This is a genomic window from Croceicoccus esteveae (genome assembly GCF_031846435.1).
In the GTDB taxonomy this organism is placed as follows: domain Bacteria; phylum Pseudomonadota; class Alphaproteobacteria; order Sphingomonadales; family Sphingomonadaceae; genus Croceicoccus; species Croceicoccus esteveae.
The window spans coordinates 57672-170573 of record NZ_JAVRHS010000005.1; the positions used below are offsets into that span (position 1 = coordinate 57672).

The 112902-nt window shown below is 62.3% G+C and carries 113 protein-coding genes, 2 tRNA genes and 2 pseudogenes (2 of these 117 running past the window's edge); 68 read left to right on the forward strand and 49 right to left on the reverse strand.

The window, feature by feature from the left end:
* The 7 genes from leuC to RM533_RS07790 all read left to right on the forward strand — a co-directional run.
* Nucleotides 1–327 carry the final stretch of a 3-isopropylmalate dehydratase large subunit gene (leuC, locus tag RM533_RS07760; protein ID WP_311340660.1) on the forward strand. The gene continues 1143 nt to the left of window position 1, outside the view, so the window shows 327 of its 1470 coding nt (coding positions 1144–1470); its start codon lies off the left edge, out of view; the stop codon is at nt 325–327.
* A 73-nt stretch (nt 328–400) separates the two neighbouring features.
* A complete protein-coding gene (locus tag RM533_RS07765; protein ID WP_311340661.1) occupies nt 401–667 on the forward strand; it encodes a hypothetical protein in 267 nt (88 codons plus the stop codon).
* Between the two features lie 52 nt (nt 668–719).
* Nucleotides 720–1316, forward strand: coding sequence for a 3-isopropylmalate dehydratase small subunit (leuD, locus tag RM533_RS07770; protein ID WP_311340662.1), 597 nt, complete (start codon nt 720–722; stop codon nt 1314–1316).
* Nucleotides 1317–1340: 24 nt separating this feature from the next.
* Nucleotides 1341–1664 carry a DUF1476 domain-containing protein gene (locus RM533_RS07775; protein WP_311340663.1) on the forward strand — a complete coding sequence of 108 codons (324 nt, stop codon included), beginning with the start codon at nt 1341–1343 and terminating at the stop codon, nt 1662–1664.
* Nucleotides 1665–1699: 35 nt separating this feature from the next.
* Nucleotides 1700–1933, forward strand: a complete 234-nt coding sequence (locus RM533_RS07780; RefSeq protein WP_311340664.1) for a BolA family protein — start codon at nt 1700–1702, stop codon at nt 1931–1933.
* Nucleotides 1934–1968: 35 nt separating this feature from the next.
* On the forward strand, nt 1969–2298 hold the full coding sequence (gene grxD / locus RM533_RS07785; RefSeq protein ID WP_311340802.1) for a Grx4 family monothiol glutaredoxin: 330 nt from the start codon (nt 1969–1971) through the stop codon (nt 2296–2298).
* Nucleotides 2299–2461: 163 nt separating this feature from the next.
* Nucleotides 2462–3247: an NUDIX hydrolase gene (locus RM533_RS07790; protein ID WP_311340665.1), complete on the forward strand. Its 786-nt coding sequence runs from the start codon at nt 2462–2464 to the stop codon at nt 3245–3247.
* 556 nt (nt 3248–3803) lie between these two features.
* On the opposite strand, the gene RM533_RS07795 is transcribed toward RM533_RS07790, so the two are convergent.
* Nucleotides 3804–4601, reverse strand: a complete 798-nt coding sequence (locus tag RM533_RS07795; protein ID WP_311340803.1) for an SDR family NAD(P)-dependent oxidoreductase — start codon at nt 4599–4601, stop codon at nt 3804–3806.
* A 144-nt stretch (nt 4602–4745) separates the two neighbouring features.
* Between RM533_RS07795 and RM533_RS07800 the strand changes: the two genes are divergently transcribed.
* The 6 genes from RM533_RS07800 to coaE are packed head-to-tail and all read left to right on the forward strand — an operon-like array spanning nt 4746 to nt 9599.
* Complete coding sequence (locus tag RM533_RS07800) at nt 4746–5705, forward strand: flavin reductase (RefSeq protein ID WP_311340666.1); 960 nt, start codon at nt 4746–4748, stop codon at nt 5703–5705.
* Entirely contained in the window at nt 5702–6667 is a 966-nt protein-coding gene (locus RM533_RS07805) for an alpha/beta fold hydrolase (protein WP_311340667.1), read from the forward strand. Before RM533_RS07800 ends, RM533_RS07805 begins: the two co-directional genes overlap by 4 nt.
* Before the next feature lie 7 nt (nt 6668–6674).
* Nucleotides 6675–7529, forward strand: a complete 855-nt coding sequence (locus RM533_RS07810; RefSeq protein WP_311340668.1) for a pyruvate, water dikinase regulatory protein — start codon at nt 6675–6677, stop codon at nt 7527–7529.
* Nucleotides 7526–8128 (forward strand): Maf family protein, encoded by a 603-nt coding sequence (locus tag RM533_RS07815; protein WP_311340669.1) that lies wholly within the window; start codon nt 7526–7528, stop codon nt 8126–8128. Before RM533_RS07810 ends, RM533_RS07815 begins: the two co-directional genes overlap by 4 nt.
* The gene (gene aroE / locus RM533_RS07820) at nt 8125–8979 is read left to right on the forward strand and encodes a shikimate dehydrogenase (protein ID WP_311340670.1); all 855 of its coding nucleotides are present in this window, start codon (nt 8125–8127) and stop codon (nt 8977–8979) included. The genes RM533_RS07815 and aroE overlap by 4 nt, the downstream gene beginning before the upstream one ends.
* Nucleotides 8976–9599: a dephospho-CoA kinase gene (coaE, locus tag RM533_RS07825; RefSeq protein ID WP_311340671.1), complete on the forward strand. Its 624-nt coding sequence runs from the start codon at nt 8976–8978 to the stop codon at nt 9597–9599. The genes aroE and coaE overlap by 4 nt, the downstream gene beginning before the upstream one ends.
* A gap of 42 nt (nt 9600–9641) precedes the next feature.
* On the opposite strand, the gene clpA is transcribed toward coaE, so the two are convergent.
* Complete coding sequence (gene clpA, locus RM533_RS07830; RefSeq protein ID WP_311340672.1) at nt 9642–12035, reverse strand: ATP-dependent Clp protease ATP-binding subunit ClpA; 2394 nt, start codon at nt 12033–12035, stop codon at nt 9642–9644.
* A gap of 166 nt (nt 12036–12201) precedes the next feature.
* The gene (locus tag RM533_RS07835; protein WP_311340673.1) at nt 12202–12405 is read right to left on the reverse strand and encodes a DUF1192 family protein; all 204 of its coding nucleotides are present in this window, start codon (nt 12403–12405) and stop codon (nt 12202–12204) included.
* A 109-nt stretch (nt 12406–12514) separates the two neighbouring features.
* Between RM533_RS07835 and RM533_RS07840 the strand changes: the two genes are divergently transcribed.
* From RM533_RS07840 to RM533_RS07865, 6 genes are all read left to right on the forward strand, one after another.
* Nucleotides 12515–13522, forward strand: coding sequence for an NAD(P)H-quinone oxidoreductase (locus RM533_RS07840; protein WP_311340674.1), 1008 nt, complete (start codon nt 12515–12517; stop codon nt 13520–13522).
* A 233-nt stretch (nt 13523–13755) separates the two neighbouring features.
* Nucleotides 13756–14484, forward strand: coding sequence for a DUF1013 domain-containing protein (locus RM533_RS07845; RefSeq protein WP_311340675.1), 729 nt, complete (start codon nt 13756–13758; stop codon nt 14482–14484).
* 267 nt (nt 14485–14751) lie between these two features.
* The gene (locus tag RM533_RS07850; RefSeq protein ID WP_432265050.1) at nt 14752–16032 is read left to right on the forward strand and encodes a glutamate-5-semialdehyde dehydrogenase; all 1281 of its coding nucleotides are present in this window, start codon (nt 14752–14754) and stop codon (nt 16030–16032) included.
* Between the two features lie 55 nt (nt 16033–16087).
* Nucleotides 16088–16789: a nicotinate-nucleotide adenylyltransferase gene (locus tag RM533_RS07855; protein WP_311340805.1), complete on the forward strand. Its 702-nt coding sequence runs from the start codon at nt 16088–16090 to the stop codon at nt 16787–16789.
* 102 nt (nt 16790–16891) lie between these two features.
* A complete protein-coding gene (gene rsfS / locus RM533_RS07860) occupies nt 16892–17299 on the forward strand; it encodes a ribosome silencing factor (RefSeq protein WP_311340676.1) in 408 nt (135 codons plus the stop codon).
* 77 nt (nt 17300–17376) lie between these two features.
* Nucleotides 17377–17799, forward strand: a complete 423-nt coding sequence (locus RM533_RS07865) for a 23S rRNA (pseudouridine(1915)-N(3))-methyltransferase RlmH (protein ID WP_311340677.1) — start codon at nt 17377–17379, stop codon at nt 17797–17799.
* Nucleotides 17800–17811: 12 nt separating this feature from the next.
* On the opposite strand, the gene RM533_RS07870 is transcribed toward RM533_RS07865, so the two are convergent.
* Both RM533_RS07870 and RM533_RS07875 read right to left on the reverse strand, forming a co-directional pair.
* Nucleotides 17812–19002, reverse strand: coding sequence for an endo-1,4-beta-xylanase (locus RM533_RS07870; protein WP_311340678.1), 1191 nt, complete (start codon nt 19000–19002; stop codon nt 17812–17814).
* 128 nt (nt 19003–19130) lie between these two features.
* Entirely contained in the window at nt 19131–20237 is a 1107-nt protein-coding gene (locus tag RM533_RS07875) for an endo-1,4-beta-xylanase (protein WP_311340679.1), read from the reverse strand.
* A gap of 312 nt (nt 20238–20549) precedes the next feature.
* Between RM533_RS07875 and RM533_RS07880 the strand changes: the two genes are divergently transcribed.
* The 4 genes from RM533_RS07880 to RM533_RS07895 all read left to right on the forward strand — a co-directional run bounded on the left by RM533_RS07880 (nt 20550) and on the right by RM533_RS07895 (nt 24851).
* Nucleotides 20550–21326: a hypothetical protein gene (locus tag RM533_RS07880; protein WP_311340680.1), complete on the forward strand. Its 777-nt coding sequence runs from the start codon at nt 20550–20552 to the stop codon at nt 21324–21326.
* 85 nt (nt 21327–21411) lie between these two features.
* Nucleotides 21412–22980, forward strand: a complete 1569-nt coding sequence (locus tag RM533_RS07885; RefSeq protein ID WP_311340681.1) for an NAD-dependent epimerase/dehydratase family protein — start codon at nt 21412–21414, stop codon at nt 22978–22980.
* A 65-nt stretch (nt 22981–23045) separates the two neighbouring features.
* Nucleotides 23046–24464: a glycosyltransferase family 2 protein gene (locus RM533_RS07890; RefSeq protein WP_311340682.1), complete on the forward strand. Its 1419-nt coding sequence runs from the start codon at nt 23046–23048 to the stop codon at nt 24462–24464.
* 117 nt (nt 24465–24581) lie between these two features.
* Entirely contained in the window at nt 24582–24851 is a 270-nt protein-coding gene (locus RM533_RS07895; RefSeq protein WP_311340683.1) for an HU family DNA-binding protein, read from the forward strand.
* A gap of 230 nt (nt 24852–25081) precedes the next feature.
* Here RM533_RS07895 and RM533_RS07900 read toward each other — a convergent pair whose 3' ends face one another.
* The gene (locus RM533_RS07900; protein ID WP_311340684.1) at nt 25082–25543 is read right to left on the reverse strand and encodes an Lrp/AsnC family transcriptional regulator; all 462 of its coding nucleotides are present in this window, start codon (nt 25541–25543) and stop codon (nt 25082–25084) included.
* 194 nt (nt 25544–25737) lie between these two features.
* Here RM533_RS07900 and RM533_RS07905 point away from each other — a divergent pair.
* Nucleotides 25738–25813: transfer RNA gene (locus RM533_RS07905), tRNA-Ile, on the forward strand.
* A 586-nt stretch (nt 25814–26399) separates the two neighbouring features.
* Nucleotides 26400–27242: an SDR family NAD(P)-dependent oxidoreductase gene (locus RM533_RS07910; RefSeq protein WP_311340685.1), complete on the forward strand. Its 843-nt coding sequence runs from the start codon at nt 26400–26402 to the stop codon at nt 27240–27242.
* Between the two features lie 35 nt (nt 27243–27277).
* On the opposite strand, the gene thiS is transcribed toward RM533_RS07910, so the two are convergent.
* Together thiS and RM533_RS07920 are read right to left on the reverse strand one after the other, a co-directional pair.
* On the reverse strand, nt 27278–28297 hold the full coding sequence (gene thiS / locus RM533_RS07915; protein ID WP_311340686.1) for a sulfur carrier protein ThiS: 1020 nt from the start codon (nt 28295–28297) through the stop codon (nt 27278–27280).
* A gap of 39 nt (nt 28298–28336) precedes the next feature.
* Nucleotides 28337–28744, reverse strand: coding sequence for a MerC domain-containing protein (locus RM533_RS07920; RefSeq protein WP_311340687.1), 408 nt, complete (start codon nt 28742–28744; stop codon nt 28337–28339).
* Nucleotides 28745–28820: 76 nt separating this feature from the next.
* Here RM533_RS07920 and RM533_RS07925 point away from each other — a divergent pair, with 76 nt between their 5' ends.
* The 3 genes from RM533_RS07925 to rpsI all read left to right on the forward strand — a co-directional run bounded on the left by RM533_RS07925 (nt 28821) and on the right by rpsI (nt 31132).
* Nucleotides 28821–29957 (forward strand): COX15/CtaA family protein, encoded by a 1137-nt coding sequence (locus RM533_RS07925; protein ID WP_432265048.1) that lies wholly within the window; start codon nt 28821–28823, stop codon nt 29955–29957.
* Between the two features lie 168 nt (nt 29958–30125).
* Entirely contained in the window at nt 30126–30605 is a 480-nt protein-coding gene (gene rplM / locus RM533_RS07930; protein WP_311340688.1) for a 50S ribosomal protein L13, read from the forward strand.
* Nucleotides 30605–31132: a 30S ribosomal protein S9 gene (rpsI, locus tag RM533_RS07935; RefSeq protein ID WP_311340689.1), complete on the forward strand. Its 528-nt coding sequence runs from the start codon at nt 30605–30607 to the stop codon at nt 31130–31132. Before rplM ends, rpsI begins: the two co-directional genes overlap by 1 nt.
* A gap of 229 nt (nt 31133–31361) precedes the next feature.
* Here rpsI and RM533_RS07940 read toward each other — a convergent pair whose 3' ends face one another.
* The 4 genes from RM533_RS07940 to rpe all read right to left on the reverse strand — a co-directional run bounded on the left by RM533_RS07940 (nt 31362) and on the right by rpe (nt 35066).
* Nucleotides 31362–31838, reverse strand: a complete 477-nt coding sequence (locus RM533_RS07940; protein WP_311340690.1) for a Fur family transcriptional regulator — start codon at nt 31836–31838, stop codon at nt 31362–31364.
* A 47-nt stretch (nt 31839–31885) separates the two neighbouring features.
* On the reverse strand, nt 31886–32479 hold the full coding sequence (gene msrA / locus RM533_RS07945; RefSeq protein ID WP_311340691.1) for a peptide-methionine (S)-S-oxide reductase MsrA: 594 nt from the start codon (nt 32477–32479) through the stop codon (nt 31886–31888).
* Between the two features lie 249 nt (nt 32480–32728).
* Nucleotides 32729–34318: a bifunctional phosphoribosylaminoimidazolecarboxamide formyltransferase/IMP cyclohydrolase gene (gene purH / locus RM533_RS07950; RefSeq protein ID WP_311340692.1), complete on the reverse strand. Its 1590-nt coding sequence runs from the start codon at nt 34316–34318 to the stop codon at nt 32729–32731.
* A 91-nt stretch (nt 34319–34409) separates the two neighbouring features.
* A complete protein-coding gene (gene rpe, locus RM533_RS07955) occupies nt 34410–35066 on the reverse strand; it encodes a ribulose-phosphate 3-epimerase (protein ID WP_311340693.1) in 657 nt (218 codons plus the stop codon).
* Between the two features lie 413 nt (nt 35067–35479).
* On the opposite strand from rpe, the gene RM533_RS07960 reads away from it, so the two are divergent.
* The gene (locus tag RM533_RS07960; protein ID WP_311340694.1) at nt 35480–36001 is read left to right on the forward strand and encodes a DUF2141 domain-containing protein; all 522 of its coding nucleotides are present in this window, start codon (nt 35480–35482) and stop codon (nt 35999–36001) included.
* Nucleotides 36002–36046: 45 nt separating this feature from the next.
* Here RM533_RS07960 and RM533_RS07965 read toward each other — a convergent pair whose 3' ends face one another.
* From RM533_RS07965 to RM533_RS07975, 3 genes are all read right to left on the reverse strand, one after another.
* Nucleotides 36047–36829 (reverse strand): SDR family oxidoreductase, encoded by a 783-nt coding sequence (locus RM533_RS07965; protein WP_311340695.1) that lies wholly within the window; start codon nt 36827–36829, stop codon nt 36047–36049.
* 142 nt (nt 36830–36971) lie between these two features.
* Entirely contained in the window at nt 36972–38828 is a 1857-nt protein-coding gene (locus tag RM533_RS07970; RefSeq protein ID WP_311340696.1) for a DEAD/DEAH box helicase, read from the reverse strand.
* A 231-nt stretch (nt 38829–39059) separates the two neighbouring features.
* The gene (locus tag RM533_RS07975; RefSeq protein ID WP_311340697.1) at nt 39060–40871 is read right to left on the reverse strand and encodes a coiled-coil domain-containing protein; all 1812 of its coding nucleotides are present in this window, start codon (nt 40869–40871) and stop codon (nt 39060–39062) included.
* An 84-nt stretch (nt 40872–40955) separates the two neighbouring features.
* On the opposite strand from RM533_RS07975, the gene RM533_RS07980 reads away from it, so the two are divergent.
* From RM533_RS07980 to RM533_RS07995, 4 genes are all read left to right on the forward strand, one after another.
* Complete coding sequence (locus RM533_RS07980) at nt 40956–41123, forward strand: hypothetical protein (protein ID WP_311340698.1); 168 nt, start codon at nt 40956–40958, stop codon at nt 41121–41123.
* The gene (locus tag RM533_RS07985) at nt 41113–44358 is read left to right on the forward strand and encodes a DEAD/DEAH box helicase (protein WP_311340699.1); all 3246 of its coding nucleotides are present in this window, start codon (nt 41113–41115) and stop codon (nt 44356–44358) included. Before RM533_RS07980 ends, RM533_RS07985 begins: the two co-directional genes overlap by 11 nt.
* A 28-nt stretch (nt 44359–44386) precedes the next feature.
* Complete coding sequence (trmB, locus tag RM533_RS07990) at nt 44387–45085, forward strand: tRNA (guanine(46)-N(7))-methyltransferase TrmB (RefSeq protein ID WP_311340700.1); 699 nt, start codon at nt 44387–44389, stop codon at nt 45083–45085.
* 187 nt (nt 45086–45272) lie between these two features.
* Entirely contained in the window at nt 45273–46040 is a 768-nt protein-coding gene (locus RM533_RS07995; RefSeq protein ID WP_311340701.1) for a sulfite exporter TauE/SafE family protein, read from the forward strand.
* Between the two features lie 6 nt (nt 46041–46046).
* Here the strand turns inward: RM533_RS07995 and RM533_RS08000 are convergent, their stop codons facing one another.
* The gene (locus tag RM533_RS08000) at nt 46047–46241 is read right to left on the reverse strand and encodes a YdcH family protein (RefSeq protein ID WP_311340807.1); all 195 of its coding nucleotides are present in this window, start codon (nt 46239–46241) and stop codon (nt 46047–46049) included.
* Nucleotides 46242–46530: 289 nt separating this feature from the next.
* Here RM533_RS08000 and RM533_RS08005 point away from each other — a divergent pair, with 289 nt between their 5' ends.
* The 6 genes from RM533_RS08005 to ftsH all read left to right on the forward strand — a co-directional run bounded on the left by RM533_RS08005 (nt 46531) and on the right by ftsH (nt 54587).
* Complete coding sequence (locus tag RM533_RS08005) at nt 46531–46686, forward strand: YdcH family protein (protein WP_311340702.1); 156 nt, start codon at nt 46531–46533, stop codon at nt 46684–46686.
* Between the two features lie 216 nt (nt 46687–46902).
* A complete protein-coding gene (ptsP, locus tag RM533_RS08010) occupies nt 46903–49176 on the forward strand; it encodes a phosphoenolpyruvate--protein phosphotransferase (protein ID WP_311340703.1) in 2274 nt (757 codons plus the stop codon).
* A 121-nt stretch (nt 49177–49297) separates the two neighbouring features.
* Nucleotides 49298–50386 (forward strand): helix-turn-helix domain-containing protein, encoded by a 1089-nt coding sequence (locus RM533_RS08015; protein WP_311340704.1) that lies wholly within the window; start codon nt 49298–49300, stop codon nt 50384–50386.
* A 152-nt stretch (nt 50387–50538) separates the two neighbouring features.
* Nucleotides 50539–51528, forward strand: coding sequence for a tetratricopeptide repeat protein (locus RM533_RS08020; protein WP_311340705.1), 990 nt, complete (start codon nt 50539–50541; stop codon nt 51526–51528).
* 79 nt (nt 51529–51607) lie between these two features.
* The gene (gene tilS / locus RM533_RS08025; protein ID WP_311340706.1) at nt 51608–52549 is read left to right on the forward strand and encodes a tRNA lysidine(34) synthetase TilS; all 942 of its coding nucleotides are present in this window, start codon (nt 51608–51610) and stop codon (nt 52547–52549) included.
* A 91-nt stretch (nt 52550–52640) separates the two neighbouring features.
* Nucleotides 52641–54587, forward strand: a complete 1947-nt coding sequence (ftsH, locus tag RM533_RS08030) for an ATP-dependent zinc metalloprotease FtsH (RefSeq protein WP_311340707.1) — start codon at nt 52641–52643, stop codon at nt 54585–54587.
* Between the two features lie 19 nt (nt 54588–54606).
* Here the strand turns inward: ftsH and RM533_RS08035 are convergent, their stop codons facing one another.
* Nucleotides 54607–55566, reverse strand: a complete 960-nt coding sequence (locus RM533_RS08035) for a DUF3667 domain-containing protein (protein ID WP_311340708.1) — start codon at nt 55564–55566, stop codon at nt 54607–54609.
* Nucleotides 55567–55678: 112 nt separating this feature from the next.
* Between RM533_RS08035 and RM533_RS08040 the strand changes: the two genes are divergently transcribed.
* On the forward strand, nt 55679–55921 hold the full coding sequence (locus tag RM533_RS08040; protein WP_311340709.1) for a DUF3072 domain-containing protein: 243 nt from the start codon (nt 55679–55681) through the stop codon (nt 55919–55921).
* A 122-nt stretch (nt 55922–56043) separates the two neighbouring features.
* Here the strand turns inward: RM533_RS08040 and rpoZ are convergent, their stop codons facing one another.
* The 4 genes from rpoZ to metX all read right to left on the reverse strand — a co-directional run bounded on the left by rpoZ (nt 56044) and on the right by metX (nt 59839).
* Entirely contained in the window at nt 56044–56388 is a 345-nt protein-coding gene (rpoZ, locus tag RM533_RS08045; RefSeq protein WP_311340710.1) for a DNA-directed RNA polymerase subunit omega, read from the reverse strand.
* Between the two features lie 143 nt (nt 56389–56531).
* Nucleotides 56532–58046: a replicative DNA helicase gene (locus tag RM533_RS08050; protein WP_311340711.1), complete on the reverse strand. Its 1515-nt coding sequence runs from the start codon at nt 58044–58046 to the stop codon at nt 56532–56534.
* 54 nt (nt 58047–58100) lie between these two features.
* Entirely contained in the window at nt 58101–58709 is a 609-nt protein-coding gene (gene metW, locus RM533_RS08055) for a methionine biosynthesis protein MetW (protein ID WP_311340712.1), read from the reverse strand.
* A complete protein-coding gene (gene metX / locus RM533_RS08060) occupies nt 58706–59839 on the reverse strand; it encodes a homoserine O-acetyltransferase MetX (RefSeq protein WP_311340713.1) in 1134 nt (377 codons plus the stop codon). Before metX ends, metW begins: the two co-directional genes overlap by 4 nt.
* A 159-nt stretch (nt 59840–59998) precedes the next feature.
* Here metX and hisC point away from each other — a divergent pair, with 159 nt between their 5' ends.
* Together hisC and RM533_RS08070 are read left to right on the forward strand one after the other, a co-directional pair.
* Nucleotides 59999–61183 carry a histidinol-phosphate transaminase gene (gene hisC / locus RM533_RS08065; RefSeq protein ID WP_311340808.1) on the forward strand — a complete coding sequence of 395 codons (1185 nt, stop codon included), beginning with the start codon at nt 59999–60001 and terminating at the stop codon, nt 61181–61183.
* Nucleotides 61180–62103 (forward strand): prephenate/arogenate dehydrogenase family protein, encoded by a 924-nt coding sequence (locus tag RM533_RS08070; RefSeq protein WP_311340714.1) that lies wholly within the window; start codon nt 61180–61182, stop codon nt 62101–62103. Before hisC ends, RM533_RS08070 begins: the two co-directional genes overlap by 4 nt.
* Here RM533_RS08070 and RM533_RS08075 read toward each other — a convergent pair.
* Entirely contained in the window at nt 62091–62789 is a 699-nt protein-coding gene (locus RM533_RS08075; RefSeq protein ID WP_311340715.1) for a lysophospholipid acyltransferase family protein, read from the reverse strand. The genes RM533_RS08070 and RM533_RS08075 overlap by 13 nt on opposite strands.
* Before the next feature lie 60 nt (nt 62790–62849).
* On the reverse strand, nt 62850–63380 hold the full coding sequence (locus RM533_RS08080; RefSeq protein ID WP_311340716.1) for a YdcF family protein: 531 nt from the start codon (nt 63378–63380) through the stop codon (nt 62850–62852).
* A gap of 183 nt (nt 63381–63563) precedes the next feature.
* Between RM533_RS08080 and RM533_RS08085 the strand changes: the two genes are divergently transcribed.
* The 3 genes from RM533_RS08085 (at nt 63564) to RM533_RS08095 (ending at nt 66738) form a co-directional block, all read left to right on the forward strand.
* Nucleotides 63564–64430, forward strand: a complete 867-nt coding sequence (locus RM533_RS08085; RefSeq protein ID WP_311340717.1) for a hypothetical protein — start codon at nt 63564–63566, stop codon at nt 64428–64430.
* The gene (locus RM533_RS08090; protein WP_311340718.1) at nt 64427–65413 is read left to right on the forward strand and encodes an LLM class flavin-dependent oxidoreductase; all 987 of its coding nucleotides are present in this window, start codon (nt 64427–64429) and stop codon (nt 65411–65413) included. The genes RM533_RS08085 and RM533_RS08090 overlap by 4 nt, the downstream gene beginning before the upstream one ends.
* A gap of 101 nt (nt 65414–65514) precedes the next feature.
* Nucleotides 65515–66738 (forward strand): NAD(P)/FAD-dependent oxidoreductase, encoded by a 1224-nt coding sequence (locus tag RM533_RS08095; RefSeq protein WP_311340809.1) that lies wholly within the window; start codon nt 65515–65517, stop codon nt 66736–66738.
* Between the two features lie 30 nt (nt 66739–66768).
* Here the strand turns inward: RM533_RS08095 and RM533_RS08100 are convergent, their stop codons facing one another.
* Nucleotides 66769–67527 carry an alpha/beta hydrolase gene (locus RM533_RS08100; protein ID WP_311340719.1) on the reverse strand — a complete coding sequence of 253 codons (759 nt, stop codon included), beginning with the start codon at nt 67525–67527 and terminating at the stop codon, nt 66769–66771.
* A 215-nt stretch (nt 67528–67742) separates the two neighbouring features.
* Between RM533_RS08100 and RM533_RS08105 the strand changes: the two genes are divergently transcribed.
* The 3 genes from RM533_RS08105 to RM533_RS08115 all read left to right on the forward strand — a co-directional run bounded on the left by RM533_RS08105 (nt 67743) and on the right by RM533_RS08115 (nt 70320).
* A complete protein-coding gene (locus tag RM533_RS08105) occupies nt 67743–68585 on the forward strand; it encodes a sterol desaturase family protein (RefSeq protein ID WP_311340720.1) in 843 nt (280 codons plus the stop codon).
* Between the two features lie 30 nt (nt 68586–68615).
* The gene (locus RM533_RS08110; RefSeq protein WP_311340721.1) at nt 68616–69776 is read left to right on the forward strand and encodes an N-acetyltransferase; all 1161 of its coding nucleotides are present in this window, start codon (nt 68616–68618) and stop codon (nt 69774–69776) included.
* Nucleotides 69777–69882: 106 nt separating this feature from the next.
* A complete protein-coding gene (locus tag RM533_RS08115; RefSeq protein ID WP_311340722.1) occupies nt 69883–70320 on the forward strand; it encodes a response regulator in 438 nt (145 codons plus the stop codon).
* A gap of 78 nt (nt 70321–70398) precedes the next feature.
* Here the strand turns inward: RM533_RS08115 and RM533_RS08120 are convergent, their stop codons facing one another.
* From RM533_RS08120 to RM533_RS08135, 4 genes are read right to left on the reverse strand one after another with little or no spacing between them, the layout of a single operon-like run.
* Nucleotides 70399–70860 carry a (2Fe-2S) ferredoxin domain-containing protein gene (locus tag RM533_RS08120; protein WP_432265049.1) on the reverse strand — a complete coding sequence of 154 codons (462 nt, stop codon included), beginning with the start codon at nt 70858–70860 and terminating at the stop codon, nt 70399–70401.
* Nucleotides 70857–71285, reverse strand: a complete 429-nt coding sequence (locus RM533_RS08125; RefSeq protein WP_311340723.1) for a DUF2497 domain-containing protein — start codon at nt 71283–71285, stop codon at nt 70857–70859. Before RM533_RS08125 ends, RM533_RS08120 begins: the two co-directional genes overlap by 4 nt.
* A gap of 52 nt (nt 71286–71337) precedes the next feature.
* Nucleotides 71338–72795 carry a TolC family outer membrane protein gene (locus RM533_RS08130; protein WP_311340811.1) on the reverse strand — a complete coding sequence of 486 codons (1458 nt, stop codon included), beginning with the start codon at nt 72793–72795 and terminating at the stop codon, nt 71338–71340.
* A gap of 17 nt (nt 72796–72812) precedes the next feature.
* On the reverse strand, nt 72813–73487 hold the full coding sequence (locus RM533_RS08135; protein ID WP_311340724.1) for a protein-L-isoaspartate O-methyltransferase family protein: 675 nt from the start codon (nt 73485–73487) through the stop codon (nt 72813–72815).
* Nucleotides 73488–73808: 321 nt separating this feature from the next.
* On the opposite strand from RM533_RS08135, the gene RM533_RS08140 reads away from it, so the two are divergent.
* The 4 genes from RM533_RS08140 (at nt 73809) to RM533_RS08155 (ending at nt 77594) form a co-directional block, all read left to right on the forward strand.
* On the forward strand, nt 73809–75338 hold the full coding sequence (locus RM533_RS08140; RefSeq protein ID WP_311340725.1) for a fumarate hydratase: 1530 nt from the start codon (nt 73809–73811) through the stop codon (nt 75336–75338).
* 31 nt (nt 75339–75369) lie between these two features.
* On the forward strand, nt 75370–75789 hold the full coding sequence (locus RM533_RS08145; protein ID WP_311340726.1) for a hypothetical protein: 420 nt from the start codon (nt 75370–75372) through the stop codon (nt 75787–75789).
* 76 nt (nt 75790–75865) lie between these two features.
* On the forward strand, nt 75866–76714 hold the full coding sequence (locus RM533_RS08150; protein ID WP_311340727.1) for a diacylglycerol kinase family protein: 849 nt from the start codon (nt 75866–75868) through the stop codon (nt 76712–76714).
* Nucleotides 76715–76763: 49 nt separating this feature from the next.
* Nucleotides 76764–77594 carry a metallophosphoesterase family protein gene (locus RM533_RS08155; protein ID WP_311340728.1) on the forward strand — a complete coding sequence of 277 codons (831 nt, stop codon included), beginning with the start codon at nt 76764–76766 and terminating at the stop codon, nt 77592–77594.
* 29 nt (nt 77595–77623) lie between these two features.
* On the opposite strand, the gene RM533_RS08160 is transcribed toward RM533_RS08155, so the two are convergent.
* Nucleotides 77624–78130: a helix-turn-helix domain-containing protein gene (locus tag RM533_RS08160; RefSeq protein ID WP_311340729.1), complete on the reverse strand. Its 507-nt coding sequence runs from the start codon at nt 78128–78130 to the stop codon at nt 77624–77626.
* A gap of 80 nt (nt 78131–78210) precedes the next feature.
* A complete protein-coding gene (locus RM533_RS08165; RefSeq protein ID WP_311340730.1) occupies nt 78211–78342 on the reverse strand; it encodes a hypothetical protein in 132 nt (43 codons plus the stop codon).
* A gap of 352 nt (nt 78343–78694) precedes the next feature.
* Between RM533_RS08165 and RM533_RS13670 the strand changes: the two genes are divergently transcribed.
* Nucleotides 78695–78829 carry a transposase gene (locus tag RM533_RS13670; RefSeq protein WP_432265051.1) on the forward strand — a complete coding sequence of 45 codons (135 nt, stop codon included), beginning with the start codon at nt 78695–78697 and terminating at the stop codon, nt 78827–78829.
* Nucleotides 78830–78837: 8 nt separating this feature from the next.
* Here the strand turns inward: RM533_RS13670 and RM533_RS08170 are convergent, their stop codons facing one another.
* Entirely contained in the window at nt 78838–79044 is a 207-nt protein-coding gene (locus RM533_RS08170; RefSeq protein ID WP_311340731.1) for a hypothetical protein, read from the reverse strand.
* On the opposite strand from RM533_RS08170, the gene RM533_RS08175 reads away from it, so the two are divergent.
* Nucleotides 79034–79309 (forward strand): hypothetical protein, encoded by a 276-nt coding sequence (locus RM533_RS08175; protein ID WP_311340732.1) that lies wholly within the window; start codon nt 79034–79036, stop codon nt 79307–79309. The genes RM533_RS08170 and RM533_RS08175 overlap by 11 nt on opposite strands.
* Nucleotides 79310–79732: 423 nt before the next feature.
* Here the strand turns inward: RM533_RS08175 and RM533_RS08180 are convergent, their stop codons facing one another.
* The 3 genes and pseudogenes from RM533_RS08180 to RM533_RS08190 form a co-directional block, all read right to left on the reverse strand.
* Entirely contained in the window at nt 79733–80599 is an 867-nt protein-coding gene (locus RM533_RS08180) for a HEPN domain-containing protein (protein ID WP_311340733.1), read from the reverse strand.
* Nucleotides 80596–81123: a hypothetical protein gene (locus RM533_RS08185; protein WP_311340734.1), complete on the reverse strand. Its 528-nt coding sequence runs from the start codon at nt 81121–81123 to the stop codon at nt 80596–80598. The genes RM533_RS08180 and RM533_RS08185 overlap by 4 nt, the downstream gene beginning before the upstream one ends.
* A 130-nt stretch (nt 81124–81253) precedes the next feature.
* Nucleotides 81254–83319 (reverse strand): annotated as a pseudogene (locus tag RM533_RS08190) (ParB/RepB/Spo0J family partition protein).
* Between the two features lie 558 nt (nt 83320–83877).
* Here RM533_RS08190 and RM533_RS08195 point away from each other — a divergent pair.
* The 4 genes and pseudogenes from RM533_RS08195 to RM533_RS08210 all read left to right on the forward strand — a co-directional run.
* On the forward strand, nt 83878–84126 hold the full coding sequence (locus tag RM533_RS08195; protein ID WP_311340735.1) for a FitA-like ribbon-helix-helix domain-containing protein: 249 nt from the start codon (nt 83878–83880) through the stop codon (nt 84124–84126).
* On the forward strand, nt 84123–84545 hold the full coding sequence (locus tag RM533_RS08200) for a type II toxin-antitoxin system VapC family toxin (RefSeq protein ID WP_311340736.1): 423 nt from the start codon (nt 84123–84125) through the stop codon (nt 84543–84545). Before RM533_RS08195 ends, RM533_RS08200 begins: the two co-directional genes overlap by 4 nt.
* 82 nt (nt 84546–84627) lie before the next feature.
* Entirely contained in the window at nt 84628–84882 is a 255-nt protein-coding gene (locus RM533_RS08205; protein WP_311340737.1) for a hypothetical protein, read from the forward strand.
* Between the two features lie 15 nt (nt 84883–84897).
* A pseudogene (locus tag RM533_RS08210) lies at nt 84898–85923 on the forward strand (recombinase family protein); the annotation flags it as partial.
* Between the two features lie 573 nt (nt 85924–86496).
* On the opposite strand, the gene RM533_RS08215 reads toward RM533_RS08210, so the two are convergent.
* From RM533_RS08215 to RM533_RS08225, 3 genes are all read right to left on the reverse strand, one after another.
* Nucleotides 86497–86587, reverse strand: a tRNA-Ser gene (locus RM533_RS08215).
* A gap of 78 nt (nt 86588–86665) precedes the next feature.
* Complete coding sequence (locus RM533_RS08220; RefSeq protein ID WP_311340738.1) at nt 86666–87649, reverse strand: winged helix DNA-binding protein; 984 nt, start codon at nt 87647–87649, stop codon at nt 86666–86668.
* Between the two features lie 110 nt (nt 87650–87759).
* The gene (locus RM533_RS08225) at nt 87760–89049 is read right to left on the reverse strand and encodes an adenylosuccinate synthase (RefSeq protein WP_311340739.1); all 1290 of its coding nucleotides are present in this window, start codon (nt 89047–89049) and stop codon (nt 87760–87762) included.
* 303 nt (nt 89050–89352) lie between these two features.
* Between RM533_RS08225 and RM533_RS08230 the strand changes: the two genes are divergently transcribed.
* Both RM533_RS08230 and RM533_RS08235 read left to right on the forward strand, forming a co-directional pair.
* Nucleotides 89353–90297, forward strand: a complete 945-nt coding sequence (locus tag RM533_RS08230; protein ID WP_311340740.1) for an alpha/beta hydrolase — start codon at nt 89353–89355, stop codon at nt 90295–90297.
* 197 nt (nt 90298–90494) lie between these two features.
* A complete protein-coding gene (locus tag RM533_RS08235) occupies nt 90495–91319 on the forward strand; it encodes an aldo/keto reductase (RefSeq protein ID WP_311340741.1) in 825 nt (274 codons plus the stop codon).
* 13 nt (nt 91320–91332) lie between these two features.
* Here the strand turns inward: RM533_RS08235 and RM533_RS08240 are convergent, their stop codons facing one another.
* The 3 genes from RM533_RS08240 to RM533_RS08250 all read right to left on the reverse strand — a co-directional run bounded on the left by RM533_RS08240 (nt 91333) and on the right by RM533_RS08250 (nt 95296).
* Nucleotides 91333–92466 (reverse strand): ATP phosphoribosyltransferase regulatory subunit, encoded by a 1134-nt coding sequence (locus tag RM533_RS08240; RefSeq protein WP_311340742.1) that lies wholly within the window; start codon nt 92464–92466, stop codon nt 91333–91335.
* Between the two features lie 17 nt (nt 92467–92483).
* A complete protein-coding gene (gene serA / locus RM533_RS08245) occupies nt 92484–94067 on the reverse strand; it encodes a phosphoglycerate dehydrogenase (protein ID WP_311340743.1) in 1584 nt (527 codons plus the stop codon).
* Nucleotides 94068–94159: 92 nt separating this feature from the next.
* A complete protein-coding gene (locus RM533_RS08250; protein WP_311340744.1) occupies nt 94160–95296 on the reverse strand; it encodes a phosphoserine transaminase in 1137 nt (378 codons plus the stop codon).
* Nucleotides 95297–95665: 369 nt separating this feature from the next.
* On the opposite strand from RM533_RS08250, the gene RM533_RS08255 reads away from it, so the two are divergent.
* The gene (locus RM533_RS08255; RefSeq protein ID WP_311340745.1) at nt 95666–96439 is read left to right on the forward strand and encodes an extensin family protein; all 774 of its coding nucleotides are present in this window, start codon (nt 95666–95668) and stop codon (nt 96437–96439) included.
* Between the two features lie 219 nt (nt 96440–96658).
* Here the strand turns inward: RM533_RS08255 and RM533_RS08260 are convergent, their stop codons facing one another.
* Nucleotides 96659–97276, reverse strand: a complete 618-nt coding sequence (locus RM533_RS08260) for a response regulator transcription factor (RefSeq protein ID WP_311340746.1) — start codon at nt 97274–97276, stop codon at nt 96659–96661.
* Nucleotides 97277–97348: 72 nt separating this feature from the next.
* On the reverse strand, nt 97349–98452 hold the full coding sequence (locus RM533_RS08265; protein ID WP_311340747.1) for an esterase/lipase family protein: 1104 nt from the start codon (nt 98450–98452) through the stop codon (nt 97349–97351).
* On the opposite strand from RM533_RS08265, the gene uvrB reads away from it, so the two are divergent.
* Nucleotides 98436–100631, forward strand: a complete 2196-nt coding sequence (uvrB, locus tag RM533_RS08270) for an excinuclease ABC subunit UvrB (protein WP_311340748.1) — start codon at nt 98436–98438, stop codon at nt 100629–100631. The genes RM533_RS08265 and uvrB overlap by 17 nt on opposite strands.
* Complete coding sequence (locus RM533_RS08275) at nt 100628–101263, forward strand: hypothetical protein (protein ID WP_311340749.1); 636 nt, start codon at nt 100628–100630, stop codon at nt 101261–101263. Before uvrB ends, RM533_RS08275 begins: the two co-directional genes overlap by 4 nt.
* Nucleotides 101264–101284: 21 nt before the next feature.
* Here the strand turns inward: RM533_RS08275 and RM533_RS08280 are convergent, their stop codons facing one another.
* Genes RM533_RS08280 through tsaD form a run of 6 tightly spaced genes read right to left on the reverse strand, consistent with a single transcriptional unit; the run spans nt 101285 to nt 106575 of the window.
* Nucleotides 101285–102028 (reverse strand): helix-hairpin-helix domain-containing protein, encoded by a 744-nt coding sequence (locus tag RM533_RS08280; protein ID WP_311340750.1) that lies wholly within the window; start codon nt 102026–102028, stop codon nt 101285–101287.
* 4 nt (nt 102029–102032) lie between these two features.
* On the reverse strand, nt 102033–102182 hold the full coding sequence (locus RM533_RS08285) for a hypothetical protein (RefSeq protein WP_311340751.1): 150 nt from the start codon (nt 102180–102182) through the stop codon (nt 102033–102035).
* A 4-nt stretch (nt 102183–102186) separates the two neighbouring features.
* Complete coding sequence (locus RM533_RS08290) at nt 102187–102945, reverse strand: OmpA family protein (protein ID WP_311340752.1); 759 nt, start codon at nt 102943–102945, stop codon at nt 102187–102189.
* Nucleotides 102942–104495 carry a lipopolysaccharide biosynthesis protein gene (locus RM533_RS08295; protein ID WP_311340753.1) on the reverse strand — a complete coding sequence of 518 codons (1554 nt, stop codon included), beginning with the start codon at nt 104493–104495 and terminating at the stop codon, nt 102942–102944. The genes RM533_RS08290 and RM533_RS08295 overlap by 4 nt, the downstream gene beginning before the upstream one ends.
* A complete protein-coding gene (locus RM533_RS08300; RefSeq protein ID WP_311340812.1) occupies nt 104492–105502 on the reverse strand; it encodes an NAD(P)H-dependent glycerol-3-phosphate dehydrogenase in 1011 nt (336 codons plus the stop codon). Before RM533_RS08300 ends, RM533_RS08295 begins: the two co-directional genes overlap by 4 nt.
* Before the next feature lie 8 nt (nt 105503–105510).
* Nucleotides 105511–106575, reverse strand: a complete 1065-nt coding sequence (tsaD, locus tag RM533_RS08305) for a tRNA (adenosine(37)-N6)-threonylcarbamoyltransferase complex transferase subunit TsaD (RefSeq protein ID WP_311340754.1) — start codon at nt 106573–106575, stop codon at nt 105511–105513.
* 44 nt (nt 106576–106619) lie between these two features.
* On the opposite strand from tsaD, the gene hemC reads away from it, so the two are divergent.
* From hemC to RM533_RS08320, 3 genes are read left to right on the forward strand one after another with little or no spacing between them, the layout of a single operon-like run.
* Nucleotides 106620–107576, forward strand: coding sequence for a hydroxymethylbilane synthase (gene hemC, locus RM533_RS08310; protein WP_311340755.1), 957 nt, complete (start codon nt 106620–106622; stop codon nt 107574–107576).
* Nucleotides 107573–108292 (forward strand): uroporphyrinogen-III synthase, encoded by a 720-nt coding sequence (locus RM533_RS08315; protein ID WP_311340756.1) that lies wholly within the window; start codon nt 107573–107575, stop codon nt 108290–108292. Before hemC ends, RM533_RS08315 begins: the two co-directional genes overlap by 4 nt.
* Nucleotides 108293–108297: 5 nt before the next feature.
* On the forward strand, nt 108298–109221 hold the full coding sequence (locus tag RM533_RS08320; protein WP_311340757.1) for a hypothetical protein: 924 nt from the start codon (nt 108298–108300) through the stop codon (nt 109219–109221).
* Between the two features lie 6 nt (nt 109222–109227).
* Here RM533_RS08320 and RM533_RS08325 read toward each other — a convergent pair whose 3' ends face one another.
* Complete coding sequence (locus RM533_RS08325; protein WP_311340758.1) at nt 109228–110466, reverse strand: UbiH/UbiF/VisC/COQ6 family ubiquinone biosynthesis hydroxylase; 1239 nt, start codon at nt 110464–110466, stop codon at nt 109228–109230.
* 173 nt (nt 110467–110639) lie between these two features.
* On the opposite strand from RM533_RS08325, the gene RM533_RS08330 reads away from it, so the two are divergent.
* Together RM533_RS08330 and aroQ are read left to right on the forward strand one after the other, a co-directional pair.
* A complete protein-coding gene (locus RM533_RS08330) occupies nt 110640–112712 on the forward strand; it encodes a protein-disulfide reductase DsbD family protein (RefSeq protein ID WP_311340759.1) in 2073 nt (690 codons plus the stop codon).
* An 80-nt stretch (nt 112713–112792) separates the two neighbouring features.
* A protein-coding gene (aroQ, locus tag RM533_RS08335; protein WP_311340760.1) for a type II 3-dehydroquinate dehydratase crosses the window boundary here: on the forward strand, nt 112793–112902 show its 5' portion. It continues 325 nt past the right edge of the window; only the first 110 of its 435 coding nucleotides appear in the window; it begins with the start codon at nt 112793–112795; its stop codon lies off the right edge, out of view.

The window sequence follows — 112902 nt, forward strand, 5'->3', positions numbered from 1 at the left end:
GAAAATGTGCGCTGGGCGATCGTCGTGCCGGGGTCGGGGCTGGTAAAGCGTCAGGCCGAGGCCGAAGGGCTTGACCGCATTTTCGTCGAGGCGGGGCTGGAATGGCGCGAGCCGGGCTGTTCGGCGTGCTTGGGCATGAACCCTGACAAGGTCCCGCCAGGCGAACGCTGCGCTTCTACTTCCAACCGCAATTTCGTTGGCCGGCAGGGACCCGGCGCGCGTACCCATCTGCTGTCGCCGGCCATGGCAGCAGCAGCGGCCGTTACCGGGCGGCTTACCGATGCGCGCACGCTGGCACCCCTGCCCGGTGCGCCGGTGCCGGCGTGATGCCAACAGCGGACTTGCAATCGGTTCGCAATTGCGCAGAACAGTCGACACAGCGGGTAAGGAGATCACAGGCATGAGCGATGACAATGACTGGACCGGCAAGGCCGCCATGGCCGGTGCGACCATAGGGTCGGCAGCACTGGTTGCTGCACTTCTCTACACATCGCGACGCAAGGAACGGGTCGCCAAGGAGAAGGTCCGTGCCAGCACCAGCAGAACCACGGCAGGCGCTGACCAGCCGGCCAGCAGCGCAAACGCTGTTGCAGGCACGGCGCAAGCCGGAACCGGCACGAGCGATACGGGCACCACAGGGGCAGACATGACGGGCAGCGGCTCATGACTGGATCGTCAAACCGCTCCTTCTTGTCGGGCAATGCTGATGGTGCTGCAAGATGACACCGATCCATGTCGTGTCGGGCCGCGCCATTCCCTTTGGTGCCAAGAACGTCGACACCGACGTCATCATTCCCGCCCGTTGGCTGAAAACTATATCGAGGGACGGTCTGGGCGAAGGCGCCTTTGAAACGGTCCGTTCAGTGCCTGGCAATGTCTTCGACGACCCTCGGTACGCGCATGCGCCGATCCTGATTGCGGGTGACAATTTCGGCTGCGGGTCCAGCCGCGAACATGCGGCCTGGGCCTTGCTCGACCTGGGCATCACCGTCGTAATTGCGCCGAGCTTTTCCGACATCTTTTCAGGCAATGCATTCAAGAACGGTATTCTGACGGTCGCCTTGCCCCAGCCCCAGATCGACCGGCTGCTGGATGTGGCGCAGGACCTTGAAATCACGGTAGATCTGGAGAATGGGACTGTGACCACGCCGTTGCAGGACCGGTTTTCCTTTGCCACGGACGCATTTCGCAAGCATTGCCTGCTGAACGGTCTGGACGAGATCGGACTTACCCTGGCGCGCATCGACGCGATTGGCGCCTACGAGGATGATGCTGCGCGCAGGTCCGCCTTTCTGATCGCGCCGCTTGCGGCCTGACAATTGCCAAGGAGCGATAATGCCATGACCGATTTTTCCGATCGTCGCCGCGGAGAAGAAGCAAAGGCCGAGCGTGACGAGATGACCATGTTCCGTATCACGGCCCGCCGCAATCGCCTGCTTGGCGAATGGGCGGCAGGCAAGCTGGACCTTTCTGCGGCGGAAACCGAAGCCTATGCAAAGGCCGTCGTTCAGGCCGACTTCGAAGAGGCAGGCGACGAGGATGTCATTCGCAAGGTTTATGGCGACCTCATCGCCGCAGGGGTGGAGGTGGATGAAGCCGCGGTCCGCACTGCGCTTGACCAGTCAGCCGTAGAAGCGCGCCGCCAGCTCATCGGCAAGATGTAGGATCACACGACAATTCGCAGAGGAGACCAAGCACGATGCCAATGCAGGCCGATGACATCCAAAACATGATCCGCAACGCCATTCCCGACGCCACCATCACCATCCGCGATCTGGCGGGTGATGGCGACCATTATGCCGCCCATGTGGTGAGCGCCAGCTTTGCTGGCAAAAGCCGCGTTGCCCAGCACAAGGCAGTTTACGACGCGCTTGGCGGGCACATGGGTGGCACGCTTCACGCCTTGCAACTGACAACCGCCGTTCCCAACTGACAGGAACTGCCAAATTTCTGATGGAACACGAAGTCATGTCCGACCCCAACGCCCGCATCGCCGACATTGTGGCGGCCGATGATGTCGTCCTCTTCATGAAGGGCACACCGCTTTTTCCACAATGCGGATTCTCGAGCCGGGCGATTGCCATTCTTGATCATCTCGGCGTCGACTATGCCAGCGTTGACGTGTTGCAGGACATGGAAGTGCGTCAGGGTATCAAAAGCTATTCTGACTGGCCGACGATCCCGCAGCTTTACGTCAAGGGTGAGTTCGTTGGCGGCAGCGACATAATGATGGAAATGTTCGAGGCAGGTGAACTTGGCACTCTGATGCAGGAAAAGCAGGTCAAGCCAGCTCAGTAATCGGATTGCGTAATCCGATCCGAACTTTACCTGATGCCAGAGCCGATGCGCCCGGTGTGTCGGCTTTCACGCAGTCACCAGAGCGACTCTCCTCCGGTGTCTTGGGTGTCAACGCACATGACCTGCCGCTCGTTACATGTCATCGTTGTGCAGGAGGAATTGCGTGAGCAGCGATGAAGCAGCAGCAGACGCAATCCTTGCTGCCACGCTGATTGTCTGCCGCCGCGGACGGCCCCTGGCAGATGGGTCAGAAACCTCCCCGCCCGAAATCCTTATGGTGAAACGCGCTGCAAAGCTGCGCTTTGCAGGCGGTGCCGTCGTATTTCCCGGCGGCAGGGTAGATCCTGGCGACCATGCCGTTGCGGCACGTTTCCTGCCGGGCATGGACCCGGCCTGGGGTGCTGCGCTCGTCGCTTCAATCCGGGAAACTCTGGAAGAGGCCGGGCTGCTTGTCGGGCTGGAGAAACAGGTTGGCAAAGACGAGGCACGTGCCGCGCGCATGGCCCTGCTTTCCGGCAAAAGTTTTGCAGATATTCTGGATGCCAGTGGATGGAGCCTTACGGACAAGGCCATTACGCCGTATGCCCGGTGGTGTCCGCCCGAAGTGGTGACCAGGGTCTTCGACACGCATTTCTTCGTCACCGATATCGGCACGGGGAATGTGGCGGTGGTGGCGGACGGCTCCGAAAGCGAAAGCGTTTTTTGGGCAACGGCCGAAGAAATCCTGCGCCGGTCTGCGAAAGGAGAACTCGCCCTGGTTCATCCGACCAGACGCAATCTTCAAAGAATAGCGCAATTCACGAGTTTTGCGGACATACATGCCGATGCCCTGGCACATCCCCCGCGGCTCATCCGTCCATATCTGAGCGAGTCAAACGGGAAGACCTTTATCGGGATGCCCCGCGGTCATGGTTATCCCGAAGAGATGGAGCCATTCGAACCGATCTGACCCGCTGCGTAAGCGTCGCGGCATTGCAGGCATTGCTTCGGCGATGCGCGGAACTCAGAACCCCCGAAAAAGCCTCTGCCAGAAATTTGGCGTATCCATCGGCTGCAGGGCGCCAAATTTGGCGAAGCGCAGTGATGCATCGGTAAATGGCCGTGGCCGCGTCCATTTGTCCGGAGGGCTGCTTCTGAACATCGGTGCGTACATGATTGTCGTCCTCATTGCAGGTCGTTTTCTCTCCTTAAAGGATTGGAAAAGGTAACGGTTCCCGAGCGAATATGTTAATCGTCAAATGATTTCGTCGCTCCCACTACACTATCCGCCGCAAAAACGGGGATTATCGAGGTGATAATCACCTTCCTTGAGCGCCATGCGAAATTTTTAGTGATGCTGCGTGAGCTTTGCGCGGCGCGTCAGATATCACGCGCGGCCTGTCACCCGCCAAGGGCACAAGCCGCAGTGGTAGGTCCGGCATCACCTTTGCTGTGGTTACAGCCGCGCGCCCACGAACGCACCGGCAGGCGTAGCCACCGGCTCCGCCTTTCGCCTCACTGACTAATCAACGGGCGAGCACTCCGCCATCCACCGCCAGCGGATGACCGGTGATGAAGCTTGCCTTGTCAGACGCGAGGAACAGCACCGCGTTTGCGACCTCCTCAGGCGTGCCACTGCGGCCCATGGGATGCATCTGATCGATCATGGCGGCCGCCTGCGGGTTCTTGCGCGTTTCTGTCACCATCGGGGTCAGAATTGCACCCGGACATATGCAGTTTACGCGCACGTTGCGGGCCGCGAACGCGATTGCCGCGGATCGCGTCAGGCCGACGACGGCATGCTTGCTGCCGCAATATCCTGCCCCGCCCATTCCGCTCATGCCTGCGATGGAAGCTGTGTTCACGATTGCGCCACGCCCGGCTTCTGCCATGTGCTCCAACTGGTGACGCATGCAGTTCACCACACCATCTGCATTAACCTGCATCGTGCGGGCGTAAGCCTCCAGACTGCCCCATGGCGTGCCCACATTCTCCAGCGTAACGCCAGCGTTGTTGAAGGCGACGTCGATGCCGCCCATCCTTTTCAGCATGTCCTGCAGACAATCGGCTACCGCAGCGGCGTCCGTCACGTCCAGCATCGCTGCATGCGCGCTGCCACCGGCAGAGGAGATCATCGCGGCGGTTTCATCAACCGCGGCCTGATCGCGATCAGTGAGGAACAGCTTTGCACCCTCGGCTGCGAAGGCCTGTGCAGTGACACGGCCGATGCCGCTTCCTGCGCCGGTGACGAACACGTTGCGTCCTGCAAACTCCTGCGCCATGGCGATCCTCTCCTCTGTTTGCGGCAATTGCCTGCCTGTCATGCTCACCTATAGCCACAAAGGCGCTGGCAAAAACACCAGTTTTTGCGCAAGGTGCGGCAGAACCAGGCCGACGGCTAACCAACGGGCAGAGTGGCGACGCTGCCTGGTTGCAAGCCGACCCACACAAGATCAGGATTATTTTTCATGGGTGAAGCAATCATGGACAGTCGCGGTTTTCGCGATGCACTGGGAAGTTTTGCAACCGGCGTAACCGTCATCACCACAGTGGATCAGGCCGGCGGCGATGTCGGGCTGACCGCGAGCAGCTTCAATTCTGTATCGCTCGATCCGCCCATGGTCCTGTGGAGCCTTGCGCGCACCTCGCGCAACATGGACGCCTTCAGCAACGCAGAACATTTTGCCGTTCATATCCTGGCCGCTGCACAGCAGGATCTGTCCAACCGTTTCGCCAAGCGGGGCGAGGACAAGTTTGCCGGACTAGATCTGGAGCGGGGCTCATCCGGCATTCCCCTTATCAAGGATTGCGCTGCGCGGTTCGAGTGTCGCACCCGCCACCAGTATGACGGCGGCGACCATGTGATCTTTGTCGGCGAAGTCATCGGTTTTGCGCGTCAGGCCAGCGCTCCGCTCATCTTCCATGGCGGCAATTACGCACTGGCGGCGCGGATCGCTGCTGAACTGTCGCAGTCAGGCGATGCTACCAGCAACACAGATTACAGCTTGAGCGAGAACTTTCTTGGTTATCTGCTCGGCCGTGCGCATTTCCAGCTATATGGCAAGATCGGCGAGGTGCTGGCTCGCCATGCCCTTGGTGAAACGGATCACTTCATCTTGAGCGTGATGGGCATGAAGGACGCGCGCACCACAGCCGAGCTTGGCGAACTGATCGCCTTTACAGGCATGCAGGCGGGCGAGGAAACCATGGAATCGCTCGCCCGACGCGGGTTCGTCCTGGCGCAGGACAACCGCTGGCTGCTGTCAGACACCGGCCGCAACGCGCTTGCCGATATTTCCGCCGCGGCAGTGGCAGCAGAAGCTGCGGCCACTGCGCAGATGTCTCATCAGGACATCACCGCTTTCAAGAATCAGTTGAAGCATCTTATTCACGCCACCGATCCCGGTGTTCCGGACGGCTGGGCATGAGCGGGGCGGAACGCGCCACCGGCACTGCTCCAGGCGCGCAGGAGCTTTCGTTTGACGTAGCGCGCGACGACGGTGGAACCGCAACGATCACCATGGCGCTTTACCTGCCCGAGGGGACGCCAAGCGGCGTATGCTTCGTGTGCATGCCCGGTGGAGGTGCATCGCGCCATTACTTCGACCTTGGTGAGGCAGACGGCGTCGAACTCAGCTTTGCCGCACTGATGACTGGGCAGGGCCATGCAGTCGTTACGCTGGACACACCCGGCACGGGCACGAATGCTCTTGGTGACAACCACCCGTTCCTGATGCCGCGCACTGCCATGCGCTATGTCGCGCAAGCGGCAACACAATTGCGGAAATATCTGGGGGACCGCGCCCGCGTGCTGGTCGGCACCGGTCATTCCATGGGCGGCGCATTGCTGATGCTGTGCCAGGGACAACATCGTGCGTTTGACGCGATGTGCATCATGGGGGCCAGCGCCGGAGGCATCGAACGCGCGCTCGACAATCATGAGAAACAGTTCATCGACCGTCCTGATGCGCTCGAAGCGGCCCTGCCCGACCTGGTCGAACGCAAGTTCAAGACACAGTTCCCCAGCAACGATCGCGGCCCGAGCGAGACGTCTGCCATTTTCGGTGGGCAGACCCCTGCCGCAAACGACTTGCTGCGGGCTGCAATGGGCTCCTTCTTTGCAGCCGGCGGTTATGTCTCCATGGTCAGGGGGTCGATCCACAAGGAAGCGCAACGCATCGATATTCCCGCCTTCTTCATGTTTGGCGACAGGGACATCGGCATTGCGCCAAATCAGGTGCTGAGCGATTTTCCGGCTCTGACGGATGCAACGCTGCTGGTCCTGGCTGACACGGGACACAATCATTTTGCGTTCCGATCAATCGGTCCTTTTACAAGGCGGCTTGACCATTGGGTGCGCGGCATTGCCCACGGCGCCCTGTCGGGCTGAGACAGGCATGGCTCATCTGCATCTGCATCTGCTGTCCGATTCCACCGGCGAGACGCTTGAAATGATCGCCAAGGCCGCGCTTGCACAATTTGCCAGCGTGGAGGTGGAACGGCATTTCTGGCCCATGGTCCGCTCGCAGCAGCACCTCGACCGCATCATGGGAACGATCACCCGTTACCCGGGACTGGTGCTTTACACATTGGTAAACGACACGATCCGCGACAATCTTGAAGCGGCATGTGCCGAAGCGGGCCTGCCTACGGTGAGCGCCCTTGATGCAGTCACCGATCCGCTGGCCCGGCTGCTGAATCAGGACAAGATGCACCGGCCGGGCCGCCAGCATGTGCTTGACGACGCCTATTTCGACCGGGTCGAAGCGATCCAGTTTACCATCGCTCATGATGATGGTCTGCTGTGGGAAGAGTGGGAGGACGCCGAGATTGTGCTTGCCGGCGTCTCCCGGTCGTCAAAGACGCCGACGTCGATCTACCTTGCCAACCGCGGCTATCGTGTCGCCAACATGCCGATCGTGGTCGAATCGCCACCGCCGCCAGCCCTGTTCAACCTGCGTCATCCCCTCATCGTGGGGCTGACCACGTCACCTGACCGGCTGATCCAGGTGCGGCGCAACCGATTGCTCTCGCTGAACCAGAGCCCGCAGACCGACTATGTTGACAAGGAGCGGGTCGAGCGCGAAGTGCGCTATGCCCGCCGTCTGTTCGCCGATAACGGCTGGGCAGTCATCGACGTGACCCGCCGCTCGATCGAGGAGACAGCCGCCGCGGTCATCAATCTTTACAACGAGCGGCAGGCGCGGCTCGTCAATGATCCGGATGCGGTGGGCGGCATCAAGCCGATATGACCGGCAAACCGATTCCTGCTCCGCCACTTGTGCTTGCATCGCGATCGGCATCCCGCCGCGCAATGCTTGATGCTGCGGGTGTCGCTTACGCGGTCAGCCCTGCCGACATCGATGAAAGCGCCTTGAAAACCGTTATGTCAGGAGAGCATCCAGCTTTCATTGCCGAAGCTCTTGCCAAGGCAAAGGCGCTTGCCCTGCGGACCGAAGGTCTTGTTCTGGGCAGCGATTCACTGGTCGAGTGTAATGGCCGCATGTTCGACAAACCGACGGACCGGATTGATGCCGCCAACCATCTGCGCTGGTTTTCCGGCAGGCTGCTGAACCTTCACAGCGCCGCCGCACTCGCGCGGGATGGGCAAACAATCTGGAGCCATGCCGCATCCGCACAATTGCAGCTTCGGCCATTGTCGGAGGAATTCATCGCTCATTACCTTGATGCTGAATGGCCCGCAATTGCCGGCTGTGTCGGCGTGTTTCGTATCGAAGGCATGGGCGTTCAACTGTTCGACCGGATTGATGGCGATTATTTCACCATTCTTGGCATGCCGCTGCTTGCGTTGCTGGCCGCGCTCCGCCGCTTCGGGCAGCTGCCCGCATGACGACACCCTTTGCAGAAGTCATCGGCGATCCGATTGCCCAGTCCCGGTCGCCGGTCATTCACCGCTTCTGGCTCGAACAGCTTGGCATAAAGGCGGATTATCGCGCCTGTCATGTCCCTCAAGACAGTCTCGCCCACTACCTGAGCGCCCGCCGGAACGATGCGGCGTGGCGCGGCTGCAATGTCACCATGCCGCACAAGCAGGCGATCGTGCCGTTGCTTGACCACGTCGATCCGCTTGCCGCACGTATCGGTGCTGTGAACACCGTCGTCATGGAAGATGGCAAACTTGTCGGCACCAATACCGATGCAGCAGGATTTCTCGAACCCTTGCGGCCTTTGCTGCAGCGTCCGCACCTGTTTTGCATGGCGCGCATCATTGGCACAGGCGGCGCAGCGCGCGCGATTGTGGCCGCTCTTGCGCCCTTCAACATGGTGCTGGTGCTGGCCGGCCGTGACGAGCTGAAGGCGCAGGCGCTGCTGGCATCGGTAGATCCGGCAGGAGAGCACCATGCCGTGCCGCTTGCTCACTTTGCCCAAGCAACGGATTTTGCCTTCGACGACCGCGAAGGCTGCCTCGATCTGGTCATCAACGCAAGTGCGCTGGGCATGGCTGGGCAGGCGCCGCTTGCCTTCGATTTCAGTCACGCGCCGCCCGGCAGTATCTGTTACGATATCGTGACCTCGCCTGTGGACACCTTGTTCCTGCAACGCGCAAGGGCACATGGATTTGCAACCATCGACGGGCTTTCCATGCTGATCGGCCAGGCCGACCATGCCTTCCGCCGGTTTTTTGACGCCCTTCCCCCACGCGATGCAGACGATCGCTTGCGCCAGTTGCTTGCCTCATGAATGACAGGTCTGCGGATCATGTGCCGGCAGCAGCACGACCCTTCATCCTGGGGCTGACCGGCTCCATCGGCATGGGCAAAAGCACTGTTGCGGCCATGTTCCGCAAGGCAGGCGTTCCGGTGTTCGACGCCGATGCGATCGTGCACGAACTCCAGGGTCCGGACGGCGCGTTGCTTCTGTCCATCGAGCGCGCATTTCCCGGCAGCACCGGACCGCAAGGCGTGTTGAGGGAGCGGCTTGGAAGTCAGGTGTTCGGCGACCCGGACGCACTGTCCCGGCTGGAGGCAATCGTGCATCCGGCGGTGCGGGAGGAACGCCACCGCTTCATGGCACGTCATGCAGGCGCGCCCCTTGTGGTGTTCGACATACCGCTTCTCTTCGAGAAGAACGCCCAGGCCGATCTTGATGCCATTGCGGTCGTTTCAGCACCTGCCGACGTGCAGCGCCGGCGGGTGCTGGCCAGACCCGGCATGACCGAGCGCAAATTTGCCGAGATACTGGCGTTGCAGATGCCAGATGCCGACAAACGGGAGCGCGCCGATCACATCATCGATACTGGCACCGACATTGCACAGACCCGCGCGGCGGTCTCTCGACTGATCGGCAGGATCACACAGTGAAAGGGCGCGCCTTGCAGCGCGCCCCCGTTCATGTGCAAAAGCTCAGCCTTGCGAACCATTCTGGTCGACATCATTGCCGACCTCATCATCCTGCTCCGCAGGGGAAGTTTTCTTGGACTGCGGGCGTTTCTTCTTGCGCTTGGGCGTCTTGGGCGGGGCCGGGGTCAATTCGAAAGAAAGCTCGGTCTTGCCGTCCTCGCCTTCCTTGGTGCCAACCTGCACTTCGCCGCCTTGCGACAGCTTGCCGAACAGCAGTTCCTCTGCCAGCGGCTGCTTCACCTTGTCCTGGATCAGCCGGCCCATCGGGCGCGCACCGAACAATTTGTCATAACCATTGTCGGCCAGCCATTCGCGAGACCTGGCGTCGAACTGGATATGGACGTTCTGTTCAGCAAGTTGCAGTTCCAGTTGCAGGATGAACTTGTCCACCACCCGGCTGACAATTGGCTTGCCAAGATAGGCGAACGGCACGACGGCATCGAGCCGGTTGCGAAATTCAGGCGTGAACATCTTCTTCACCGCCTCTTCGCCCGCCGATTCCTTGCTGACATCACCAAAGCCGATGCCGCTGCGCTGCATGTCGGCGGCGCCAGCATTGGTCGTCATGATCAGCACGACATTGCGGAAATCCACCGTCTTGCCGTGATGATCGGTCAACCGGCCATTGTCCATTACCTGCAACAGGATATTGAACAGGTCAGGATGCGCCTTTTCGATCTCATCGAGGAGCAGCACGCAATGCGGCTGCTGATCAATCGCATCGGTCAGCAATCCGCCCTGATCGAAGCCGACATAGCCCGGCGGCGCACCGATCAGCCGCGAGATGCTGTGCCGTTCCATATATTCCGACATGTCGAAGCGTTGCAGCGGAATGCCCATGATGCTGGCAAGCTGGCGTGCAACCTCGGTCTTGCCGACACCGGTAGGGCCGGAAAACAGGAAGCTGCCGATGGGCTTGTCGGGATCGCGCAGACCCGCCCGCGACAGCTTCATCGCCGTCGAGAGAAGCTGAATCGCCTTGTCCTGCCCGAACACCACATGCTTCAGATCGCGTTCCAGGGTTTCCAATGCCTTCTTGTCGTCCTTGGACACGGATTTTTCCGGAATGCGCGCCATGGTCGAGATCACCTTTTCGATCTCGCGCGCGGTGATCGTCTTCTTGCGGCGGCTGGGCGGGACCAGCATCTGCATCGCGCCGACCTCGTCGATGACGTCGATCGCCTTGTCCGGCAATTTGCGGTCGTTGATGTACCGCGCGGACAATTCCACCGCCGTCTTGATCGCATCGGGCGTGTAGCGGACATTGTGATGATCCTCGAACGCGGAACGAAGCCCTTTCAGGATCTTGACCGTATCCTCGACCGATGGTTCATTGACGTCGATCTTCTGGAACCGGCGCAGCAGCGCGCGGTCCTTTTCGAAATGATTGCGAAATTCCTTGTAGGTGGTCGATCCGATGCACCGGATCGCGCCCGATGACAGCGCCGGCTTCAGCAGGTTGGACGCATCCATCGCCCCGCCGCTGGTCGCGCCCGCGCCGATGACCGTGTGGATCTCGTCGATGAACAGCACGGCTTCCGGCATTTTTTCAAGCTCGGAGACGACCTGCTTCAGCCGCTCCTCGAAATCGCCGCGATAACGCGTGCCTGCCAGCAACGCGCCCATGTCGAGCGAATAGATGACGGCATCGAGCAACACCTCGGGCACCTGACCTTCGATGATCTTGCGCGCCAGCCCTTCGGCGATCGCGGTCTTGCCGACGCCGGGATCGCCCACATAGAGCGGGTTGTTCTTGGACCGGCGGCACAGGATCTGGATCGTGCGATCGACTTCGGGACCGCGCCCGATCAACGGATCTACCTTGCCCGCACGCGCCTTGTCGTTGAGGTTGACCGTGAACTGGTCGAGCGCGGTTTCCTTCTTGCCCTTGGCATCAGGTTTGCCGCCAGGCTTGGCCGCCTCCTCGTTCTTTGCCGCACCCGTTTCCACAGGCCTTCCGGTCTTGCCGATGCCGTGGCTGATGTAGCTTACTGCATCGAGCCTGCTCATGTCCTGCTGCTGCAGGAAATAAACCGCGTAGGAATCGCGTTCGGAAAACAGGGCCACCAGCACATTGGCGCCGGTGACAGTGTCGTTGCCAGACGATTGCACATGCAGGATTGCACGCTGGATCACGCGCTGAAACCCGGCAGTGGGCGAAGGGTCTGCGCGGTCCGGAGTCTTGAGCGACTGGTATTCCTGATCAAGATACTGCTTCACCACGGCGCCGAGTTCGGAAACATCAACGCCGCACGCCTCCATCACCTGCACGGCATCATCATCTTCGATGAGTGCGAGGAGAAGGTGCTCGAGCGTTGCATATTCGTGCCGGCGATCGGCTGCATTGGCGAGCGCGTTATGCAGCGTCTTTTCCAGGCTTTGGGCAAATGAGGGCATGCGCTGTTTCATCCTTGCCAGTAATAAGGAGCCGGGGTGTTGAAACCGGCCCCGGCTGTAAGGGCCAATGATGAACCGATCGAAAATTCGGCGGAACATGCCGCGTTAGCAAAAGGAACATCTGCAACAAAAACTGCCGCCTGCGTTGACAGGCCGGCAGACAGCTTCACACAGGCGACCTGAATAAAAGTTCAGCGGCCCGCCGGTGATCCGCAACCTTTGCCATATGGGTTCGCGTACGTGCGATTTCCAGTTCAAGAAGGTCGATGCGTGCTGCAAGTTCAGCTTGTGACAGATGACCAAGATCCTCTGCCGCCAGCCTCTCGACAAGATCGCCCCCGGGGCGCACCGCTTCGCCTTCCTGCGTCATTGTGCCAATCTCGGTGGTGACCGGCTTGCTGTCAACGGGGCATCGCGTTACCGCGTTGTCTGGCCATCAGCGGTGGCAGGCAAAACGGACCGGAAAGGGCTCTGCCCAGATGAATGCAGATGCAGCATTGCCACCTTCGATGCAGGCGATCGTCTATGAAGGCACCGGCGGGGCCGACGTGCTGGAAATGCGCACCTGCGATGTTCCGGCGCCCAAACCCGGAGAGGTGCTGATCAAGGTCACGCATGCAGGCGTCAACCGTCCCGATATTGCCCAGCGCGAAGGCCGCTACCCGCCACCTCCCGGTGCATGCCTGCGTCCCGGTCTTGAAGTAGCAGGGCATATCGCAGCGCTTGGACAAGGGGCCGAAGGACGCATCGGAGACAGAGTCTGTGCGCTGGTCAACGGCGGCGGTTATGCCGAATATTGCATCGCGCAGGCGGGACATTGCCTGCAGGTACCCGAAGGGCTTTCACTCGCAGAGGCTGCCGCACTTCCCGAAACGCTGTTCACGGTGTGGTACAACGTCTTCGAACGCGGGCTTGCCGCAGACGGGGAAACGCTGCTGGTGCATGGCGGAACCAGCGGGATCGGCACCATGGCGATCCTGCTGGGCAGATTGTTCGGGCTGCGCGTGATCGTCACCTGCGGCACGGATGCCAAATGCGCCCGCGCTGTGGAACTCGGCGCTGCCCATGCGATCAATTACCGCACGCAGGATTTCGTAACCGAGGCAAAGCGCATCACACAAGGAGATGGCGTCGATGTCCTGCTCGATATGGTTTCAGGCGATTACGTCGCGCGCAATCTTGCCTGTCTGGCCGACAACGCCCGTCACATTACCATTGCGGTGCAGCAGGGCACCGAAGCCACGGTGAACATGGCGCGGATCATGACGCGGCGGATCACGATGACAGGATCGACGCTGCGACCGCGCACCGACCTGTTCAAGACAGCGCTGGCCAGCAGCATCAGGAAAGCCGTGTGGCCGCTTGTCGAAAGCGGGCAGTTACGCCCGGTGATGGACGCACGCTTTGCCCTTGAGGATGCCGCTGCCGCGCATCGGCACATGGAAAGCGGCAGCCATGTCGGAAAGATTGTGCTGGAACTCGGTTAGGGTTTCCCGGAACAACGGATGACCGCACCGGCAACAGATGCGGAGCTGAAGGCTGCAAACTGTTGCCGACAGGCTTCTTGCCCTTGCAAGCCATTTCTTCTAGAATGACACGGCAGACGGCCGTTCCGGACATGGGGCGGCCCTTATCATATGTGTAGTAAACAGCCCGCAGCCCCGATGGCGCCACATGGCGGCGATGGCACAGCGTGGGAACAGGATGAAAAGGTTTTTCGATGAGCCAGAACAAGGCCCAGGGCCAACCCCAGGAGCAGGCAACGCCGCTGATGCCGCATGCAACGGCAAGCTGGCTGGTGGACAGCACCAGCCTGACCTTTGAACAGATTGCCGATTTCTGCGGTCTCCACATGCTGGAGGTTCAGGCCATGGCAGACGATCTTGCCGGGCAGAAATACACAGGGCGCGATCCGGTGCGTGCAGGCGAGTTGACGCATGAGGAAATCGAAAAAGGGCAGGAAGATGCCGCTTACCGCCTCAAGATCCACAAGGCGCCGGTGCAGATGCAGCGCACCAAGGGCGCGCGTTACACCCCGGTATCCAAACGCCAGGACAAGCCTGACGGCATCGCATGGATCCTGCGCAATCACGCCGAGATTACCGATGCGCAGATCTCGAAGATGATCGGCACGACGCGCAATACCATCGGCGCGATCCGCGACCGGTCACACTGGAACATCCAGAACATCAATCCAAAGGATCCGGTGACCTTGGGCCTGTGCACCCAGCGGGAGCTTGACGCCGCCGTTGCCAAGGCAACGAAGGATGCGCCGACGCAGCAGGATACGATCGAGGCGCAGGAACGCCTGGGCGATGACCGGCAGGCATTGATCGAGGAACTGAAGGCAGAGCGCATCAAGGCAGCACAGGATGCCGTCGAAGCTGCACAGGAAGCAGAAGCGCAGGCATGGCTCGACGCCCGTCGCGCCGAGGGTAACGCACAATAGCCGGCGTTGCCGCTCACCTCTGGGTGAGCCCTGCCGCCTGGACATGCCGGGAGCGCTGGACAGGCCGACTGACCACGCATGCCTGCCCGGCACGCTGCCTGCTCATGGACAGCCCGCGTTCATCAGGCGCTCCCGACGTGCAGGCACTGGCGCATGATCGATGCCACATGCGGTCGCCTGCCAGTCGCCGGATGCGCAATTGCCGGTGAAGGCCTGACTTTCGTTGGCCTCTATGCTAGTGCCAGTCTCATGAACATGATCGAGCCAATGCAACACGCCATGCCTGACGACGAGGCGCTCCCCCCTGAACAGCTGGTGACGGCACTTGCCCGCAAGGCGCGCACGGCACAAATTGTGCTTGCCGCGATGCCCGACGAGGACAAGGCGAATGCGCTGCGCAGCGCCGCTGCTGCCCTGCGTGAAGATGGCGCGGCAATTCTTGCTGCCAATGCAAAGGATATTGCCGCCGGGCAGGAGCGGGGATTGGCTGCAGCAATGCTGGACCGGCTCGCACTGGACCCGGATCGGCTCGAAGCGATTGCTCTGGCCGTGGAGAAGGTTGCTTCCCTGCCTGATCCTGTGGGGAACGTGATCGAACGCACGGAACAGCCCAATGGCTTGCAGATGACACGCGTGCGGGTGCCGATCGGCGTTATCGGCATTATCTATGAAAGCCGCCCGAACGTGACTGCGGATGCAGCGGCGCTGTGCGTGCGGGCCGGGAATGCCGCCCTGCTGCGCGGTGGAAGCGAGGCTGTTCACTCCAACCGCGCTATCGATGCAGCCATGTCGCGCGGGCTTGTGAACAGCGGCGTTCCCGATGGCGCGGTGCAGCTCATCCCGACGCAGGATCGTGCGGCGGTGGGCGCGTTGCTCAAGGCCGCAGGCGAGGTGGACATGATTGTTCCGCGTGGCGGCAAGTCGCTGGTCGCCCGGGTGCAGGAAGAAGCACGGGTGCCGGTGCTTGCTCATCTTGACGGGATCAACCACACCTATGTGCACGCCGATGCCGACAAGGAGATGGCAGAAGCTATCGCGGTCAACGCCAAGATGCGCCGGACAGGCATTTGCGGCGCGCTGGAAACGCTGCTGATCGATGCAAGCTACCCCCATGCCGCAGCGCTGGTAAACCGCCTTCTGGAAACCGGCTGCCAATTGCGCGGCGACAAGCGGGCGCAATCGCTCGATCAGCGCATCGGCGCGGCCAGTGACGAGGACTGGGATACAGAATACCTCGACGCCGTTCTGTCGGTCGGCATTGTTGACGGCATTGATGATGCACTTGCCCATATTCGTCGTCATTCGTCGGGTCACACCGATGCGATCGTCACCGCCAACGCCGATGCAGCCGAAGCTTTCCTGCAGCAGGTGGACAGCGCGATCGTCATGGCAAATGCATCCAGCCAGTTTGCCGATGGCGGGGAGTTCGGCCTGGGCGCGGAGATCGGCATTGCTACCGGAAGGCTGCACGCGCGCGGCCCGGTCGCCCTCGAAGGATTGACAACATACAAATGGCAGGTGCGCGGCACCGGACAAGTCCGCTCCTGAACAGTCGGACCAGACGTTGCTGCCATCCAGCGCGCGCGTGGGACGGAACTTTTCAATTGCACGGGCACCGGTCAGCACCCGCCTGGTAACGGGGCATGCCGTCTATACAGGCCTCCTCGGCGGGAGCTTCAACCCGGCACATCCGGGGCATCGGCGCATCAGCAAATTTGCGCTGGATGCCCTGGCGCTGGATGAGGTCTGGTGGCTGGTATCGCCCGGCAATCCCTTGAAACCGGCTGCGGGAATGGCGCCACTGGCGGCGCGGCTTGCCTCTGCATCGCGCATGGCACGAGGAACGCGGATCCGTGCCACCGCCGTGGAACGCGACCTGCACACGCGCTACACCGTCGATACCTTGCGAGCGCTCATTCGCCGCTATCCCAACCGCCGGTTCCTCTGGTTGATGGGGGCAGACAATCTGGCCCAGTTTCACCGCTGGCGTGCCTGGCGCATGATCGCACGCATGGTGCCGATTGCGGTAATTGCCCGGCCCGGCCATGACAGCCGTGCCGTATTCAGCCCGGCAATGCGGTGGCTTGGCCCTTACCGAACTTCTGTCACCCGATTGCGCAACCGCATTGGCTGGCAGGCACCTGCGCTGGTGATGCTGCGTTTCGATCCCGATACCCGGTCGGCAACGGCGGTGCGGCTGAAACACCCGAACTGGGCCGACGCTTACGTTGACGTGCAGGCTCTGGATGGCGTGACGCGCCGCGTGATCGGCGGATCGGGCGTTTTGCGCAAAACAAAAGGTTGAGGTTTGGCGCAGACGTTCCACATTGCCAAAACGGGGGCTTGCGTTAGAACCTTTGGATCAAGCCTACGAACTGTTGAGTAGAACGGAGCAATTTGCCTCATAATGAACCAGGCGCACAACTCGCCGGACCTGTCCGGCTCCTCTGTGATCAACGAGGCCAGCGTCGCAGACGCAGAGCCCGGATCGCTTCATGCCCTTGTCCTGCAATCGCTTGATGACGATCAGGCGCAGGAAATGGTTTCCATTCCGCTCGAAGGCAAGAGCTCCATTGCCGATCACATGGTGATCGCATCGGGCCGGTCGAGCAGGCAAGTCGCCGCCATTGCGCAAAAGCTGGCAGAGCGGATCAAGCGTGCCGGGCTGGGTCCTGTCCGGATTGAAGGGCTGCCCGCAGCAGACTGGGTCCTGGTGGACGCAGGCGACATCATCGTGCACCTGTTCCGCCCGGAAGTGCGCAGCTTTTATAATCTGGAGCGGATGTGGGGGTTTGGCGAAGTCACCAGCGCATAGGTGGCTTTCCGGTCGTTCCCGGGCTTCATGTCCCATGGATCCCGCAAGCGGCAAATCGGTAGACTGGGCATCGGGAATTGCAGCTTCACATCATTGCCCGCGGCAAAATCGGCCGCTCTGCCGAACATGAACTGTTCACGCGTTACGTCAAACGGATTGCCTGGCCGGTCCGACTGACCGAACTGCCGGAGACGGGCGGACAGGTCCCGGCGCCGCTCACACCGGTACGCAATGTGCTGCTCGACGAACGCGGCAGGCAGATGACCTCGCCGGCCCTTGCCGAACTGCTGACACAATGGCGCGACACTGGCGTTCGTGAAGCGCGCTTTGTCATCGGGGCTGCCGACGGTCACGGCGACGCTGCCCGACAAGGCGCGGATCTCCTGCTCGCCTTTGGATCGATGACCTGGCCCCACCTTCTGGCACGGGCAATGCTGGCCGAACAATTGTGGCGGGCATACAGCATCAGCACCGGTCATCCCTATCATCGGTCCGGCTGACGAAGAGATCTTCTAGCCCAGCGCCTGATTGCCGCCCGGTGGCTGGCTCGATCCCAGCGCCCGCGTTCTGGCGAGTGCCAGCTTCCCGTTCATCGATTTTGGCTGCATGTCATGATCAAACGGCAGGCCGCGGTTCAGATGCTCGTGCCCCTGTGGCAGGAGGGCGAGCGCGGCCATGCTGCCTTCATCACGCTCCTGCAACCAGCTGTGACGATCGCTCAGGCCCCAGGTCGTCACGCTTTTCATGGCTGGCTCGGCGCAGGCGACTTCCAGCAACTGCGTGACAGCAGCTTCGACCCGGCGGTCCCGCTCGGCAAGACTGCGGAATCGGTCATCTTCCAGCACATCAACTTCGGTGAGCGCCAGTTGCACGCCGGTTTCGGCAAGTTCACGCATGAACCGCGCAATCCGGCGTTGCGGCACCGCACCTTTCGCCAGTTCAAGATGGCCCTGTATTCCCACGATGTGCAGGGGAACCCCATCTGCCTTCAGCCGCTCGACCAGCCGGAGCAAGGCCCGGCGCCTGCGTTCATCGACAGGATTGTCATGGGTCAGACCATATTCGTTGATCATCAGCCTTGCCGCAGGGTCGAGCCGATGTGCAGTGTGCAAGGCCTGCGCGACATAGTCGCTGCCGAACGCCTCATGAAAACTGGTTCTTCGCATTCCGCGGCTGCCTTGTTCGGTATCGATCATCTCGTTGACGACAACCCATTCATCGATGCGCCCGCGATACCGTTTCAGCAGATTTGCAAAGTGGAGGGAAACCGTGCGCCAGTCACGCCGATCGAGCATTTCATCGCGCGCCCATTGCGGCGTCATCTGCTCCCAGATGAGGGAATGACCCCGGACCTTCTGGCCATGACGGTGTGCAAATTCGGTGATCGCATCGTAATTGCCGAACCATGGATTACCCCGGCGCCACTCTACCGCGCTCCATTGTCCATGATATTCGGGAACGAGAATGTCGCTCGTGCGGATTGCCGACAGCAGTGGGCTTTCGACCGTAAGCTGGTCCGGACGGATGGCCGCACCGAATTGAACCGCGTTTTCACCGGGCAAGCTACGCTCCATCGGTCCATTCCATCCGTTTTGCCCCGCGCCGCTGAACGGCGGTCCGGAAGCTGATAACGGCCGTGTCATGGCAGAGGACAACGGCATGATCATCATGGCACCCAGTACTGCACGGCGTGAAGTAGGCATCGGAAGATATCCTTGCGCTTGCAAGCACAGGATATCGCCGCGACAATAAGGATGATTTGATAAAGCTAGTTAAGACAGATGGTTAACCAATTGTCTCGTCATCTATCGTGCTGGATGGTTCTTGACGCTCAGGATCTGGCCGCAAGCGCATCGGCTCGCAGCAAAGCATTCTGCACGACATCGAACATGGATTTCTGCCGCAGGTCGCTATCGAGCGGCAGGCCACGGTTGAGCCCTGCGCTCGCGCTTTGTGGCGCAAGCCAGGAGTAGCGGTCCGACAACCCCCAGCAGGTGACCCCTGTCAACGAGCGGCTTTCGACTGCAACGTCCAGCAAGGCGCCGGCCGCTTCAGCCACCAGCCGGTCACGTTCCTCGACCGCGAGATCGGTTCGGTCTTCTTTGACGTCGAGTTCGCTGATGCGAAACCTGAGCCCCATTGCCTCGACCTCCTGCAGAAACCTTGCGACGATGCTCTGGTCAAAAAAGGGCATCTTCGCGATTTCCAGATGCCCCTGAATGCCCAACCCGCCAATCGGTGCGCCTCCTTTCACCAATTGTTCGAGCAGGCGCAGGGCAGCTGTGCGTTTCGCCTCTGATTCGGCGAAGGACCACAACAGGCCATATTCATTGAGATACAGCACGGCGCCGCCTGCATGAGCGGCTGCATCGTCGAAAGCCCGCTCGATGTAATCGGGTCCGAACGCCTGCAGGAGAGGAGAAGGACGCAGACCGTCTGCGCGCGCACCGGGCAAAAGCGGTTCGTTCACCACATCCCAGCCCGCGACCGTTGGCCCGCATTGCTCCACCAGTGTGGCAATGTACCGGCGCACGATCCGCCAGTCCTTGTGCTTCAGCATGTCTTCCACCGCCCAGGGTGGCATACTTTTGTGCCAGACCAAGGCGTGACCATGCATCTGCATTGCATGTTGCTGCACGAAGCGGACTATCTGCTTCGCGCCAAGGAGATTCCAGTCTCCACGCTCCGGCTCGACCATGTCCCATTTGAATTCCAGCTCCGGCGTGATCGATCCGCAGTTGGCGACGACTGCCGTGCTGTACCCTTCGTCGATCAGCAGATGCCTTGCCTGTGCCGCGACCCCAAGCACCACGTCTCCGGCAGGAGCCGCACCGGTCACCACCGCCGGACCCTTGTCTTTCGCCGATGCCGAATGGATGCCCTTGGAATGGATGCCTTTGTCTGCTGCGATCAGCGGCACCGCACACGCAGCGAGCACGAGCTTTCGGCGAGTTAGTGAGATTTGCGGCATGATGACGCCCAGTCATGTTCCAGATTGAAACACATACCGCTTCTTTTGCTGATCTTCTACCCGCATTGGTGCATCCGCTTTGGCAAAATCTGTCGTTCAGTTCCCATGGTCGGGATGAACGTCAGATGAGAGGGTTGCAGCATGCGCCATGATGATCCACATGAATTTTCCTGCAAGCAGCAGGTAAATACATCCCTTGCAGCATCAGGATGGTGAGCAAGGCGGTCATCCTGCCGGGTTTGATGAACAGGTGAGGCAAATGGGGCAGCGGAGCACTTGATGACGGGAAAGCTTGCCATTGCTGTGGTTCTGGCTCTTGCAGGGACAGCATCAGCACATGCCGACCCATTCCTGCGCGCCAAGGGGGAGGGGCGGATCATTGCCAGTGGCGTGTTTACCGACAGCGCGCGCGGCTTCGATGATGATGGCAACGTCAGCGACAATGCCGATTACGATCAGGATCAGGTCTATGTTCTGGCGGAATATGGCGTGTCGGATGATCTCACCGTGATCCTGTCGCCAAGCTACCGCAGCGTGTCCATCGAGAATGACGATGATATCGACGGGCTTGGCTACACCGAAGTGGGTGCACGTTACCGGCTGGCGCATGGTCAGGATTGGCTGGTCTCCACGCAGGCCTTGCTGCGGATTCCCGGCGCCGGCCGGCAGGAATCCTTTGCCCAGATCGGCAGCACGAGCACCGATATCGATCTGCGGCTCGGCGCGGCCTATGCAGCAAAGGCGTGGTTCGGCTCGGCAGAGGGAGGCTATCGGCTGCGGTCCGGCGACCTGCCCAATGAATTCCATGCCGATTTCAGTGCCGGAACCAACCTGACGAACCGGTTCATGCTGCTTGCCACCCTGGCGAACACGTTTTCCGATGGCCCTGGCGAAAACATTGTCAATCAGTCCTATCGGTATGGCGATGCCTATGTGAGCGGAGTGTTTGCCGTTACCGACCGGATCTCGGTCCAGGCCGGATATACAGCGACCATTTATGGAAAAAATGCGCTTCGGCAGCGCGGCCCGCTGGTCGGCGTGTGGATCCACTTTTGACCGGCAAAGCGCATTATCGGGGGCAGACCCGACCGCAGGATGACAGCCGGCGCGCAAACGGTCCATTCAAACACGAGGCTTGTACATGAAGATTGCTGTTTTGGGATGCGGTGATGCTGGCCCAGCTTACGGCCGAGATCACGGCGCACGTCTGGCGCAGGCTGGCCATGATGTCACCTGTATCGCCGGCAGATCTCCTGCGGACGACATGACGGCAGAGGACATCAGGTTAGATGGCAGAATGCTGGAAGATCCCGCACATGCTGCGCTGGTTGCGGCAGGCCTGGCAGCGGGGCGGCTGCGTTTTAGCGAAGACCTGGATGATGCGATCGCGTCTGCAGACCTCGTTCTGATTGCCTCTGACCTGCCTGGGGGCGACACACATGAAGATCATCCCCTCCGGGTGGCAACCAGAAAGATCGCAGCTGCCCTTGCCGGTTTCACGGTGATCTCGACAATTGCAGAAGTGTCCGACGAAACGCGTGATCAGGTTGCCGAGATGCTGGCTGACATGCGGCCGGACGCTGACTTTCTGGTGGTTCCGCTTTCGGGCACGCTCAGAAACATCGTCAGCAAGGCAGCGGCGCGAGGAACGGCAGCTGGCGGGCGTGATGGTGTGCAGACAGCGACCCGCAAGATCAGTGCGCCGCATCTGCAGATCGTGGATCCCCAGGCAAAGACGATCCTCATCACAGGCGGTGCCGGGTTTCTGGGCTCTCATCTGGCAGAGCGGCTGATTGGCGAGGGGCATCAGGTATATTGCCTGGACAATCTGCACACTGGCCGGTGGGACAATCTCGATGCGCTGGTGGCGTCAAACCGGATCAAGCGGGTGGAACATGACATCGTGCAGCCGCTCCCACGGATGGAGCGCTTCGATGAAATCTACAATCTGGCCTGCCCTGCATCCCCGGTGCACTACCAGGCCGATCCGGTCGCAACGCTGCGCATCTGTTCCGCAGGCGTTTACAACGTTCTTCAGCGCGCCGCGCAGGATGGCGCGGCGGTTTTTCACACCTCCACTTCGGAGGTATATGGCGACCCGGAGGTTCATCCGCAGCACGAGGGCTATCACGGCAACGTCAACCCGGTCGGTGCGCGCTCATGCTATGATGAAGGCAAACGGTTTGCCGAAACGCTGATGACCGACTTTTGTCAGACGAACGGCTTGCGGCTGCGCATGGTCCGGATCTTCAACACCTATGGTCCGCGCATGCTGCCCGACGATGGGCGCGTTGTATCGAATTTCATTACTCAGGCATTGCAGGGCGAGCCGATCACCATCTACGGCAGCGGCAGTCAGACACGCTCCTTCTGCTATGTTGACGACATGGTCGAGGGGTTCATCCGGCTGATGGCTGCCGCAGAAGATGCAGAAGGACCGATGAACATCGGCAATCCGGCCGAAATCACGGTGGCTGAACTGGCCAGCATCATCATCGCAATGACGGGTTCACAATCCAGGGTCGTGGAGCGGCCGTTGCCATCGGACGATCCCAAGCGGCGCAAACCTGACATCGCGCGGGCGCAGGCGATCTTGGGCTGGGTTCCAGCTGTCGAGCTTGTGCAGGGGTTGCAAGCAACGATCGCTTATTTCAAAGACGAACTTGGTGCGAGCAGGCTCGCGCTGGCCGGTCAGACCGCGGGCGCCTGAAAGCAGCGCTGTGAAACAGAAAAGTCATGAGCTGACCGTGGCATGAAAGAACAAGGGGCATTGCCATGGACATCCTGACCTGGTTCCTCGTCTGCCTGTTTATCGGCGTTCAGGTTCTTTATCTTCTTGCCATGCTTGTGGATGTGTACTTCTATTCCCGGCCGGTCAATCGGGTCGACATAAGCCTTGCTGATGGAATAGCGCCGGGTGAATTGCCGCATATCGTCCTGCTTTACCCGGTTCTGAACGAGCCGGAGGAGACGATGCGCACCACGTTTCACTCGCTCGCGCGGATTGATTATCCGGAGGAGCGGCGCTCAATCGTCGCCATTCCCAACCATGACGATCATGCAACCATCGCCAGCCTGCGCCAGCTTGCCAAGGAATTCGCGTTTCTGTCCATCATGGAAGTCCCTCCCACGACTGCTCCTGAATGGCAAACGGTCTGGAGTGCATGGGACAGCAATCCGCACGTCTATTGGTATCACAAGGGTCCGCGCGCCGGCGTGCGCGACCTGCCAGCCAAGAAGACGCGCCAGCTGATCTACGCCTTTTACCAGATCCACAAGGAACGCGCGGGCGATTTCCTCCTCAACTACATCGATGCCGACAGTGCGCCGCTGCCCGACCATTTCCTGGCCGGCGCGGCAGGGGTGCGCCAATATGACGTGACGCAATCAACGAACATTGCCGGTAATCTTCTAAATACCTTGCCGGCCAGCTGGTTCGCCTTCGATCACATCGTCTGGGATGCCAACAAGTACGGACACCTGACCGCTGATGGCACGCATCCTTACTGGGTTCTCGGCAAAGGCCTGTTTTTCAAGGCGTCCGACCTCTACGCCTTGGGCGGGTTCCATCCCTGGGTCGCGATCGAGGATCCTGAGGTCGGGATGCGGTTCTGGAAAAACGGCAAGACTTTGGGCCTTATCGAGGCGCCGCTTGTAGAAGAAGTGCCGCAGACTTTCGGCAACGGCCTGAAGCAGCGCAAACGCTGGGTCGCAGGGTTTTTCCAGTCGCTTAATGTACCGCTCAAGGAGATGGGGTTCACCCGGACGGAGCGCATCAAGGCCTGGCTCAACTTCCTGCCCTGCATGTCGCTCTCGCTCAATTCCATCGGAATTCCCCTTGGGGTGTGGGCGGCGGTCACCTGGTGGCTGGGCACCAGTCCGCTGCCGGAATGGACGCTGTGGCTTGCATTGGTGAATGCCATTGCACTGACCATCATGTTTGTACGCCTGTATTATGTCGCCTGGACAAGGACACGGATCGTATTGCCTGGCGCATTGTCCCGCCTGTGGTACCTGCTGCGAGTCAACCCGTTGTTCCTGTTGGTGTTCTGGTTCATCTGGATCATTCCGCTGTGGCAGGGTTGGCGGACGTATCGCAAGGACCGTGGTCTTGAATGGGAACGCACCGACAAGCTCAACGCGAACGATGCGATCATTCGCAGAAACCGATTGTCAACGGATCGGGTACAATGATGCGTTCGGTTAACACCTGCCTATATCTTTGTTCCGATCGCGATTGCCGGCAATATCCGGCTTGTGCCGCAGTTCTTCGGGGCTATGGTCCACGCCTTGTTTGAGGGAGTGTAATTGATGAATATAGCAGAGTTGAGCAAGAAGGTTGCTGCCGCGACGGACATGAACGATACCGATGCCAAATCGGCAGTTCAGGCCGTGTTCGAGCAGATCGCTCAGGCAGCCGCTGAAGGTGAGGAAGTGGCGGTTCCCGGTTTTGGCAAATTCACTGTCAAGGACCGCCCGGCACGCAAGGGCCGCAATCCCTCCACCGGAGAAGAGATTGACATCGCGGCTTCGAAGAAGGTTGCATTCACGGCTGCCAAGGGTCTCAAGGACCGTCTTTGACAATCTGCGAAGATCGGCAGCAGTTTGCCGATCTTCGCGTCTCTCCCGTTCCAGCTATCTGTCCCGCCATTCGTACCGCGCCGTATGCCATTGCTGATCAGCCCGCGGTTTGCAGGTGGTTGCCGCCATCAAGGCATCGTCCACAAGCAACGGCCAGGCACTTGGCGTCCAGCTTCTGCCACCGAGCGGCCGCCTTATTTCTGCTTCTGAAGTCAGAACCGGTCCGGTTGCTAGCCGATGGGAACGCCCGGCTTCACTTTCGATGAACGGATGACCAGCGATGTCTTTACGCTGGCGACATTTTGCGTCGACGTCAGCTTTCCGGTCAGGAACTGCTGAAAACTTCCCAGATCCCTGCTGACGATCTTGACGATAAAATCGATTTCACCATTAAGCATGTGACATTCACGCACTTCAGGGTGTTCGGCCATCTGATCCTCGAAAGCGCGCAACGCTTCTTCGGACTGGCTCTTGAGGCTGACCATGGCAAACACGGTGATGGTAAAGCCCAGCGTTACCGGGTCGAGTTCCGCATGGTAACCGCGAATCGCCCCGCGTTCTTCAAGTGCACGCACCCGCCGAAGGCACGGCGGCGCAGTCAGTCCGACCCGCTGTGCGAGTTCGACATTGGTTATGCGCCCCTCCTCCTGCAATTCCACCAGCAGACGGCGGTCGATGTCATCAAAAATCATGCTCGCGCTCCAGCGCTGCCAACATCCGCATTCTGCACATGACGACAGTTTCAAAATTATCAAAGCAAGAACCTTACTCCTTGCCGGGTCACGGTCGCAATAAAGCGACTGATCCCGGTTTTCCAGCCCTGACAATCTTTTTGCCTGTTGCTTGCTTTTGTGCAGACCCAAGGCTAGACGCTGCCCGGCTTTTCGGGCCTGTAGCTCAGTGGTTAGAGCTGGCCGCTCATAACGGCTAGGTCGCGGGTTCGAATCCTGCCGGGCCCACCATTTCCCATCCAGCATTTGCCGCAATGCCGGCCAGCTGCTGCACAATGTCGCGATCGCCCGTCGGGCAGATCATTTTCCCCGGTGCCCGAGCTTGGCCTGCGTGGCGGGCATCGCTCCTGATTTGGCTGACCTGTGGTTTCGCCGCGATGGCGGTTGTATTGCGGGAAGATTGCAGCGCTGCTGGCTGTCTGTTGCCGGGCATCATGTTCAGCGCCGTCGCGTTACTGCTGGCCGCTGTGATGTTGCACAATCCGCGCAGGATAGTCGCACGCGAGGAGCCCAGCGCCGCCCAGCACTAAGGGCGAGCACCCGGAGCTTACCGGCGTTCCAGTCCTGCCTGCGCAGAACCCGTCCGGTGGGAAGCACTAAAGTGCCGCTGGTGCTCTGAGCCGGTAAATCCAGTCCCACCGCCAGACCACCGCACCAGACCCGCCATCCTGCGCAGCCGCATCGCCCCGTCGTGCATGCGTCAATCCCGCTCGCCATCTGCGAAACTTGTGCTTGCCTTCCCTACGCAAATCCCGATGTAATTGCCCTGCTGCGCAGCGAAATTGCGCTGACCTTTTACAGGCCGAGGTAACCTTTCATGAATGAAGCTCCTGCATTGACTGGCCGTTCCGCCATTGTGACCGGCGCCAGCCGCGGCATCGGCGCTGCCATTGCACACCGCTTTGCTGCCGAGGGCGCATCGGTAGCGCTGGTTGCACGCACGGCTTCCCCTGGTGGCAAGCTGCCGGGTTCGCTGCAGGAAACCGCCGACGCGATCAGATCGGCTGGCGGCAACTGCACCATGATCGAAGCCAATCTTGCCGATCCGGCGGATGTCGCCAGGATCGTGCCGGCCACTGTCGAGGCATTTGGCGGCGTTGATATCCTCGTCAACAACGCTGCCTGGTCCCGGTTCGTACCAATCTGGGAAGCGACGGCAAAACATTTTCAACTTGCGTTCCAGATGAACGTGTTCACGCCCCAGGCTCTGTGCAGCGATGCGCTGCCCCACATGCGCACGAAGGGTGCAGGCTGGATCCTCAACATCAGCAGCGCAACCGCCGATACACCGCCCCCTGCCCCATGGGATCTTGAGGACCGTTACATCCGCTACAACCATGAAGGTCACGCCACGCTTTATGGCGCCAGCAAGGCCGCACTCGACAGGTTGACAGCCGGCTGGGCGCTTGAACTTGCCGGCTCGCAGATCGCTGTGAACGCGCTTGCACCTGTAGGCGCAGTGGCCAGTGAAGGTGCGCTGGCAGTTGGCGGCTGGGATGAGCGCGACCATATCGAACCTGTGGAAACCATGGTCGAGGCGGCCCTCGTCCTGTGTTCGCGCGCGCCCGGTTCGCTGACCGGCGAAGTCGTACGCAGCCAGCCCTTGCTAAAGCGCCTGGGGGTCGAAGTCAGGGATCTGCACGGCAAGCCGCTGCGCTGAGCCCCGTACACGCCGCTGGTCCAGCGTCGGCATCATCAGATCAGCCCAGCCAGCGGACTTGAAGGATCGGCATATTTGCGCTGCGCCATGCGACCGGCACGATAGGCCATGCGCCCTGCTTCTACCGCGCGGCGCATGGCGCCTGCCATCAGCACGGGGTCCTTGGCCTCGGCAATGGCAGTGTTCATCAGCACGCCATCACAGCCCAGTTCCATCGCCACAGCGGCATCGGATGCCGTCCCGACACCTGCGTCCACCAGCACCGGCACTGTGGCGCCTTCAACGATCAGGCGGATGGTCACCCGGTTCTGGATACCCAGACCCGATCCGATCGGCGCGCCCAATGGCATGATGGCAACCGCCCCTGCTTCTTCAAGCTGACGCGCAGCGATCGGATCGTCGGTGCAATAAACCATGGGCTTGAACCCGTCCTTCACCAGCGTTTCGGTCGCGATCAGCGTTTCTCGCATGTCGGGGTAAAGCGTCTTGGCTTCACCCAGCACTTCAAGCTTGACCAGATCCCAGCCGCCTGCCTCCCGCGCCAGCCGCAACGTGCGCACGGCGTCATCGGCATTGAAGCAGCCAGCAGTGTTGGGCAGGTAAGTAACCTTGGTCGGGTCAATGAAGTCAGTCAGCATCGGCGCCTTGGGATCGGACACGTTCACCCGCCGCACCGCGACGGTGACGATCTCTGCGCCCGATGCTTCCAGCGCGGCAGCGTTCTGGGCGAAGTCGCGGTATTTGCCCGTGCCGACGATCAGACGGGAGCGGAACGTTCTGCCAGCAACCTGCCAGCTATCGTCGGCCGCCATGTCGCCGCTGCCGCCGCCGACGAAATGCACGATCTCCAGCCGGTCGTCAGGCTCGAGCTGCACATCGTCAAAAGTGGAGCGCGCGACAATGTCGCCGTTGCGTTCCACTGCAACTTTCAACGGATCAAGCTCAAGCTGACGGACCAGACCGGAAATGGAGGTGCGCGCCGCCACGGTCAGCGAATCGCCATTCACGGTAATCGCGATGTCGTTCAGGGCGAGTTGTTCGGATGAGTGGGCCATGGCGGCAGACATAGGGGCAGCAGCCGCAGGCGCAAGCGGTCAGCGTGTCAGGGCATGCAGCCGGAGATTGAGAATATGCGCTCCTGCGACCACGGCGACACCCCATATCGTCAGGACAGCTTCCCATACGCCGTGCGGCCCGACCAGCGCAGCAGCCATCAGCATGATACCAACAGCACCGATGGCAAGCGGCACGGCGCGTCCGTGCCGGCGCACCCCGAACCAGATCGCCGCCGCCCCGATGCCGATAGCCAGGACAAGCCCCAGCTTGTGGATGGATGGCGCCAGCAGGAAATGTCCGCCCAAACCGAATATCCCGACCAGCAGGAGCGATGCCAGGCAGTGAACGGCACACAGTCCCGACAGGGCGATACCATAGCGGTCAAGTCGGACCCTCGTGGGGGAAGCTGACTGGCGGCTATCGGCTGATGACAGGATCTTCGGCACAAGGCGTTTCTATGATATATTGTCACATGTAGCAAGTGATCTTGCGGTTTGCGGCAATTGGGATCACAGCAATCTCATGAAGGCTTATTCGGACACTCTGCACGGTTCGGCACTGCCCGACGCGGCACAGACCCGCCCGCTCCTGCTCGCCCGCTGGCTCATGGCGGTCGCTGCCTTGGTGGTAATGATGGTGATCGTGGGCGGGATTACCCGCCTTACCGAATCGGGGTTGTCGATCACGGAGTGGAAACCCGTGACTGGCATACTGCCTCCGCTGAGCGAGGCACAATGGCAGGCGGAGTTTGCCGCCTATCGTCAGATACCGGAATACCTCCAGATCAACGGTCCGGCCGGCATGACAATGGCCGATTACAAGTTCATCTATTTCTGGGAATGGGTTCATCGTCTGCTTGGGCGGGTGATCGGGATCGCCTTTGCGCTTCCGCTTGCCTGGTACTGGATCAAAGGGTTCATTCCTGCGGGATACAAGCCGCGCCTGTTGGCGTTGCTGGCTCTTGGCGCGTTGCAGGGAGTGTTCGGCTGGCTCATGGTTCGGTCAGGTATCGATGCGCAGGCGGTTGCCGAGGCACGTACCAGCGTCAGCCATTACTGGCTGTCGATCCACCTCATGACCGCGCTGTTCACGCTGGGTGGGCTGGTCTGGACTGCGCTTGACCTGCGCGGTCATGCTGATGGTATCGCCCGTGCGCGGCTGCTGCCATTCGGACTTGCCGTTTTCATCATCCTGGCTTTGCAGATGCTCTTTGGCGCTTGGATGGCCGGGCTGGACGCAGGCTACGTCGCCCGGGACTGGCCGCTGATGCAGGGCGCATTCGTCCCTGCGGGCATCGACTGGTCGCAAGGGGTCTGGCACGCAGTGACAGCGGACCCGTTCCTGATCCATTTCATCCATCGCTGGTGGGCCTGGGTGGCGGTGGGTGTGCTGATCGTGCTGGCCAGAAAAGACCGGAACCGGGGCAGCCGTCCCGCTTCGATCGCGATCCATGCTGCCTTCGGAACCCAGATCCTGCTTGGCATCGCAACTGTGATGACCGGTGTCGCGCTATGGATCGCGGTAGCGCATCAGGGCGTTGGCGCGCTGCTTGTGATGGCAACTGCATGGGGCGTGCACGTGCTGGGCACGCAACAGCAGCAGCGTCAGCGCGCGCATACCGGCAAGCCGCTGGCGAAGGCGCAGGCGCAGGCGAACTGAGCGTCCAAACACGCAAGATTTAGGACAAGGTATTATTTTACCTTGCAGTAAAACCCTTGTGCTGCTTGACTTTCCTGAAGGTTTGCGCGACAGCGCCAGCCTTCGAGCTGTCTGTCACGGCGGTTCGCATGTTTCTTCTTTTCCGAACAATCAAAGGATCTGACAGCCATGAAGGCGCTCAGCACCCAGACCCGGTCGATCAAACCGGCCGAGGTCGACAAGAAATGGCATGTCATAGATGCCGACGGGCTGGTGGTCGGTCGCGTGGCCGTCATCATCGCCAACATCCTGCGCGGCAAGCACAAGCCCAGCTTTACCCCGCATGTCGACTGCGGTGATCACGTCATCGTCATCAATGCCGAAAAGGTGCGTTTCACCGGCAACAAGACGAGCGACAAGAAGTATTACAAGCACACCGGCTATATCGGCGGTATCAAGGAAACCACGCCGGAACGTATCCTTGAAGGGCGGTTTCCCGAGCGCGTCCTGGAAAAGGCCGTTGAACGCATGGTCCCGCGTGGTCCGCTTGGCCGTCGCCAGATGAAGGCGCTGCATCTTTATGCCGGCACCGATCATCCCCACGAAGGGCAGCAGCCCGAGATGATTGACGTTGCCGCCCGCAATCGCAAGAACAAGGTTGGTGCGTAATGGCCGAAAATGAAGTGAACGACCTCGCCGATCTCAAGGATCTGACGCAAGGGACCGAAATCGCGGCCGACGCCGCGCCTGATGCGCCGGTCACCCCGGCAGCTCCGCCCGCCCCGCTGCGCGAGCAGGAACTCGACGCCCAGGGCCGCGCTTACGCGACCGGCCGCCGCAAGGATGCGACTGCGCGCGTCTGGATCAAGCCGGGCAGTGGCAAGATCGTCGTGAACGGCCGCGATCAGGAAGTGTATTTCGCCCGTCCTACTCTGCGTCTGGTCATCAACCAGCCGTTCGGCGTCACCCAGCGCGAAGGTCAGTACGATGTATTCGCGACCGTGAAGGGCGGCGGACTTTCGGGGCAGGCAGGCGCGGTCAAGCATGGCATTGCTCAGGCACTGTCCCGCTTCGAGCCGGCACTGCGCAGCACGGTCAAGGCCGAAGGCTTCCTCACGCGCGACAGCCGCGTCGTGGAGCGCAAGAAATATGGCCGCGCCAAGGCCCGCAAGAGCTTCCAGTTCTCCAAGCGTTGACGGTTCAATTCTGACAGGTTTTTCGGGGCAGCCTTCTACAAGGCGTGCCCCGAAATGCTTTCTGCGGGCCAGAGTGCCTGAACATCATCGGGAGACAGGCCGCCGCCATGAACGGCGTTCAGAGCGTGTGACTTTGCTTCGATGCTGTCCGTGGCCTCTGTCTTTAACGAATCGCGGTTCTTGTGGCAGCAACCCCTTGTCACCTATGCCCGCTCAGCCAGTTGCCTCTTCAGCTGCAACCCGCGCAAGTGCCGCGCAATTCCACCACGGGGCGCACATCGTTGAAGCCCGCCTCCCCTGCCGCAGCACGCAAGGATCGGGTCAGGACATCGTCGTCAAGATGGACCGCTTTGCCGCAACTGTCGCAAATCAGGAAAATGCAATCATGGCGGCAACCCGGGTGGGTGTTGACAAGGTAGGCATTGCGGCTCTCGATCCGGTTCGCCAGATTGGTCCGCACAAACAGGTCGAGAATGCGATAGATGCTGTTGGCAGCGACCCTGCGCCCGGCTGCCGCCGACAGAGCCTCGGCTATATCGTAGGCAGAGGCAGGCGCAGTCCGGTCAGCGAGTGACCGGAATACCGCTGCGCGCAGGTCGGTCCATTGCTCACCCGCTGCGGTCAGTACGGATTGGGCTTCTGAAACCAGAGTGGCGCCTGCGTGCTCTTGATGGACGTGGCGGGATGCATGGTCAGCTCGGCTCACGGCAGGGCGGGTTCTGGCCGCAGTGCTGCGCTGAAGTCGGTGTTCATTCAACCCTCGCGAAATGTTGGGCGATAATGACCGGGGAAAATGGCGCGCAGATTGCGGATTTTCGGCGCATCCCAGCGCGTGATGTAGGGATGTCGCGGGTTCTTATGCGCAAAATCCTGATGCTTGCGCTCTGCCAGATGGAAAGCTTTGTATGGTTCGATTTTCGTGACCACAGGGCTGGTCCACAAGCCAGCTTCGCCAAGTTGGTTGAGATAGGCACGGGCAACCTTGGTCTGCCCGCTTTCAACCGGAATGATGGCACTGCGATATTGTGCCCCACGATCAGGACCTTGCCGGTTCAGCAAGGTCGGGTCTGCAACCACGCCGAAATAGATCTGCAGCAACTCGTCATAGCGCACGATCGAAGGGTCATAGGTAATCTTCACCACCTCTGCATGACGGGTGGCCCCGCTGCTCACCGAGGCGTAATTTGCATCATCCGCATTGCCGCCGTGATAGCCCGACACCGCGCTGGTAACGCCGTTCACGTGGCTGAACACCGCCTCCACGCCCCAGAAACACCCTCCTGCAAAGAGCGCGGTCTTCAGCCCCGGAGTTTCACTCGCCTGCACTGCCGCAACCGGCGTCTTCACCGCCTCTTCAGCATGCGCAATCTGCTGGCAGGAAACCAGCAGACTTGCTGCTGAAAACGCCAGAACTGCTTGGGCAAGCGGTCTTCGCCGCCGCTCCGTCCGTGGTTCAGAATTTTCAGGCAGGGAAAACAGGAAGCGCATGCGGGTCTTTCAAAAGCTCTGGCGCCAGATTGTGCCAAAGCCTTACCCTTCTACACGATACTTGATGACATGTCGCTGAACAGTCTGGCGCAGCGTCATGCCATAGGTTCAATGCCGGAAATGCCGCATGCCAGTGAACACCATGGCAAGACCGGCCTCGTTGGCCGCCTGGATCACCTCATCGTCGCGGATTGATCCACCCGGCTGAATGACTGCGGTTGCTCCTGCTTCGGCGGCAGCCAGCAGGCCATCGCTGAACGGAAAGAAAGCGTCTGATGCAACTGCGCTGCCATGGGTCAGCGGAACTTCCCATCCATGCGCCGCTGCAGCCTCGACGGCCTTGATTGCCGCTATGCGCGCGCTGTCCCGCCGGTTCATCTGCCCGGCGCCGATGCCGGCGGTCTGTCCGTCCTTGGCATAGACGATCGCGTTTGATTTCACATGCCGCGCCACAGTCCACGCGAACAGGCAGTCACGCATCTCCGCTTCGGTAGGATGGCGGCTTGTCACGACCCGCAGGTCAGCAGGTGCAACCTGCGCACTGTCGCGGTCCTGCAGCAGAAGGCCGCCCGTGATCGGGGTCTGCACCAGGTTCCTGTGGTGCGGATCGGGCAGTTCCGGGACGATGAGCAGCCGCAGATTCTTCTTTGCGGCAAAGGCTGCGCGCGCCTGCGCATCGGCTCCCGGGGCGACCACCACCTCTGTGAAGATCCCGCAGATGCGCTCGGCCGTTTCGCCGTCGAGGGGGCGGTTGACCGCCACGATCCCGCCGAACGCCGACACGTTATCGCATGCCAGTGCCCGGTCCCATGCCTGCGCCAGAGTATCGGCCACAGCGACTCCGCACGGATTGGCGTGCTTCACAATGACAACCGCAGGCGGTCCGTCGCGAAATTGCGCGACCAGCTGCAATGCTGCATCGGCATCGTTGTAATTATTGTATGACAGTGCCTTGCCCTGTACCTGTTCAGCCTGTGGCAGGCCCTTGGCGTCAACCGCATCGCAGATGTACAGCGCGGCGCGCTGGTGCGGGTTTTCCCCATACCGCAGGGTCTTGACCAACCGGCTTGCAACGACGCGCCGTTGCGCAAACGGCTGCTGCGCATCTTCATCTGCAAACCACTGGCTGATAGCGGCGTCATAGGCGGCCGTCGCGGCAAAAGCCTTGGCCGCCAGCTGTTTGCGTAGCTCCATCTGCGTACCGCCATTTTCGTCCAGTTGTGCCTTCAGCAGGGCGTAATCGGCAGGATCGGTAAGCACCACAACATGACGGTGGTTCTTTGCCGCAGAGCGCACCATGGCCGGGCCGCCGATGTCGATGTTCTCGATGATCGTATCGCGATCCGCACCGCTGGCGACCGTCTGTGCAAACGGGTAGAGATTGACCACCAGTATATCGATGCCGGCGATGCCGTGCTGCTCCATCGCGGCTGCATGGCCCGGATTGTCACGCACCGCCAGCAGCCCGCCATGCACCATGGGGTGCAGCGTCTTGACCCGGCCGTCCATCATTTCGGGAAAACCTGTAATCTGCGCCACATCCGTGACCTTGAGGCCGGCAGCACGCAATGCAGCCGCCGTTCCGCCGGTGGAGACAAGTTCGACTCCGGCCGCAGCAAGCGCACAACCAAGTTCGGCAAGACCGCTCTTGTCCGATACGGAGAGCAATGCACGGCGGGGTTTGATCATGCTGTCCATCAACAACGGGCCCTTTGTGAGATGTAAGATGTAAGGATGTGAGGGTAAATTGCCTGCGTCTGCCGGCAGGCGCAAATCGCCATCGGGGGGATCAGCTTGCCTTGAGCGCCGCGATGTTGTCCGCGTAACGCTCCGGTCCACCGGCAAAACTGGCTGAACCTGCGACAAGCACGTCGGCGCCTGCATCCACACAGCTTCGTGCGGTCTGCGCATTGACACCGCCATCGACTTCCAGCCGGATAAATCGGCCGCTGGCATCGATCATCTTGCGCACCGCGGCAATCTTGCGCAATTGCGATGCGATGAAGCTTTGCCCCCCAAAACCGGGGTTCACGCTCATCACCAGGACAAGATCAATGTCGTCCAGGAGGTAATCCAGTATCTTGGCAGGTGTTGCCGGATTGAGCGAGATGCCGGCCTGCTTGCCCAACTGCCGGATCGCCTGCACCGTGCGATGGACATGAGGGCCGGCCTCGGGGTGAACCGTGATGATATCGGCACCCGCGTCGGCAAAGGCTTCGATATAGTTGTCTGCCCGTTCGATCATCAGATGCACGTCGAACGGCTTGGCACTATGCGGACGCAATGCCTTCACCACGGCAGGTCCGATCGTGATATTGGGCACGAAATGCCCGTCCATGACATCGACGTGGATCCAGTCGGCTCCGGCAGCGTCAATAGCGCGCACCTCTTCGCCCAGGCGGGCAAAATCTGCGGACAGGATGGATGGAGAGATAAGCGGGGCCATGCCGCAGCACCTACGCCAAATGACCCGGAGCATACAAGCATCATCGGACCGGCTGTCAGGCCATTCGGGCTCGAGCACCCCCTTCCGAGCAGGCCCATCCGAGCAGATCCGTCGCAGCAGGCCTGATCCGCCAGACCAGTTCGGCCAGACGCATTTTGCCAGGCGCATTTGCGCCGGCACATGCTGCAAGCCCGCGGTTCGGGGTGTCACGGTCCCAAGGTGTCGGGGTTCAGCAGCGCTTAACCCAGGTTTTGCCAGAGATACGCCTGAACAGCACCGGTGCGGTGTCGCAGCAGGCGGGCGATCGATGGACGCGGACGAGACCAGGCTTGATCGGCAGGCCCACGCAGACCATCTGGTTTTCCAAAGCTGCCGCACCTGCGGACCGGAGCAGGAATTAGGGGAATGACAGCGTGAACTTCAGCATCCAGCGCGCAGGCCGCGCTTTCAGCAAAAAAAGCCTTGCCGGGCTCGCAGCAGCAGCAGTCCTGTCCGTTCTTGCACAAACTCCGGTCAGTGCACAGGCAGCCCTGCCGGCGGGCTGCGCGGGCGATACGAGCGGCGCCAGTCACATCTGGGTCGAAACCAGTGGCGTGAAAAGCTCCGACGGCTATATCACCCTTACGCTCTATGACGATCAGCGCAGCAAGTTTCTTGCCAAGGGCGGGTCGCGCGACGTGGTGCGCGTTCCGGCGCAGGCAGGCACGACAAGGGCCTGCCTGAAGCTTCCCGACAATGGCATCTGGGTCATTGCTGTCTACCATGACGAGAATGCCAGCCGCAAGCTTGACCGGGGGCGTTTTGGCATCCCCACCGAAGGCTTCGGCTTTTCCAACAATCCGAGCACGGTGGCCGGACTGCCGTCGTTTCGCTCTGTCCGCCTCAGTGTGCCGAAGCCCGGGCTGACCACGCGCATTTCCATGCGCTACCTTTGAAAAATACGGGCGGCGCACCAGCGCCGCCCGCTACCTGTCTGCCGATCAGCGCGGGGCCATGCGGATCCCGCCGTCAAGCCGGATGCTGGTGCCGTTCACATAGCTGTTCTCGACCAGGCTGATCGCCATTGCGGCATATTCGGCCGGATCGCCCAGACGCTTGGGAAACGGTACCGATGCGGCGAGCGCGTCCTGCACCTTGTCGGGCATGCTGGCCATCATCGGTGTCGAGAAGATGCCAGGCAGTATGGTGTTGATGCGGATGCCCTCGTTCATGAGGTCACGGGCGATTGGCAGCGTCATGCCCAGCACCCCGGCCTTGGATGCGGTATAGGCCGCCTGCCCGATCTGGCCGTCCTCTGCCGCGACCGACGCAGTCGTGATGATCGCGCCACGTTCTCCACCATCAGCGGCGGCATGGTGCATCATCCCGGCAGCGGCAAGCGCGATACAGCGAAACGTGCCGACCAGATTGATGTCGATCGTGCGCTGGAAAGCCTCGAAGTCGAAATGGCGGATGGTGTCATCTTCGCGGCTGCGTGAGGCGGTCTTTTGCGCCACAACGATGCCCGCGCAGCAGATCAGGACACTTTCCTGCCCCTGATGCTGACGCGATCTGGCAAAGGCGCTCTCCAGCGATGCACTGTCCGTAACGTCGGTATCGCAAAACAGCCCGCCAATGTCGCGCGCCACGGCTTCGCCGCGCTCCCTGTCGCGATCGAACAGCGCAACCCTGGCTCCTTTGGCAGCAAGCGCATGCGCGGTTGCAGCGCCAAGTCCGGAAGCGCCACCTGTCACTATGGCGGCAGTATCGGCGGTGATCTTCATCTTGTGTAGCTCCTCAACATGTCTGCGACAGACGGTGATCTGCATGCCGTGGTTCAGCGGCAAACCCAATCGCTTCGCAGCTCACCATCCCTGCCTGAGCCTGCCCGATCAGTCTCAATGTCTTCATGATTCGTCCGCCCGCTCAATCCGTCTGCGGCTTGCGCTTTGGCGGACCCTTGCGATGCGGCTTTGCGCCCGGCGGTTTGCCCGATGCGTCGCCCCACGGCTTCTTCCCGCCCTTGGCAAAACGACCCTTGCCGCCATTGCCGCCATAGGGGCGCGGATTGTCACGCTGCCCCCCTCCTCCAAATCCGCCTGAACCACCCGGTCCGGCGTTGTCGCGGCGGCCCCCTCCGGCACGGCAATTTTCGCGGGCCTGTTCGCGTGGCGCTTCGTCAGATTGCACGATGCTGACGTCGTCGCCTTCCTGTCCGCCGCTGGCCGCGCCGGTGCGGGCGACGGTCTCGGCAAAGCGGCCCGCAATCGCCTTGGGCACCTGAACATAGGTTTCGCTGGCGGCAATGCGGATCGCGCCGACCTCATCGCGGGTGATGTGCCCGCGCCGACACAGCAGCGGCAGGATCCAGCGTGCATCGGCATTCTGCCTGCGGCCGATGTCCAGCTTGAACCACATGATATCCTCAAAGCCGGGACGATGCCGTTCCTTCTGCGCTGTCTTGCGCGCTTCGGGCGTGTTCTCGATCAGCTCTTCTGGCTGCGGCATGGCGGCACGATGCGCGTGCACCAGCGCAGCGGCGATATCCTCCGGCGATTTTTCCGCCATCAGCCGCGTTGCCAGTTCGCGATCCTCATCGTCGAACTCGACCGGTGCCAGCAACCCCGCCAAGAGGCGTTCGCGGTCCTGCTGGCGAATGGCGGCAGGCGTCGGCGCCTCGATCCACTCCGCCTCGATCCGGGCGCCGCGCAGCATGGCTTCGACCCGGCGGCGCCGCGGATAGGGCACGACAATGACCGCCGTGCCTTTCTTGCCAGCGCGCCCGGTGCGGCCCGAACGGTGCTGCAAGGTTTCGGCATCGCGCGGGATTTCCACATGCACCACCAGCCGCAGCGACGGCAGGTCGATACCGCGCGCCGCGACATCGGTAGCGACGCAGACCCGCGCGCGCTTGTCGCGCAGCGCCTGCAGCGCCTGGTTGCGCTCATTCTGCGAATGTTCGCCAGACAGCGCGACCACGGCAAAGCCGCGCTCCTGCAAGGTCGCGTGCAGGCGGCGGACATTGTCGCGCGTGGCGCAAAACAGCATCGCCGTTTCCGCCTCGTGAAAGCGCAGGAGATTGACCACGGCGGCATCCACATCGGACGGCGAGACCGTCATCGCCTGATAGACAATGTCGCCATGGCCGCGCTGTTCGCCGACAGTGGAAATGCGCAGCGCATCGCGCTGGTAGCGTTTTGCCAGCGACACGATCGGCTTGGGCATCGTGGCCGAAAACAGCAACGTACGACGTGTTTCCGGCGTTGCGTCGAGGATCTCCTCCAGATCCTCGCGAAAGCCCATGTCGAGCATCTCGTCCGCTTCGTCGAGCACGACCGCCTTCAGTTCCGCCAGGTTAAGTGCGCCGCGTTCCAGATGGTCGCGCAGCCGCCCCGGCGTGCCGACGACGATCTGCGCGCCGCGCTGCAAGACGCGCCGTTCGCGTGACGCGTCCATGCCGCCGACGCAGGTGGCGATGCGGGTGCCGGCCTTGGCGTAGAGCCATTCAAGCTCCTTGCTGACCTGCAGGGCAAGCTCACGGGTGGGGGCGATGACCAGCGCGGCCGGCGCCGTGCCGAACACGGTCATGTTGTCCTGCAACAACAGATCCGCCATGGCGAGGCCGAACGCCACGGTCTTGCCCGAGCCGGTCTGCGCCGACACGATCAGGTCGCGGCCAAGCGCCTCTTCCTGAAGCACGGCGCCCTGCACTTCGGTGGGTGTTTCATAGCCGCGTTCGGCCAATGCTTCGCCGAGAATCGGCGCAAGTCCGGTAAAATCCATGGTTCTCGCAATTGATGCGCCACGCCGCGGCAACCGGCAGGCTGTAAATAAAGGATGGCATGAGCCGTTCTGCCGGCAGGATCATTTCGATCAGCACCAGACAGGATCGACGGGCAATGACGAATGCCGCCATTGCGTTGCCCCATACACGTGCCGCGCCCATACATCATTGTGCAGGGCTTTGCATGTTTTAAATGCGGGCCGATTTCAGCTGCGGGACAATCGGGATCGTTACAGCCCCACGGTCTTGAGCATTGCATCCACTGCCCCTTCCAGCCCGTGACGCAGCCCGGAACCGCGTCGGCCGGCCAGCGGCGCCTCCTCGATGATGAGAATGCCGTTGCCCGCCTCCACCCTGTCCTTGAGCAAGGATTGACGCCCCAGGAAATATGGCCAGAAAGTTTCGGTGCGCGTGACGCTGTAGGCAAGGTCGGTGGAAAAGCCGACCAGCTGGTCCTGCGCAAAAATGCGCCCGCGCTCTGCCTGTTCGACCCGCACCCCGCGGCTGCCTTTTACAACGAGGCGTCCGGGGCCATGAAACACCAGGAAACGCAGTTGCATGGTCAGCCAGGCGTTGAGCGAGAAGAGCCGCCAGTGGCTGGTGATCCGCATCCGCCAGCGCTGCTGCTGAACAACAGCGGCAAGCGCCCGCGGGTGGAGCACGCAGGCTGCGCCCCGTGGCAGGGTGACAATGGTCACCTCGGCAAACGGATCGTGCAGCGCCGAAATGGTCGTCACGTCACCCTCACCGCTGATCCGGGTCAGGAAAGTCATGCCGCTTGCAATGCTGCTGAACAGATGGTGCCGGTCGAGCAGCCATTGCGTTTGCTTGACCCCGTGCTGCGAGCTTGTTTGCAGGTAATCCTGCCGCACCAGCAGATACTCCTCCTGCGCAAGCCGGATCGCAACCGATGGCTGGCTGACAGGGGCCGGCAAAATGGCTTTGCCCGCTCCACCTTCTACATCGAGCCGGATCGCACCGCGCCGTTCCGCAATGGGTGCCAGCACGAACCAGAACAGCAGCCTGATGGCATAGGGCGTGACGATGATCAGCAGCAGGGCGAACGCCGCTGCCTTCAGGATCGCAGGCAGCTGGAGACGTTCCGCCTCTGCCACGCTACGCGCGCGCAGCGAATTGCTTGCATTTGCCCGCTCCTGCGCCAGCCGCTGTTCGATATCTGCCGTGACATCTTTGACTGAACCTGCAGTCCAGGCCTGCGCCGCTGCATGGCGTTCCTGCGCCTTGTGATAGGCTGCCGCGATATCGCGTCGGTTGCGCGCCGTGCGTGCCGCCGAACAGGACTGGCGTTCCTGCTGTGCCAGCTGCGTGCCTTCCTCGGTCAGCAGTTCGCGCAATTGTTCATCGATCCATTGCCGGGCTTTGTACCGACGCAGCGCAGCGCGAGCCGTGTCGCACCGGCGCTCCAATGCAAGTGTCGCCTCCTCGCTCGGCGCCGGGCCGGCAGCTTCAAACGCAGCCTGTGCACGATTGCGCAGCATGCCTGCCTGCAATGCGTCGCGGGCAGCAGCAAGCGCGGCAATCTCCTGATCAAGAACGGCAATCTCCAGCTCGGTCTGTTTACGCGTGACAATCGCGCGCGGGTCGATCCGGGCAAGCGGCCCTGTGTTGCTCAAGGTGGCCTGCGCGGCCTGCCGCTGCTTCTGCCGTCGGGCGATTTCCTGCCCAAGCTGCGCCTGCGACAAACTGCGGAACCGCGCGGCGTCCCGATCCAGCCGGGCCTGCGCTGCACTTTGCCCGGCCCGGACCTCGCGCAGTGCGATTTCCAGCGCCTGCACGTTGCGCTGCGCCGCACCTGCCGCTGCCCATTCGCTCCGCAACCACGGCAGCATGAAAGTGGCAGCACCGATCGCCACCACCAGCAGCAGGTAAAGCATGGCCCGCCTGCCAAACCAGCCCAATACGGCTTTCATGCGGGCAACGGCCACCAGGAAATCGCCCGGTCGGCACACCCATGAAGTCGCGTTGTTTCCATCATTGCCGCCATGCCAGCAATTGCGTTGCCGGGAAATGCCCTGCGCCACCTTCCGACAAGGGCGCGTGCGGAACAAGGCAAGCGGAAAGTGAACGGACCAATGCTTGATACCGCAATGTCCGGCAGGCCAGCCATGAACGGGCCACACGTGAACGGGCCAGACGTGAACGGGCCAGACGTGAACGGGCCAGACGTGAACGGGCCAGACGTGAACGGGAACGTCGCCGAGGAAATTCCGTTCTGCCGGTTCTGCTTACAGGAGCAAAGAGACCTGCCCATGCTATCTCACCATGTCATCTGACGCCAACGCGATCACGCGCCTTACGGCATCACCCGTAACGCCGGTTGCCGACATGGGCACCTGCGAAACCGCTGCTGCGCTGGCCGAAGCCTTGACACAAGGCGATCTGTTGCTGGCTGCGGCCGATGAACCGCGTGCCCGCTCCATTTATGAAAGTCTGCGCGCGTTGGCCCCCGATGCGGTGGTCGCGTTCGTACCATCGAGCGATGCACTGCCGGGCGAAGCTGCTCCCGCTTCGCCTGCCAATGTGGGAGAGCGCGTCTCATCGCTGCGCCGGGTGCGCCAGGCGCTTGCCGCCGAGGATCGCCTGCCTGTTGCGCTGATCACGACGGGTGAAGCGATTGCCCGGGCATATCCGCCACCAGACGCTTTTGCCGCATTGCCTCCCAGCGCCAGGGTTGGCGCCCCGGTTGATCTCACCAGACTGTGCGGCGAGCTGGAAGAAATCGGCTATTTTCACGATGAGCGGGTGGATGAGCCGGGAGAGATCGCCTTGCGCGGGCAGGTGCTGGACATTTTTCCCGCCGATGCCGCCTGTCCCTTGCGGATCGAGGAGCAGAACGGAACCATCATCGGCATCAAAATCTACGATCCATTCGACCAGCGCACCATTGAGGCGTTACAGCATTGCGAGATCGGCCGCGCATCCGAGCCATTACTCCAGGATGGCGGCGTATCGCTGCTGGCGCACCTGCCCCAAGCCCGCATCATGGTGCCGGCAGCGGCGGACGACCGGCGCAAGCGCTTCCTTGCCTTGAGCGAGGATGCAGCACGCCACCGGCCCCAGGCAGTGCCTGCCATCATAACAGAGGAGCGCTGGCAGGAAGTTTGCGCGGCCCGCGAAATTCTGGCGCTGCACCGTCTTGCCGCGCCACCGCCCCGCTTCGCCGAAAGCCGGTCCGCGTTTCGACAATTCGTCCGTTTGGCAAGGGCGGAACGTGATGCCGGCAATCACATCGTGATTATCGGCAGCGCTCGCGATCTGCGCTTTTTGCAACGACGGATCGGGTCCGTGATGAAGGAGGAGCTTGCCTACGTCACGCGGTGGCGTGATATTCCTGAGAGTGCCTGTGACAAGATCAAGGCCATCATCGCGCCTGCGGATCGGGGATTTTACAGCGGTGGTCCAGTCTCTGGTCCCTTTGCGGGAACGACCATAATGGCGATTGCCGCCGCCGACCTGCTGGGCAGCCGAGCCGAGACCACATCGGGTTCCACCTTGCAGGCAGTGGAGGCACTGTCCGGTTTTGGCGATATCCGGATCGACGACATCGTCGTGCATGAGGACCATGGCATCGGCCGCGTTGCCGGATTGGAGCCGATGCCTGCCCTCCCCGGTGAATCGGAGGGGAGCGGCGGCGATGCGATCGTGCTTGCCTATGCCGATGACAATCTGCGGTTGGTGCCGGTGGCAGAAGCCGACCGCATCTGGCGCTATGGCGCAGAAGCCGACGCTGTCACGCTTGACCGGCTCGACGGATCCAGCTGGCACCGGCGGCGTGCCGATATTGATGCAGCGATTGCGGAAAGTGCCCGCGCCCTGTCTGAACTTGCTGCTGCCCGTGACAGTGAAACAGCGCCTGTGCTCGACCCGCCGAGCGATGCTTATGAGCGGTTTGCTGCAGGCTTTCCGTTCACTGAAACGCCCGATCAGGCCAAGGCAATTGCAGCAGTGCGCGACGATCTTGCCGCCGGAAAGCCGATGGACCGGCTGGTGATCGGAGATGTGGGGTACGGCAAGACCGAGATCGCCTTGCGCGCCGCCGCCATTGCCGCTCTGTCCGGCAAACAGGTTGCGCTTGCCGCGCCCACGACTGTTCTCGCCCGGCAGCATCTGGAAACCTTTGCGCAGCGTTTTGCCGGCAGCGGTATCATTGTTGCCGGGCTTTCCCGCCTGGTTGGCGCGGCGCAGGCCCGCCACGTAAAGGCAGGGCTTGCCGATGGCTCGGTTCACATCGTCATCGGCACAGGCGCCGTCGCAGGCAAGACGGTTTGCTACAAGGATCTTGGCCTGGTCATCGTGGATGAGGAGCAGCGCTTTGGCACCAGGGACAAGGAGAAGCTGCGCGCCATGTCTGCGGGCCATATGCTGTCCCTGTCGGCCACGCCCATTCCGCGCACCTTGCAAAATGCGCTTATCGGCCTGCAGCAATTGTCGGTGATCGCCACGCCGCCTGCCCGGCGCCAGCCAATCCGCACCACTGTCGGCACATTCGACACCGGGCAGGTGCGCAGTGCGATCCTGCGCGAAAAAGCCCGGGGCGGACAAAGCTTCGTCGTCGTCCCGCGGATCGAAGATATGGAGCCGGTTGCCGAACGGCTTGGCCGGCTGATGCCTGAGCTGGAGCTGTTGCAGGCACATGGCCGCATGCCGGCAGGCGAAATCGATGAGGCGATGGTGCGGTTCGGCAGGGGAGAAGGCGATATCCTGCTTGCCACCAACATCATCGAGGCCGGGCTCGACGTGCCGCGCGCCAACACCATGGTAATCTGGCGCGCCGACCGGTTCGGCCTGTCGCAGCTGCACCAGTTGCGCGGCCGTGTCGGCAGGGCGAGCAGGCGCGGCCATGTCATGCTGCTGACTGACCCCGATGCGAGCATCGCGCCGCGCACGATGAAGCGTTTGCGGACGCTGGAAGCGTTCGACCGGCTTGGCGCAGGCTTCGCGATCAGCGCGCGCGATCTTGACATGCGTGGCGCGGGCGACCTCCTTGGCGATGCGCAGGCGGGGCATATGAAGCTGATCGGGATCGATCTCTACCAGTTTCTGCTTGAAGCCGCGCTGCGCACGACGCGCGGCGAACAGGTGGAACGCTGGACCCCGGAACTCAACCTTGGGGTGGGCGGCACCCTGCCGGAAAGCTGGGTTCCCAATCCTGAACTGCGCGTCACGCTCTATGCAAGGCTGGCCCGGATCGACGATGCATTCGATCTCGATGCCTTTGCCGAAGAGCTGGAGGACCGGTTCGGCGCCATGCCGGAGGAAGCGCGGCGGCTGCTGGCGCTGGCGCGGGTGCGTGTGTCTGCAAAGGCAGCGTCGATTGCGCGCATCGATGCAGGTCCGGCAGCCATCGCGCTGACGCCGGCAAAGGATTTTGCCGGCAATGCAGCGGCAACGCCGCTCGTACGCAAAGGCGACCGCCTGCTTCTGCCGGTGGAAATCGCGGATCCCGACGAGCGGCTGGAGCAGGTGGCACAGCTTGTCGAGATGCTCCTGCCGGAAGGCTCGACCTGACACAGGAACGCGGCTATCGGCCCTGCGCATGACTGCGAACAAGCCTGGCGATCCCCTTACTCTCAACCGTCTGTACGGGCGATCGAAAGGCAAACGGCTGCGCGATGGTCAGCAGGCACTGCTCGACCAGCTTTACCCGAAGCTGCGTGTGCCCGCGGATGGACCAGTAACAGCTGCAAACCTTTTTGGCAGCGATCGGCCCATGCATTTCGAGATTGGCTTTGGATCGGGCGAGCATCTGGCGGCCCGCGCGGACATGCTGCCCGACCACGGCTTCATCGGCGCAGAACCCTTTGTCAATGGCGTGGTCGGCGCACTGATGCATGTGCGGGATCAGGCGCTGCCCAATGTGAGGCTGCACATGGGCGATGCGCTTGAGGTGCTGGCTCGCGTACCCGATGGCAGCCTTTCGTTTGTCTATCTGCTTCATCCAGACCCATGGCCCAAGGCGCGACACGCCAAGCGGCGGATGATGAACGATGGTCCCGTGGACCTGATCGCGGCCAAGCTGAAGCAAGGCGGCGAGTTCCGCTTCGGCACCGATCATCCAATCTATCTGCGCCACGCGCTGATGGTGATGCAGCGGCATGTCGGCAGCTTCGAGTGGCTGTGCCGTACTCCTGAGGATTTCTCCACCCGGCCAGGTGGCTGGCCGCAGACCCGTTACGAAGTCAAGGCGCGACGGCAGGGGCATGAGGTGTGGTATTTCAGATACCGTCGGCGGTAAGTTCGCGCTGCCGGTGTTGCGTGCGAACGCTCCCTGATGCCTGATGGCGAATGCTTCATGCGGCTTTTATGTCGGCATCGGCGTCGATGGAAATGCAAACTTCGCACAGGTGCATAAATTCTGCGTCGGCGGCACGCGCAAGAGCGCGTAATCGCATTGCTTCTGCATAGAAGCTGGATACGCGCTTATGGAACTGGAGCATATCGGGCTCTTTGCTGACATGCTGCCCTATATCGGTATCGGTTTTGCAGCGCAGCTGATCGACGGAGCGCTGGGCATGGCTTTCGGCGTCATCTGCAACACGCTGCTGGTGGGCATCCTCGGCATGCCGCCCGCGCTCGCCTCTGCCAAAGTGCATGTGGTGGAGTGCTTCACCACGGCAAGTTCGGGGATCAGCCATCTTTACCAGCGCAACATCGACCGCAAGCTGTTCCTGGGCCTGCTGGTTCCCGGCGTCATCGGCGGCACTGCCGGAGCCTATCTGCTGACCAGCATCGACGCATCCGTGGTGCGTCCGTTCGTGCTGGGCTATCTGACGCTGATCGGTATCTACTTGGTGATAAAGGGATTGCGGCATCCCGGCAAACCGCGTCCTGCCCGTCATGTCGGCCCGCTTGGCCTGGTCGGCGGGTTCCTCGATGCAGCAGGCGGAGGCGGCTGGGGGCCGGTGGTGACATCCAACCTGCTGGTCCAGGGGGTCGAGCCGCGCAAGGTAATCGGCTCGGTCAGCGCGGTAGAATTTTTCCTCACGATCGCGGTATCGGCAGTATTCATCTTGCAAATCGGCATTGCCGATCTTGTGGGCCCGACGCTGGGGCTGATCGTGGGCGGAGTCATCGCCGCTCCTGCCGGAGCTTACGCTGCCCGCAGGGTGGCGGTAAAGCCATTGCTGACGCTGGTAGGCGTGGTGCTGACGATCACCAGCCTTCTAGGTATCTGGAGGACCTTTGGCTGAACCTGATCATGCGATTATATCGGGGATGAGCGTGTCTTCGAGCAGCATGATCTGGTCGCGCAGTTTCAGCTTGCGCTTTTTCAGCCGCGCGACCTGAAGCTGATCGGCCGGACTGGCGAGCAGCGCATGGATCGCGGCATCAAGATCGCGATGTTCCGTTCGCAGCGTCTTGAGCCAGGCGCGCATCTCGTCTTCGGTCATTGTGTTCCTGTCGTACCCGGGCCGGTCGAGCGGCGCAGCCGTGGGGTGGTTTTCAATATCGCCAATTGCGCCGCTGCCCTGCCACATGGCGGCGCATGGAAGCAATGCGCGACTGTATCTATGCCTCGCTCCATCGCATGACGGCGCACGCTTCATCCTGGGCTTGCTGCAATAAAGCTTCGCAAAACAGTTGCGATATGATTTCATCACAACTGGCGCGGAACTGCGATTCGCTTGCTTGAACAGTTCCGCAGGGTTGCTTTGCAACAGTCAGCAAAAGGAGCTTTTCATGATCTCTACGCATTTGGATGCACTGCAGGACAGGCACGCGGGACTTGAACGCAAGATCCGACAGGAGCAGACCCGGCCCGTGCCCGACAGCACACGCATCCAGACGCTCAAGCGCGAGAAGCTACGCATCAAGGAGGAGATTTCCACCTCCTGACGTTTGCGGTTCGTTTTGCAGCGTAACGGCAGCCCCGCGTCAGCGGTGCTGGTGGCGCAGCGAAATTGTCACTGAAGGCCAGGCGCCGGAGCGGAAGAAGCGCTTCGGCGGGCGGGCCGATACGGCTTGGACGAAAAGCCGGATGCGACACCTGCCAGCCATGGCACAGGACCACAGCGCGTTTGCCAAACCCGCCGCATGCGCTACTTATCGCTGATGCCTGCTTCCTCATCCGCTGCCCGTACAATCCTGACCGGACTGCATGAAGTCATGGCGTCACGGCTTGGCGCGCAGGCAAAGCTCAACCAGGTAGTCGAAATCATTGGCGAAAGCCTCGATAGCGAGGTTTGCTCCATCTACCTGCTGCGTGAAGGGATGCTGGAACTGTTCGCGACCCGCGGGCTGAACCAGGAAGCCGTTCATGTCACCCGGCTTGCCATGAACGAAGGGCTGGTCGGTGCGCTCGCGCAGAATATAGAGACGCTCAACCTTGCCGAGGCGGCAACCCACCCGAATTTTTCCTACCGCCCGGAAACAGGCGAGGAACGGTTCCATTCCTTTGCCGGCGTGCCGATCGTCAGGAAAGAGCGCAGCGTCGGGGCACTGACCGTGCAGCATGGCGATCCGCGCCGGTATGAAGAAGTCGAAATAGAAGCATTGCAGACCGTTGCGATGGTGCTTTCGGAATTCATCTCCAATGCCGACCTTATTGACGAGCAGGAAGGTTTTGACGCCAACCCGCAAATGAACGGCCCGCAGCAGCTTACCGGCATGACCCTGGTCAAAGGTCTTGCCCGGGGCAGCGCTGTCTATCACCAGCCGCGCATCACCATCGACCATGTCATGGCCGATGACACAGAAGCGGAACGCCAGCGTGTGTACCGCGCCTTCGACCGGATGCGCGACCAGATCGAGGCGATGGCCAATCAGGCTGAATTCGGGGTCGAGGGCGAACACGCCGAAGTCTTGCAGACTTACAAGATGTTTGCCTATGACGAAGGCTGGTCGAGGCGCATCAACGAGGCTATTGACAGCGGCCTGACCGCAGAAGCGGCCATAGAACGCGTGCAGCAGCGCACCCGCATGCGCATGCGCCAGATCGACGACCCGCTCCTTGCTGACCGGATGCACGATCTTGAGGATTTGGCCAACAGGCTCCTGCGGATCGTATCGGGGCAGATGGGGACCGCAGCCTCGATGGGGCTGAGACAGGATACCATCCTGATCGCGCGCAATCTGGGCCCGGCCGAACTGCTTGAATACGACCGGAGGCGGCTCAAGGGTGTGCTGCTGGAGGAAGGATCGCTGACCAGCCATGTGGTGATTGTCGCGCGTGCGATGGGCATACCGGTGCTGGGACGCGCGCGTGGCGTGCGTGCTGTTGTACGCGATGGCGATGAAATCCTGCTCGACGCCACGCAGGCGCTGGCGCAGGTTCGCCCGGTGCATGCAGTTGCACAGGCATTCGAGACGCGCTCGCAGCGCAGCCGCGACAAGCAAGCCAGCTATGCTGCGCTGCGCGGTGTGGAACCGTTCAGCCGCGATGGCGAACGCATCTTTGTCATGATGAACGCCGGCTTGCGCGATGACATACCCATGCTCAATCTGTCCGGGGCCGATGGGATCGGGCTGTTTCGTACCGAATTCCAGTTCCTCGTCTCCGCCGCGCTGCCGCAGCGCGAGAGGCAGACACGACTCTACCGCGAGGTGCTCGATGCCGCTGGCGACAAGCCGGTGGTGTTTCGCACGCTTGATATCGGCGGCGACAAGTCGCTTCCCTATCTGCGCAAGGATGGCGACAGCGCCGATGAAAATCCGGCCATGGGTTGGCGGGCGCTGCGGCTGGCCTTGTCGCGTGAAGGGCTGATGAAGGCGCAGGCGCGATCCTTGCTCGAGGCGACGGCAGGCCGCACCTTGAATGTCATGTTCCCGATGGTATCCGAACCATGGGAATTCGATGCAGCAAGGAACGTCTTCGAACAACAATTGGCCATGATGAAGCAGCGGCGCCGACCGCTGCCGGAATGCATCCGGTATGGAGCCATGCTGGAAGTGCCCGCGCTTGCCGAAATGCTCGATGTGCTTGCGCCCAGATTGTCGTTCCTGTCCATCGGCACCAATGATCTGACGCAGTTCCTGTTTGCCGCCGACCGGTCCAATCCCCGTCTTGCAGAACGTTACGATTGGCTGAGCCCCGCGATATTACGCTTCGTCCGCAGGGTTATCGGTTCGCTTGCCGGACACCGGATCGACCTTACCGTATGCGGGGAGATGGGCGGGCGCCGGCTCGAGGCACTTGCGCTGATCGGACTTGGTGTCCGGCGGCTTTCCATCACGCCTGCCGCGGTCGGGCCGCTCAAGGAACTGGTGCGGAAAATCGACACGCGCGAGATTGCCGCGGCAATGGAACGCTGGCTGTCGGAGCCGGTCAGCGACTTGCGCACGCAGATGATCCGCTGGGCGGAGGAGCGTGACATCGAATGGGACTGAGAGAATGTCTGGATGTGATCGAGGCAGTAAGAAGCATGTCGAAACGGACCGGCTATCCCTTGACAAGCGGGCCAGTCTTGCCTGTGTGTAGCATCGATGCGCAGCGAAAGGCAGGGTTCTGGTGAACGATAACAATGAACGGCGCGACCTGGGCAGTCCTGCTGCTGGCCCTGCACCGGACTCCCTTCCTGACACGGCCCGCGATCCCGACCTTGCCGGCGACCCGGCAGGCGGCGTGACCATTTCCGTCGTTCCCAAGGCACATGCCGGCCCGAATGAACATACTGGTCCCAACGAACATACAGGCCCGAACGAACATACAGGCCCGAACGAACATACAGGCCCGAACGAACATACTGGCTTTGATGGACACGCGGGCCATGCAGAACCTGTAACCATCGGCATGCAATTGCGCCAAACGCGCGAGAAGCAGAATCTGTCGCGCGAAACCATTGCCGAACGGACACGCATTCCCGAACGGCATTTGCAAGCCATTGATGAAGGAAAGCTCGCCGGACTGCCTGGCCGCACCTATGCAATCGGCTTTGTGCGCAGCTATGCCCGTGAACTGGGCATGGACGAAGCAGATGCAGTGTCTCGTGCGCGTGCCGAACTGGGCCTGCTCGCACCAGCGGCACCGCCCCCCCGGATCGAGCATATGGAGCCTGGCGATCCTGCCCGGATCCCGTCAGCCGGGCTTGCTTGGGGTGTCGCCGCCTTGCTGATCGCGGTCATGGTAGCAGGGTTTTTCCTGTGGCGCGGCTGGTTCATGCCGGCAGCGCCAATGCCGCAGGTGATCGTCAGCGAGCCTGAAACGCGCGCCATTGTCGCAGGACAGGCAACAGCGGCTGGCGGATCCTCCGCTACCGCCGCTACCCCTGTGAGTGCCACAGGGCCAGTCGTGTTCACGGCAACCGAGGACGGGGTCTGGGTGCGCTTCTATAATGCAGGAGGAGATCGTCTGCACGAAGCGTCCTTGGCCAAGGGCGAAAGCTACGCCGTGCCTCAGGATGCACCGGCGCCGCAGATCTGGACCGGCCGGCCCGATGCGCTGGCAATCACCATCAACGGGCGGGCGGTGCCGCCGCTTGCCCGGGAGGTCAAGGTGGTGCGCGATGTCCCGGTCAGTGCCGCTGCGCTGGCGGCGCGTCCGCCGGGGCCGGGGGTGCCACCAACCAACGTGCAGCCGCCCGGCAGCGTCACCGGCTAAGCCATTCTGCCTTGTTCGGGCCTTCTACTCCATGACAGGCCACAGGATCAGGCGAAACTTTCACGCCGGATGTTCAGGCCCGGTTTCATCAGCGTTCGGCAAAGCTGCCGTGCCCGCTTTGCTTCTTGACCCAGAAAGGTTTGTTCAGACCCATGGCACCCCTTAGTTTCCGCCCTCTCCTTGCCCGGCGCGCAGGTTGGCTGTTGGGTATTGCCGCAATCACCCTGCCCATGGCCACGCCGCCCGCGCTGGCCCAGAGCGCGGAAGAAATGCGTGTGCGCAAGTTGGAGCAGGAGGTAAAGGCGCTGCAGCGCAAGGTGTTCCCCGGCACCGATGGCAGATATTTCGAGCCGCAGGTGACCGCACCGCAGCTACCGCCTAACACTGCGGATATGGCAAGCACCGGACCTGTTGCCGATCTGCTCGCCCGCATGGACGCGGTGGAAGCAGCGCTTTCAAGACTTACTTCCCAAACCGAGGTGAACGGCAATGCGCTTGCCTTGCTGAACGCGCGAGTTGACAATCTGGAGCGCAATCGTGAGCAGATGCTGACGGCCGGGCCAAACGGCAATTCCGCTGGCTCTTCCTCATCAGGCAATGCCGAAAACATCCGCTACGCCGAGGAGCTTGCGTCTCCTCCGGCTGCAAGTGCAGGCACAGCCACGCAAAGCAACATGAATGCGATGGCCACAACGCGCAGCGCAGCCCCTGCCAACAGCGTTGCTGCAGCTGTTGAACGGCCGCAGACAGGCGATGCGGCGGATGATGCCTATGTTTATGGATACCGCCTCTGGGACGCAGGGCGCCATGCCGAAGCCCGCAAGGAACTTGAAGCGATGATCAAGGCCTATCCGAAACACCGCCGGGTAAGCTGGGCGCGCAACCTGATTGGCCGATCCTATCTGGATCAGAGCCAGCCCAAGCCTGCGGCAGAGTGGCTTTTGAAGAATTACCTAGAAGATCGCAACGGCGAGCGGGCATCGGACAGCCTTGTGTACCTTGCCTCTGCCACGCTTCAACTGGGCAACAAGGCCAAGGCTTGCGAGGCTCTGGAAGAGTTCCGGCTGGTTTATCCATCCGATGCGGATGGTCGCCTTGCCTCCACCTATACGCCAATTGCACGCAAAGCCGGTTGCAATTGATCGCAATGGCGCACCGCTGACATCTGATCCTCGGCCTGATGGTCTTCAACTCGACGATTTAATGGGCACGGAACAGGACATGCGCTTTGCGGCCGATTGCGTGCAAGCCGGCATCGCGGCGGACGACCGGCTGTTGCTGGCCGTGTCAGGTGGGGCCGACAGTCTTGCGCTCCTTGTACTGGCCCGGCGCGCCATGACAAACCGGATCGCGGTGGCAAGCGTGGACCACGGGTTGCGGGCAGAAGCAGCGGCTGAAACAGCGATGGTTGCCGATGCCTGCCGGCGAATGGCGGTGCCGCATCATTGCCTCAGCGTGACGGTTCCGACCGGAGGCAATCTGCAAGCCGCAGCCAGAACGGCGCGCTATGCGGCGCTGGCACGCTGCGCCCGCTCCGCCGCGATTGATACCATCGTCACCGCGCATCATGCTGATGACCAGGCCGAAACCATGCTCATGCGCATGGGACGCGGCGCGGGCACCCGAGGTCTTGCAGGGATGCGCGCCAAGGCCGCAGTTCCCGGTTCGCCAGATCTGCGGCTCAGCCGGCCCTTGCTGACCTGGCGACGAAGTGAGCTTGCCGCCGTGGTGTCTCACGCCGGACTGCTTCCCGTGCACGATCCTTCCAACGCTGACCTCCGCTTCCTGCGGGTGCGGGTGCGCAGCTGGCTCGCTGATGCACCGGACGGGATCGACGCCGGGCGGCTTGCCCGGTCCGCCGCAATTCTGGCCCAGGACGACGACGCGCTGGACTGGGCAGCACAGCGTGAGTGGGATGCGCAGGTCACGATCGCCGGACACCGCGCCACGTACACGCCGCTTGCCCCCATGGCGATCCGGTTGCGGGTGGTTCGCCGCCTGCTCCTGCTGCTCAGGACCCAGGGTGATCCGCGCGACGACGAGATCACGCGCCTTTTGCTCATGCTCGAGGCGGGCAAGACAGCGACTTTGGCGGGATTGTCGTGCAGGGCAGAGGACAGCGCGTGGCAGTTCGCGCCTGCTCCACCCCGCCGCACGGGCTGACAGCGCCTCCCTTTCTTTTGCCAGTTGTGCTTGCTTGTCATTCGGCCCTGCGCGCTTACATTGGCGAGGTAGAAGGATGGGAATCCACCAGATGAACAATGACGAACAGCCGCGCGGCAATCCCTGGCTCAAGAGCCTGATGATCTGGGGCGGTATTTTCCTTGCCCTGTTGCTCGTGGTATCGATGTTTGGCGCGCCGAAGGAAAACCCGGGCACGCAGATACGCTATTCCGATTTTCGCGATCGCGTGACTGAAGGAAGCGTAAGCGAGGTGCAGATCGGGGATCGGCGTATCACCGGCACCTTGAAGAACGATCAGACTTTCACGACAATTCCTGTGACCGGCGATGCTGGGCTTACTGATCTTCTCGAAGCGAACGAGGTTGAATATTCCGCCACGGTTCCCGAGGAAGGCAGCCTGCTTGCGGCAATTTTCGTCCAATTGCTGCCGTTTCTGCTGATACTCGGCATTGCGTTTTTCGCGCTGCGCCAGGTGCAGAAGGGTGGCGGCGCTGGCGGCGCGATGGGCTTTGGCAAATCCAAGGCCAAGATGCTGACCGAGAAATCGGGACGGGTGACCTTCTCCGACGTGGCCGGCATTGACGAGGCGCGCGAGGAACTGGAGGAGATCGTCGAATTCCTGAAGGATCCCTCGCGCTTTTCCAAGCTTGGTGGCCAGATCCCCAAGGGTGCGCTGCTGGTCGGATCGCCCGGCACCGGCAAGACGCTGCTGGCGCGTGCCATTGCCGGCGAGGCGGGCGTGCCGTTCTTCACCATCTCCGGTTCTGACTTTGTCGAAATGTTCGTCGGCGTCGGCGCCAGCCGGGTGCGCGACATGTTCGAGCAGGCCAAGAAAAATGCGCCCTGTATCCTGTTTATCGACGAGATCGATGCCGTCGGGCGTAGCCGGGGCCATGGCCTTGGCAATTCCAACGACGAACGCGAACAGACATTGAACCAGCTCCTGGTCGAGATGGACGGGTTCGAAGCGAACGAAGGCATCATCATCATCGCGGCGACCAACCGCCCTGACGTGCTCGATCCTGCCCTGCTGCGCCCCGGTCGGTTCGATCGCCAGGTGGTGGTGCCCGTGCCCGACATCGAAGGGCGCGAGAAAATTCTCGACGTGCACATGAAGAAGGTGCCGCTGGCGCCTGACGTGAATGGCCGGACCATTGCGCGCGGCACGCCCGGATTTTCGGGTGCCGACCTTGCCAATCTTGTCAATGAGGCAGCGTTGCTGGCGGCGCGGCGCAATAAGCGGCTGGTCGCCATGCAGGAGTTCGAAGACGCCAAGGACAAGGTCATGATGGGAGCGGAGCGCCGCTCCATGGTGATGACCGAAGACGAGAAGAAGATGACGGCTTACCATGAAGCTGGACATGCGCTTGTCGCGCTGAACGAGCCTGCTTCTGATCCGATCCACAAGGCTACCATTATTCCGCGCGGTCGTGCGCTGGGCATGGTGATGCGCCTGCCGGAACGTGACAGCTATTCCTATCATCGTGACAAGATGCATGCCAATCTTGCCGTTGCCATGGGTGGGCGCGTCGCCGAGGAACTGATCTTCGGCTATGACAAGGTGTCGTCGGGAGCGTCTTCCGATATCCAGTACGCGACTGACCTTGCCCGCAACATGGTGACCAAATGGGGTATGTCGGACAAGCTTGGTCCCTTGCAGTACGAAGCGAGCCAGGAAGGCTATCTCGGTATGGGTCAGACGCAGCGCACGATGGCGTCGGATGAAACCAACCGGTTGATCGACGGCGAGATCCGCAAGCTGGTCGACGATGCGCACAAGGCGGCCGATGACTGCCTGCGCGATCAGGAGGACAAGCTGCACCTTCTGGCACAAGCCATGCTGGAATACGAGACGCTCACCGGCCATGAAATCCGCCAGCTTCTCGACGACGGCAAGATCGACCGTCCCCAGGAGCCGACCGGTCCGGCGCGCCCGGTTTCCACAGGAGGTATTGGCGTGCCGAAGGCGGGGCCGAGGACCGGATCGGCCGGAGCCCCTGCACCGCAAGGCGCATAGCGGCACCTATTGGCCGTGTTCAGCCAAGAATTCCGAGAAGAACCAGCAGGATCAGGAACAGGCAGAGCGAAAAAAGAGCAAAGACGAGCACGGCACCGGTACGCCACAATGCGGACCCGGTGCCGAGTTCGTATCCATCCCTGATTTGCCGGAACATGTGCCATGGGATGATGACTGCGGCCGCCACGAGGATGACGCCTCCCGCGACGCCGAGGGCAGCGGCAAGGCTCAACACGATGAACAACAGCGAAACGAAGCTGATCGAGTAGGTGACGAACACCGAATGATCGTAAAATCCGAACCGCCGTTTCCAGAAGAACAGCAACCAGACCAGGGGAAGCGAAAGCGGGACAAGCAGCCAGGAAAACTTGTAGGCGCTCGATTGCAGCTTGTAGAGCATGAGCGACGGGTTCTTGCGCCATTTGGCAAGCATGTGGGACAGCGCGGATGAATCCCCGACGGGTTCGTCGGCAAGTTCACCCATGACGGCGATCTCCCGATCCACTTCCTTCATGCGTCTCACAAGGTTCGCACGCTCCCGATTTCCTTGCGGCAAGGTGCGGATCTGCTGCTCCAGTCGCGCGCGTTCTCGTTGGCCGGTGGCAAGCTGCGTCCGCACTGCGGCGGTGTTTTCCGGGCCAATCTGGATATCGGCAGGTGGGGAATATCCAAGGATTGAGAACACGAGAAACATGGCGAAGATCGAAAACAGGAACATGCCCATGGGGGAGACGAATTTCTTGCGCTCTCCATCAATGTAGCGCCGGGTGAGGACGCCGGGGCGCCATGTCAGCAGCGGCAGCGTCCGCCAGACAGGTCCATCGAGGTGAAGCACGCCATGAACAAGATCGTGCATCACGCCTGCGAATGTGTTGTGCAGATGGGTTACCTGACCGCAATGCCAGCAATGGGGGCCAATGATCGCGGTGCCGCAGTTGCGGCATGTTGCGTCACCCGTGCCATCATCATTTCGCACCATCTCCACGCCTTGATCCTCCCGAAAATGGATCGAGGAGATGCACCGGCCGTGTGGAAATTTCTAGCGGAACAGAATGCGAACCTGCGGGTTGCCGATGGTAAAGGAGATCATGATGAGCAACCCCGACAACAACCGCCCAACCCAACATCCCAAAGCAGAGCCTACTTCTAATGCCGAGAAGGATCCCGAAAACTGGGTCACTGGCAATGAGGCGATGACCGGCGCACAGGCGAGTTATCTCAAAACGCTGAGCGAAGAAGCCGGCGAGCCTGACGCCTATGACCCGGATCTCACCAAGGCCGAGGCGTCACAGAAGATTGATGAGTTGCAAGAGGAAACCGGTCGCGGGCAATAATCTGCGCCTCGTGACCAGCCTTTAGTATAAGGAGCAACCGGGCAGGTTACGCTCGTGCGACAAGCGTAACCTGCCCGACCGCTCTCCTGGCAATCAGCCCCTAACAATCAGCCCCTTGGCAATCAGCCTTCGTAATCAGACCCGATAGAATTGTTGCGGGGGGGGGCAGCGGCAGTCAGTCGCAACGCTTCGGCGGAGCGGCTGAGCGATCCAATCTCATCGACCTCATCATCTTCTTCGATGGCAACCTTCTGCAAGCCGGCAATGGCTGTTTCCTTCAGGTGCTTGGGCTTGACTGTCTGTTCCGCAATCTCGCGCAGCGCCACCACCGGATTCTTGTCCCGGTCACGATCGACCGTCAATTCCGCACCGCTCGATATCTCGCGGGCGCGCTGCGCGGCAAGAAGCACCAGGTCGAACCGGTTCGGGATCTTGTCAACGCAATCTTCGACGGTAACACGCGCCATCAAGGCACTCCGTAATCATGAGGTGTCGGGAAAGAGCGCTTCATAGCGTCCTTCTGCACATGAAGTCAAGAAACACCGCCCATGCAACAGGTCCGCGCTGGCGCGCAGCCCTCTGCCCACCTGAGCAGCAGGGGCGGCCCGCGCTAATCGTAGGAATGGGCGTAGCTGTCCGGAGCCAGATCGGAAAACCGCGTGATGCGCGGCTCGAAACGCATGCGCACCTTGCCGGTGGAGCCATGCCGCTGCTTGGCCACGATCAGTTCGGCCAGGCCATAGACCCGCTCCATTTCGGCAGCCCATGATGCGTGCGCCTCGTGCGTCTTTACGTCATCGCTTTCCACCGGCCGTTTGGGCTCCTTTGCAGCGACGTAATAATCCTCACGAAATACGAACAGCACGATGTCGGCGTCCTGCTCGATCGAACCTGATTCGCGTAGATCCGACAGCATGGGCTTCTTGTCTTCGCGCTGCTCCACGGCCCGTGACAATTGCGACAGCGCCAGCACCGGCACGTCAAGCTCCTTGGCCAGCGTCTTCAAGCCGCGGCTGATCTCGGATATTTCGTTGACCCGGTTGTCGTTGGCCCGGCCCGAACCTTGCAGCAATTGCAGGTAATCAACCACGATGAGGCCGATATCGTGCCGCCGCTTCAGCCGGCGAGCGCGGGCGCGCAGTGCCGCAATGGTGAGCGCGGGCGTATCGTCGATGTACAAGGGGAGCGCCACAAGTTCCTGGCTGGCGCGCGACAAGGCTCCAAAATCGTCGCGGCTGATCTTGCCCATGCGCAGGTTTTCCGAGCTTATGCCCGACTGTTCGGCAAGAATGCGGGTGGCCAGCTGATCCGCGCTCATCTCCAGGCTGAAGAAGGCCACTGCCGCGCCAACCGATTCGCTGCCATCAATACCATCGGCAACATCGCGCCGGAACCGGTTGGCTGCGTTGAAGGCGATGTTGGTGGCAAGCGCGGTCTTGCCCATGCCCGGCCGGCCGGCAAGGATCAGCAGGTCGGAGTTTTTCAACCCGCCGATCTTTTCATTGATGCTGGTCAGCCCCGTCGTCACGCCCGAAACATGCCCGCCGGAATTGAACGCCTGCTCGATAAGCTTGATCGACATGCGCGACACGGCAGCAAAGGTCTGCGTTTCCGTGCCGGTCGCCGCCCCTTCGGCGACCCGGTAAAGCGCGCTTTCCGCCCGCTCGATCTGGCCCATCGGGTTCACGTCCTCCGACGTGTCCAGCGCATCGGTGACCAGCTGCCGGCCAACCGCCACCAGTTCGCGCAGCAGAGCAAGCTCGTAGATCTGTTCGGCCAAGACGCGCGGCGCGATCAACCCCTGTCCGTCGGCGGTCAGCTGCGCCAGATAATTGACCCCGCCAAGCGCCTTCAGCCCCTCGTCAGCCTCGAAATAGGGTTTGAGCGTTACCGGTGTGACCACGGCCTTGCGATCGGCCAGATGCAGGATGCGTTCATAGATGCGGGCGTGCAGCGGTTCGAAGAAATGTTCCGGGATGAGCTGCTTGGGCAGTTCTTCCATCACGCTATTGTCGATGAGGATCGCGCCGAGAAAAGCCGCTTCCGCCTCCACATTGGAGGGCAGCGCACGCGATTCGATGTCGCCCTGGGACGGACGCAGCAGAGTCATTCCGGAAGTTGCCATATCCGACAAAATGCGCGCAGCGCGCGCCTGCGGCAAGCACGTTATTTTGGCAAATTATTCCACAGGCTGTGCAGAGTGTCTGGACAGCAGGAAAACCGCAGATTCGGCCAGCAGGTTTGCTGATCGTGCAGCGACGCATCCGCTGGACGAAAGGAACCATTCCTGGTCAACGACAAGGCCCCGACGGCGGAGCAGCGCACGAAAATCGCTGACAGTGACATGATGAATATTGGGCGTTTCATACCAGCTCATCGGCAGCAGCCGCGTCACCGGCATGCGCCCTGCCAGCATCAAGGAGGCACGCACCCGCCAATGCGCGAAATTGGTGAAGGAGACAAAGGCGCGGCGCCCGATCCGCAACATCTCATCGATGACCAGATCAGGCCGGCGCGTGGTCTGCAAGGTCTGCGACAGCACCACGTAATCGAACCCGCCATCGGCGTAGAAGCCAAGATCGGCATCTGCGTCTCCCTGCATCACCGACAAGCCGCGCGCCACGCAGGTGGCCACTTTGTCCGCGTCGATTTCAAGTCCGCGAGCGTCAACCCCGTGTTGGTCCTTGAGTGCAATCATCAGATCGCCGTCACCGCAGCCGATGTCGAGCACCCGGCTGCCCGGTCCGATCCGGTCAACGATGGTGGCAAGATCGGGGCGCAGGATCACTGAAGAAAGCCCCTTACCATCCGGTCGAGCGCCGGCACATCGAGGAGAAAGCTGTCATGTCCAAATGGCGCGGACAGCTCCACGAAACTGACCGGAGCGCCGACGGCGTTCAGCGCATGGGCAATGCGCCGCGATTCTGACGTTGGGTAAAGCCAGTCGGTATCGAAGCTGACAAGGCAGAACCGCGCCGGTGTGCTTGCAAAGGCATGCGTCAGACTGCCGCCATGTTCTTCGGCCAGATCGAAATAATCCATGGCTCGGGTGATATAGAGATAGCTGTTGGCATCAAACCGGTCGGTGAAGGCAAGCCCCTGATAACGCAGATAGGATTCCACCTGGAAATCGGCATCGAAGCCGAATGTCTTGGCGTCGCGGTCCTGCAGGCGTCGACCGAACTTTTCAGTAAGCCCCTGTTCCGACAGATAGGTGATGTGCGCCGCCATGCGGGCAACGGCAAGCCCCGCATCGGGACCTTTGCGCGTACCGCCATTCTCGCTCGTGACCGCCGAGCTGTAATAATCGCCTGCCTGCCAGCCCGGGTCCGCCATGATTGCCTGCCGCCCCAGCTCGTGAAAGGCGATGTTCTGGGCCGAGTGACGCGATGTGCTGGCAATGACCAGCACTGCACCCGCACGGTTCTTGTAATTGGCCGCCAGACTGAGCGCCTGCATTCCGCCCATGGAGCCGCCTATGACGCCGTGCAATCGTTCGATGCCCAGCGCATCGAGGAGCGCAATCTGCGCGCGCACCATGTCGCGAATTGTTATGACAGGGAACCGCATGGCGAACGGCTGACCATCTTCGGCAAGGTCAGCTGGTCCGGATGACCCCATGCAGCTGCCGATGACATTTGCGCACAGGACGAAGAACCTGCTTGTGTCGATAGGCTTGCCCGGGCCGACCATGCGATCCCACCACCCCGGCTTGCCGGTTCGCGGATGCGGTGAGGCGACATGCTGGTCGCCTGTAAGCGCGTGACAGACCAGGATCGCATTGTTGCGCGCGGCATTCAGCGTGCCATAGGATTGATAGGCGATGCGCACCGGCCAGAGCACGCGACCGCTATCCAGTGGCAAGGGCTGGTCAAGGTCCAGCACCTCGCTGGAGGAATGTTGAGGCACACGAGCCATGATCCGGGCGGATTGGGGGCAAAGCATTGCCTCTGTCAATGTCGCGCGGGCGCCGGGTGCCGGCCGGACAGATGGGCGGGCGGGATCTGGCGTGCAGTTTACCCATGTTTTGTTTGACGCAACCGCAACGCGGCTTAAGGCGCTTAGCCCATGAGTGGCATGGACCTGGAAGCGCACATTGCACCTGAAGCTGGCATGACTCCACAGCCAAAGCCGTGGATAATGGCGATCCATGCCTATGTTCCGGGCAAGTCCGCTGCTGCTGACGGCAGACCGTTGATCAAGCTGTCCGCAAACGAGAACCCGTTGGGCACCAGCCCGGCAGCACTGGCGGCAAGACATGCAGCGCCCTTGCCCGATGTCTACCCTGACCCTGATGCGGGCGCGTTGCGACGCGCCATCGCTGCGCATCATGATCTTGACGCAGACCGCATCGTTTGCGGCACCGGCAGCGATGAATTGCTCAATCTTGCCGCGCAGGGCTTTGCCGGCGCCGGTGACGAGGTGCTTTACGTGCGCCATGGATTTGCCGTTTACGACATCGCTGCCCGGCGCTGCGGAGCAACACCCGTGGTCGCGCCCGACCGTGACTATGGCACGGACGTTGATGCCTTGCTTGGCTGCGTGACGCCGCGAACCAAAGTGGTCTTTGTCGCCAATCCCAACAATCCGACCGGCGCCTGGATTGGCGCAAATGACATGCGCCTGCTGCATGCCGGCCTGCCAAGACACGTTCTCCTGGTGATCGATCAGGCTTATGGCGAATATCTTGACGCGCATGATGATGATGGCGGCATGGCGTTGGCTCATGCGCACCCGAACGTGCTGGTCACGCGCACTTTTTCGAAGATTTACGGGCTTGCCGGCGAAAGGATCGGCTGGGCCACCGGCGCTCCGGAGGTCGTCGCGGTGCTCAATCGCATCCGCGGGCCTTTCAACGTGACCTCCGCCGGACAGGCTGCAGCGATCGCAGCGCTTGGTGACACGCAGTTCGTGCGCCGGTCGCGCGATCATAATGCCGTGGAACGCGCGCGCTTTGTGGCCGCGGTGGAAAACCTTGCCGAACAAGGTCTGCGCGCGGTGCCGAGCAAGGGCAATTTCGTGCTGGTGCTGTTCAAAGGGGCTTTGCAGGCAGAGACTGCACTGCAGGCCATTGCCGAAGCAGGCTTTGCCGTGCGGTGGCTCCCTCAACAGGGCCTCCCCCATGCCTTGCGCATTACCATTGGCACAGCGGCGCACATGGATGCCATCATGGCAGTGTTGCGGCACGCGACAGACCAGGCTGCCGGACCGCAGGCCAGATCGCGGGATGCGACGTTGCAACAGGCCGAGGACAGCGCATGAATGATGGCGCTCCGTTCGGCACCATTGCCATTGTCGGATTGGGGCTGATCGGCGGATCCATCGGGCTGGCGGTGCAGCAGGCCCTGCCCGCAGTGCGCCTGACAGGGTTCGACGCCGATCCCGATGTGCGTTGCCGGGCGCAGACACGCACGTTGGTCCACCAGGTCACCGGGACGCTGGAATTGGCAATCCGCGACGCTGATCTGGTTATCCTGTGCGTACCGGTCCGCGCCATGGGCGACATCGCCGCGCAGATGGCGGGCGTGCTGAAGCCTGAGGCGATCATCAGCGATGCAGGCTCTTCAAAGGCGTTTGTCGCCGATGCTATTCGCGCCGCCCTGCCCCACCAGCCGCTGGTGCCCGCACATCCTGTTGCCGGAACCGAACGATCTGGCCCCGAGGCAGGTTTTGCCGGGCTGTTCCGCAATCGCTGGTGCATCATCACACCGCCCGACGGCACTGATCCTGAACATGTCAGCGCCGTATCCGCTCTGTGGCATGCGCTGGGGGCCAGGGTCGAGATCATGGACGCAGCCCACCACGATCTGGTGCTTGCCGTTACCAGCCATGTGCCGCATCTGATCGCCTATACCATCGTCGGCACGGCGTCCGACCTTGAGGAAGTGACCCGCAACGAGGTTATCACCTATTCGGCCGGTGGTTTTCGCGATTTTACCCGGATCGCTGCATCCGATCCCACAATGTGGCGAGATGTGTTCCTGTCCAACAAACATGCCGTGCTCGACATATTGCAGCGGTTTTCAGAGGATCTGACGGCCCTGCAGCGCGCGATCCGGTGGGACGATGGTGACGCGCTGCATGCGCATTTTGCCAAGACCCGCGGGATCCGCCGGTCCATCATCGATGAAGGGCAGGACGACGCCCGGCCCGACTTCGGACGTGCCGATCACTCGGCCTGAGCAGGAGGGTTGAGCGCATTGATCGCGGCATGGACCCGGCGCTCCACCTCATCACGCTCCAGCCCCGCGGGAATGATCTCGCCGAACCGATAGGTGATGGTGCCGCGCCGTTTGGGACTGCCTTGATAAAGATGGCCGCTGTTGACCGCGACCGGCACCACTGGCAGGTTCAGAAGCTTGTAAATGCCTGCAAAGCCGGCGCGCAGTGCAGGCTCGCACCCGGACGGCACGCGCGTTCCTTCGGGGAAGATCGCAAAGCTGCGGCCGGTTGCCTTCATCCTGCGCGCTTCCTTGGCCATGATGCGCAGGCCAGCAGCACCCTGGTCCCGCTCAACCGGGATCATGCCGTAATTGCTGGCGGCGCGGCCCCAGATCGGGATCCGCAGTAGTTCGGCCTTGGCAAACGGGATCGGACTGGCAACCAGCAGCCGCGGCAGTTCGATGGCTTCGAAAAAGCTTTCATGCTTCAGCGCATAGATGACCTGCCCTTGCGAGAGGGCACCCTCCATCGCGATATCGATGCGCAGGATAAAGCGCGCACAGGCGCGGTGAAACGCCGACCAGCCGTAAGCGACCTGCTGCACCCGCTTGTGGCCGAACGGCAGCGCCAGGACGCCGCCCAGCGCAAATATTCCGCTGGCAGGGTAGAAAATGAGCGAGAAGAGCGCGCTGCGCAATGCGTCCATGGGTGTGCAAGCCTTGATATATTGACGACGCCTGTGACCCGGCGAAGAAAGATCGTGTGGTCAAAGCCCCAGCCATTGGACCACGTTGCGGGCGATGAACTTGTGATATTCAAGAAACAGCATGAACATTGTGGGTTCGGTGGACACTGCATCGGTCAGCGTCTCGACTTCGCTGTCCAGCACCTGATCGATGTCGAAGCGCGCGCGCCGCATGTGCCAGTCGCTGGTGATCAGGCGAATCGAGCGGAAATCATGCTCATGCACCCATGCTGCTGCTTCTGCCGCATTGCTGCGGGTATCCACCGCATCATAGCCCAGCGTGATGCAGCATGACAGCAGGCGCTGCGGAATAGCATGTTGTTCAGCCAGTTCGGCCTGCGTCACCTGATCGCCGACGCCCGAGACAAGCAATTGATCGGTCCAGCCGCGATCCAGCGCTTCGATACCGCGTTCGATCCGCCCCTTGCCACCTGTCAGCACCACCGCCGCATCGGTGCGCACCGGGCCCGCCGGCTGAGGCAGGAACAGCGCAAACCAGGCAAAGCCCAGAACCCAGCCGAGCAGCAAGAAGGCAAAGATGCGGCGGAACATGCCCGTTCATCTAGAGACGGAGCAGGTCGGCTGCAATCATGGAGACAAGCTGTCCTGTCGCCAGAGTGCGATCCTGCCTGTCGTCGACTTTCATCTGTCATGATGGTCCAGAGATGCCGATCGGCCGCAGACAGCTACCATGCGGCACCTTTCGATTTGCCCGGGATATCCTAGATAGGGAGCATGAGGCACAAGAAACTTCTTCATGCAGCAGGTGCGCTGATGCTTGCAATGTATGCAGCGCCGACCTTGGCGGATGACGCCGGCACCCGGCTATCCGCCTGCCTCCAGCTTGCCCGTGACGATCCGGCAGCAGCAGTTGCACAGGCAGGTTCTCGCCCGAGCGTGACGGTCAAGAGCGATGAGGCCGATGCGCTGCAGTGTCTTGGCACGGCGCAGGCGGGGCTTGGCATGTGGGCACAGGCACAAGCCTCCTTCATGGCTGCGGCCAAGGCTGCCCTGGCGCAGCCCGACCCCGATGCACGGCGGTTGTTCGCGCTGCAGGCCCAGGCTGGCAACGCCGCGCTGGAAACAGGTGATGCGCAAACAGCGCTCTACCTGTTCAACGCAGCTCTTGCCGCGATGCGCGACGTTGCGATCAGCGGCAATGCGGCAGCAGCACTGCATGTCGATCGGGCACGGGCTCTGGCGGCGCTGTCACGCACCGATCATGCCTTGGCCGCGCTGACGCTGGCGCAGCTGGCCGAACCGCGGGACAGCACTGCCTTCCTGCTGGAGGCAAGCCTTGCCCGGCGAGCAGATGATCTGGCGCGGGCGGCAATTGCCATTGCCCATGCCGATGCAATTACGCCGGGATCGCCCGACATCCTGCTGGAAGGCGGGCTCATTGCCGCTGCTGCCGGCAATGACCGGATTGCAGCGAATGCCTGGCGCAGGATTGTCGAACACGCCCCTGATGCATCTGCTGCGCCATTTGCCCGGACCTATCTTGAGCAATTGCAGGCAGCTCGCTCTGCTTCGCGCTCCGCAGGAAAGCCGGCCAACAATGCACTTGCCGGAGCCGATCCGGATTGGGAGAACCAGAGATGACCGAACTTTCCGTCCTAGATTTTGCCACTATTCCGGAAGGCAGCAGTGCAGGCGAGGCGCTGCATGCAACTGCTGCCCTTGCCAGCCACGCGGAACAGCTTGGCTATCGTCGGTTCTGGATGGCGGAACATCATGCCATGCCGGGCATCGCAAGTTCCGCAGTGTCGGTCTGTCTTGCGCATGTCGGCAATGCGACTTCGACCATTCGCATCGGGTCGGGCGGGATCATGCTGCCCAACCACAACCCGTTCGTCATTGCCGAACAGTTCGGCACGCTCGACGCGCTTTTTCCAGGTCGGGTGGACCTTGGACTTGGCCGGGCTCCCGGGGCGGACCGACGGATCGGACAAGCACTGCGCAAGGACATCCACGGCGCGGCAGAAGCCTTTCCGCAAGATGTTGTTGAACTGCGTGCATTGTTCGCAGGCGATCCGCGATTGACCTTGCAGGCGACACCCGGGGCCGGCGCAGATGTAGAGATGTGGATTCTTGGCAGCAGCCTGTTCGGCGCGCAACTGGCCGCAGCGCTGGGCATGCCATATGCCTTTGCCGCGCATTTTGCGCCTGCTGCCCTTGATGACGCGCTTGCCATCTATCGGGAACGATTTACTCCGTCGGGCCAATGCGCAAAGCCGCATGTGATGGTGGCTGCAAACGCCTTTGCCGCCGAGACAGAGGAAGACGCCTTTTATCACGCGTCATCCATGGACCAGTCGTTTGTTGCCTTGCGCACCGGCACGCCCGGCAAGATGCCGCCACCTGTGCGCGGCTATCGCGAAAGCCTGCCCCCCCAAGCCCGCGCCATGATGGAGGCGACCCGTTCCGTGAGCGCGATCGGCAATCGTGCGCAGGTGCGCCAGTCGCTTGAGACGATCATCAAGCGTACCGGCGCCGACGAGTTGATCCTGTCGGGCTCCAGCTTCGACCCGCGCGACCGGAGCCGTTCGCTGGAGATCATTCAGGATGCTTGTCGGGACCTGTGATCATCGACAGACTGTCCAAGGGGCAAGGGCGAAGACCCGGACGGCTTGCACAGCGCCGGATCTCGCCCTAGCAAACCGGCATGGTCAGGAGTGAAAGTGCAATGGATCACGCAGATGTCATCATCGTCGGCGCCGGACATGGCGGCGCTGCTGCGGCCCTTGCGCTGCGGCAGCAGGGGTTTGCAGGCAGCATCGCCCTGATCGGGCGCGAACAGGAGGCACCATACGAACGCCCGCCCCTGTCCAAGGAATATCTGGCCCGCGAAAAATCATTTGACCGGCTTTATATTCGCCCTCCGTCCTTCTGGCCGGACAAGGATATCGATCTGTTGCTGGGGCGCGAGGTTACTGCGCTCGATCCTGCGGAAAAGCGCGTGACGCTGGGCGATGGCGCCACCATGACCTACAGGCATCTTGTCTGGGCCGCAGGCGGCGATGCCCGCCGGCTTGCCTGCGCAGGCGGGGACCTTGCCGGGGTGCATTCGGTCCGCACCCGCGCGGACGTGGACCGGATGATCCGCGAAATCGACGCCGGCGCAACACGCGCGGTGATCATTGGCGGCGGCTACATCGGGCTGGAGGCGGCAGCGGTCCTGCGCAAACTCGGGCTTGAGGTCGTGCTCCTTGAAATGCTCGATCGCGTGCTTGCCCGCGTGGCCGGTGAAAGCCTGTCGCGGTTCTACGAACAGGAACATCGCGATCATGGCGTCGACATCCGGCTCGAGGTGGCAGTCGATTGCATCGAAGGCGACGGCGAGAAGCTGACCGGTGTGCGGATGTCGGACGGCACCATCGTGCCTGCCGACATGGTGATCGTGGGGATCGGCATCGTGCCGGCCATCGGGCCTCTCATCAGGGCAGGTGCTACTGGCGCAAATGGCGTCGATGTCGACGAGTTTTGCCATACCAGCCTGCCTGACGTCTATGCCATCGGCGATTGCGCGGCACATGCCAACCGGTTTGCCGATGGCGCTGTCATCCGGCTGGAATCCGTGCAGAACGCCAACGACATGGCGGCAATTGTGGCCAAGGCCATCTGCGGAGAGGAGGCCCCTTATTCTGCAACGCCGTGGTTCTGGTCGAACCAGTATGATCTGAAACTGCAGACTGTCGGCCTGTCGATCGACCATGATGACACGGTGGTGCGCGGCGACCCTGCCAACCGCAGCTTCTCCGTCATTTACCTGAAGAACGGGCGCGTTATCGCGCTCGACTGCGTGAATAAGATGAAGGATTACGTGCAGGGCCGCAAGCTGGTTGAACGCGGTGCCGTTATCGCGCCAGCGGTGCTGGCCGACAATGCGGTAATGCTGAAGGAAATGTGATTCCCGCCGGCTGACCGGCGGCAGATGTCGTCACATCCTGTCGATCACCCCCAGCAGAAGCGCGATGTCCGCATCGCGTGAAAGCCGATGATCGCCTTCCTTCACCAGCATGATCTGGACATCGGCCGATGTGAGCGCATCGGCCAGTTGCAGCGATTTCTGCCATGGCACGTCGGTATCCCGCTGCCCGTGCAGCAGGCGAACAGGAGCCGTGACGCAAATCGGCTTGTCCAGCACCTGCTGGCGCTGCCCATCCTGCCAGAAGGCGGCATGAGTAGGCGTGGGTTCAGGTCCGTAGGCATTGTGTTCGTAAACGGTCGTGCCGGCAGCAAGCTGTGCCTTCTGGGCATCGTCATAGCCCCATCGGGTAAAGTCCGGCGCGGGCGCAATCCCGACCAGGCCGGCAACCGCCTGCTGTCCGTGGCGTCGCACGAGTTCAAGCGCCACGAGCAACATCAGCCATCCGCCCATCGAAGATCCGACCAGCAGGACAGGTCCGGCGTCAAGCCGATCGAGGAGGGACACGACCTCGCCGGTCCAGCGCGACAGCGTGCCATCTGCAAAATCACCCTCGCTGCTCCCGCAGCCGGAATAATCCAGCAGCAGGCACGCGCGTTGGCGTTGAGCGCAGTGCTGCATGATCGCGGCCGCTTTTGTGCCGGTCATGTCCGACATGTACCCGGGCAGGAACACGATCAGCGGGCCGGCTCCAGGCAGATGGCGGTAGGCGATCCGCGTCCCGTCGGGCGTGTGGAAGCTTGCAAGCGCAACAGGAAAGGGATCGATCATGATCCGCCTGATAAGGCCTGCGTCCGCTCTGCGCAAACTTCCGGTGCAGCAAACAAGTCGCACCTTCTGGTTCGAACGCGATGATCCATTGATGGTGAGTTGCGGTTCACGACATCGTTGCTACATGTTGCCTCCAATGAGAATCTTTGCGTGCAGGCGGTGTGCAGTACGGGCCGGAACACCCCCCTTTGGCGGAACTGAACAGGATTGACGTGATGGCAAACAACAATGCTGCAGCAGTGCAGCGCGATGAAAGCGCATTGCCGTTCTGGAAACGCTCGCATTACCTTGACCGCATGACCTTCAAGGACCTGGTGTCGGCATATTTCCAGCATTACACCATCGTTGCCTATCTCGCGCTGACGGCGGTCTGCATCGGCATTTTCGCGTTTTTTCCAGCCTCGCTGTTGCAGACGGCCGGCGCCGTGCTGGCCGGTCTGGTGATCTATCCGCTGGCCTGGCATCTGCTCCACCAGTATGTTCTGCACGGACGATGGATGTACAGGTTCAAGGCGCTGTCGCCCACGTGGAAGCGCATCCATTATGACCATCATCAGGACCCCAACCATCTCGAGGTGCTGTTTGGTGCGCTGCACACCACACTGCCTACCATTCTGGTGGCGACAGTGCCGGTCGGCTATCTGATCGGCGGGATCGGCGGGGCGGCCGCTGCCTTTGCCACCGGACTGCTGACCACCTGCTATTACGAGTTCATGCATTGCATCCAGCATCTGGCATTCAAGCCGAAGTGGAAATGGGTGCAGCACATGAAGCAGCGCCATAACGAACATCATTATTTCGATGAAAACGGCAATTTCGGCATCACCAATTACATGTGGGATCGCCTGCTTGGCACCTATTACGTGAAGAAGGATCGGCCGAGGCGTTCACCGACCGTGTTCAACCTTGGCTATGATGAAGAAGTCGCGCAGCGCTGGCCTTGGGTCAAGGAACTGTCGGGCGGGATTGCATCGGGACACCCGCGCCGCCGGGCACTTGGCAAGCAGCCCGGTGGCGCAGCCACGCAGGATAGCGCAGCTTCGTGCCACACTGACTGAGAGGCAGCTTTCGTTACCGGATTTGCTAACATGACGGCTACTGACGCAATCACGATCGTTCCGGTTGCAACGGGCAGACAACGAAAGACCTTTATCGATCTTGCCTATCGTCTGAATGCCGATGACCCCGCCTGGGTTCCACCGCTGCGCTCCGAAGCGGCAGAAACCATTGATCCTGCCAAAAACCCGTTTTTCGAACATGCCGAAGTGCAGTTGTTCCTGGCTTTCCGTGGCGGAAAGCCGGTTGGGCGCATTTCCGCGCATTTTGACAGGCTGGCACTGGCCATGCCCCCCGCACAGGGAATGGGACCGGGCACTGGTAATTGGGGCCTGTTTGAAGCACGCGATGCCAGAGTTGCAGACGCGCTGATCGGAGCTGCCGAAAACTGGCTGCGTGCGCGCGGCATGACGCGGGTGCTGGCCCCGATTTCACTGTCCATCTGGGAAGAACCGGGCCTGCTGACCACCGGGCACGATCATTCGCCAACGGTGATGATGGGCCACCACAATCCGCATTACCAAGGCTGGATAGAGGCGCAGGACTATGCTGCTGCCAAGACGCTGCGCACTTTCGCACTCGACATTCAGCAGGAGTTTCCCAAGCTGATCCGCCGCATAATTGCATCGGGGGAAAACAACGACAAGATCGTCCTGCGCCAGGTAAGCAAGGCGCACTTTGCACATGAAGCCGCGCTGATCGTGGACATCCTGAACGATGCATGGAGCGGGAACTGGGGCTTTGTGCCGATCACGGAACACGAGGTGGCGCATACCGGCCGCAAGCTGAAGCCGCTGGTGCGCGAGGATCTCATCATGATCGCTGAATATGAAGGGGAGCCGGTGGCCTTCATGATGACCTTGCCTGATCTCAACCGGCCGCTGGCCGAGATCGGCGGCCGCCTGCTTCCGTTTGGCTGGATCAAGCTGCTGCGCTGGCTGCGTAAACCTGCCGAGGCCGACATGCGCGTTCCCCTCATGGGTGTCCGCAAGCGCCTCCAGAGCAGCCGCCTTGCCAGTCAGCTCGCCTTCATGATGATCGAGCAGATCCGGCAGGCGGCAGTTACGAATTACCATGGCAAGCGGGCGGAGATCGGCTGGATCCTTGAGGACAATCAGGGGATGAACGCCATTGCCGAAGCCATTGGCGCAAATGTGAACCGCGAATATACGATTTACCAGAAACCGTTATAGTGGAAGCGAGCTGCCCCGGGGGCAGCAGAGCGGCACCGACTGCTGTCGCGAGACTGCAAACGGGTTGACACAGAGGCGGACCGGGGAAGATGGAGGACGTGACGGAATGAAGCAAACGTCGCCCTCGAATGATGCGGATTTTCGGATCGGGCGCGCTTTGGTGGTGGAGGACGATCCCATCCTTGCCATGTTCATCGAAGAAACACTGGCGGATGGTGGAGCTTCGCAGGTCGTGGTGTGCTCCAGCACGGCACAGGCCGTCGAGGCGCTGGAGCATGGCCCCCCTGAACTCGTCATTCTGGATGTGCATCTGGTGGACAGAAATGATGGCTGGGCATTGGCAGAGCTGGTCATCCAGTTGGCGACCGAACGGCCGCGTATCGTGTTTTCCACCGGCGATCCAAATGCCATTCCCGATCACGTCAAGGCCATGGGCACCGTCCTTGCCAAGCCATACTCCCGCGAGATGCTGCTGGAGGCGGCACGCAATAGCCGGCCAACCAGATTGTTCAGCCGCTTGCGCAACGCCATCTTCGACAGCTGATCAACGACGAGCGGCATGGTGCAAGGCAAACATCGAATGCGACAAATGAAGCATTCGCATCCGATTGCCCGCTCCTGCTCAGCCAGAAGCTGATCCGCCGGTTTCGGCAAGAGGCGGCGGATCGGCAGTCAGCCTGTATGCTTCCACCACTTTCCCGCCGATCAGATGTTGCTGTATGATCTGCTCCAGCACCTCGGGCGTGCAGCCCCAGTACCAGATCCCTTCAGGGTAGACGACTGCCAGCGGCCCTGCCTTGCAGACGCGCAGGCAATTGGCTTTGGTGCGCATGACACCGCCCCGGCGGTCAAGGCCCAGCTTGGCGAGGCGCTTCTTAAGATATTTCCAGCTTTCAAGCCCGGCTTCCAAAGTGCAGCACTTGGGTTTCGACTGGTCGGCGCACAGAAAGATGTGTCTTTGCGCCTGCGCCGCGCCTGTGGATACGAAAGCAGCCCGCGCCCGCGACAGCTCCTCGCGTGCCCGCTGGCCCGTATCCTGCCGAACCGGCGCCGCTCTGCCCGGACCATCGGGATCCTGCATCATTCCCGGTCCGTGATGCGGCGCACTTCACGCTCGACGATATGTTCGACGATTGCAGGCAGATTGCTGTCCAGCCAGTCCTTCAGCATCGGACGCAGCATGTCGCGCACCATGTCCTCGATGGTGTTTTTCGCCTCGCGCTGGGCGGAAGTGGGCGCAGCATCGGCCGCCCGCGACAGAGCGGCAAAGGAGTTGCGCATGACCTGTTCCACAGGCTGCGCGATCAGCGGCGCGTCAACGCCGTCGGGATCGCTGAAGGGCTGTTCGCCCGGCATCTGCTCGTGCACTGGAGGAGCTGCGGTGCTTGCCCGGTTCCCGCCCGATCTGCTGCGGGCTTGGGCGAAGGGCATCGCCTGTTCATCCCGCTCGATGACCTGCTTGATGGATTGCAGGATATCCTCGACCGATTGTTCTTCATCATGTCGCACGGGCGGGTCCCTTCATGTCAGCGGTACGATTGGTCCGGCCTTCAAGGCGTGCTCATTGCGCATCAAAGACCGGCTCGTCTGCTATTCTGGCATCCTGCGCTCTTGTATCGACCGTTCGGCTCGATTGCGCGACGGGATCGGGGTCCATGCTCCAATCCCACAGGAAACGGGTGTTTGCTTCATAATTGGCAACCGGATCATACAGCGGACCGACTTCCAGCGCCAGATCCTCTGCTTCGGCCCGGCCCATCGCCGCCAGGAGCGAAAATCCGGCAACATAGGCATTGCGGCGCGCAGTCACCAACTGCACCTGCGCGGTCAGCAATTCGCGCTCCGCATCGAGAATGTCGAGGATCGTGCGGTTTCCAACCGTATTTTCAGCCCGCACGCCTTCAAGGCTGAGGCTGGCGGCATCGACTCCGGTGGTTGTGGCGTCGATCACCTGCAGTGCGGCGATCCACGCTGCGTAAGACGCGCGGACCTGCGCTATCACATCGCGTTCGACCGCCACTGCAAGCTCCAGCGTGGCAGAAGCCCGCGCCTGCGCCTGTCGTTGAAGGGCCGCTGGCCGCCCCCCCTGGAATATTGGGATGCTGAGCCGCGCGCCAGCCTGCGCAGTGGTTTCAGCCTGACTGACGAAATCGGCCTGCCCCCCGCCTAGGGTGCCGAAATAATCATTATACCCGCCGCTGGTATAAAGCTCGACCCGGGGATAGCGGCCCGATCCTGCCACCTTTATGTCATAGCGGGCCGCTTCGCTGCGTTCCTGCGCAGCGATGAGGTCAGGGTTGCTGCGCAGCGCCACGTCTACCGCCTGCTCGGGACTGTCGGGCAGATTGGGCAGCGGCGGCGGTGGTTCCAGGTCCGTCGGTTCCTTGCCGACCAATTGGATATAACGCTCCCGGCTGCTGATCAGGTTGGACTGCGCGGTCAGCAGGTCGCTTTGCGCCAGCGCAAGGCGCGAACCGGACTGCGCGACATCGGTGCGGGTAAGGTCGCCAATTTCGAACCGGTCGCTGGTTGCCTGGAGGTTGACGCCCAGCGCTTCGACATTCTGCCGGCTGAGCCGGACGACCGCGGCATCGCGGATGACATCCATGTAGGCGGCCACGACCTGGCTGAATACACCTGATTCCGTGCCGCGCAGATCGGCCCGTCCGGCCAGCACGCGTTCCTGCGCAGCGCGAATGGAATTCCTGACCGCGCCACCCTGATAGACGGGAACCGCAAGATCAAGCCCTGCGAACAGGCCCCGATCGGGCGCGGTAAAGCTGTTCGTGCTCTGCTTGACGAACTCGGTATAAGTGACGTTCGCGCGCACGTCGGGCAGTGCATCGGCGCGGTTGATCGCGACATTGGCGTCTGCGGCGCGCAGGTCCGCGCGGGCTGTCTCGATCGTGGGGTTCGACTGATAGGCAAGTGCAAGCGCTTCCTGCAAGGTATCGGCACGACCCTCACCAGCCGGCGCCACCAGCGCGGCCGCACAGATCGTCCCGGTCAGCAGCAGCATGCGCTTTGCAGGCACAGTCAAAAACTCCAGCCCTGTTCGCGGGCAAACGACGGCAGAACCGCCATGCCAATTTCGGCAAGAGGCTGAATGGCAATACGGTCGGCAACCCTGACGCCTGTGGCCAGCCGCGTGACACCGCGTTCCACCGTGCCGAGCACGATACGTCCATCCGTTACCAGTTGATCCACCAGCAAGTCGGGCACATGTTCAACCGCACCATCGATCACCACAAGAGTATAGGGAGCATTTGCAGCCCAGCCGGCATCAAGAGGTCCGCTGTGCCAGGCGCCGGCGCTGACCGGGCAGATACGGGCCAATCGCTCATCCGGCTCCACGACATCCAGCGATCCGACCTGCGATGCCAGCATGGCTGCCATATAGCCTGTCCCGCCGCCGATCAGCAGCGCCTTGTCACCCGGCAACGGGCGAGCCTGCTGGAGCAGCGACGCCTGCGCGAGCGGCGAATTCATCGCACGGCCGCCACCAAGCGGGATCTGCCGGTCCATGTAAGCGATCGATCGCAGGCTCTCAGGCAGGAAATCTTCGCGCCGGATGCTGGCCATCGCTTCAAGCACAACCACATCATAGATGCCGGTAGGGCGAAGCTGGCTTTCAATCATGGTCCGGCGCGCACGCGCGAAATCCTGCCCGTGATCATCCTGCGGACGGGCAGGTGGTGAAACTGTCGCCATCGACGGCTCTCTTGCTGTTGTCACGATGGACATGAAAAATCGCCGCTGCCTTAACACACCAGCGCAGTTGCGCAATCACCCGATTGGACAAGCCGGCAGCTGCCAGACAGCCAGAGCACCTGGATCGAGGCGCTTCGGAGTCAAGGCGCAACGGCAGCAGACCCCTACGGGACGAAAGCGACATTACGCGGCGCGCCTGCGTCTGCCAGCCATGCCGCCGCCTTGGCAACTTCGTTTGTAGTGGTTAGAGGCCACGCAATCATTGCAGATGGCCCGCCGGCTTGTCGGACGCAGGCCCAGGCTAGGCAGGATCGCAGAAAAATGACTGACATGGTGGTGATCAAGGACACAGATCTGATCGACAGCGTGGCCGATGCGCTGCAATATATCAGCTATTATCATCCGATGGATTACATCAAGGCGCTCGGCAAGGCGTATGAGGCAGAAGCCAATCCGGCAGCCAAGGACGCCATCGCGCAGATCCTGACCAACAGCCGCATGTGCGCCGAAGGCCACCGGCCGATCTGTCAGGACACCGGCATCGTCAATGTCTTTGTCAGATGGGGTCAGGATTGCCGCCTCGACAGCGGCCGCAGCCTGCAGGACGTGGTCGATGAAGGGGTGCGGCGCGCCTACACTCATGGCGAAAACCGGCTGCGCGCCTCCATTCTTGCCGATCCTGCCTTCACCCGGCGCAATACGCGCGACAACACGCCATGCGTGCTGTCGGTGGAAATGGTGCCGGGCAGCACTGTGGCTGTCGACGTCGCCGCCAAGGGCGGCGGCAGCGAGAACAAGTCCAAGTTCAAGATGATGAACCCGTCGGACAGCATCGTCGACTGGGTGCTCGAGATGATCCCGCAGATGGGCGCCGGCTGGTGCCCGCCCGGCATGCTCGGCATCGGCATCGGCGGCACAGCCGAACATTGCATGAAATTGGCCAAGCAATCCTTGATGGACCCGATCGACATGGGGCAATTGAAACAGCGCGGGCCTCAAACCGACATCGAACGGCTGCGGGTAGAGATCTACGACAAGGTCAATGCGCTGGGCATCGGAGCGCAGGGTCTGGGCGGGCTCTCCACCGTGCTCGACGTGAAGATCCTCGACTGGCCCTGCCATGCCGCGGGCAAGCCGGTCGCCATGATCCCCAATTGCGCGGCAACCCGCCATGCGCATTTCACGCTGGACGGATCGGGACCGAGCTATATCGACCCGCCAAATCTTGATGAATGGCCCGATGTGGGCTGGAAACCGGACAGCGCGGCAAAACGAGTCGATCTCGACACGCTCACCCATGCCGAGGTGCAAAGCTGGCAGGATGGCGACCGGCTGCTGGTGTCGGGACACATGTTGACCGGGCGCGATGCGGCACACAAGCGCATCCGCGACATGCTGGATTGCGGCGAACCGCTGCCCGTCGATTTCAGGGGCCGCGCGATATACTACGTCGGCCCGGTCGATCCGGTGGTGGGCGAGATCGTCGGCCCGGCCGGACCGACCACGGCAACGCGCATGGACGGCTTTACCGACATGATGCTCGACCTTGGCCTGCTCGCGATGATTGGCAAGGCGGAACGCGGCCAGGGCGCAGTCGACGTCATCGCCAGGCACAAGGTCGCCTATCTGATGGCGACGGGGGGCGCTGCCTATCTGGTTTCCCGCGCCATCAAGGAAGCGCGCGTCGTCGGCTTCGAGGATCTGGGCATGGAAGCGATCTACGAATTCAGGGTGGAGGACATGCCGGTGACCGTCGCCGTCGACAGTCGGGGACGCAATGTCCACAAGCTGGCGCCGCTTGTCTGGCGCGAGAAGATCGCCAGGGAGAACCTGCTGCCTGTAAAAGAATGACCGGTTCGGCGCAGCCTGCATCGCTGCGCCGTTGCCGGACGATCGCGAGGAAGCGCCGGGGCGGCGTGAACCCGACGGATCGGTTCGTAAATTCAGCCCCTTTGGACGACCTGCCGCATCCATGATGCGTCTGGCTGGAAAACACTCGCTGCGAATCGGCAACGGCGGCTATCATGGCATGACCATGGCGCTGCTTGTTACCTTCATGCTGGGGATCGCCAATTTCGCGATGCACCGCGCTGTGCTGGAAAGCGGGCACAGATTGCTGGGTCGCATGCCCTGGTTCGTGCATCTGCTGGGCGGCCGCTTCAGCCTGGTGGTGGAGTTCAGCCTGCTGCTTGCAACCATGCTGCTGGTCGCCAGCGGCAGTGCATGGGTTGTGCTGGCGTATCTTGGCTATTCATTGCTCAATGCGCTGGCTGCCTGGCTGATCCTGTCGCAAAAGATCTGATCGCCTCCACGTTTGCCGTTTGCAGCGCACATCGGGCGACGCGGGAACCGCAAGCGGGCTGCATCGCTTTGTGACCATGGCTCATGACAACACACTCTGGCTTGTCATCAACAAGGCCAGTGGCAGTCACGAACAGGCACGCATGGAACTGGTGCTTGGCAGGCTTGGCGAAGCGGGCAGGATGCCTGTGCGAACACTCGACTGCCATGGCGACGACATGCCCGACGTTGCTGCGCTGATCGAAGCGCAGGTGGACACGCTCGCGGTGCATGGCGGCGATGGCACGATCAACAGCGTGACAACCCGGCTGGAAGGCTGGCACGGTCAGGTGCTGGCCCTGCCCGGCGGAACCGCAAACCTGTTGTGCAGCGAATTGTATGGCGATCTTGGCATCGAGACAATTCTCGATCATTTTGCTGCAGGTTCGCTGCAGCGACGGCGCATCGGGGGGGTAGCATGCGATAGCGGCTTTGCGCTTGCTGAAATACTTGCCGGTCCGGGCGCAAAATGGGCCGATGTGCGTGAAGACATGCGCAATCACGATCTTGCCGCGATGGTGAGCAACACGATCGAGGCAGCCAGCCAGAGCATTGCAGGACCGATGGTGCATGTCACCGACCCCAAGCTGGGCCGCGCCGAAGGCTACGCCGCCATCAGGCTTGCACCCGATGCCCACACGATCATGGTAGAAGGCTACGTCGCGGCTACGATCAGCGACTATCTCGCGCAGGGTGCGGCATTGTTGCGCCGCAACTTCCGCGAAGGTCCACACGACGATTTGAACAGCGCGACGCTTGTACAGTGTCGGGCAGACAGCGGTGATACCATCGACCTGATGATCGATGGCGAACAATGCCGGGGCAGCGGCACGATGACTTTCCGGCACCATGTGCTCGACCTTGAGTTTCTGGGCTGCCCTCATTGATGGTGCAGAATTCATCAGGAGGAGGGGACCTGCGTTGCTGCTGTTTCACTTGAGCGATATACATTTCGGACTGGAAGACCGGCGCGCGCTTGACTGGGTAGCTGGCGAGATTGAAGCGCAAAAGCCCGATGCGGTGGCGATTACCGGCGATGTCACCATGCGCGCACGTCACCGTGAATTTGCTGCGGCCTGCGCGTGGATCGGATCGCTCAAAGTCCCCGTGACGGTGGAAGTGGGCAACCATGACATGCCCTATTTCAATCCCGTCGAACGGTTTTTGCACCCGTATCGGCGATTTCGCGCCATTGAAGGATTGCTGGAGCAGGAGTTGAACCTGCCTGCCACGGCTGTCATTCCGCTCAAGACGGCAGCCCGCGCACAATGGCGGCTCGACTGGTCGAAAGGCTGGATCACCCGCCCCGCGCTTGAAAAGACGCTTGCTGCCATTGATCGCCTGCCTGTCGGAACCCGCGCACTGATCACAGCCCACCACCCCCTGGTGGAGGCAGGCACATCGGGCACCGCTCTTACGCACGGAGGAAACAAGGCTTTGCGCGAATTGGCCCGGCGCAATGTGCTCGCGGTTCTGTCAGGACATGTGCACGATGCCTTTGACCTTGTGCATGACACCGACGAGGGTCAGGTTCGCATGATCGGTGCGGGCACCTTGTCCCGGCGCCTGCGCTCCACGCCGCCCAGCTTCAACGAACTGCGCTTCGAAAATGGCGAGCTGCGGGTCAAGGTCCGCAATCTAGAGCATGTCCGCACTGCTGACATGCAGATCGACGATGTGCCGGAAGATGCAATGCCGCCACGCAAACCCGGAGAGCCGGTAGCGCCGGTGGGCTTTGTACCGCCAACCGACCCCCCGGTGCACTGACACGCCCTGCGCAGCGCCTCGCACCAACTTCAGGGGTTTGACAGGTGTTGCCGGAAAGCGGTTTCCATGGCGTTTCTGAACTGCACTGCGCTTCTGGTCAGTTCGACGAGATTTTCCTTCGCCTTGTCTGTCGCGGTGATATATTTGCGGGCGTCCCGGGCGACCCATCCTTTTTCGATCAGCGTTTCGATCTTGCGGCGCACTGTTTCACGCGGGATGCCGCTAAAATCGGCGATAGATTGCAAATTGATGGCGGCGGGGCACAGATTGCTGACCGAGCCTGCGGCAAAATCGTGCATGTCCATGTCCTCGGGCGCGCTGCGTGCCTGAAACGTGCGTTCGCCCACAATGGTGAGGACAAGAAACAGGTCAAGGTCACCATCGAACACGCGCCGGCAATCGATCAGGTGGCGGATCAGGGCCTCTACCTGCTTGGCGTGAAGTTTGCCAAAGCTGCCCTGCCCTGACCGCAGCTCCGACGGCCCGCTTTTGCATGCCGGATTGCCGGCAGCACCATGCTGATCTATTCCGCCCAAGCGCACCTCTTTTGCGGTCGCGACAACTGCAATCCAGATGCGCCAAGGCAAAGGCCGACGGCGTGTTGGAGTGTCGCTGTTTATCGGCTGACGATACGCCGCTGCATGAAATCGGTCAATCCGCCGATCCTCATCTTGGCGCCAAGGCCGGACTGCCGCGCGCCGCCAAAGGGAATATGCGGCGTGACATCCAGATGCGAAAGCCGACTCATGCCGTGCCGCAGGGCGTCCTTGCCCGCTGAAACAAAAGAAAATCGCGCTCTCTGTCGTTAGTCATCGCCAATCAGCCAATCTCGTCGGATTCGTTGAATTCCCACTCGTGCCAAGGCGCGTTGATCATGACCCATGCGCCCATTGGCGCAGTCGGTGGACATGATGCGGCGACCGTCAACCAGTCTGAAAATTGCAAGGTTTTAAGATCCCCACTTTGTCCAACATGTGATTGCCGCTTTGGCTGGGTCGCCTTGTCATGACCGATGCGCAATGGACAAAGGTGGAACCACACTGTTCGCGCAAGCCGACCGACCGTCCGACTGGCCGTGACGGAGCGGGGGGAACGACCGGCTGTTCATGGAGGCTGTGCTGTGGATGGTTCGGACGGGCAGTCCCTTGCGCAATGTGCCACCGGGGTTTGGCAATCGGAGCACAACGTTCCGCCGCTTCCGTGGCTGGCGTGAAGCAGATCGTTTCGATTTTTAATTGTTCGGTCAGAAGCACCCGACAGGAAATACGCCATGGTTGATGCCACCATCGTCAAAGTTCACCGGCACGGCCTTGGCGCAAACCCGTAGGCTGAGAGGCCGGTCATTGGCCGTTTCAAAGGCGGCATACCAACCCGTATTCTGGTAATGGCGGATGCCTTGGGCAATCTCGTCCGCTCCAAGCTCCTGCCAGCAAACCGCTGTGAACAGCATCTACGTTGCACCGCTGATCGACAGCATCGACTTCGATGCCCTGGCTGGCGACAAGGCGTTCAATGCCAACCGGTTTGCCGGAGAACTCGGCCAACGCGGGGCAAAAATGGTCATCTCGCAACGGAGAAACCGCCTCAGCCCACTCGCCATCGACGCCGAGATGTACAAACGACGTCGCCTGATCGAAAAATCTTGTGCAAACCCGGGGAACTCAAACACATCGCCCTGCATGCAGGCAGAACCGGCCAGAGCTTTTGCGCAATGATATGTCCCGCCCCAGCCTCATCGGCCGCCGCCATGCTGGCCCATCTACTCCCGCCTATCGTGGCGCGGAGACAATGCAAAAGTGCCTCGCGTACACCGCGGCTCCAGCGCAGCGGAAAACAAGGCATGGAGCGATGATTGCATCATCGGCATGCTCCTGTCCAAGGATGAGAGCTGTCGTTGTCGTCAGTCACCTCAGATCGACCGGCGTTTGCAGGAGGGCGAAAGCGCAGCGGAGGACGGCGCGGACGCGGCTTTTTTGTCATCGCGATGCAAAGCCGCAGGCGGCGGAAAAAAGCCGTGGCCGCGCCGTTGCGCAGAGGGCGAGCGAGGCGGAGACGTCCCCGGCCAAACCAGCCATTGGAGAGGCCGTGCGGGCGTGGTGTTGCGATCCCGCGGAATGATCAGGCGATTTGGCTTCGAGCTAGGGCAGACCGTGCTTGGCGCGGGCAGCCTCGATCGCGTCCTGGATCTGTTCGGTCACGCCGGGATCCGCCGGCTTGCCCTTTGGAACCTGCACGTTTGCGAGAAACCATCGGGAGATCTCGACGCCTTCGGCCGCCCAGCGCGGGTCGTCGCTTTCCAGCGGATCGAGGATGCGGCGGATGATGACCGGATTGCGTGACGAGCTGCCGCCTTGCATCGGCTCGTGCGGATAGTCCTCTGGCGCAAAGGCCATGTTGAGGTTGAGCGCCGCCCCGCGGGCGCCCGATTCGTCCTTGGCCCAGACGAGATCGTCGAGCGGCATGGCCATACGGCCATAATATTCCGGCTGTCGTGTCAGGATGTCCCGGTGGGTCACGGTCGGCGCGCCGGGATCGTTACGCGGGAACATCCGGCTATCGAGCGGGCAGATCAGGCGGCGGACGGCGAACACCATCTCGTACAGCATGTGGAGGTCCTCGCTGCGCGTCACCCAGCCGTAGATCAGATAGCGGTTGTCGGCGTTGCCGTTGCGCAGCAGGTGGGCGATGAAGTCCTCCGCCGACCGCTCGAACCAGTGATGGATGTCGAGATCGGCGGGCTTCTGCAGCCTGTCGGGCAACAGCGGGCCGGCGAGCGCCCGCACGTCGGCATAGAGCCTGACGATGTCGTGTCCGTAACCCTTGGACGTGCCGCCGTTCACCAGCAGCACCGCCTTCAAATATTTCTCAAGCGCGTGGACGGCCAGCCAGAGGAAGTCGGTGTTGAGGCGATTGATCGCGCACCAGCGCGCGGTGATGTAGTTCTCGTCCGCCGTCCGCACGAAAAGCTCGTGGACGAGATTGTTCTTCGACGCCGAGACGCTCACCTGCCACCTTCCATGAACTGGCGGGCAACGGAGCCGGCCACGGGCTCTATCGAGTCGGGGACGCTTCGACCTTCAAAGAGCGGCTTCCAGCGAACATGGAGGAAGGCTTCGAGCAAGCTCAGGATCGGCAAGCCCAAGGACGCCGGGATCAATAGATTCACACGGGCCGTATTCTCCCTGATCCAGCCTCCAACGGCAGCATCGTCTAGAGCCGTGAGCCCGAGCTTGGCGGGGTTCGTCACGATGGATCGCGCCAGCGTGCTCATGGCGCTGTTGGGATTGTAGTGCTGCGAGGTGTAGCGCGCCGCGCTCTTGGCGCCGGCCTTGCCCACCTTCAGTGCCTGGCCATCGTGGAAGAAGGCATAGACCGCCATCTTACCGGTGGGGAGGCTGGCTGGCTGCCGGTGGGGCGGATCGGCGATTTGAACTTCGATCGTGGAGGCCGCGCAGGGCGAGCGGGCGAGCTCGGCCACGCGCTCGAAGTCGGCCAAGGCATCGTCGACGATCTCACGCAGCAATGTCATCCCCAAGAGGTATCGGTCACGCTTAGAGCCATCAAGAACGAAGCGGCCGCGCCCGGAGAGGGCGCGGCCGCGATTTTTAGGGGCGACGAAAGAAGGCCGGGACCGCTCGCGCGGCCCCAGCCCAATGCCGCTATTCGGCGGCGACGGCATACGACGCTTCGCCGTCCTCCGCTCCGGTATCGGGGGCCTCCGCTTCGGACGGCTGCTCCACGGTCCCGGGAGCCTCGGCCTGTGCGGGCTGATCCGCCTCCGGCTCGGGGGTCCGCAGGATCGCAGGCAACCAGCCGGTCCCGGCCAGAAGTTGCTCGGCGGCCTGCGCCATATCCGGCTTCTTCATGTCCGTGATCCGGCGGGCGGCATCCTCCGACACGCCTTCAGTGACGGCCTCGACGATATGCGCCTTGGTGACGCGGCCAAGGTAGCTGTCCACGGTGGGCGTCCAGTCCTTCGCCACGTCCAGTGCCAGCGCAGTCGCCAGCCTATCCGCCGTTTGCAGCGAGCGGGGCTTGCGGTCCCACGGCAGGCGCAGCGCATTGACGGTACGGGACGCGCAATGCGCCAGCAGCGCAAGCCGCTTCTCCACGTCCAGCCCGACGATGAAGCCCCAGAGGTCTGCCACGTCACGCGGCATCCGCTCGGCCCACGCCTCGCGCGCCTCGTTCGCCCTAGCGGCCAGCGGCATGTCCTCGATCCCGTCCGCATGGCTGCCAAGCGGCGTCACGGTCGGACGAACCTCAAGGCAACCGGCCTCGGCGTAGCTGTAGAACAGTTGCACCGTGAGCGTGTGGGTCAGGGCGATCAGCGCCAGATCGGGCCGCTCACCAAGCGCCACGCGAAGGGCCAGCGTCCGATGGGCGGACAGGTCGCGGGTGAGGCTGTCGGAAATCGGCTTACCCGGTTCCTCGTCATCTTCCTCGATCTCCCGCACGTCCTCGTCACCGTCTTCGGCCTGCTCAACCTCCACGGCCTCCGGGGCCGTCTCATCGCCCTCGGCTTCCGGCTCCGGCTGCGGGTCGGCCAGCGCCTCATCCTCGAGACGGACGAAACCCCGCTCAATCCTGACCGTGCCGTCATGGTGAAGCACGACGAACGCGCCGCCATGCGCGGTCACGCTAGCGTCGTAGGCCGAACGCTTGGCCGAAATGGCGTCGATCTCGTCGGACACCGCCTCCAGCTTCGTCGCCACGTCCTCGGGCATCTCGTCATAGGACGAATAGCCTTCGGCAAGCTCGTCATGCTCGGCGGACAGTGCCTCCAGCCGCGCCTCGTCCTCGTCGGACAGAGCGATGGTCTGCGGATAGAAACGCCGCATTCCGTGGGCGTGAGGATAGTCGATATGCGCCTCGGTCCATTTCCAGCCTTCGGCCTGAACCTCGCCCGCGATCTCGCGCAGTTTCTCGGCGGCGAGCATGTCGAGCAGCCCCGCATCCTCGAAGAACCCGCCCCGATCCTCGCTGAACAGGTCACGGATGATGTGGCCGCCCGCCTCGATATAGGCGTCAGCCCCGACGAACACCGCGCGCCGGTCGGCGGCGGGCACGTTGGCGGCGGTCATGTCGCGCCGGATGATCCACGGCTCGCGATTGTGATGCAGCCCCTCGAACACCTGCTCCTGCCGGGCATGGTCCTCGGTAATGGCGAAGGCCATAAGCTGGTCCAGCGTAAGGCCATCCTCACGATAGATCTGCAACAGCTTGGGAGAGACGGCACCAAGGCGAAGCCGCTGCTTCACCACATTGCCCGACACGCCGAACCGCGCACCGATTTCCCCCGCGCCCCAGCCCTTGCCGTCCGCAAGCTCGCGGAACCGCTCGAACTGGTCGGCGGGGTGCATGGGGTCCGGGTTACGTTCTCGTCAAGGCTCACCTCGGCGGGATCGTTCTGCGTATCCAGCCAGCAGCGCACCGGCTCGGACTTCTTGATCTGCTTGCGTTTGGCGCGCAACAGCATCGCCAGCCTGCGACCCTCGCCAGCGGTGACGAGGTAACAGCCGGTCGGCGTCCCGTCCTCCTTGGTTTCCGGTTCCACGACAAGGTTCTGGATCAGCCCCTTGTACTGGATCGAAGCGGCCAGCGCCTCGATGGCGGCTTCCCCATGCGGCACCTTCCGGGCGTTGTTGGGGGACTTCTTGAGCTTGTTCAGCGGCACGAAAATCTCGACGCCACTGACGGCTTCGGTCTGAACGGTAACGGTCATCTTGCTGCTCCTTGGGCTTGGGTTTCCGCGCAGCGGAGCGCCGCGCTGAAACCCTGCCCGTCGGCGAGACCGGGGGTGCAACCGGAGTGGGCGGCTTCGCGGGGAACCGGCTGCACTGAGCGAAGCGAGGGAAGCTGGGCGGAAGCCGCTCCGAAGGGCGCCGGGGGCAGCGCCCCAAGCAGCCGCGCCGCGTCCGCGGCGCCACCAATGAAGGCACCCTTGCGGCGACCGGGCGCCGCGGCGGCGTGCGCGCGGGCCTGGGGGCCAGCCGCCGCCGCACCCTCCGGGCAGAGCAAGTGTGCCACGCGGCTACGATAAGGCGCGCACCCTGTCGGCTTCGTAGAAGTCGCAGAGTGCGCTCTATTGAAACCGCGTGCGGCCCGGCGCGCCAGCGCCCCGCCATGCTGATCGTCACCCGGCAGGGCCGAAACCCGTCAGGGGTTCGGTCGGAGCGCAGCGCAGATAGAGCGGCGGTCCCGCAGGGAGGCGCCAACCCTCTGACCTTGTAATATACACCAGCATCGACTAATATGAAGTCATTGACTTATGGAGGCCGGCATGGCGGTCATGACGATCCGAAACATCGACGATGTCATCAAGAAGCGCCTCCGCGTGCGCGCAGCCGTCAATGGCCGGTCGATGGAAGACGAGGCGCGCGACATTCTGCGCTCGGCGCTGTCCACAGACGATCCACGCCCTCGCAATCTCGCTCAAGCGATCCATGAGAGGTTCGGCCCGCTGGGCGGTGTCGATCTGCCCGACGTACCGCGCGAGGCGATCCGGCCGCCGGTGGACTTCGGCGAATGATCGTCCTTGATACCAACGTCATCTCCGAGCTGATGCGGCGCGAGCCGGACGCGGCGGTGATGGCCTGGATGGGCGAGCAGCCGATGGCGGGGGTGTTCACGACCACGCTGACGCAGGCGGAAATCTTCTACGGTCTGGCGCTGCTGCCCGAGGGACGCCGCCGTGATGCACTAATGGCGGCCGCGCAGCCGATGTTCGATGTCGATCTCGCCGGGCGCGTGCTGCCGTTCGATACCGATGCTGCAAACGCCTATCCCGATATCGCGGCCGGGCGGCGGAAGGGCGGCCAGCCGATCAGCCAGATCGACGCGCAGATCGCGGCCATCGTCCGCTCGCGAGGGGCGCGGCTGGCGACTCGCAACGTGACCGACTTCGCCGACTGCGGCATCACGGTGGTCAACCCGTGGGGCGAGCCATGAACCGCGCCGCCGTCCGTCCCTATCTGCGCTACGCTGTGTCGGAGCCTTTGCGCGAGAGTAAGGCCGGCGGCACCCTGTCTGGATGGCCACGACTCGCAAGCCTCGTCGCCGAACGCCGCGCCGTCCTGCGTACTGCCCGGACGACTTGCTCGATTATGTCCGATTGCCGGTCAACTCGGCTCAGCTTCATGTGGGTCGGCCGCCCAAAGACGATCTTGCGACCTGGACCGTCACCGACGACTGGCCCGAGCGCGTTCCGGTCACGAGCGCCGAAGTGGACGTGTTCGAGGCATGGTTCGGCGATGTCTTCGACGAGCTGTTCGGGCCGTGCCAATGATGTGAGGATGCCGCGATGACCGTGCCGCTGCGCGCCGCCCTTTACCTGCGCGTCTCAACAGCGCGGCAGGCCGAGCATGACGTCTCGATCCCGGATCAGCGCAAGCAGGGCGAAGCCTATTGCCTGTCGCGGGGATTGGAGCTGGTCGATACGTTCGTAGAGGCAGGCGCATCTGCCACCAACGACCGCCGACCCGAGTTCCAGCGCATGATCGAGGCCGGAACGAGCAAGCCGGCACCGTTTGACGTGGTGGTGGTCCACAGCTTCTCGCGCTTCTTTCGCGATCATTTCGAGCTGGAGTTTTACGTCCGCAAGCTCGCCAAGAACGGCGTCAAGCTGCTCTCCATCACCCAGGAGATGGGCGACGATCCGATGCACGTCATGATGCGCCAGATCATGGCGCTGTTTGACGAGTATCAGTCCAAGGAGAACGCCAAGCACGTCCTGCGCGCCTTGAAGGAAAACGCGCGACAGGGCTTCTGGAACGGCTCGCTGCCGCCGATCGGCTATCGCGTCGTCGCGGCCGAGCAGCGGGGCGCGAAGACCAAGAAGAAACTGGAAATCGACCCGCTTCATGCCGACACGGTGCGGCTGGCGTTCAAGCTGGCGCTGGAAGGCGACGGCACGTCCGGCCCGATGGGCGTCAAGACGATCACCAAGTATCTCAACGAGCGCCGCATCTTCACCCGCGACGGTGGGCGCTGGGGCATCGGCACGGTGCATCGGATGCTGACGCGCGCCACCTATGCGGGCCGACACGAGTTCAACAAGCGCGGCAAGAGCAAGGAATTGAAGCCTGCCACCGAAGTGATCGCGGTCGAGGTTCCGGCGATCATCGACCAGGCGAGGTTCGATGCGGTGCAGGCGCATTTGAAGGCACGCAGCCCGAAAGTCGCCCACCCGCAGGTCGTCGGCGGCCCGACGCTGCTGACGGGACTGATCCACTGCGGCAAGTGCGGTGGCGCAATGACGATCCGGACCGGCAAGGGCGGGCGCTATCGCTATTACACCTGCTCGATGAAGGCGCGGCAGGGCGTGACGGCGTGTGAAGGCATGACCGTGGCGATGGAGCGGCTGGACGATCTTGTCGCCAATCATCTGGCGGAACGGCTGCTCGATCCCAACAGGCTTGAGGTTGTGTTGTCCGAGGTTCTGGATCGCCGGCAAGAACGATCCGAGCGGCGCCGGGAGCATATCGCGGAGTTGAACCGGCGCGCTGCGGAGACCGAGCTGCGTTTGAAGCGGCTCTATGACGCAATCGAAAGTGGAATCGCCGATCTCGATGATCCGGCGCTCAAGGTTCGCATCGATGGATTGAAGGCGACCCGCGATCAGGCGCGAGCGGATGCCGAGCGCGCCTCAGCGCTGCTCGTAAGCTCGACCCAGCAGGCGATCACGCCGACGATGCTGCGCGAGTTCGCATCGACCGCGCGGCGACGTATCCGGCTGGAGGGCGGCGGCTACCGGCGCGATCATCTGCGTGCGCTCGCGCAACGGGTGGAAGTCGATCGCGAGGAAGTCCGCATCATGGGCTCGAAGAGCAATCTGTTGCGCGTGCTCGCCGCGAACGGCGTAGCCTCGGCGGTGGGCGGAGTGCCCACCGTTGTTCCGAAGTGGCGGAGCGGGTGGGATTCGAACCCACGATACAGGGTTACCGTATACACACTTTCCAGGCGTGCGCCTTCGACCACTCGGCCACCGCTCCGTTGCCCTTGGGGCGAGGCGTCCCTAGACCGTCTGCTGCGTGGAGGCAAGGGATTGAAGCACAGCTGCTTCAACCTTCCTAAACGATCCGTAATTCGCTGCCCACCCGAGCGAAATATCCCGCCATTGCCTGAGTGGCCTTTTGCGTCATCGCGATGAACACACGGCGGCGGTCGGACTGATCCTGCACCCGCTGCAACAGGCCGGCATCAGTCAGCTGCCCGATCCAGCGCAAGGCGGTCGTCGGCGGGACACAGGCGGCAATACAAAGGCTGGACACCGACACCTGCCGCTGCTCTGCCTTTGCAGCTGTCAGATCGAGCAGGATATCCCAGGCCGGATCAGCGAACAACTCGGCATCAAAGAAGCGGCTGCGCTGTTGCCGGTGGCGTATTATTTCACGCAGCAACGCAGCCGGCGGCAGATCCGCCAGAGGTTGTGTGGCGCCGGATGACGCCGAGATCTGGTTGGCATTCATGTCGCCAGCCGAGGTCTGGTCGGCAGCTTCAGGTGCCAATACAGCAGCGTCTGTCTGCGTCAGCCCTTCGATGCGGCGTGCCAGCATCCCAACCTGCTCCGTCAGCCGGACAAGCGCCACCCTGTCCTCCACCGCCATCTCGCGAACCGCTGCGCCGGGTTGCCGCGCAAGCGCAATGCCAAGCGCAAGTGCTCGATCCGCGTCGCCCGGATTGACAAGAATTTGCGCATCTGATTTTACCAGGCAGGCAAACACCATGTCGAGAGCGTCTGGCGTGGTGGACACGACCAGCTGTGTTCCGTTGCGTTCCGCCCGTGCATCAAGATGCAGCAATGCCGCAAGACACGCTGCGGTAAGCGCCGGTATGTCAACCAGGACAACATCGCCCAGCGCAAGCGCATCGCCCGCGCGCAGCCGGTCGAGCGTTTCGCAATGCGCAACCATGAGCCCGACCTCCTGCGCCTGATCGGACAAGGTCTGGCGCAGAAGCGCCCGGTCGGCAAAGATCGACACTTTCGCAGAGCTTTTGTCGGATGAAGTCCCACCTTCCAAGCTGTAGCTGAACGGCGCTGTTGCTTGCCCCATGATTTCACCCCCCTGGTTATCAGCCGATCCTTGCCGATGGGCCAATCCTTGCCGATGGATCGTCACACGTCAAGATTGTGTGCAAGCCTCTGCCATGTTCGCCAGCCGGATCAGTCGAGGAAGGGGTCGCGGACCAGTATGGTGTCTTCCCGCTCCGGGCTGGTCGATACCAGCGCCACCGGCGTCTCGATAAGCTCCTGCACGCGCTGGATGTATTTGATCGCTTGTGCTGGCAACTCGGCCCAGCTGCGAGCGCCGGCCGTGGTCGCCTGCCAGCCTTCCATGTCCTCATAAATCGGCTCAACCCGGCTTTGATCGGCGGCATGCGCGGGCAGATAGTCGAGGATGCGGCCATCAAGCCTGTAGCCAGTGCAGATACGGACCGTTTCGAACCCGTCCAGCACGTCAAGCTTGGTGAACGCGATACCCGTCACCCCTGATATGGCGCAGCTTTGCCGTACCAGCACCGCATCGAACCAGCCGCAGCGGCGCTTGCGTCCGGTGACCGTGCCGAATTCATGCCCACGTTCGCCAAGCCGCTGGCCCATGGCATCGTCGAGCTCGGTCGGAAACGGGCCGGAGCCGACCCGGGTGGTGTAAGCCTTGACGATGCCAAGCACAAAGCCGGTGCTGCCGGGGCCAAGCCCGGAGCCCGCGGCCGCAGCGCCGCTCACCGTGTTGGAACTTGTGACAAACGGGTAAGTGCCATGATCGACATCGAGCAGCACGCCTTGTGCGCCTTCGAACAGGATGCGCGCGCCTGCCTTGCGCACCTTCTTCAGCCGTTTCCACACAGGCTGCGCATATTGAAGCACATAGTCGGCAATTTCGCGCAGATCGTCCAGCAGGGCGTCGCGGTCGACCGGGTCCTGACCAAAACCGTTGCGCAGCGCATCGTGGTGCGCACACAGCCGGTCAAGCTGCGGCCCCAATGCGTCGAGATGGGCAAGATCACACACGCGAATGGCACGGCGGCCGACCTTGTCTTCATACGCAGGGCCGATGCCGCGCCCGGTGGTGCCGATCCTGCCCTGCCCGGCCGCGGTTTCGCGCAACGCGTCAAGATCCCGGTGCAGCGGCAGGATCAGTGCGCAATTGTCAGCAATGGCGAAATTTTCCGCGTCGATGGTGACACCCTGTTCAGTCAACCGCTCGATCTCTGCCTTCAGCGCCCAGGGATCGAGCACGACACCATTGCCGATGATTGATAATGTGCCGGTAACGATGCCCGATGGCAGCAGCGACAGCTTGTAAGTGATGTCGCCCACCACCAGCGTATGGCCGGCATTGTGCCCACCCTGGAACCTGACGACAGCGTCGGCGCGACTGGCGAGCCAGTCCACGATCTTTCCCTTGCCCTCATCGCCCCATTGAGCGCCGATAACCGTGACGTTCGCCAATTTTCTGTCCTGCCCTTAAGCAATGGTAAAGCCCGCGCGGGCCTTAGGGGGGCTTGGAGCAGGGGGCAAGGACAGGAATGACAACCGCCACCAGGAACGCGGCTGATTGCCCGGGCATCAGCCGAACGCCAGGCGCTCGAACACACGAGGAATAATGCCATGTCAAAGTATCGCCGCAGACAGCCTGCCAGAGTGGTGCCTGGCTTCATCGCCGCTGCGATCATGATTGTTATGCCGGCAGCAGCAATTGCGCAGGCAAACAGGGTGAGCGGCCCAGCTCTGCCAGGCGTCCACCAGGCCCGAATGCAAAACCCAGCCCCAGCTCCAGTTCCAGCAACAGCCCCGGCCCCGGCCAAGATCCAGCCCAGGGCAGGGGAGCAGGCCGGGCCACAAATTATCGCGTACGGCTCTCATCCGCTGCAGGCATTCGACTTCTATCCAGCACAACCGCGAGCCGGTGATGAGCAGGCGATCGCGGCCGGTGCACGCCTGTCAGCGGCCGCGTCCCGGCCGCTGATCGTTTTTGTGCACGGCGGCGCCTGGGTTTCGGGGGACAAGAGCGACTCCACAGGTCCTGCAAAGATCCATCACTACACCCGGAAAGGATATCAGTTCGCCACCATCAATTACCGGCTGTTGCCTGAAGCGGAGATAGAGGAGCAGGCAGCGGATGTTGCCGCAGCCGTCGCCGCGCTGCTGTCGCGAGCCGACACGCTGGGCATCGACCGGGATCGCGTCGTGCTGATGGGGCACAGTGCGGGCGCGCACCTTGCGGCACTGGTCGCTACCGATCCAACCTATCTTGGCCGCTCGGCAATGTCGCCGCAGGACATTGCCGCAGCAGTTCTGATCGACGGACCTGCTTTTGACGTGCCGGCGCAGATTGCTGATGCAGGGCCATGGCTTGGCATGGCTTACACATTGGGCTTTGGCAATCTTGTGCCCCGGCAACGCGCATTATCGCCTGTTTCCCACACGCAGCAGCCCAATGCGCGCGCGGTGCTGATGGTGCATGTGGAACGCGACTCGGCCCGGCAGGCCCGCTTGCTGGCCGATGCGCTGCGTCGCCATGAAACGCCCGCCCGCGTGCTGGGTTTTGCCGGACGCGGCATGCAGGCGCACAACGCCATCAACTACCGCCTTGGCCGGCCGGATGAGCCTGCAACCGGCGCGGTGGACAATTGGCTCGACGAAGTTCTGTTCCCCGGCAGAACGACGCACACTGCGCCAGTGCCGGAACAGGGCTGACAGTCAGCCTCAAGACGCCATCAACGGCAACGCACGAGGAGGCAAACATCAGGCGGGCGGTTGTAAAACGGCGCGGCGACGCCAGCTTTGCTGCACAATCGACAATATCTCTGCCCGGCGACGACCTGCAAATCTTGAGCGCCGTGGCTGTAACCGGTCCGCGACAGGGCCTGCCTGTCCACCAGCAAGGAGCACCGATGAACGCCCCTACCGCCTTTCCTACCCTGCACCTTAACTCTGGTCGCGAAATGCCGCAGCTTGGCTTTGGCACCTACCTCATCGACAATGAAGACACCTCCGGCATTGTTGCTGCCGCGGTCGAGGAAGGGTTCCGGCTGATCGACACTGCTGCTTTCTATGAGAACGAGCAGGGCGTAGGAAAGGCACTTGCCGGGCGCCACGATGTTTTCATCACCACGAAAGTCTGGAACGCGGATCATGGTTTCGATGAGACGAAGGCCGCTTTTCACCGGTCGCTTGCACAGCTTGGCCGCGACGAGGTCGACCTGCTGCTCATTCACTGGCCATGCCCGCAGCAGAACCGGTTCGTGGACAGCTGGAAAGCCATGATCGAACTGCAGACAGATGGTCGTGCCCGCTCGATCGGCGTCTCCAATTTCAACCCCGAGCATATTCAGCGCCTGATCGATGAGACAGGCGTCACGCCGGCCGTCAATCAGGTGGAGTTGCACCCAACGTTCCAGCAACGGGATCTGCGCGCTTTCCACAAGGAGCGTGGCATCGTGACACAAAGCTGGCAGCCGCTTGGTGCAGGAACGGCAATGAACCACCCGGTCATCGCGCAGATTGCCGCGCAAACAGGCGCAGAACCGGCAGCGGTAGTGCTGCGCTGGCACATGCAAAATGGCTGCTCGCCCATTCCCAAGGCATCGTCACGCGCGCACATGAAGGCCAATCGCGCCGCCATGCAGGTCTATCTCGATCGCGACCAGATGGCACAGATCGACGCGCTCGACACAGCCGATGGGCGGCGCGGTCCCGATCCAGCCGCGTTCTGCTGACGCGCGCGCCGCGTTAGAGCGGCTGCGGCTCCCGCCCGCGCAGGACATGAGTGCAGCCCAGTGCGGCAGGGTCATCCGCCTCGCCCAAGGCCGCAACGGTTTGCCAGCCGATCGCGCGCAACCGGGCAGCAGCGTCGCTGTCATGGCCCTCGGGCAGGAACAGCCTGTTTGCAGGCATCACGCCGGCCGCTGCCCGGATCAGCGGATCGGGATAGAGCGAGAATCCTGTCGCCGCCTCGTCATGACCGTTTTCGCTGCCGATGCGGTAAGTTCCGCCTCGGCCCAGCGCATTGCGCAAACCGCCAGCATAAAGGGTGAACCCGAACCAGCTTTGATATTCGAAGCCGTGTCGTTCGGATGGGTCAAGCGTCAGCCGCGCCTCATCGCCAAGCGCGGCGGCAATGCGGCGCAGTCCGGCAATGCGGCTGGCGAGTGCGCCGCCTGCATCGATCCGCGCCAGATCCTCGATCGCTGTGTCAAACGGGCCGGTCGCATAAAGCAGCGGCAGATAGGCATGCGCACCCAGCGACTTCAATCCGCCGGCATCCTTTGCATCGAGTTCGCGCCGTACCGCTGCAACATCATTGCCTTTCAGTGGCAGCGAACCTGCTGCCAGCGTATCCACCAGATCAGGCAAGGTAAAATCGACCGAAACCTCGCGCGCACCGGCTGCCTTGATGGCCGCGACTGCCACCCGGACGCTTTCTGTCGCAGCAGCGGCAGTATCAGCGCCAATAATCTCCGCGCCTACCTGCAGCCGCTCCCGCTCCGGCTCCACTCCATTGCCGCGCAGAGTCAGCACCTGTCCTGCGTAGCATAGCCGCAGCGGCCTTGGAGCGTCCTGAAGCACCGTGGCGGCCATGCGCCCGATCTGCACTGTCATGTCGGACCGCATGGCCAGCATGCGCAGCGAAGCAGGGTCGGTATAACGGACCAGTTGCCGCCGATCGGTGCCTTCCATACGGCTGGCGAGCGATCGCTCGAACTCCACCAGGGGCGGCTGCACCGGCGCGTAGCCGTGCGACACCATCGTATCCACCATGGCACGGGTCACCTGACCGGCAGCAGCCGCCTCGGCAGGCAGGCGATCGCTCAGCCCTTCAGGCAGCAGGTCGGGGTCTGCGTCGCGTGATATGATGCTGGTCATGCTGGTTGCCGCGGGGTTCAGAACGTCAGCGCCTTGACCACGCGCACACCATCCAGACGGCAGGCTTTCTGCAGCACGGCTTCCGGCACGCGGTGATCGACAGACAGGAGCAAAACCGCCTCACCGCCTGTCTGGCGGCGGCCAAGATGGAAGGTGCCGATGTTGATATCGTTTTCGCCCAGCAACGTACCGATGCGCCCGATAAAGCCGGGTTGATCGTCGTTCACGATATACATCATGTTGCCGGCAAGCTCTGCCTCGATGCCAATGCCGAAGATCTCGACCAGTCGTGGCTCTGCCTTGCCAAACAGCGTTCCGGCGACAGACCGGTTGCCGGCCGACGTGCCGACCGTCACCCGGACCAGCGTCTGGAACACGCCTTCGCGTTCGTGTCGGATCTCGCGCACATCCAACCCGCGCTCCTTTGCCAGGAACGGCGCGTTCACCATGTTCACGCTTTGTGAATATTGCTGCATCAATCCCGACAGCACCGCACCGGTGATCGGCTTCATGTTGAGCTGGGCCGCGGCGCCTTCGACCTCGATGCTGATGTCGGTGAGATTGCCGTGCGCCAATTGCCCGACCAGACTGCCCAATCGCTCGGCGAGCACCATATAGGGGCGCAGGCGCGGAGCTTCCTCTGCCGAGAGCGATGGCATGTTGAGCGCGTTGGCGACACCGCCATGCACCAGGAAATCGCTCATCTGTTCTGCCACCTGCAAGGCGACATTGACCTGCGCTTCGGTGGTGGAGGCGCCCAGATGCGGGGTGCAGATGAAATTGGGCGTGCCGAACAGCGGATTGTGCTTGGCAGGTTCAGTAGCGAACACATCGAGCGCGGCTCCGGCCACCTGCCCCGACACCAGCGCATCCTTCAACGCCGCCTCGTCAATGAGGCCGCCGCGGGCGCAATTGACGATCCGCACGCCGGGCTTTGTCCTGGCAAGGTTTTCAGCCGACAGGATGTTGCGCGTCGCATCGGTCAGCGGTGTGTGCAGCGTGATGAAATCGGCGCGGGCAAGCAGTTCGTCCAGCTCCACCTTCTCCACCCCTATATCCACGGCGCGCTCTGCCGTCAGGAACGGGTCGAAGGCGATGACCTTCATCTTCAGCCCCAGTGCCCGGCTTGCCACGATCGAGCCGATGTTGCCGGCGCCAATGAGGCCAAGCGTCTTGCCTGTCACTTCGACACCCATGAAGCGGTTCTTTTCCCACTTGCCAGCCTGCGTCGATACGTCCGCCTCGGGGATCTGCCGCGCCAGCGCCATGATCAGCGCAATGGCATGTTCGGCCGTGGTGATGGAATTGCCGAACGGGGTGTTCATCACGACCACACCTTGCGCCGATGCAGCGGCTATATCGACGTTGTCGACGCCGATTCCTGCCCGGCCGATGACCTTGAGATTGGTGGCGGCTGCCAGAATGTCGGGCGTCACTTTCGTCGAGGAGCGGATCGCAAGCCCATCATAGGGGCCGATCATTGCCTTCAGCTCGTCAGCTGTCTTGCCGGTGATCACATCGACGTCGCAGCCGCGCTCGGCAAAGATCTTTGCGGCATTGGGGTCCATCTTGTCGGCGATGAGAACCTTGGGCTTGGCCATGGCATATCCTTCTGGCGAATGAGGCATGAGCGGGTCGACAGACGATCAACCGGCAGGATCGTATTGGCAGCGGCAGTCACAGCCGCGAATGTTCAGGCGGACTTCAGCGCATGCCAGGCATAGTCGAGCCAAGGGCCGAGCGCCTCGATATCGGCGGTATCGACCGTTGCCCCGCACCAGATGCGCAGGCCAGCGGGCGCGTCGCGATAGCCGGCGATGTCGTAGGCAGCACCTTCGTCTTCCAGCAGCCTGGCAAAGCGCTTGATGAAGTCGGCGTCGGCGCCTTCGACCGTGAGGCATACCGAAGTGTTGGACCGGATCTCCGGATCAGCCACCAGATGCTCCAGCCAGTCGCGGCCCTGCACGATCCGGTCGAGTGCGGCGGCGTTGGCGTCAGCCCGCGCTTTCATTGCCGGGCCACCGCCAATGGACTGCGCCCATTCCAGTGCCAGGATCGCATCCTCCACTGCCAACATGGAAGGGGTGTTGATCGTTTCACCATGAAAGATGCCGTCGATCAGCTTGCCGCCCTTGGTCAGCCGGAACAATTTGGGCAGCGGCCACGCCGGCGTGTAGCTTTCCAGCCGCTCTACCGCGCGCGGACCAAGAATGAGCACGCCGTGCGCGCCCTCGCCGCCAAGCACTTTTTGCCAGGAGAACGTTGCCACATCCACCTTTGTCCAGTCGATGTCCTGCGCAAACACTGCGCTGGTCGCGTCGGCAAAGGACAGACCTGCGCGATCCGCAGCAATCCAGCCAGAACCAGGCACTTTCACGCCAGAAGTCGTCCCGTTCCATGTAAACAGCACATCATGGTCCCAGTTGACCGCGTCCAGATCAGGGATCTGTCCGTAGTCGGCGCGCATGACGACAGGGTCGATCTTCAGTTGCTTGACTGCATCTGTGACCCAGCCTTCGCCAAAACTCTCCCACGCCATGGTGGTGACGGGCCGCGCGCCCAGCATTGTCCACATGGCCATCTCGTAAGCGCCGGTGTCCGACCCCGGCACGATGCCGATCAGATGCGTGTCAGGCAGGCCCAGCACTTCGCGCATGAGGTCGATGCACAGCGCCAGCCGCGCCTTGCCCAGTTTGGAGCGATGCGACCGACCCAGCGATTGTGTGGCGATGCGGGTAGCTTCCCAAACCGGCGGCTTGGCGCATGGTCCGGACGAGAAGAAAGGGCGCTGCGGCAGCGGCGGCCGGGTGGCCGGGTTCATATCGGTCATGTATTCTCTCCTTACAGAGAGCTCGCGCGGCGTTGGGACCGCGTGGCCCAGGGCGGCCCTACAGGGTGGCCGAGCGATGTCAAGCGAAGCGCCGGGCAAGTGGCCGGTGAGCAGGTGATAGCCGGCAGGTAATCGCCGGCAGGTAATCTGCCCGACAGACCCGGGCTGCGGATATGCCGAACAGGAGCCTGAAGCACAAACCTTCGCCTTGCCAATTGCCCGAAGGGCGCAGACTGGAGGCGCGCCATCGTGGTGCCGGGGTTGGCGGCGGCGGCTTTCCTGTTGTAGCAACGACAGATGCAATGCAGTGCAACTTCTGACGTTCGGGTCGTGCCTGCGCTGACCGGCGTCCCTTTGACCGAAGTCCCTTTGACCGAAGTCCCCTTGAGGAGGCGTGCGGCTGCCGCACGGTTCCGCGACCTGTGCGGTACCCGCGATCGCTGCGGCAACGCCATGCGTCCGGTCCGGTCCGTGACAGCGCTGCTGGTTCAGCCTCTGCTCCTCCTCGTGATGCCTGTGCTCCTCATCCTGGTGCTGGCTGGATGCAGCGGAGGCAGATCCGTACGTGTCGCCGGTCAGCAGGAGGCGATGAGCAGCAACAGTCCGCAGGCGCGGCAATGCCGCGCGCAGCTTGCCCAAAGCGGCGTTGCCTTTACCCAGGCACAGGATCTGTCTGCCGGGCAGGGTTGCGACAGCGTGGGCGCGGTCTATCTGCAAAGCCTGCCGTCCGACACCGGCAGGATGATGCTGGCCAATCTGGACCGGGTGGCATGCCCACTGGCAGACAGTTTTTCACGCTGGGCACGATATGGTGTCAATCGTGCAGCAGAACAAATCCTGGGCAGCCCCGTCAGCAGGATTGAAACCTTCGGCAGCTATTCCTGCCGCAATGTCGCAGGCACCACGCGGCGTTCCGCCCATGCCCTGGCAGAGGCGATCGACATATCCGCATTCGTGCTTGTCGACGGCAGGCGGATCAGCGTGCTGCAAGGCTGGAACGGAAGCGAGGCAGAGCGCCGCTTCCTGCGTACCGTGCATGCGAGTGCCTGCAAACGCTTTGCCACGGTGCTTTCGCCGGATTATAATGCAGCGCATCGTGACCACCTGCATGTCGAGGCAGGATCGGGCAGGTTTTGCCGTTGATGACAGCGGCGATGGGCTTACCGCATACGTTCCGCTTCGCTTTACCTGCAATGCTTTGCCCTGCAACCACGCTGGCGAGGCTGCAGCCGTGAAGAGCGTTTGATCTGCGGTCTGCCGAAGCGGGCAAGCTGTGCCAACACTTCCTTCGCCAGAGCTTCGTGCAGTGACTTTCGCGCAACGCTGCTGACGCGCTGGCCCGGGTAACATCTGCTGATGCGCTCAATACCCCATCTGGGTCAGTGATGCCTCCAGCTGCATGCGCACAGCATGCGCCACATGGCCTGCACCAAGTTTTTCCATCATGTTCCCCCGGTGAATCTCGACCGTGCGCGGGCTGATCGCAAGGTCGCGCGCGATAATCTTGTTGCTGCACCCTTGCGCAAGCAGATCAAGCACTTCCTTTTCGCGGACGGACAATGTGGCAAGCCGCTGCCGCGCCTGTGCAGCCCGACGGCGATGCAGCGTCTGCACAACAGCTTCCTTCGCCACCTTATCCAACGTCAGCCGCAGAAGCGCCTGGTCAACAGGCTGGTCGAGATAAGCCAGCGCCCCTGCCCTGATGGCAGCGACAACCCGGCCAATATCCGGATTGTGCGCCATGGCGATCACCGGTAACCAGCAGCCCTGCGCCGACAGCCCGTTCACAAGGTCCGCAAGCGTGCCATGTGCCGGATCATCATGCCACAGCACCACTCCGCGCGGCGGCTTCCTGTCCAGCAGTTCACCCAGATCTGCGTAAACCTCTGCATGGTCGCCAAGATCGAACACTGACCGGGCAACGGTGGCTCGCGCCAATGGCTCGGGATGCACGATATGGACGGTGAGATGTTCTGCCATGAAGCATATCATGCCCAAAGATGGGATCAACAGCCATTAGGGAAAGTTCCGAAATGGATGTTTTACGCTTTGTCAAGCATTGCCGCGGCTGTTCTTGTCCATCATCCGATCCGATCTGGACACATCGGGCACAGCATCAGCCCCATCGCTGCCAAGCATCTGCGGGCCATACTGCGCCAGCAGGTCGAGCACCGCCTCTGCCGCAGCGGGGTGCCAGGCAAAGCCCATGTGGTTGCAGCGCACGTGCCGCACCGCGTCACGCTCGGCCGGTTTGCCATGGGCGGCGCGGCGATGAACGATGCCGTCGCGCGCGCTCCACAATGCAATGGTACGCACTGGCGGCTTGGCAGCAAGATCTTCACCGATCGGCGGGTCATCCACGGAATGGCCGGCAATCCAGTGATAGACACGCCACGCATTGTTGCCGTGCATGTCTCCTGAAAACGGAGTGCCCATGGTGATGACAAGGCCGACGCTGTCCGGCACCTGCTTTGCCGCTTCGCGCGCGAACAGCCCTCCAAGGCTCCACCCGACCAGCGTGACCTTGCGCCGGCCGCTGCGTGCCATCAACCGGGTGCGGTCGCACAGCCGGGCAAATTCATCCTCCCGCGCACCCAGGTTCCAGCCCATGCCCCAGTCGACCACATCATGCCCGGCCCGCTCCAGCGCCCGGCGCAATGGCGCCATTCGCCACGCATGCGAGCCAAACCCGGGGATCAGCATGACAAGATGCGGCTGCCCTGCCCGTTCAGCTCGCACCGGTGCATGCACTGGCCAGATTGCGTGGGGAAACAGCAGGGAGCCATATTCGCGCAGCAGCAAGCGGCGGTCGGGCGTGGGCACGCCATCGGGCTGCGGCAGGTGGGCCAATGCGCGGCGGCGGTGCAGTTCCCTGAGCAGGCTGCCAGGTGATTTCAACAAAATCCGCTCCCCTTCAGGCAATAGTGCGACAGCCGTGGCGCTCCTGCCCGGTGCTTGCCCTGCTCCCTCTCGCCAGGCGTCGTGAGCGGCCTCCCGATCGCTCGACACGCCGCTGGCGAAGTCGCGTTGAATGCGTTGCCGTGCATCCGGTTCATGGAACGCAGAAGTGGTGCCGCGCCGCAATTTTGCAATGCAGCCGCAATTGCACCTGTCCGCCTTGCTTCCCATATTCGCCGCCATGACCGAACTTGTCATCAGACGCGGGCTGCAGGAGCCCGACACCTCCGGCAGCTTTGTCCCGCACAAGCCGGCGCGGCCGGAAAAAAGCGAACCGGGCAAACCGTTCACGATCGCATCCGATTACGACCCTGCCGGTGACCAGCCAACCGCAATTGCCGAACTCGTCGCATCGGCGCGCGAAGGCGAAAAAACGCAGGTGCTGCTCGGCGTGACGGGATCGGGCAAGACTTTCACCATGGCCAAGGTGATCGAGCAACTGCAGCGGCCTGCGCTGATCCTCGCACCCAACAAGATCCTGGCCGCGCAGCTTTATGGCGAATTCAAGAGCTTCTTTCCCGACAATGCGGTCGAATATTTCGTTTCCTATTACGATTATTATCAACCCGAAGCCTATGTGCCGCGTTCCGATACCTATATTGAAAAGGAGTCGAGCGTAAACGAGGCGATCGACCGGATGCGCCACTCGGCCACCCGCGCTCTGCTTGAACGCGACGACGTGATCATCGTGGCATCGGTGTCCTGCCTTTATGGTATTGGTTCTGTCGAAACCTATTCAGCGATGATCTTCGACATCAAGACCGGCGAAACGGTCGACCAGCGCGAGTTGATCCGCAAGCTGGTCGCGTTGCAGTACAAGCGCAACGATGTCGGCTTTGCGCGCGGCAATTTTCGCGTGCGCGGCGACAGCCTGGAAATCTTTCCCAGCCATTACGAGGACATGGCCTGGCGGATCAGCTTCTTCGGCGACGAGATCGAAGCGATCAGCGAATTCGATCCGCTCACCGGACGCAGCGGCGCCACGCTTGCCAAGGTGCGCGTCTATGCCAATTCGCATTATGTGACGCCCGGCCCCACCATGAAGCAGGCGAGCGCTGCCATCCGCTTCGAACTTACCGAGCGGTTGAAGGAACTGCACGAAGAAGGCCAGCTGCTGGAAGCACAGCGGCTGGAACAGCGGACCAATTTTGACCTTGAGATGATCGCCGCAACGGGATCATGCGCAGGGATCGAGAATTATTCCCGGTTTCTGACCGGACGCCTGCCGGGCGAGCCGCCACCCACTTTATTCGAATATCTGCCCGACAATGCGTTGCTATTCGTGGATGAAAGCCATCAGACCGTGCCGCAGGTCGGCGCCATGGCCAAGGGCGACCATCGCCGCAAGATCACGCTGGCCGAATATGGCTTCCGGCTGCCGTCGTGCATCGACAATCGCCCGCTGCGCTTCAACGAATGGGATGCGATGCGCCCGCAGACGATCGCGGTTTCCGCCACTCCCGGCATGTGGGAAATGGACGAGGCGGGCGGCGTTTTTGCCGAACAGATCATTCGTCCCACCGGCCTCATCGATCCACCGGTGGAAATCCGCCCGGTCGAGGATCAGGTGCAGGACTGCATCAACGAATGCAGGCAGGTGACGGCCAAGGGATACCGCACGCTGGTCACCACGCTGACCAAGCGGATGGCGGAGGATCTGACCGAATTCATGCACGAAGCAGGCGTCAAGGTGCGCTACATGCATTCGGACGTCGAAACGCTGGAGCGGATCGAGCTGATCCGCGATTTGCGGCTGGGCGTCTATGACGTGCTGGTCGGCATCAACCTGCTGCGTGAAGGGCTGGACATTCCCGAATGCGGGCTGGTCTGCATCCTGGATGCCGACAAGGAAGGGTTCCTGCGGTCCGAAACCTCGCTGATCCAGACAATCGGGCGGGCGGCGCGCAATGTGGATGGCCGCGTCATCCTCTATGCCGACCGCATCACGGGCAGCATGGAGCGGGCGATGGCCGAAACCGACCGTCGCCGCGAAAAACAGCATGCCTTCAATCTTGAGCACGGGATCACGCCTGTCACGATCAAGCGGCGCATTGCCGACATCGTTGCCGATACCGCGTCCCGCGATTCCGTGCTGGTCGACACTGGCGACGATGAACGCAACAATCTGGTCGGCCACAATCTGCGCGCCTATATCGAGGAGCTGGAACAGCGCATGCGCAATGCCGCCGCCGATTTGCAATTTGAAGAAGCCGGCCGCCTGCGCGACGAGATCCGCCGGCTTGAGGCAGATGAGCTTGGCCTGCCTGACGATCAGAAAAAAGCACCGATTGCGCGTCCTGTCGGACGATCAAACGAGGGAAAACCCGGTACCCGCAAATTGCGTTACGGAAAAACACAGCGCAAATGGGGCCGATGAATCAGCTTATCTGCCGTACCGTTCCTGTCCTTCTCCTTGCTCTTTGCGCCTGTTCAGGGGGCGATTCGACGCCCGCACAGCAGCCCATCCGCATCAGGCTTGACAGCATTCCGTTATCAGCGCCGCTGACCCAGGAGGGCCGCGCGCCGCCAGTGCTTCTGAACCTTGATGCATATCCTGCGAATATCGCGCTGCCGGGCGAGATCGACCCGCCTGCCGCGCGATGGATCATAACAGGAAACCAGTCGGGCAGCAGCGAAACGCAAAAGGCGGTCTATGGCGCACCGGGCGAAGACCCGTTGCTCATGATGCAATGCAAGGATGGCACCATTGCAGTCGAACGGCCAGTTGCCGCTGCGCCGGGCGCGCGTGCGGTGCTGTCCTTTGTAGGCTATCGGGGCATCCTGCGCCTGCGCGTGGAGAACGACGGTGAACGCTGGCAGGGAGCTCTTCCTGCCGACGACCGGCGCTGGATCGCGGTAACCGGCGGGCCGTTCTACGCCACCGTTGCCGGCGGCGGAAAACTCGTCACGCCGGGGCCCGGCACTGCCGAGCCCATGCTCTCCGCCTGCGCAAAAGCGGTGCGTGATGCGCGCAGGAGCCGTACGCGAGCGGATCAGACCGTCAGTTGATCCGATTTCGACAGCTCCAGATCAGAGCTTGCCGAAACGGTTTTCATAGCCTTCGATGTCGTTTTGCGACAGATGCCGGGCCTGCTCGCGCCAGTTGTCCCGCTCGATCCTGCCGGCAAAACTGCCAAGCTGCGCATCGATCTTCTGCACGTCTTCGTCGCTCCACGCGGCAATCTGGTCGTAGCGCGATATTCCCATCGAACCCAGCATGCCGAGCAGCTTTGGCCCCAGACCTTTGATGCGCGACAGATCGTCAGTGGCGTGCGCGCCCTGGTGGATCTTGATGGCGGCGGCAATCGCTTCCCGGTCGCTGATCGCCTGTGTCTGGCCTGGTGCCACCATCTGTGGCTCTGGCTCTGGCTGCGATTGACCCTCTTCCTGATCGTGCACCCTTGCCGGGTGAGGATCGGATGAAGTGGCTGCGTCCGAGGTGACTGCAGTGTTTCTTGGCCGCAGGCTTTCTGGAGCAACATCGGGTGCACGGGTCTGCGCCGGTTCCACCGCGGCACTCCTGATCGCTGCGGGCGCGGCAGGCTGCTGCCCATCCGGCATGTTGACCGCGGTGGCTTTGGGCATGGCAGCCGGAGGTGCGTCGATCAGCGCCTGGTTGCGCTGTGCAGGACCAACCCCCTCGTCCAGAACGTCAGCGCGGTGGCTGCGTTCGCGCGGTTTGCGCCCTTGTGCAACAATCCAATAGGCGATGAGGATCGCCAGCAAGGCGACCAGCAGAAAGGCGATCCAGTTCGCCGCAACAAGTTCCCACATTCCTTCATTGCTCCTGTTTGCGTCTTGCGGCCTCTTCGCGCTTCAGGCGCAAGGCGGCAAGCCGGACCCGACGCCGCAGCCATGGCGCGAGCATCGCAAGAACGCCGCCATACACGATCAACAAGCTGACCAGCAATTCGAGCCATAATGGCATTGCGTCACCTCGCCCCTGGAATATCGATCGGCGTCGGCTGCGTGCGCGCCACTTCGATCACGGAGAATTCGATCCGCCGGTTGGCCGGATCTTCCGGCGGCAATTCTGCAATCGGCTGCATCGAACCATAGCCTTGTGCACGCATGCTGTCACGCGGCAGGCCGCGCTGAACGAGCGCCTCGCGCACCGCTGATGCGCGGTTCTTGGAAAGGCGCATGTTGATCGCTTCGTCGCCCACTGCGTCCGAATGGCCCGAAATGGCAATGATGCTGCCGCCGCATGGTTTGAGGGCATCGACAACCTCGTCAAGCAGGGCCCCGCTGTCAGGTGTGATCCGGGCACTGGCTTCCCGAAAGCGAATGACGCGTTGTGCAAGCAGCGCCTCGACATCGCGCTGGCAATGAAACGGACCGCGTTCAACCTCCTCTTCCGCAGCGCCCGCGGGACGCTTGTTTCCAGCAGCCGCCCAATGAACGCCGCCCACTCCTGGGATCGCTGCAATCGCGCGGGCAACCCGCGCTCGCCGCCCATCGTCGAGCAGTTCGCCGCCGCTCAGCCGCGGATGCCGGGTCAGCCATCCATTGCTGGTCCTGAAACGTGCCGCGATATCGCCTCCACCCTCGCGCTGGATGACTATGCGCGTCCTGCTGTCAAGCGCGCTGACCAGCGCAGCGGCCGTCATGCCAAGCGAAGCCATGCCGATGAGTATGGTGAGAACCGCACCTGCAAGCACTGTCATCCAGGGTTTCAGACTGGTCATCATGGTCGCAGCAATCCTTCTGCCTCAGCCTCGGCGCCTGGCTGCGTACCGCTCTTGGCCTGCCGGAACAAAACGCGATCCTCAGGTCCGAAACCGCGCTTCCAGATCACCGCACCATAAGTGACAAGGATTGCCGGAATGCCGATGGCAAGTTCTGTCCATTCGGGCAGGAAAATGAAGATCCCGCCTACTAGGCTTGCCGGCACCGCTGCCCAGACCAGAGCCCAGCGCAGATTGTTGATGGGGTGCTGCAAGATGCTGGAAAGCAGCCATGCCTTGGCCAGCGAGGCAATGGCAAGTGCGATCATGAGCGCAGCCGCCGCCCCTGCGGCCTGGTACAGTTCACCAAACTCCCACTGCCGCATCAGCATGATGAGCCCGACTGTAATTGCCGCCTGCAGAGCCAGAGTGGCGACCGAGATCAGAAGGTTCCTGACCCGTGCAATGTAGATGAGCGCTGCTTCCGACACCACGGCGGTGGAAGCGACGACCTCTGCGGCGAGCAGGAAGGCAAGCGCGGCCGTGCCGCCGACGAAGCCTGGCCCAACCAGGCCCATCACCGCTTCGCCCGGAATGCCGAGCGCAAGGCCGATCCCTGCTTGCGCGGCGATGATCCAGAAGCCCGCCTGGCAGACCTGCCGGGCAATGGCGGCATAATCGTTTTCATTGAGCTTGCGGATGATGACGGGACCAAGGATCGGCTCGAAGCTGGTTTTCAGCTTCTGCGGCAGACTGGCGACCTGCTGCGCGACGTAATAGATACCGACGGTAGCCGGGCTGACGAATATGCCCAGCAGCGCAATATCAAGCCGCCGCGTACCCCACTCGATCGCATCGGCAAGCGCCAGCGGCAGATTGTCGCGCGCGATCGCAAGCAGTCTTGCAGGGTGGGCGCGCCAGCCATGCGGCAGGCCATAACTGCGCAACGTCGGCACCAGCGCGGTCACGGCCGCTGCCACGACAGACACCAGATAGGCAAGCGCGAGGCCTTCCTCACGCAGCGCCGGAATGACGAAGAAGACGCCGGCCATGATAGACAGCGTCCACGGCTCCACGATGGAGCGGCTGCGCACGGTCGAAGCGATATCGTAGCGATAGGCCAGCGCCGCCAGCATGATCTCGGTCGTTGCCAGCATGACAATCGCAAGCGGCAGAAACCGGTCGAGCGGGGCGTTCATGCCGTTGGGAAACATGGGCGCTGGAAAAGCGAACAGCAGCAGCGCCATCGCCACTGACAGCAACAGCGACAGCAGCAGCCCGTCTGCAACGACATGCACCTGCGGACGGGCGTCGCGGCCAAGCTCCTTGGCCAGCCCGCGTTTCAGCCCGATGGTGGCAAGCTGGCTCCCGATCTCCACGATGATGAGCGCAGAGGCAAACCGTCCCAGCGATTCTGCTCCGTAGAAACGGCCTGCGATGAACAGGAATGGCAACCGCGCGGCGAGTCGCAGCAGAAAACCGAGGAAATTTGTCCTTCCCCCCTTTGCCAGCGCCTGGATATCGCTCCTGTCTGCATCATCGGGGGCAGGAGGCCCAGATCCCGTTGCAGTCAACCCGAACCCTCCGGCACCTGCTCCGCTTCATTGCGCAATGGCCGCGACAGCAGGGTGGTAACGGTCCTGCCGGCATCGACATGGCCACCCAGCAACTCGCACACCGCGTCGGTGATCGGCATGGCAATGCCTATGTCGCGGCCAAGCGAACGCAGGACAGGCGCGGTATAGGCGCCTTCGGCAACGGTACGCCGGTCTGCCAGCAACACGGCCGCCACCGCTCCTTCGCCCAGCGCCTTGCCAAGCGCGAAATTGCGGCTGGATACGGACGAGCAGGTCAGCACCAGATCGCCCAACCCGCACAGCCCGGCAAGCGTTTCGGCCCGGGCACCCCGCGCCAGGCCGAAACGCAGCATTTCGGCATAACCGCGTGCGATAAGCGCCGCCCGCGCATTTTGCCCAAGCTGCAGCCCGTCAACCACACCGCAGGCGATCGCCAGCACGTTCTTGACAGCGCCCCCGATTTCCGCGCCAACCACGTCCTGCGAATAGTAAAGCCGAAAGGCCGGGCGGGCCAATGCGGGACACAGCCGGTCCCATTGCGGCTCACCCCCTTCGCAGGCCAGCGTCACGGCAGTCGGCAGCCCGGCGGCCACCTCATGCGCAAAGGTCGGTCCCGACAATACTGCCAGCGATGCCTCAGGGGCCGCAGCACGGGCGACCTGCGCCATGAGCCTGCCGCTGCCGGCTTCGATTCCCTTGGCGCACAGCACCATATCACCGCTGAATTGCGTAATCTGCGCCACGGTAGCGCCAAGATGCTGAGCGGGCACCACCACCAGCAGCGTGTCGCATTGCGCAAGCTCATCAAGGCTGCCGGTCGCCTTGATGGTCGGGGCAAGGGGCCGGTCCGGCAAATAGAGCGGATTACCAGCACCTGCGTTGATAGAGGAGATTACCTCCGGCTCCCGCGCCCACAAAAGGACGTTGTGCCCCCCTGTCGCCAGCATCTGCGCCAGGGCGGTGCCCCATGCGCCGGCGCCCACTACGCCAAGACTGCCTGCCATGACCGCAGTCATGCCTTGACCCCTGCCCCGCGCGCCGGTGCGGCATCGCTGTCGAGCGGCCAGCGCGGCCGCGCCATGATGTCCAGCCGGTCTCCGCCTGGGGGCACCAGCCCTGCTGCCATGCGCTCCAGCCCGGCCCAGGCGATCATCGCGGCATTGTCGGTGCACAAGGCCAGCGGCGGCGCGACCAGGCGCAGACCGTGCGTTGCCGCCTGCTCGTCAAGCGCAGCACGCAGGCGGCGATTGGCCGCAACGCCGCCCGCCACCACCAGCGCTGTCATTCCGCGCTCTGTCACACGTTCTGTCATCAGGGCACGCGCTGTGCGATCCAGCACGCAATCGATCGCCGCCTGCTGAAACGCCGCGGCGATGTCCTCGGGCAAATGCTCACCGCTCTGGTGCGCGCGCATCACTGCGCTTTTCAACCCGGCAAAGGAAAAATGCGGTTCTGCCGATCCCTTGAGCGGTCGCGGCAAAGGCACAGCAGCAGCATCGCCCATGGCGGCCAGCCGCTCCACCGCGGGCCCGCCGGGATAGCCAAGACCCAGGATCTTTGCCGTCTTGTCGAACGCTTCACCCAGCGCATCGTCGATGGTGGTCGCCAGCCGGCGGTATTGCCCCGGCCCGTGCACCGCCAGTATCTGACAATGCCCGCCCGATACCAGCAGCAGCAGGAACGGAAACTGCAGCGTTTCGTCGCAAAGGCGTGCACTCAGCGCATGGCCTTCCAGATGGTTTACCGCAATCAACGGCCGGTCGCTCGCCATGGCCAACGCCTTGCCGGTAACCAGTCCCACCATCACGCCGCCGATCAACCCCGGTCCCGCGGTGGCGGCAATCGCATCGACATCGTCAAGCTCCATGCCGGCTTGTGCCAGCACCTGCGCGATCATCGGAGTCAGCACCTGTGCATGGGCACGTGCCGCAATTTCGGGCACTACCCCGCCATAGGGGCGGTGTGCCTCATCCTGCGAGGCGATGGCTTGCGCAATGATGGTGCGGTCGCTGCGCACCAGCGCTGCTGCGCTTTCATCGCAGCTGGATTCGATCCCGAGAACGACCTGATGTGCCATGGCGGCTTTTCCTGAACGGTTTGACCCGCTAGCACAAGCTGCGCATGACAACATCGACAGCATTCCCGGCCGCGACCCGGCCGCAGTTCCCGTTAAGGCTCGGCACGCGCCGGTCCCCCCTCGCCATTGCTCAGGCAGAGGAGGCGAAGGCACGGCTCACCGCGGCACACGGCTGGGATAGCGATGCAATCGAACTGGTGCCGGTGCTGGCCTCGGGCGATCGCATCCAGGATCGCCCGCTGGCAGAGATCGGCGGCAAGGCCCTGTGGACCAAGGAGCTTGATGCAGCCTTGCTCGATCAGCGGATCGACTTTGCCGTGCATTCCATGAAAGATGTCGAAACCCGCCGGCCAGAGCAGATCACGATTGCCGCCCTGCTGCCCCGCGCCGATGTGCGTGATGTCCTGATCGGTGCGGCTTCGATTCGGCAGATCCCGGTGGGGGCGCGGGTCGGCACCAGCGCGCCGCGACGGGCAGCGCAGATGCTGAGCCTGCGCCCCGACCTTGTGGTTGTCGGCTTTCGCGGCAATGTCGCAACACGCCTCGCCAAGTTGCAGGTCGGTGAGGCGGATGTGACCTTGCTTGCGGCAGCCGGGCTGCAACGGCTGGGCCAGACCGGCATCGGACATGTCCTCGATCCGCCGGACTGGCTGCCAGCCCCGGCACAGGGTGCGATCGGCATTGAGTGTCGCGCCGACGATGATCGGACCAGAACGATGCTGGCCGCGATCGACGATGCGCCCACGCGCGCGCAGATCAGGGCCGAACGGGCCTTGCTGCTGGCGCTTGGCGGAACCTGCCACAGCCCTGTTGCGGCCTGGACCCGGCAGGAGAATGGCGGTCTTGTCATGGATGTTGCACTGTTCAGCCCGGATGGAGCGATCCGCCGCGGAGGATCGGCGCGGTTTGCCACCCATGACGCAGCTGCTGCGGCAGAGCTGGGCCGGCGGCTGCTGACAGAGGCGCCGCGGGCGATAAGCGCCTTTTTCCACGGATCATGAGGCCGCTCATTACCATCCGCCCGGCGCCGGGCGATGCGCAGACGGTCGCGCTTGGCCAAAGCATGGGATTGCCGATCGTGAGCCACCCACTGTTCAGCGTGGAGCCTCTTGCCTGGACTGTGCCGGACCCCGCGCTCTACGATGCCATCCTCATCGGCAGCGCCAATGTGCTGCGCCATGCCGGACAGGGTTTGGCCGCGCTGCGCCACCTGCCTGCCTATTGCGTGGGGCACATGACCGCCAGCGTGGCTCGTTCCGCCGGGTTTGCCGTGGCATTCACAGGGGCGGGAAATCTGCAAAGCGTGCTTGCTCCAGCCATGCGTGCTGGTCACCGGCGCCTCCTGCGCTTGTGCGGTGAAGCGCATGTGCCTGTCTCATTCGCGCCGGGCACACCCGATGCCCCCATTATCGACCGGCGCATGGTCTATCGCGTGATCGATCATCCGCTTGGCCCTGCGCTTGCAAAGGCCCTGATGCACCAACCGGTGGTCCTGCTTCATTCGGGTGAGGCTGCGCGCCATTTTTCAGCGGAGGTTGATCGGATATCCGGCGCACCGGGCCGCAACAACATTGCGCTTGCCTGCCTTGCCCCCCGGATCGCTGCGGCGGCTGGAACAGGCTGGCGCAAGGTCGCCATTGCAGATACCATCGACGATGGCGCCTTGCTGGCGTTGGCGGGCCAGATGTGCCAGATGTCCAGCGGACCGGAGGATTGACACGCATGGACAGCATGGATGGTGCCGACACGCAGCGGCACCGTAGCGGCAATCCGCGCTTCTTGATCATGGCGGTCCTGATCGCATTGCTGGTCGGCGCGGCCATTCCGCTTGTCATTCTTTGGGAACGCGGTCTGTTCGAACAGCAGGGCGTCAGCGGCGGTCCTGCACTGCTCGGCCCGGACAGCGCTACAAACAGGCCTGCAGGCCTTTTGCAAGAACCCGACCTTTCCCTCAGCCTCCCGGTGAGGCGGCGGGTGCAGGAGCTGGAAGACCGGCTTGATCGGATCGATCTGCAGGCAGATGCTGTTTCGGGCAATGCGGCGCGGGCCGAGGGGCTGCTGGTCGCGTTTGCCGCGCGTCGCCTGCTCGACAGGGGAGAAGCGCTCGGATATCTGGAGGATCAGCTTCAGCTTCGTTTCGGCAACGCACAGCCCAATGCCGTCGCCACCATCATTGCCACTGCGCGCAACCCTGTGACCCTCGACTCTCTGCGCCAGCGGCTTGCCGCAAAGTCGAACGATGTGCTGGTGGCGCCCGAACGGCTGACCGGTTGGGATAGGGTGCAAAAGGAAGTCGCAGAGCTGTTCGTGCTGCGGCGGTCCGACGCACCCTCTCCGCGTGCGCCAGCGCGATTGCTCCGAGCACAGGACCTGCTGGACGATGGCCGTGTCGCGGCAGCATCGGCCCTGGTCGAGCAATTGCCCAACCAGCAGCAGACCCGCCCATGGCTGCAGGACGCGCGTCGCTACGTCGCCACACAAGAAGCGCTTGATCTCATCGAGACAGCCGCCCTCCTGGAACCGCGCACTCTCAATGATGCCGAAGGCCAGCCGATCGTCCAGCGCAGCCCTGCTGCCCCTGCCCCTGCCCGTGCGCCTGCCCCTGCCCCTGCCGACGGCAGCGGCGCTTCGGGTGCGCGGCCTTAGGAAAGATTACGCCTCTAACAGCCGGGGCAGCGTTCCACTCACCCCGCGTGCTTCATCCATGAACCAGCGTTTTACCGGCTCTGCCCGCTCGATCGCACCCATTCCGAGGCGGCGGATGGCCGATGCCGCCTTGCCCGGAACGCCGAAGATCCGAGTCAGCCCGTCCGTTGCCAGCGCCACTGTAAAATCATCGAGACCGCGCCAGTTCTGATAGCGGCGCAGCACCTCGCCGTCGCCCGGCTCCAGCCCGAGTTGCAAGCCATCCTCGATGACCTGAGCCAAAGCGGCCACATCGCGCAGGCCAAGGTTGAGCCCCTGTCCGGCGATCGGATGGATCCCGTGCGCTGCATCTCCCACCAGCGCCAGGCGGTCGGCCACGATGGTGGGCGCATGGTGGAAGGCAAGCGGATAGGACGAACGCGCAGAGACCAGCTCGAGCCGGCCGAGCACCCCGCCCATCCGCTTTGCCGCTTCTGCAACAAAAGCGCGTTCGCCAAGCTTGAGCCAGCCTGCCGCCTCCCGCTCCGCGACGGTCCAGACCAGCGCGGTACGGTGCCGCCCCTGTGCATCGTCCAGCATCGGCAGAAGCGCGAACGGCCCGTCGGGGTAAAAGATTTCCCAGGCGATATTCTCGTGCGGCTTTTCATGGGCAAGGCCGCAGATAATGGCGCGGTGGCCGTAATCCCAGCTGGCGATTGCAAGCCCGGCCTGTTCGCGGGTGGGGGAACGACGCCCTTCGGCCGCCACCAGCAGGCTGCCGCAAAACCGGGCGCCATCGTCACGCGTTACCGCTACGCCATGTGCATCGCGCCTGCGTTCCACGATTGTGGAGGAGGGATGGAAGCTGATCTGCGGCGTCTGCAACATCGCGGCGAACAAGGCGGTGCGCAGTTGCCGGTTGGCAAACATGCGCCCCAGCGTCCCGTCGCCAGGTTCCGGCCGGAACCGCAATTCGCCCATCTTGCGCTGATCGCTGACCGCAATGGCAGCGATGGGGCAGCCATAAGGCTCCAGTTGCGACGCAAGACCAAGGTTTTCGAACATGTTCCAGCTGGCGGTGGAAATGGCGGATGCGCGCCCGTCGAAGCCTTCTGCCAATTGCGTCTGCGGATCGGCAGCGTCGAGCACATGGCTGGTAACGCCGATCCGCGCCAGCGCCAAAGCCAGGCTGGTCCCGACCAGCCCGCCGCCAAGGATCACCACGTCACGCCGGTCCCCGTCGATGCTGTGTTGCTGCGCCATCATGTCGGCCTTTCCTGATCCTGTTTCTGCCGGTGCTGTGCCTGCCGGTATTGGGCTTGTGCAGGCACGCCCTTTGCTGGACAGCGGTTACGGCAATCCCTAGATGATGAAGCGTTGATGGCGGGGCATGAACCGATGCGCAAGTCCCGTCGTCGCGCCCCCTTGCTGACAGTCGCGTGGCTGCGACCAGCCTTGGCGAGCAGCGCATCGGCATGGATGAGACAGGCTTGTTGAACCAATTGCGCAGATTTCTGGTGGCGCTGCTGCTGGCGTGTGGCCTGTTTGGCGCGGTATCGCCGGCGTGGGCGAACAACATCGCAGCGCGCCTTGTTGCCGAGCAGCCGGTACGTCCCGGAGAGGCAGTGACCGTCGCCATTGCAATGGAGCCCAAGCCTGGCTGGCACGGCTATTGGTCAAACCCCGGCGATGCCGGTCTGGGCATGACGCTGGACTGGGACTTGCCCGCAGGCGTGAGTGCGGGCGAGCCTGCTTATGGAGTGCCGCAGACCTTGCTGATCAGCGGGCTGATGAACCATGTCTATGAAGGTCCCCATGCTATTCTGGTGCCGTTGCAATTTGCAGCCGGCGTTCCGCCCGGTGAAGCGCGGATTGCCGTCGTCGCCCGCTGGCTGGCGTGCACCGACACGATCTGCGTGCCCGAACAAGCGACGCTTGCAATTACCCTCCCGGTCGCTGTGCACAGTAATGCCGAACCCGACCCGCGTTTCGAAAAATGGCGTGCAGCCCTGCCGGCGCAATTGGCCGAGACAGGAACCTATGCGATCACGGGCAAACGCCTGCGCGTGGCGATCCCCCTGGCAGCGCAGGCCAGCGTGTCGGCACCGCATCTGTTCATCGAGCAGGACGGGCTGATTGCCTATGCGGCGCGGCAGGAGTTTTCCCGTGCCGGCGACTGGCTCATCATGGAAACGGACATTGCTGCAAACGCCAGTTTCGATGGAACGGCTGACGCGGTGCTGCGGTTCACCGACAACAACGGCATCGCCATGACGCTGCGCCCCGGCATGGTTCCTGCAGCAGGCGTGCCACTTGCGGCAGCGCTGCCGGCCAACGGCACTTTGCCGGGCACGGCCCTGCTCCTGCTGGCAGCGTTTGCAGGCGGCGTGCTGCTCAACATCATGCCTTGCGTGTTTCCGGTGCTCAGCCTGAAGGCGCTGACGCTGGCACGCGCTGGCGGCGAGGGTGCGCGCACAGAGGCGCTCGCCTATACAGCAGGGATAATGGCAACGGTGCTGGCGCTTGGCGCGCTTCTCCTCGCCCTGCGGGCCGCGGGACAGGAAATCGGCTGGGCCTTTCAGCTTCAGGAGCCGGCGACCGTGCTGCTGCTGCTGCTGCTGGTCGTTGCGATCACTGCCAATCTTGCCGGATGGTTCGAATTGCTGCTGCCTGTTGCGATCGAACGACGCGGGACCGGCGCTTTTGGCACGGGCGTGCTTGCCGCGCTGGTTGCGACGCCTTGCACCGGCCCATTCATGGCTGGCGCGATGGGTGCAGCGCTGCTGTTGCCGGTGACCGCTGCGCTCGGCCTGTTTGCGGCATTGGGGTTGGGGCTGGCCTTTCCATTCCTCCTGATCGGGTTTGTGCCACGTGTTCGCCGTCTTTTGCCGCGGCCCGGCAATTGGATGAACAGTTTTCGCAAGGCAATGGCGATGCCGATGGGGCTCACCGCGCTGGCGCTGCTCTGGCTGTGCTGGCGGCTTGGCGGTTTGCCGCTGTTCCTGCTCGCGGGCACCGGCGCGGTGCTGTTGCTGTCCTCCCTGTGGGCAATCGGCAGGCGGCAGCGTGGCGGCCGCAGAGTACGCGGTGCAGCGCTTGCCTTGATGACCGGGGCGCTGCTGACAGGTGGGGCGGCCATGGCGATGAACCCACGCGACATAGCGACAGCGGCGATGCCCGGAACGCGCGTTTTCAGCGAGGCGGAACTGACGCGGGCCCGAGCCAGCAACCAGCCGGTCTTTGTCTATTTCACCGCTGACTGGTGCGTGACCTGCAAGCTCAACGAGCAGGTCGCGATCGACCGGGCCGCGGTGCACGATGCATTTGCCGGCGCCGGGGTGATCGTGCTGCGCGCTGACTGGACCCGGCGCGATCCGGCCGTCACGCGCTTCCTCGGCGCAAACGGTGCGGCAGGGGTGCCGCTCTACCTCTGGTACGAGCCAAACCAGCCGGTGCGGCAATTGCCGCAGATCTTGACTGCCACGATGCTGGTCGATCTTGCCAGCAGGTAAAGCCACGCAAACGGGAGCGAGGCGTTGCCGGCATGCGTGCGCCGGCCTAAGGGTGCGGCACGGCAACAGGAAACCCGCGCATGGCGTTGATCAGCATCTTGAACGGACCCAATCTAAATCTGCTGGGGCAGAGGGAGCCCGAGATTTACGGGCACGACACGCTGGATGATGCAAAACGGCTGTGCAGCGG

Excerpts from the sequence above, each read along its gene's own strand:
- RM533_RS07765 (WP_311340661.1), top strand. The coding sequence starts at position 401 with ATGAGCGATGACAATGACTGGACCGGCAAGGCCGCCATGGCCGGTGCG.
- leuD (WP_311340662.1), top strand. The coding sequence starts at position 720 with ATGACACCGATCCATGTCGTGTCGGGCCGCGCCATTCCCTTTGGTGCC.
- RM533_RS07775 (WP_311340663.1), top strand. The coding sequence starts at position 1,341 with ATGACCGATTTTTCCGATCGTCGCCGCGGAGAAGAAGCAAAGGCCGAG.
- RM533_RS07780 (WP_311340664.1), top strand. The coding sequence starts at position 1,700 with ATGCCAATGCAGGCCGATGACATCCAAAACATGATCCGCAACGCCATT.
- grxD (WP_311340802.1), top strand. The coding sequence starts at position 1,969 with ATGTCCGACCCCAACGCCCGCATCGCCGACATTGTGGCGGCCGATGAT.
- RM533_RS07795 (WP_311340803.1), bottom strand. The coding sequence starts at position 4,601 with ATGACAGGCAGGCAATTGCCGCAAACAGAGGAGAGGATCGCCATGGCG.
- RM533_RS07800 (WP_311340666.1), top strand. The coding sequence starts at position 4,746 with ATGGGTGAAGCAATCATGGACAGTCGCGGTTTTCGCGATGCACTGGGA.
- RM533_RS07805 (WP_311340667.1), top strand. The coding sequence starts at position 5,702 with ATGAGCGGGGCGGAACGCGCCACCGGCACTGCTCCAGGCGCGCAGGAG.
- RM533_RS07810 (WP_311340668.1), top strand. The coding sequence starts at position 6,675 with ATGGCTCATCTGCATCTGCATCTGCTGTCCGATTCCACCGGCGAGACG.
- RM533_RS07815 (WP_311340669.1), top strand. The coding sequence starts at position 7,526 with ATGACCGGCAAACCGATTCCTGCTCCGCCACTTGTGCTTGCATCGCGA.
- aroE (WP_311340670.1), top strand. The coding sequence starts at position 8,125 with ATGACGACACCCTTTGCAGAAGTCATCGGCGATCCGATTGCCCAGTCC.
- coaE (WP_311340671.1), top strand. The coding sequence starts at position 8,976 with ATGAATGACAGGTCTGCGGATCATGTGCCGGCAGCAGCACGACCCTTC.
- clpA (WP_311340672.1), bottom strand. The coding sequence starts at position 12,035 with ATGCCCTCATTTGCCCAAAGCCTGGAAAAGACGCTGCATAACGCGCTC.
- RM533_RS07835 (WP_311340673.1), bottom strand. The coding sequence starts at position 12,405 with ATGACGCAGGAAGGCGAAGCGGTGCGCCCCGGGGGCGATCTTGTCGAG.
- RM533_RS07840 (WP_311340674.1), top strand. The coding sequence starts at position 12,515 with ATGAATGCAGATGCAGCATTGCCACCTTCGATGCAGGCGATCGTCTAT.
- RM533_RS07845 (WP_311340675.1), top strand. The coding sequence starts at position 13,756 with ATGAGCCAGAACAAGGCCCAGGGCCAACCCCAGGAGCAGGCAACGCCG.
- RM533_RS07850 (WP_432265050.1), top strand. The coding sequence starts at position 14,752 with ATGCAACACGCCATGCCTGACGACGAGGCGCTCCCCCCTGAACAGCTG.
- rsfS (WP_311340676.1), top strand. The coding sequence starts at position 16,892 with ATGAACCAGGCGCACAACTCGCCGGACCTGTCCGGCTCCTCTGTGATC.
- RM533_RS07870 (WP_311340678.1), bottom strand. The coding sequence starts at position 19,002 with ATGCCTACTTCACGCCGTGCAGTACTGGGTGCCATGATGATCATGCCG.
- RM533_RS07880 (WP_311340680.1), top strand. The coding sequence starts at position 20,550 with ATGACGGGAAAGCTTGCCATTGCTGTGGTTCTGGCTCTTGCAGGGACA.
- RM533_RS07885 (WP_311340681.1), top strand. The coding sequence starts at position 21,412 with ATGAAGATTGCTGTTTTGGGATGCGGTGATGCTGGCCCAGCTTACGGC.
- RM533_RS07890 (WP_311340682.1), top strand. The coding sequence starts at position 23,046 with ATGGACATCCTGACCTGGTTCCTCGTCTGCCTGTTTATCGGCGTTCAG.
- RM533_RS07895 (WP_311340683.1), top strand. The coding sequence starts at position 24,582 with ATGAATATAGCAGAGTTGAGCAAGAAGGTTGCTGCCGCGACGGACATG.
- RM533_RS07900 (WP_311340684.1), bottom strand. The coding sequence starts at position 25,543 with ATGATTTTTGATGACATCGACCGCCGTCTGCTGGTGGAATTGCAGGAG.
- RM533_RS07910 (WP_311340685.1), top strand. The coding sequence starts at position 26,400 with ATGAATGAAGCTCCTGCATTGACTGGCCGTTCCGCCATTGTGACCGGC.
- thiS (WP_311340686.1), bottom strand. The coding sequence starts at position 28,297 with ATGGCCCACTCATCCGAACAACTCGCCCTGAACGACATCGCGATTACC.
- RM533_RS07925 (WP_432265048.1), top strand. The coding sequence starts at position 28,821 with ATGAAGGCTTATTCGGACACTCTGCACGGTTCGGCACTGCCCGACGCG.
- rplM (WP_311340688.1), top strand. The coding sequence starts at position 30,126 with ATGAAGGCGCTCAGCACCCAGACCCGGTCGATCAAACCGGCCGAGGTC.
- rpsI (WP_311340689.1), top strand. The coding sequence starts at position 30,605 with ATGGCCGAAAATGAAGTGAACGACCTCGCCGATCTCAAGGATCTGACG.
- purH (WP_311340692.1), bottom strand. The coding sequence starts at position 34,318 with ATGGACAGCATGATCAAACCCCGCCGTGCATTGCTCTCCGTATCGGAC.
- rpe (WP_311340693.1), bottom strand. The coding sequence starts at position 35,066 with ATGGCCCCGCTTATCTCTCCATCCATCCTGTCCGCAGATTTTGCCCGC.
- RM533_RS07965 (WP_311340695.1), bottom strand. The coding sequence starts at position 36,829 with ATGAAGATCACCGCCGATACTGCCGCCATAGTGACAGGTGGCGCTTCC.
- RM533_RS07970 (WP_311340696.1), bottom strand. The coding sequence starts at position 38,828 with ATGGATTTTACCGGACTTGCGCCGATTCTCGGCGAAGCATTGGCCGAA.
- RM533_RS07980 (WP_311340698.1), top strand. The coding sequence starts at position 40,956 with ATGAACGGGCCACACGTGAACGGGCCAGACGTGAACGGGCCAGACGTG.
- RM533_RS07985 (WP_311340699.1), top strand. The coding sequence starts at position 41,113 with ATGTCATCTGACGCCAACGCGATCACGCGCCTTACGGCATCACCCGTA.
- trmB (WP_311340700.1), top strand. The coding sequence starts at position 44,387 with ATGACTGCGAACAAGCCTGGCGATCCCCTTACTCTCAACCGTCTGTAC.
- RM533_RS07995 (WP_311340701.1), top strand. The coding sequence starts at position 45,273 with ATGGAACTGGAGCATATCGGGCTCTTTGCTGACATGCTGCCCTATATC.
- RM533_RS08000 (WP_311340807.1), bottom strand. The coding sequence starts at position 46,241 with ATGACCGAAGACGAGATGCGCGCCTGGCTCAAGACGCTGCGAACGGAA.
- RM533_RS08005 (WP_311340702.1), top strand. The coding sequence starts at position 46,531 with ATGATCTCTACGCATTTGGATGCACTGCAGGACAGGCACGCGGGACTT.
- ptsP (WP_311340703.1), top strand. The coding sequence starts at position 46,903 with ATGCCTGCTTCCTCATCCGCTGCCCGTACAATCCTGACCGGACTGCAT.
- RM533_RS08020 (WP_311340705.1), top strand. The coding sequence starts at position 50,539 with ATGGCACCCCTTAGTTTCCGCCCTCTCCTTGCCCGGCGCGCAGGTTGG.
- tilS (WP_311340706.1), top strand. The coding sequence starts at position 51,608 with ATGCGCTTTGCGGCCGATTGCGTGCAAGCCGGCATCGCGGCGGACGAC.
- ftsH (WP_311340707.1), top strand. The coding sequence starts at position 52,641 with ATGAACAATGACGAACAGCCGCGCGGCAATCCCTGGCTCAAGAGCCTG.
- RM533_RS08035 (WP_311340708.1), bottom strand. The coding sequence starts at position 55,566 with ATGGTGCGAAATGATGATGGCACGGGTGACGCAACATGCCGCAACTGC.
- RM533_RS08040 (WP_311340709.1), top strand. The coding sequence starts at position 55,679 with ATGAGCAACCCCGACAACAACCGCCCAACCCAACATCCCAAAGCAGAG.
- rpoZ (WP_311340710.1), bottom strand. The coding sequence starts at position 56,388 with ATGGCGCGTGTTACCGTCGAAGATTGCGTTGACAAGATCCCGAACCGG.
- RM533_RS08050 (WP_311340711.1), bottom strand. The coding sequence starts at position 58,046 with ATGGCAACTTCCGGAATGACTCTGCTGCGTCCGTCCCAGGGCGACATC.
- metX (WP_311340713.1), bottom strand. The coding sequence starts at position 59,839 with ATGGCTCGTGTGCCTCAACATTCCTCCAGCGAGGTGCTGGACCTTGAC.
- hisC (WP_311340808.1), top strand. The coding sequence starts at position 59,999 with ATGGACCTGGAAGCGCACATTGCACCTGAAGCTGGCATGACTCCACAG.
- RM533_RS08070 (WP_311340714.1), top strand. The coding sequence starts at position 61,180 with ATGAATGATGGCGCTCCGTTCGGCACCATTGCCATTGTCGGATTGGGG.
- RM533_RS08075 (WP_311340715.1), bottom strand. The coding sequence starts at position 62,789 with ATGGACGCATTGCGCAGCGCGCTCTTCTCGCTCATTTTCTACCCTGCC.
- RM533_RS08080 (WP_311340716.1), bottom strand. The coding sequence starts at position 63,380 with ATGTTCCGCCGCATCTTTGCCTTCTTGCTGCTCGGCTGGGTTCTGGGC.
- RM533_RS08085 (WP_311340717.1), top strand. The coding sequence starts at position 63,564 with ATGAGGCACAAGAAACTTCTTCATGCAGCAGGTGCGCTGATGCTTGCA.
- RM533_RS08090 (WP_311340718.1), top strand. The coding sequence starts at position 64,427 with ATGACCGAACTTTCCGTCCTAGATTTTGCCACTATTCCGGAAGGCAGC.
- RM533_RS08095 (WP_311340809.1), top strand. The coding sequence starts at position 65,515 with ATGGATCACGCAGATGTCATCATCGTCGGCGCCGGACATGGCGGCGCT.
- RM533_RS08100 (WP_311340719.1), bottom strand. The coding sequence starts at position 67,527 with ATGATCGATCCCTTTCCTGTTGCGCTTGCAAGCTTCCACACGCCCGAC.
- RM533_RS08105 (WP_311340720.1), top strand. The coding sequence starts at position 67,743 with ATGGCAAACAACAATGCTGCAGCAGTGCAGCGCGATGAAAGCGCATTG.
- RM533_RS08110 (WP_311340721.1), top strand. The coding sequence starts at position 68,616 with ATGACGGCTACTGACGCAATCACGATCGTTCCGGTTGCAACGGGCAGA.
- RM533_RS08115 (WP_311340722.1), top strand. The coding sequence starts at position 69,883 with ATGAAGCAAACGTCGCCCTCGAATGATGCGGATTTTCGGATCGGGCGC.
- RM533_RS08120 (WP_432265049.1), bottom strand. The coding sequence starts at position 70,860 with ATGATGCAGGATCCCGATGGTCCGGGCAGAGCGGCGCCGGTTCGGCAG.
- RM533_RS08130 (WP_311340811.1), bottom strand. The coding sequence starts at position 72,795 with ATGCTGCTGCTGACCGGGACGATCTGTGCGGCCGCGCTGGTGGCGCCG.
- RM533_RS08135 (WP_311340724.1), bottom strand. The coding sequence starts at position 73,487 with ATGGCGACAGTTTCACCACCTGCCCGTCCGCAGGATGATCACGGGCAG.
- RM533_RS08140 (WP_311340725.1), top strand. The coding sequence starts at position 73,809 with ATGACTGACATGGTGGTGATCAAGGACACAGATCTGATCGACAGCGTG.
- RM533_RS08150 (WP_311340727.1), top strand. The coding sequence starts at position 75,866 with ATGGCTCATGACAACACACTCTGGCTTGTCATCAACAAGGCCAGTGGC.
- RM533_RS08165 (WP_311340730.1), bottom strand. The coding sequence starts at position 78,342 with ATGAGTCGGCTTTCGCATCTGGATGTCACGCCGCATATTCCCTTTGGC.
- RM533_RS08170 (WP_311340731.1), bottom strand. The coding sequence starts at position 79,044 with ATGCTGTTCACAGCGGTTTGCTGGCAGGAGCTTGGAGCGGACGAGATT.
- RM533_RS08185 (WP_311340734.1), bottom strand. The coding sequence starts at position 81,123 with ATGACATTGCTGCGTGAGATCGTCGACGATGCCTTGGCCGACTTCGAG.
- RM533_RS08195 (WP_311340735.1), top strand. The coding sequence starts at position 83,878 with ATGGCGGTCATGACGATCCGAAACATCGACGATGTCATCAAGAAGCGC.
- RM533_RS08200 (WP_311340736.1), top strand. The coding sequence starts at position 84,123 with ATGATCGTCCTTGATACCAACGTCATCTCCGAGCTGATGCGGCGCGAG.
- RM533_RS08205 (WP_311340737.1), top strand. The coding sequence starts at position 84,628 with ATGGCCACGACTCGCAAGCCTCGTCGCCGAACGCCGCGCCGTCCTGCG.
- RM533_RS08220 (WP_311340738.1), bottom strand. The coding sequence starts at position 87,649 with ATGGGGCAAGCAACAGCGCCGTTCAGCTACAGCTTGGAAGGTGGGACT.
- RM533_RS08230 (WP_311340740.1), top strand. The coding sequence starts at position 89,353 with ATGCAAAACCCAGCCCCAGCTCCAGTTCCAGCAACAGCCCCGGCCCCG.
- RM533_RS08235 (WP_311340741.1), top strand. The coding sequence starts at position 90,495 with ATGAACGCCCCTACCGCCTTTCCTACCCTGCACCTTAACTCTGGTCGC.
- RM533_RS08240 (WP_311340742.1), bottom strand. The coding sequence starts at position 92,466 with ATGACCAGCATCATATCACGCGACGCAGACCCCGACCTGCTGCCTGAA.
- serA (WP_311340743.1), bottom strand. The coding sequence starts at position 94,067 with ATGGCCAAGCCCAAGGTTCTCATCGCCGACAAGATGGACCCCAATGCC.
- RM533_RS08250 (WP_311340744.1), bottom strand. The coding sequence starts at position 95,296 with ATGACCGATATGAACCCGGCCACCCGGCCGCCGCTGCCGCAGCGCCCT.
- RM533_RS08260 (WP_311340746.1), bottom strand. The coding sequence starts at position 97,276 with ATGGCAGAACATCTCACCGTCCATATCGTGCATCCCGAGCCATTGGCG.
- uvrB (WP_311340748.1), top strand. The coding sequence starts at position 98,436 with ATGACCGAACTTGTCATCAGACGCGGGCTGCAGGAGCCCGACACCTCC.
- RM533_RS08265 (WP_311340747.1), bottom strand. The coding sequence starts at position 98,452 with ATGACAAGTTCGGTCATGGCGGCGAATATGGGAAGCAAGGCGGACAGG.
- RM533_RS08275 (WP_311340749.1), top strand. The coding sequence starts at position 100,628 with ATGAATCAGCTTATCTGCCGTACCGTTCCTGTCCTTCTCCTTGCTCTT.
- RM533_RS08280 (WP_311340750.1), bottom strand. The coding sequence starts at position 102,028 with ATGTGGGAACTTGTTGCGGCGAACTGGATCGCCTTTCTGCTGGTCGCC.
- RM533_RS08285 (WP_311340751.1), bottom strand. The coding sequence starts at position 102,182 with ATGCCATTATGGCTCGAATTGCTGGTCAGCTTGTTGATCGTGTATGGC.
- RM533_RS08290 (WP_311340752.1), bottom strand. The coding sequence starts at position 102,945 with ATGATGACCAGTCTGAAACCCTGGATGACAGTGCTTGCAGGTGCGGTT.
- RM533_RS08300 (WP_311340812.1), bottom strand. The coding sequence starts at position 105,502 with ATGGCAGGCAGTCTTGGCGTAGTGGGCGCCGGCGCATGGGGCACCGCC.
- tsaD (WP_311340754.1), bottom strand. The coding sequence starts at position 106,575 with ATGGCACATCAGGTCGTTCTCGGGATCGAATCCAGCTGCGATGAAAGC.
- hemC (WP_311340755.1), top strand. The coding sequence starts at position 106,620 with ATGACAACATCGACAGCATTCCCGGCCGCGACCCGGCCGCAGTTCCCG.
- RM533_RS08315 (WP_311340756.1), top strand. The coding sequence starts at position 107,573 with ATGAGGCCGCTCATTACCATCCGCCCGGCGCCGGGCGATGCGCAGACG.
- RM533_RS08320 (WP_311340757.1), top strand. The coding sequence starts at position 108,298 with ATGGACAGCATGGATGGTGCCGACACGCAGCGGCACCGTAGCGGCAAT.
- RM533_RS08325 (WP_311340758.1), bottom strand. The coding sequence starts at position 110,466 with ATGATGGCGCAGCAACACAGCATCGACGGGGACCGGCGTGACGTGGTG.